The organism is Aeromonas sp. AE23HZ002T15, from assembly GCF_054165525.2.
On sequence record NZ_CM201342.1, the window covers coordinates 1433469 to 1547551 of the forward strand.

Sequence of the window (114083 nt, forward strand, 5' to 3'; positions counted from 1 at the left end):
TCGGCAGGATCAGCTGGTGGGGGATGATCAGCTTGCTGCCCGGCGTCGGCAGATAGGGGTCGACGCCCGGGTTTGCTTCCATGATGTTGGTCAGGCCCAGCTGGAAGTCGGAGGCGATCTGCTCAAGCGGACGGTTATCCGCAGGCACCACGTACTCCTGGTTTTCACCGATCAGACGGCTGTTGGCGGCGGGCAGCACGTATTCAACGGCGGCGGCCTGCTGGCTGACCAGGGTCAGAGTACAAAATAGGGCCGAAGCGGCAATGCGAAGGGGATTCATAAAATTCCTGTGTAGTTCCTGTACCTGTGGGCCTGAGACCATTTTCTCCTCGGCGGGCCTGGCTGCGATCCGCTCGCGCCCGAGACCAATCACCGAGCGCGCATTCTTTCCCGAGTCGGCCAAAATTTCAACTTGAAGAGGCGGCTTTTTCACGGAAAAGATCCATTCTCCGGTCAACTCTCGGTTACGTACTCCCTCCGACACCCTAACATCGGCAGTCTGAGCGTAAAATGAACAGAATGGGCGCCTCAACATACCCGCTCAAATTGCATGATGAGCCGCTGGCGAGTACAATCTCGCACCCTTTATATCGGGAGTATCGAGCCATTTCGTACTCCGGGTGAACCCTCATCGGAGGCCGTGCGTCGAGTACGGTCGCGCAGTGCCGATGAACCTATACGACGCCATCAGGTGGCGCCGTCCTGATTTGCAATCAGATATTAAGAGTCCAACATGTTCAAACCAGAATTGCTCTCCCCCGCCGGGACCCTCAAAAACATGCGTTACGCCTACGCCTATGGCGCCGACGCCGTCTATGCGGGCCAGCCGCGCTACAGCCTGCGGGTACGCAACAACGAATTCGATCACGAGAACCTGCAGCTTGGCATCAACGAGGCCCACGCCCTCGGCAAGCAGTTCTACGTGGTGGCCAACATCCAGCCCCACAACTCCAAGCTGAAGACCTTCATCCGCGACATGAAGCCGGTCGTCGACATGAAGCCGGATGCCCTCATCATGTCCGACCCCGGTCTCATCATGATGATGCGTGAAGCCTTCCCCGACATGCCCATCCACCTGTCGGTGCAGGCCAACGCGGTCAACTGGGCCACGGTGAAATTCTGGCACCAGATGGGCCTGACCCGCGCCATCCTCTCCCGCGAACTGTCTCTGGACGAGATCGAAGAGATCCGCATGCAGGTGCCGGAGATGGAGCTGGAAGTCTTCGTCCACGGGGCGCTCTGCATGGCCTACTCCGGTCGCTGCCTGCTCTCCGGCTACATCAACAAGCGCGACCCGAACCAGGGCACCTGCACCAACTCCTGCCGCTGGGAATACAAGGTGCACGAGGGCAAGGAAGACGAGGTGGGCCAGATCGTCCATCGTCAGGAGCCCATCGCCGTGCAGAAAGTCGACCCGACCCTGGGCCAAGGCAAACCCACCGACGCCCTGGTACTGCTGGAAGAGTCCAACCGCCCCGGTGAGTTCATGACAGCGTTCGAGGACGAGCACGGCACCTACATCATGAACTCCAAGGATCTGCGCGCCGTCGAGCACGTGGAACGCCTGACCAGGATGGGGGTGCATTCCCTCAAGATCGAAGGCCGTACCAAGTCCTTCTACTACTGCGCCCGTACCGCCCAGGTCTATCGCAAGGCCATCGACGACGCGGTCGCCGGTCGCCCATTCGATCCGACCCTGATGGGCACCCTCGAGAACCTGGCCCACCGCGGCTACACCGAGGGCTTCCTGCGCCGCCACAACCACAGCGAGTACCAGAACTACGACTACGGCTACTCCGTCTCCGACACCCAGCAGTTCGTCGGCGAGATCACCGGTCGCCAGGGCGACATGGTAGAAGTGGAAGTGAAGAACAAGTTCCTGGTGGGCAACAGCCTGGAGCTGATGACCCCCCAGGGCAACCTCAGCTTCAACCTGGAGCAGATGCAAAACCGCAAGGGCGAGCTCATTGACACGGCACCGGGCAACGGCCACGTGGTCTATGTGCCGGTCCCGAAAGAGGTCGACATCAACTACGGCATCCTGCTGCGCAACCTCGGCGAGCGTCAGGATACCCGTCAGCCCCACTCGGCAGCCTGAGATGGCACTGCTCATCACCAGCAAATGCATCAACTGTGACATGTGCGATCCCGAGTGCCCGAACCAGGCCATCACCCTGGGGGCCAAGATCTACGAGATAGATCCGGATCGCTGCACCGAATGCGTCGGCCACTATGAGAAGCCCACCTGCATCAGCGTCTGTCCCATCGATTGCATCATCTGGGATCCCGCCCATGTGGAAACCGAGGAGCAGTTGCTGGACAAGTTCGTCCGGATGCACCGGCAGTAACAACTAAGGTCGACGGCTCCAGGGCCGCACCTTACACCCATAGAAAAAGCCGGGCATGCCCGGCTTTTTCTATTGCGCTGCTCGCCCTCAGGGCTTGACCAGTTTCTGCAACGCCTCGAGTTCACGCTGACCCTCCAGCAGCTCGGCCTGGGACTCCTCCAGCTTGGCCTGCTTCTTGGCGATCTTGTCCGGCTTGCCCGAGACCCGGGCGCTCTGCAGATCTGCCAGCCGCTCTTCCACCTCTTCCCTCTGCTTGGCGACCTTCTCTTGCTGCTCCTCGATGAGCCTGGCATCGGTGCAGTGGGTCTCGATGTTGCGCAGGGCCTGCTCCAGCCCGGCCACCTGATCGGCGTTGTTGTGCGCCTTGGCGAACACGAGCTGATCCGTCACCGCCTGATGCTTGGCCTTGCAGCCGACGTTTTCACTGGCATGGGCCTGACCGGCCAACAGTAATATGCCAATTCCGGCAATTTTCCACATAACGACCTCATGGTGCTTTCATACTGGATGGCTGCCCATGAGACCCGACTCATGCGCTCAGGTCAAGCCAGCAGGGCAAGGGCTACGACAGAGTTTGCACTGCATCATGCTGATCGAATCCGTCTGGCGCTACAATGACATTTTTCCCTGTGGAGAGACCCATGAAGCAGCAAGTCGTCATCATCGCCAACGGCGCCCCCTACGGCAGCGAATCCCTGTTCAACGCCCTGCGCCTCGCCATCGCACTCAACGAGCAGGGCGGTGTCGTCCTGAAGCTGTTCCTGATGTCCGATGCCGTCGGCGCCGCCCTAGCGAGCCAGGCTCCGGCGGAGGGCTACAACCTGCGCCAGATGCTGGAGATCCTGCTGGCCCAGGGCACCCTGATCAGGCTGTGCAAGACCTGCACCGATGCCCGCGGCATCAGCCCCCTGCCCCTCATCGAAGGCATAGAGATAGGCACCCTGCCCCTGCTGGCCCAGTGGACCCTGGCCGCCGACAAGGTGCTGACCTTCTAGTCTCAGGACTCGGCCTCGGCCCGGATCCGGGCTGGCCGGGGAGTCCTCGCCCCCCATCCGTAGAGCTGCAAGATGGCCAGGCAGAGCAGGGCCATCACGCCGTAAAGCCAGGCGCCTCCCCAGTTCGCCAGGATCCAGCCCCCCAGCAAGGCCCCGATGGCGATCCCCAGCCCAGACATGGACGCAGCCCCGAAGTAGCTCCCCTTGAGGTGCTCCGGCGCCATCTGGTCGACCAGCACGTTGAGCAAGGGGAACAGGATGCACTCGCCGATGCTGAGCAGGATCACTGCCACTATCCAGTGCCACCAGATGGCGGTGTCCCCGAGTGCAAATTGCAGCTGGGCGCCGAGGAAGAAGGCCACCCCGAGCTGCAGCCTGCGCTTGGTGTGCCAGCTGGCCGTGAGATGCAGCAAGGGAAACTGCAGTATCACTATGGTCAGGGCATTGGTCGCCACCAACCAGCCGATGAGGTGCTCCACCTCGGGCGTCCCGGCCCGGGTCAGGTACTGGATGAGGGGTGACTCGAACTGGGCGTAGACCAGCATCAGCAAGAGGTTGGCCAGGGTCAACAGCAGGAAGCCACGGTCCAGCCAGAGCACCCGCAGCACGGCGCGCATGTCTGGACCGGCCGCCCGGCTCCCCTGACAGCCCGCCAGCCGAAAGCCGATGATGAAGATGAAGCCCAGCAGCAGGTAGCTGGCGCTGAGCAGCAGGAAGGTCTCCTGCCGGGCGCTCAGACCGTAGCTGACCCCGAGCAGGGGGCCTATGGCCGTCCCCAGGTTCAGCAGGAAATAGCGCAAGTGCAGCGCCAGCTCGCGCGCCTTGGGCTCGACCAGGCTATCGGCCATCAGGGCTTTGCCCGGCGAGTCGATCAAGCCGTAGGAGAGGCCGCTGCCGATCACCCCGAGCGCCAGCCAGGAGACCTGATGGGAGAGGCCGAGCAATCCCACACTCAGGGCGGAGATCAGGCAGCCAAACAACAGGATATTGCGCCGCCCCCACTTGTCCGACAGCCAGCCCCCATAGAAGCTGACCAGGGTGGAGAGGGCCGCCGTCGCCCCCAGGATGAGACCGATCAGGGTCGCCGAGAGATCGTAATCGCGGTAGAGCAGGATAGAGAGGAAAGGCCAGACCATGAAGAAGGTGGTCCGCACCATGAAGGTGCCCAGGATGACGATCCAGACCAGCGGGGTAAATTGCCTGAGATAGGCCCATGACATACTGCAATTCCTTTTGACAGCGAGGCGGGGAGTCGTCTCTTATAACAATTGGTGTCGAAAGGAACAATCTCTCTTGCTGACAAAATCAACCGCAGGAGAAAAGAAGCATAAAAAAGCCGACCCTGAGGTCGGCTCTTTCACAGCGTTGCAGCCTTATTCGGCGGCAGGTGCCTCGACGGCAACGGCTTCGGCGGCCGGAGCGGCCTCGGTCGGTGCATTCGCTTCCTTGATGGAGAGACGCACACGGCCCTGACGATCCACTTCCAGTACCTTCACCTTCACCACATCGCCGATCTTCAGGAAGTCGGCCACGTTCTGCACGCGGGCATCGGTGATCTGGGAGATGTGCACCAGGCCGTCTTTACCCGGCAGGATGTTGACGAAGGCACCGAAGTCGGCCAGACGCACAACCTTGCCTTCGTAGATGCGGTTCACTTCGATCTCGGCGGTGATGGCCTCGATGCGACGGATCGCTTCCTTGGCGGCATCGTTGTCGACGGCGGAGATGCGGACGGTACCGTCATCATCCAGCTCGATGTTGGTGCCGGTCTCTTCGGTCAGGGCGCGGATCACGGAACCACCCTTGCCGATCACGTCCTTGATCTTCTCAGGATTGATCTTGATGGTGTGGATGCGCGGGGCGAAGTCGGAGATCTCGGCGCGCGGCGCCTGGATGGCTTCGTCCATCACCTTCAGGATGTGCAGGCGAGCGCCACGGGCTTGCTTGAGGGCAATCTCCATGATCTCCTTGGTGATGCCTTCGATCTTGATGTCCATCTGCAGGGCGGTCACACCCTCGGTGGTACCGGCAACCTTGAAGTCCATGTCGCCCAGGTGATCTTCGTCACCCAGGATGTCGGACAGCACGACGAAGCCCTCTTCTTCCTTCACCAGACCCATGGCGATACCGGCGACGGAGGCCTTGATCGGCACACCGGCGTCCATCAGCGCCAGGGAGGAACCACAGACGGAGGCCATGGAGGAGGAACCGTTGGATTCGGTGATCTCGGAGACCACGCGCACCACGTACGGGAACTCGGCGGCGCTCGGCATCACAGCAGCGACGCCGCGCTTGGCCAGACGGCCGTGACCGATCTCGCGACGCTTGGGGCTGCCCATCATGCCGGTCTCACCGACGCAGTACGGCGGGAAGTTGTAGTGCAGCATGAAGCGGTCGGCACGGTGGCCGGACAGCTCGTCGATGTTCTGGGCGTCACGCTCAGTACCCAGGGTCGCGACCACGATGGCCTGAGTCTCACCACGGGTGAACAGAGCGGAGCCGTGAGCGCGCGGCAGGATGCCGGTGCCGACGGACAGGGCGCGGATCATTTCCGGATCACGACCATCGATGCGCGGCTCGCCACGGACCACACGGCCACGGACGATGCGGCTCTCCAGGCTGTGGAACTCTTCGCCGATCTTCTTGGCATCTTCTTCCACGCCGGAGGCGATGACTTGCTCCACCACACGGGCCTTGATGGCACCGATGGCTTCGTAGCGCACGGCCTTCTCGGTGATGCGGTAGGCTTCACCCAGATCGGCAGAGGCCAGCTCGGCCACCTTGGCCTTCAGGGCTTCGTTGACGGCAGGCGCAGTCCAGGCCCAGGGCTTGGTACCGACTTCTGCGGCGAATTCGTTGATGGCGTTGATGACGGTCTGCATCTGGTCGTGACCGTAGACGACCGCGCCCAGCATGGTCTCTTCAGACAGGATGGCCGCTTCGGATTCCACCATCAGCACCGCATTGGCGGTACCGGCAACCACCAGGTCCAGATCGCTCTCCGGCAGTTCCTTGGTGGTCGGGTTCAGCACGTACTGACCGTTCATGTAACCCACGCGGGCTGCACCGATGGGGCCGCCGAACGGGATGCCGGAGATGGCCAGGGCCGCGGAGGCACCGATCATGGCGACGATGTCCGGGGAAACCAGCGGGTTCACGGACATGACGGTGGCAACCACCTGAACCTCATTGAGGAAGCCTTCCGGGAACAGCGGGCGGATAGGACGATCGATCAGGCGGGAGATCAGGGTCTCGCCTTCGCTCGGACGACCTTCACGACGGAAGAAACCACCCGGGATACGACCAGCAGCATAGGTACGCTCCTGGTAGTTGACGGTCAGCGGGAAGAAATCACGGCCGTGATCGGCCTCTTTCTTGCCGACGACGGTCACAAATACGCAGGTATCGTCCATGCTGACCATGACGGCCGCAGTGGCTTGACGGGCCATCACACCGGTTTCCAGGGTAACGGTGTGTTGACCGTACTGGAATGACTTTACAATAGGATTCACGTGAATTTCCTTTTTACAATTTGGGCCTTTAAATTCGCGTGCAAGTATACTTGATTCGAGCCAAAAGGTAAGCGGCGATACCCATTCTGTGAGGCAGGCAACGGCTTGCGGCAACCGAAAAACAGGCAAGAAAAAAGGGGAACCCTGAGGTTCCCCTTTTTCGCGAAATCTGATGGTCGATTAACGACGCAGACCCAGCTTGGCGATCAGAGCAGCGTAACGCTGAACGTCTTTACGCTTCAGGTAGTCCAGCAGCTTACGACGCTGGGAAACCATGCGCAGCAGACCGCGACGACCGTGGTGATCCTTGGCGTGCTCCTTGAAGTGACCTTGCAGATGGTTGATCTGGGCAGTCAGCAGGGCAACCTGCACTTCGGGGGAGCCAGTGTCGTTGGCAGCGCGAGCGTTGTCAGCAACGATGGAAGCTTTGATCTCAGCATTTAGAGACATGGTATTACTCCAGTAGAGAGTTTAAAGGTTCACAGCCGATCTCTAATTCAGCCATGAAATGAGGGCGGTATCATAATCGCACCCGCTCGCTTTCGCAACGAGAAAGCGCAGCGATCGGCAAGATGGCCTATACCGCCTGAGGATCACTCCTCGTCCTGTTCGTCGTGATAGCGCACCAGACGCTTGGGCGCCACGCGCCCGTCGTCGTCGATCTCGCCCACCCCGATGAACTCACGCTCCGGACCGACCGTCATGCGGACCTGACCGCTCTGCGGCGCACCCGCGACCTGGACCGCCTGGCCCTGGTTCACATAGGCGGCGACCGTTGCCAGCATGTTCACCTCGGGCAGGGACGCCACGGCGGTATCCATGGGCAGCAGTAGGGGATCCAGCTGCTCCCGCGGCGGGATGCTCTCGGCCTTGGCCTGCTCGAAGATGCACTCGAGCTGATCCAGGGTCAGCATCCGATCATAGGGATAGGTCGCGACCTGGGTGCGGCGCAGCTGGGTGACGTGCGCGCCACAGCCCAGCACTTCGCCGAGATCGTCCACCAGGGAACGGATGTAGGTACCCTTGCTGCAATGCACCTCGAGGCGCACCTCATCCCCTTCGAAGCTCAGCAGTTTGAGCTCGAATACGGTGATGGGGCGCGCTTCCCGCTCGATCTCGATGCCTTCACGGGCGTACTCGTAGAGCGGACGGCCGTTGTGCTTGAGGGCGGAGTACATGGACGGCACCTGCATGATGAGGCCGCGGAATTGGTCCAGGGCCTCGATCAGGGTACCCACGGCCACGTTTACCGGTCGGGTGGAGACCACCTCGCCGTCGGAGTCGCTGGTGTTGGTGCGTTCGCCGAGCTTGGCGGTCACCTCATAGCGCTTGTCCGCCTCCAGCAGATACTGGGAAAACTTGGTCGCCTCACCGAGGCAGATCGGCAGCATGCCGGTCGCCAGGGGATCCAGGGCGCCGGTGTGGCCGGCCTTGGCGGCGTTGTAGATGCGCTTGACCTTCTGCAACACATCGTTGGAAGTCAGGCCGGTGGGCTTGTCCAGCAGCAGGATACCGTGTACGTCACGGCCCTTGAAACGACGTCTTCGAGACATCTCAGGCTTTGTCCTCAGTAGTATCATCCGGTGCGGCTTCGTCTTCGTCACGGCCGGCTTCGGTCATGCGACGCTTGTCTTCACGCACAGTGTTGGTCACCAGGTTGGAGAGGCGCATCCCCTCGACCAGGGTCTGGTCGTAGTAGAAGCGCAGCTCCGGCACCACCCGCAGACGCATGGCGCTGCCCAGCAGGCTGCGGATGTAGCCGGCGGCTTCGGTCAGGCCCTTGAGCCCTTCCGCGATGCGCTCGGCGTCATTCTCCAGCTGCAGGAAGGTGACGTAAATCTTGGCATAGTTCAGGTCCTTGGACACTTCCACATCGGAAACGGTCACCATGCCGATGCGCGGGTCTTTCACCTCACGCTGCAGGATCAGCGCGATTTCACGCTGGATCTGCTGCCCGACCCGACGGGTCCGGCTGAATTCTCTGGCCATATTCTATCCTGCGATAAAAGGGGGCCGTGGCCCCCTATTTTGATTCACGCTCGGCTTACAGAGTCCGCTGGATTTCAACGGTCTCGTAAACTTCGATCTGGTCGCCTTCGCGTACGTCGTTGTAGTTCTTGACCGCGATACCACACTCGTAACCATTGCGGACCTCGTTGACGTCATCCTTGAAGCGACGCAGGGATTCCAGCTCGCCTTCATAGATAACCACGTTGTCGCGCAGAACGCGAATACGGTTGGAACGCTTGACCACACCCTCGGTGACCATACAGCCGGCAACAGCGCCGAACTTCGGTGACTTGAAGACGCTGCGGACTTCAGCCAGACCGATGATCTCCTGACGATACTCAGGGGCCAGCATGCCGCTCATGGCCTGCTTCACTTCGTCGATCAGGTCATAGATGACGGAGTAGTAACGCAGATCCAGGCTCTCGGCATCGATGACCTTGCGCGCGGAAGCGTCGGCACGGACGTTGAAGCCCACCAGGATGGCGCTGGAAGCGGCAGCCAGGGTGGCGTCGGTTTCGGTGATACCACCTACGCCGGAGCCCACAATCTTGACCTTGACCTCGTCGGTGGAGAGCTTGACCAGCGCATCGCAGATCGCTTCCACGGAACCCTGTACGTCGGCCTTGATCACCACGTTCACTTCGGACACTTCGCCCTCGGTCATGTTGGCGAACATGTTCTCCAGCTTGGCCTTCTGCTGGCGAGCCAGCTTGACTTCGCGGAACTTGCCCTGACGATAGAGCGCCACTTCGCGGGCTTTCTTCTCGTCACGCACGACGGTGGCTTCGTCACCGGCAGAGGGAACGCCGGACAGGCCGAGGATTTCCACCGGCAGGGACGGACCCGCTTCCTTGATCTCGCGACCCAGTTCGTCACGCATGGCGCGCACACGACCGTATTCCAGACCGCACAGCACGATGTCGCCCTGACGCAGGGTACCTTCCTGTACCAGCACGGTGGCAACCGGACCACGACCCTTGTCCAGGAAGGACTCGATCACGACGCCGTTGGCCATGCCATCGAACACCGCTTTCAGCTCCAGGACTTCGGCCTGGATCAGGATGGCTTCCAGCAAATCGTCGATGCCCTCGCCAGACTTGGCGGAGACATGGACGAACTGGCAATCGCCACCCCAGTCTTCGGACATGACGTTGTAACGGGCCAGCTCGGTCTTGACGCGATCCGGATCCGCTTCCGGCTTGTCGATCTTGTTGACCGCCACCACCAGGGGCACACCGGCCGCCTTGGCGTGCTGGATGGCTTCGATGGTCTGCGGCATGACGCCGTCATCGGCCGCCACCACCAGCACCACGATATCCGTTGCCTGGGCACCACGAGCACGCATGGAGGTAAAGGCCGCGTGACCTGGGGTATCCAGGAAGGTGATCATGCCGCTTTCGGTTTCGACGTGATAAGCACCGATGTGCTGGGTAATGCCACCGGCTTCGCCTGCGGCAACCTTGGCTTTACGGATGTAATCCAGCAGCGAGGTCTTGCCGTGGTCGACGTGACCCATGATGGTCACAACCGGCGCGCGCGGCTTGGCTTCGGAGGTCTCGTCACGATCGGACAGCACCGCCTCTTCCAGCTCGTTCTCACGACGCAGCACCACTTTGTGGCCCATCTCCTCGGCAACCAGCTGAGCGGTTTCCTGGTCGATGACCTGGTTGATGGTGGCCATGGCACCCATCTTCATCATCACCTTGATGACTTCGACGCCCTTGACGGCCATCTTGTTGGCCAACTCGGCCACAGTGATGGTCTCACCGATCACCACGTCGCGGTTCACCACGGCGGCCGGCTTGTTGAAGCCGTGCTTCATGGCGTTCGGCATGGCAACCTTGCCACGCTTGCCCTTGCGAGCGCGCGGGTCACGGGAGTTGCGATCGTTGCGATCGTCGTCACGGCGACCGACTTTCTTCGGTCCCTTGGCGGCGGCCGCGGTACGACGGCTGGTTTCTTCCTTGCGATCCAACTCATCTTCAGCCGCTTGCGCGTGCTTGTTGGTGGTCAGATGGTAGTCGCTGCTCTCTTTGGCACGAGCGGCTTCTTCCTCGGCCCAGCGAGTTGCGTTCTGTTCCGCCATGACGCGAGCCTCTTCGGCTTTCTTGGCGGCGAGTTCCTCAGCCTTGGTCAAGGCTGCTTGTTCTTGTTGGCGCTTCAGTTCTTCTGCTTCGCGCTTGGCCATCTTTTCTGCCTCTTGCTGAGCTGTGCTAACGGCTGCTTTGGCGGGCTTTTGAGCCTGTCGAGCCTTCTGTTGTGCCTCGATCCGCGCCTTTTCCTCAGCTTCACGACGAGCCTGCTCAGCCTCACGGCGAGCCTTCTCCTCAGCCTCGCGACGGGCCTTGTCTTCGGCCTCGTGGCGAGCTTTTTCTTCTGCTTCCAAACGCGCTTTTTCCTCGGCTTCCGCCTGACGCTGTTCATCTTCCAGCGCCGAGCGTTTTACATAGGTGCGAGTCTTGCGTACTTCTACCTGCACTTCTTTATTCTTGCCGCCAGTCCCCTGAACACTCAGGGTGCTCTTGGTCTTGCGCTGCAAGGTCATGCGGGCAGGCGCGGTGATCTCGTCACCTCCATGCTGTTTCTTCAGATGAGCCAGCAGAGTCTGTTTCTCAGACTCGCTGATCATGTCGTCGGCCTTGCTCTTAACGATACCGGCATCGGCGAACTGCTGGAGAAGACGATCAACCGGCGTGTCGATGTCAGTGGCAAGTTGTTTGACTGATACTTCTGCCATTCATTTTCCTCCGTTTGATCTTAACTAGACTGCTCTTCTCCGAACCAACAGATATTGCGAGCAGCCATAATCAACTCACCTGCCTTCTCGGCGGTCAGCTCTTCAATGTCGGCAAGGTCATCGATACCTTGCTCTGCCAAATCTTCCAGGGTACCCACACCGCGAGCAGCCAGGGCATAGGCCAGGTCACGACCCAGGCCAGCCAGATTGAGCAGGTCTTCGGAAGGCTCGACGCCTTCGAAGGATTCTTCTTTGGCCAGGGCCTTGGTGGTCAGTACATCCTTGGCACGCTTGCGCAGCTCTTCGACCATGTCTTCATCCAGACCGTCGATGGCCAGCAGCTCGTTGACGGGCACGAAGGCGATCTCTTCCAGGGTGGAGAAACCTTCTTCCATCAGCAGGCTGGCGAAATCGTCGTCGATGTCGAGGGCGCTGGTGAACAGGGTCAGGATGCGATCGTTCTCGGCCTGGTGCTTGGCACGCATGTCCTCGACGGTCATGACGTTCAGCTCCCAACCGGTCAGCTGGGAGGCCAGACGCACGTTCTGACCGTTGCGACCGATGGCCTGAGCCAGGTTGGCGGCCTCCACGGCGATGTCCATGGTGTGGTTGTCTTCATCGACGATGATGGAGGCCACATCGGCGGGCGCCATGGCGTTGATCACGTATTGAGCGGGGTTGTCATCGTACAGCACGATGTCGGCACGCTCACCGCTCAGCTCGGCGGAGACGGCTTGCACACGGGCACCGCGCATGCCGATGCAGGCACCGATCGGGTCGATGCGACGATCGTTGGTCTTCACCGCGATCTTGGCGCGGGAACCCGGATCACGGGCGGCGCCCATGATTTCGATCATCTCTTCGCCGATCTCCGGCACCTCGATGCGGAACAGCTCTTTCAGGAAGTCCGGGCTGGAGCGGCTGACGAACAGCTGGGAGCCACGGGCCTCCGGGCGTACGGCGTAGAGCAGACCACGGATGCGGTCGCCCGGACGGAAGGTCTCGCGCGGCAGCATGTCATCGCGGAATATCACGGCCTCGGCATTGCTGCCCAGATCCAGGATCACGTTGTCGCGGTTGCTCTTCTTGACCACGCCGCTGATGATGGTGCCTTCCTTGTCCTTGAACTGGTCAACGACTTGGGAACGCTCGGCCTCGCGCACTTTCTGCACGATGACCTGCTTGGCGGTCTGGGTGGTGATGCGGTCGAAGGTCACAGAGTCGATCTGATCTTCCACATAGTCACCGATCTGGATTTCCGGCTGCTCGATCTGAGCGGCTTCCAGAGTGATCTCGGCGTAGGGGTTCTCCATCGCGGCCTGATCGGCGATGACCACCCAGCGGCGATAGGTGTCGTAGTCGCCGGTCTTGCGATCGATCTCGACCCGAACTTCAATCTCGCCTTCGTATTTTTTCTTGGTCGCAGTCGCCAGCGCCGTCTCCAGAGCCTGGAAAATCTTCTCACGGGGAACCGCTTTTTCGTTGGACACAGCGTCAACGACCAGCAAAATCTCTTTATTCATATCCGATAGCCTCGTTAACCAAAGTTCGGCACTATGTTCGCTTTTTGGATATTGGTGAAAGCCAACACCTCGTCCTTACCATCCACCGTCAGGGTGATCATGTCTCCCTGCACGGCTTTGATTACGCCTTTGAACTTGCGGCGGTTGTTTGTTGCCATCCGAAGCGAAACCGCCGCCTCCTGGCCAACGTATTTTTCGAACTGGGCGACCTTGAACAGGGGGCGATCCAGACCGGGAGAAGAGACCTCGAGGTAATACTCCTCGGTGATGGGATCTTCAACGTCCATGATGGCACCGACCTGGTGGCTCACCTCGGCACAGTTTTCCACCGTCACGCCTTGCTCGCCGTCGATGTAAACGCGCAGGGTCGAGTGCTTACCCGCGCGGATAAACTCGACACCCCACAGTTCGAAACCCAAGGCAACGACAGGAGCCTCGAGCAGATCGGTCAAACGTTGTTCCAACGTAGCCAAAGTCACCCTCCGAAAAACAAAAAAAGGGCATATAGCCCAGATAGAGATCGATTCAGAGTAAATCGCACATAACAAAAAGCCCCGATGTCAAATCGGGGCTTGGCGCTTTACCCTGATTGTCGCCTCGCAGCGACCGCCTTCCCGAGCGTAGGAAATGCGTGAAATTTGGTTGCGGGGGCCGGATTTGAACCGACGACCTTCGGGTTATGAGCCCGACGAGCTACCATGCTGCTCCACCCCGCGTCCGAAATCGTGCGAGATTATAGCCACTTCATCCTCGTCACACAAGACTGACTGGCTATAACACCCCGGTTACCCGGGTTCACTGCTTAATTGGTGCCGTGGGCGGGACTCGAACCCGCACACCCTAGAGCACTACCCCCTCAAGATAGCGTGTCTACCAATTCCACCACCACGGCAAAAACTTTTTATTCGGGAACGTCAGTATCTTTCTTCACTGGCGCTTTGCTCTGCTCAACTTGTTGAGTCTGTTGCAGATTTTCCCATTCGCTACCCTGTTTTACCTTGTTGCTTGACATCGAGCCGAGCACCAGGCTAATCAAAAAGAACAGAGTCGCCAAAATTGCAGTTGTGCGGGTCAGGAAACTGCCTGAACCACCGGAGCCGAATACGGTATTCGATGCCCCTGCGCCGAAGGAGGCGCCCATATCAGCCCCTTTACCTTGCTGAATCATCACCAGACCAATCAAGGCCAGCGAAACCAACAGATAAACGACCAAAAGAATCTCGTACATTTAACTTGCACCCTTTGCCGCTTCAACGATTCCTAAAAACGCCTTGTCATCGAGACTCGCACCGCCGATCAGACCACCGTCTACATCAGGCTGGGCAAACAAATCTCGCGCATTGGCCGGTGTCACGCTCCCACCATAGATGATTCTGACTTTCTCACCTATTACCGGAGTATCCTCCGCCAAGCGACCGCGAATAAAGGAATGAACCTCTTGTGCCTGCTCGGGTGTGGCGCATTTACCTGTACCTACAGCCCAAATCGGCTCGTAGGCGATGATAGCATTATCGAAAGCCATCGCGCCATTTTTCTCTATGACGATATCCAGCTCTTCGGCGATCACCTCGAAGGTTCTTCTCGCCTGCCTCGCCGCACCTGACTCCCCCAAACAGAGGATGGGGATCAAGCCTGCCGCTCTGGCTGCCGCGAACTTCTCCGCGACGATGAAACTGGTCTCACCAAAGAGACGCCTGCGCTCGGAATGCCCTACCAGTACGTAGCGACATCCTGCCTCAACCAGCATCTCACACGAGACTTCCCCCGTATAAGCGCCCGATTGGTGCTGGCTCACATTCTGAGCCCCCAACTTCATCACCCTTTGCTCATTGAGCAAAGCGGCCGTGAAGTCGAGATGCACATGGGATGGACACAAGACCACGTCTACCCGTTCGTCGATACCTTGAAGGCACTGACCAGTAAACTGCTCTAACTGCGACCTACTACCGTGTAACTTCCAGTTGGCTGCTACAAACGGCTTGCGATGTCCCATCGGCAACTCCCTTGCGAAAGCGGGGCTGATAATATCCAGAGGATGCTCAGCTGACAAGTGCTATTTTCAAATTTTCGAATCGTTTGAACAAGATACGAACAAGGCGGCTAAAAAGCCGCCCAAAACGCTCATTAAAACGCCGATTCGACCCGTTTGGCGATGCGATTCGCCATATCCAGAACCTGTTGTTCGTGTTCCCCTTCCACCATGACCCGGATCAGGGGTTCGGTACCGGATTTGCGCAGCAGGACGCGGCCACGACCGGCCAGCTCCTGTTCCACGGCGGCAACCTCTTGCATGACGGCCTCGGCCGCCAGCGGGTCCTTACCCTCGGCAAAACGGACGTTCACCAGCACCTGCGGGAACTTGCTCATGCCGGAGCGCAGCTTGGCCAGCGGCATCTCGGCGCTGCAGACGGCGGTCAGCACCTGCAGGGCGGCAACGATGCCGTCCCCGGTGGTAGTCTGATCCAGGCAGATGATGTGACCGGAATTCTCGCCGCCGATGCGCCAGCCCTTCTCGTTCATCATCTCCAGCACATAGCGGTCACCCACCTTGGCACGGGCAAACGGAATGCCGAGGGTCTGCAGCGCCAGCTCCAGCCCCATGTTGGCCATCAGGGTACCGACCACGCCCCCCTTGAGGCGGCCGTTGCGCAGGGCGTCGCGGGCGATGATGTAGAGGATCTCGTCCCCGTCGATGATGTAGCCGGTGTTGTCCACCATCACCAGGCGGTCGCCGTCACCGTCGAAGGCGACGCCGAGATCGGCCTTGCACTCCAGCACCTTCGCGGCCAGCGCCTCGGGAGCGGTTGAGCCGACGCCGTCGTTGATGTTGAGGCCATCCGGGCTACAACCGATGGCTATCACCTCCGCACCGAGTTCACGAAACACGGAAGGGGCGATGTGGTAGGTGGCGCCGTGGCCACAGTCCACCACCATCCTCAGCCCTTCCAGGCTCAGATGGGTGGGGAAGGTGCTCTTGCAGAATTCGATGTAACGGCCGGCGGCGTCATCGATGCGCTGGGCCTTGCCGAGCTCGGCCGACTCCACGCATTTGAGCTCGTGATCCAGCTCGGCCTCGATGGCGAGCTCCACCTCGTCCGGCAGCTTGGTGCCATCGGCGGAGAAGAACTTGATGCCGTTGTCGTAATAGGGGTTGTGGGAGGCGCTGATGACGATGCCGGCCTCGGCACGGAAGGTACGGGTCAAGTAGGCCACCGCCGGTGTCGGCATGGGACCCATCAGTATGGCCTTGAGGCCGGCGGCGGAGAGCCCCGCTTCCAGCGCCGATTCCAGCATATAGCCGGAGATGCGGGTATCCTTGCCGATCAGCACCTTTTTGGTGCCCTTCTTGGAGAGCACCTTGCCGGCGGCCCAGCCCAGCTTCATCACGAAATCCGGGGTAATGGGGTATTCACCCACCTTGCCGCGCACACCGTCGGTGCCGAAGTACTTTCTGGTCATTGTCTGTTCTCTTTTTCTTATTTGGATACGAAATCTTGTCCCGTCATGGTCATCCAGCCGACTCGCAGCGCGTCCATGGTGGCGCGCACGTCGTGTACCCGGATGATCCTGGCACCCTGTTGCAACCCGATGAGGGCACAGGCCAGACTGCCTGCCAGCCGTTCATCGACCGGGCAGCCCAGCAGATTGCCTATCATAGACTTTCGCGACATGCCCACCAAGAGTGGCAGGTTGTAATCGAGCAACTTGTGCTGCTCCGCCAGCAGCTGATAGTTGTGAGCCACCGTCTTGCCAAAGCCATAGCCGGGATCCAGCAGCAGATGCTCGCGCCTGATCCCCGCCGACAGGCAGGCGGCGATCCGCTCGTCGAAGAAGGCTCTCACCTCCCCCAGCAAGTCGTCATAATGGGGCTCGGCCTGCATGGTGCGCGGCTGCCCCTGCATGTGCATGAGGCAGACGGGGACGCCAGCCTCTGTCGCGGCGGCCAGCGCTCCCGGCTCCAGCAGGGCGCGCACATCGTTGATGAGGTGGGCCCCCGCGGCGCAGCCCTCCCTCATCACCACGGCCTTGGAGGTATCGAGGGAGATCATCACCTCCAGCTCCTGCACCATGCGCTCGACCACGGGGATCACCCGGTCCAGCTCCTCCTGCTCGCTCACATCCGGCGCCCCGGGCCGGGTCGACTCACCGCCGATGTCGATGATGGTCGCTCCCTCCGCCATCATCTGGCGAACACGGCTCAGCGCCAGCTCCACCTGATTGAAACGACCACCGTCCGAGAAGGAGTCCGGGGTGACATTGAGGATCCCCATGACATGGGGACGTTCGAGGGAAAGGCTGCACCCTTTACTGCTTAATTGCATCTTCACTTCCACCTGTTCAGAAAATCACGCGTATCCGCATAAAGAAAAACCCCGGGCAAGCCCGGGGTTTGGATGATCACGACTTATTTGGCAGGCACGTCATTCGCCTTGTCGATGTCGGTCAGCGAGGCGCTGTTGTCATCGGCCTGAGTCTTGGCCTCTGGCTCGCTGCTCACGCTGGCACCGCCTTGCGGGGTGTCGCCGTGCTCGTCGTGCCAGTTGCTGGGAGCACGTACCTCGCGACGGGCCATCAGATCGTCGATCTGCTTGGCGTCTATGGTCTCGTACTTCATCAGCGCATCTTTCATGGTGTGCAGCACGTCCATGTTGTCCAGCAGGATCTGCTTGGCACGGTCGTAGTTGCGATCGATGACCTGCTTGACCTCAGCATCTATGATGCGGGCGGTATCGTCGGACATGTGCTTGGCCTTGGCCATGCTGCGACCGAGGAAGACTTCACCGTCCTCTTCCGCGTAGAGCATGGGACCGAGACGCTCGGACATGCCCCACTGGGTCACCATCTTGCGGGCGATGTCGGTGGCGCGCTCGATGTCGTTGGAGGCACCGGTCGATACCTTCTCGGCACCGTAGATCAGTTCTTCCGCCAGACGGCCGCCGTACAGGCTGGAGATCATGGATTCCAGGTGCTGCTTGGAGTGGCTCCAGCGATCCTGCTCCGGCAGGTACATGGTCACACCCAGGGCACGGCCACGGGGAATGATGGAGACCTTGTAGACGGGATCGTGATCCGGCACGACGCGACCTATGATGGCGTGACCCGCCTCATGGTAGGCCGTCATCTCCTTCTCGGACTCCTTCATCACCATGGAGCGACGTTCCGCCCCCATCATGATCTTGTCCTTGGCCTTCTCGAACTCGCTCATGGAGACCACGCGGCGGCTCTCACGGGCAGAAAACAGGGCGGCCTCGTTGACCAGGTTGGCGAGGTCTGCACCGGAGAAACCCGGGGTGCCGCGGGCGATCAGGGCCGCATTGACGTCATCCGCCAACGGCACCTTGCGCATGTGCACCTTCAGGATCTGCTCGCGACCACGGACATCCGGCAGACCGACCACGACCTGACGGTCGAAACGGCCCGGACGCAGCAGCGCGGGATCCAGCACATCGGGACGGTTGGTGGCGGCGATGACGATGACACCTTCGTTGCCTTCGAAACCATCCATCTCGACCAGCATCTGGTTCAGGGTCTGCTCACGCTCGTCGTGACCACCGCCGAGACCGGCGCCACGCTGACGACCGACCGCATCGATCTCATCGATGAAGATGATGCAGGGGGAGGACTTCTTCGCCTGCTCGAACATGTCGCGTACCCGGGAGGCACCGACACCCACGAACATCTCGACGAAATCGGAACCTGAGATGGTGAAGAAGGGTACCTTGGCCTCGCCCGCGATGGCCTTGGCCAGCAGGGTCTTACCGGTACCGGGCGGGCCGACCAGCAGCACGCCGGTGGGGATCTTGCCGCCCAGCTTCTGGAACTTGGTCGGATCGCGCAGATAGTCGACCAGCTCCTTCACCTCTTCCTTCGCCTCGTCACAACCCGCCACGTCGACGAAGGTGGTCTTGATCTGATCTTCACTCATCAGGCGAGCCTTGCTCTTACCAAACGACATGGCACCCTTGCCACCGCCGCCCTGCATCTGACGCATGAAGAAGACCCAGACACCGATCAGCAACAGCATCGGGAACCAGGAGATGAGAATGGACGTGATCAGAGACGGCTCTTCCGGCTTCTCACCCACCACTTTGACGTTGTGGTTGAGCATGTCGTTGAGCAATTGGGGATCCGGCGCCGGTATGATGGTCGTGAAACGTTCACCGGTGCGCTTGACGCCATTAATGACCTTGCCATCCATCCGCACTTCACGGATCTGCTCTTGGGTCACTTCTTTAACGAAGCTGGAATAGTCCAGCTGGCGACTGTTGGTATCGCTGGGGCTGAAGCTATTGAACACCGACATCAACACGACGGCGATGACCAGCCACAGGATTAGATTTTTCGCCATGTCACTCAAATCAATGACCTCGCAGACTGACAGTTAACGATGAGGGTTAGGGTACTACAGTTTAAAACCGGTAGCCACAATGTAGACTTCTCGTGAACGGGCACGGGATGAGTCGGGTTTTCGAATCTTGACGGCAGTAAAAAGCTTACGGATTTCATTGAGATAGGCGTCGAATCCCTCCCCCTGGAACACCTTCACCACGAAACTGCCGTTGGTGCGCAGCACCTGGTTGCACATGTCCAGCGCCAGTTCGACCAGATACATGGAACGCGCCTGATCGACCTGCTGGGTGCCACTCATGTTGGGGGCCATGTCGGACATCACCACATCCACCTTGTTCGGGCCTACCCGATCCAGCAAGGCACCGAGTACAGTTTCCTCCCGAAAGTCCCCTTGCAGGAAATCGACACCGGCGATGGAATCCATCGGCAGAATGTCGCAAGCGATCACTCGCCCGTTGTCGCCCACCTGGTCGATGGCAAACTGGGACCAGCCACCGGGCGCCGCCCCCAGGTCCACCACCGTCATGCCCGACTTGAGCAGCCTGTCCTTGCCCTGGATCTCGTCAATCTTGAACACGGCGCGGGAACGCAGTCCCAATTTCTGGGCTTTTTTGACGTATTGATCGTCAAAATGCTCTTTTAACCAGCGGGTTGAACTCGGGGAATGCTTTTTCTGGGTCATGATTGTCGACTTTAAAAAACCACAAGGGTTATTAGTATTAAGGGCTAAGTGGGGGTAGAATACGCCCCTTTCAACCCTGACTTATGAAGAAATTGCCATGATTCTCAACAATAAACAGAAACAGTACCTCAAGGGCCTGGCCCACAGCCTGAAGCCGGTCGTCCTGCTGGGACAACACGGTCTGACCGAAGGGGTGCTGGCCGAGATCGATCTGGCGCTGAACCACCACGAGCTGATCAAGGTTAAGGTTGCGTCTGAAGATCGTGAGATGAAACAGCTGGTGATGGACGCCATCGTCCGTGAGACCGGTGCCATCAAGGTACAGAGCATGGGCCACGTGCTGACCATCTACCGTCAGGCCACAGAACCCAAGATCCAATTACCACGCAAGTAACAGGAAAGAGCATTCGCTCTTTCCTTCATTCATTTCCCTTCTTCCCAAGTCGCTTGCCAAAATAGTCATCAGGCCCTTAACCTGCGATGAATACTTGCGGATACCTCTATGGACAAGCAACCTATCCTCACCGATGAGGAGCTGGCCATGCTGCGGGAACTGGGAGACTCCGAGGAGTTGGCCACCGGCCAGTTCCTGCGGGGTTATCTGAACCCTCCCCTGCAGAGCCTGCTGCAACGCGCCGACTCCCTGGTGCTCGAAGCCCAGATCGCCGGCCACCAGCTACGCTTCCCCCTCCATCACGGCGAACCGGAGGAAGGCCATAGCGAGCTGCGCATCGCCGCCCCGGCCATCTCCGAGCTGGGTCATGCCCATCTGCGCCCCTGGCGCCTCGATGTCAAGGCCAGCCTGCAGACGGCGGATGGAGACTATGAAGTGCCCAGCCTCTCGGTGGGCGGCCTCATCGCAACGGGGCTGCCCCCGACCCTTGCCAGGGGCGATACCTTCGAAGGCATGCTGCTTATCGAGACCCTTCCCCCCTTGCCCATCACCGCTACCCTGATAAGGCCCATCCGGTCCCACAAGCCGCGGCAGGATTGGGCACTGCAATACCAGCTGGGTCAGGGAGATAGGGAACGGCTGCGGGACTGGATCTTCCTGCGTCATCAGGATGCCTTCACCCGGGAATATCACGCGGACTGAATGCAAACAGGGGAGCCGGGCTCCCCTGTTTCATCGGTCACATCCCTTGATCAGAGATATTCGACTTCCAGGATCTCGTACTCCACGTCACCCGCGGGTGTCTTGACGATGGCGACATCGTCCACTTCCTTGCCGATCAGGGCACGGGCGATGGGGGAGTTCACGGAGATCATGTTCTGTTTGATATCCGCCTCGTCGTCACCCACTATGCGGTAGACCACTTCCTCTTCCGTCTCGCTTTTCAGCAGGGTCACGGTGGCGCCGAAGATGATGCGACCATTGTTGGCGATCTTGGTGATATCGATCACCTGGGCATTGGAGAGCTTGCCTTCGATCTCCTGAATGCGGCCTTCACAGAAGCCCTGTTGCTCGCGAGCGGCATGGTATTCGGCGTTTTCTTTCAGATCACCATGCTCACGGGCCTCGGCGATCGCTTCGATAATCTGGGGACGCAGCTCGCTCTTCAGATAGTCGAGCTCTTGGCGCAGCTTCTCGGCGCCGCGAACAGTCATCGGAGTATGATTCATAGTCGAAACCTGGGTTGCTTTATAAAGAGAAGCTGCGGCAATCAAAGAGAGCCGCAGCTATCGGTTCGGATGAGGCATCTTAATATGAAGCCGTCACAAAATCCATGTCAGCCCCTGCGAGCGGGATCCCGCTTTAGGGGGAAACCGGCCTGGGCTCGGACACCCCTATGGGGGCGGAGACGGTCGGTTTGCCCTGCATGATGGCGATCTCCACCCGCCGGTTCATGCGCCGGTTCTCCGGGCTATTGTTGGGCACCAGTGGCTGGGAATCCGCCATGCCCTGCACCACCAGTCGGTTGGGATCAAACCCCGGCACCTTGATCATCTGGTGGGCCACCGCCACCGCCCGCTGGGAAGACAGTTCCCAGTTGGACTGGAACAGCTCGTCTTCGGTGGCCACATCATCGGTGTGACCGGAGACGGTGATCTCCCCCGGCACATCCTTGAGCAGGGCCGCCACCTTGCGGATCACCGGCCAGAACTGGGGCTGCAGGAAGGCAGAACCCGCGGGAAACGCGGCTTTCTCACGAATGCGAATGATGATCTGCTGCCCCAACGCCTCTATCTCGATGGCCCCGTCCTGGATCTGGGCCTGCATCTGCTCGGCCAGGGACTTGGCCAGATCATTGGACTGCTCCTGCGCCTTCTGGGCCTGGTGGGAACTGTCGCCACCGGTCAGGTTGCCGTCCGTCTTGTCCTTGCCACCGGCCTGATCCGCATCCCCCGGCTGAAAATCCAGCTCGGTCTGGGTCAGGTCTATGGTCTGCTGCATGATGGTGTCGATGGGGGTCGGCTCGGGCCGCCCCGGCCTGAACTCCTGGGCGATGACGGAGGTGCCCTTGGGGATGTCTTTCACCTCCAGGATGTTCTGTACCCCGAACGCCTTCTCCATGGAGCCCGCTATCTGCTTGAACTTCTGCACATCCATCTCGGCGAAGGAGAGCAAGAGTACGAAGAAGCACATCAAGAGCGACATCAGATCGGCGAAGGTGCCCATGTAACCGGGTAGACCAGGAGGCGGACACTTGCACTTAGACATGGCGGCTCCTACTCCATCCCGTTATTGCGCTTGGACTGGTGCAGATAGTTCTGCAGCATGGCCTGGATGACGCGAGGGTTCTGGCCATCCTGGATCCCCATGATGGCGTCCAGGATCAGGGTGCGGCTCAGGCGCTCCTCGCCGCTGCGCAGTTCCAGCTTGTCGGCGATGGGGATGGCGATCATGTTCGCCTCGATGGCGCCATAGAGGGTGGTCAGCAGGGCCACCGCCATGGCCGGACCGATGGATTTGGGATCGCTCATGTTCGCCAGCATGGCCACCAGCCCCACCAGGGTGCCTATCATGCCCATGGCCGGGCCGAGATCCCCGAGGGAGCGGAACACCTTGATAGCGATGACATGGCGCTCCGCCGTCAGATCGATATCCTTCTCCATCACGGCCCGTACCACATCGGCGTCGTGGCCATCCACCAGCATGTCGATGCCCTTCTTCATGAAGGTATTGGGGATCTCCGCCGCCTCCAGGGCCAGGAAGCCGCCCTTGCGCGCGGCATCCGCCAGCTCGACCGCCTTGGCGATGAGATCGTCGAGCTTGTCCCCCTTGTACATGAAGGCCTTGCCCGCCACCTTGAACGCCATGAAGAACTGGCTGAGGTTGAACTTCATCATGCAGATGAACAGGGACCCCAATATGGTGATATAGACCGACGGCATATCCACATACATGGTCACCGGACCGCCCAACAACATGCCATAAACAACGACACCAAAGCCCAGCACTATGCCTATCAGACTGCCTAAATCCACATCCCTACTCCTGTCACCGAACTTGCCTTCTATTTATACTGCGTTGAATTTTCTGCTATTGCGCCGCGGGCAGCAAGCCCGGCACGAGGCAATCTGCGCCTGGCAATACCTGGCTGCCAGTCCCGCCTTATCGGCCAAAGCCGCGATAGTTTGAGCACGGTGCGCTTTTCTGCCTCCCCCCTGTGGCCGGTCGATGTTAAGATGAGCCGTTTTTTTCAATCCCCGAGGATGGACATGGCCAGTAAAAAAATCGACCGTCTGAGTTTTGATGCCACCCTGGAAGAGCTGGAGACCATAGTGCATCAGCTCGAACAGGGTTCGCTCCCCCTCGAGGAGGCACTCAAGCAGTTCGAACAGGGTATCCACCTGGTGCGGGCCGGCCAGCAGAAGCTGGAGCAGGCCGAGCAGAAGATCCAGATCCTGCTGACCCAGGCCGACGGCAGCGAACAGGCGGTTCCCTTTTCCCCTGAACAAGGAGAGGAGTGAGTGACGCTGGACGATTTCACCCGCCTGCACCGTCGCCGCATCGACGACTGTCTGACGGCGCAGCTGGATGCCCTGCCCCCCATGGCGCCCCGCCTGCGGGATGCCATGAGATACGGCCTGCTGCTCGGTGGCAAACGGGTACGCCCCTTCCTGGTCTACGCCGTGGGCGAGATGCTGGGGGTGAAGAGCGAGTATCTCGACGGCCCGGCCGCCGCGGTGGAGTGCATCCACGCTTACTCCCTGCTGCACGACGACCTGCCCGCCATGGACGACGACGATCTCCGTCGCGGCCAGCCGACTGTACACAAAGCCTTCGATGAGGGCACCGCCATCCTGGCCGGGGATGCCCTGCAGACCCTGGCGTTTTCCATCCTGGCGGACCACCCCCTCCCCGAGGTGCTGCTAGCCAACCGGGTACGGATGCTAAGCACCCTAGCCCGCGCCTCGGGATATCTGGGCATGTGCGGCGGCCAGGCGCTGGATCTGGAGGCCGAGAGCCGCCGGATCAGCCTCGCCGAACTCGAACAGGTGCATCGCCACAAGACGGGGGCCCTCATCGAGTGCGCCGTCACCCTGGGCGCCCTCTGCAAGGAGGATGTCGCACCACAGACCCTGGCGGCCCTGCAAACCTATGCCGCCGCCATCGGCCTCGCCTTCCAGGTGCAGGACGACATCCTCGACATCACAGGCGATACCGAGACACTCGGCAAGCCGCAAGGCTCGGATATGGCGCTGGAAAAGAGTACCTATCCCGCCCTGCTCGGACTCGACAATGCCCGTGAGCTGGCTCGCGAACTGCATGACAAGGCCTTAACAGCCCTGCAATCCTTGCCCTACAATACCGACATTCTGGAAGCGTTTGCCGATTACATCATCGAGCGAACCCACTAAACGCTGGATAACAGTAACAAGATGAGCGTTGATATAAGCGAATACCCCAACCTGGCCCTTGCGGACACGCCGGTCGAATTGCGATCCCTGCCCAAAGAGCGTCTGCCCGTGCTGTGCAACGAGCTACGTGAGTACCTGCTGCGCTCGGTGAGCCGCTCCAGCGGTCACTTCGCCTCGGGCCTTGGCACCGTCGAACTGACAGTGGCCCTGCACTATGTCTACAACACTCCCTTCGATCGACTGGTGTGGGACGTGGGCCATCAGGCCTATCCCCACAAGATCCTGACCGGTCGGCGCGATCGCATTCACACCATCCGCCAGAAAGACGGCCTGCACCCCTTCCCCTGGCGCGGCGAGAGCGAATATGACGTGCTCTCCGTCGGTCACTCCAGCACCTCCATCGGGGCGGCCCTCGGCATGGCGGTCGCCGCCGAGCACGAGGGACTGGGCCGCAAGGTGGTCGCCGTCATCGGTGATGGCGCCATCACCGCCGGCATGGCGTTCGAGGCCCTCAACCACGCCGGCGACGTCCACAAGGACATACTGGTGGTCCTCAATGACAACGAGATGTCCATCTCCGAAAACGTCGGGGCGCTGAACAACCACCTGGCCAGGCTGATGTCCGGTAAGCTCTACACCACCATCCGCGAGGGTGGCAAGAAGGTGCTGGCCGGGGTTCCCCCGGTCAAGGAGCTGGCCAAGCGGGCAGAGGAGCATCTGAAAGGCATGGTGGTGCCCGGCACCCTGTTCGAGGAGTTCGGCTTCAACTACATAGGCCCCATCGACGGCCATGACATCGGTGCTTTGGTCGAAACCCTGCGCAACATGCGCAACCTCAAGGGCCCCCAGCTGCTGCACGTCAAGACCAAGAAGGGCAAGGGTTACGAGCCTGCCGAGAAGGATCCCATCGGTTACCACGCCGTGCCCAAGTTCAACCCGGATGAGTGCATACTGCCCAAGAGCGGCGGCGGCAAGCCGACCTTCTCCGCCATCTTCGGCCAGTGGCTGTGCGACATGGCGGCGAAAGACGAGAAGCTGGTCGGCATCACCCCCGCCATGCGCGAGGGATCTGGCCTGGTCAAGTTCAGCCAGCAGTATCCGGATCGCTATTTCGACGTGGCCATCGCCGAGCAGCATGCGGTCACCTTCGCCGCCGGTCTCGCCATCGCGGATCAGAAACCCGTGGTGGCCATCTACTCCAGCTTCCTGCAACGCGCCTACGATCAGCTGATCCACGATGTGGCCCTGCAAGAGCTGCCTGTGCTGTTCGCCATCGACCGGGCCGGTCTGGTGGGAGCCGACGGCCCCACCCATCAGGGGGCGTTCGACATCAGCTTCCTGCGCACAGTGCCGAACATGGTGGTGATGACGCCGTCCGACGAGAACGAGTGTCGCCAGATGCTCTACACCGGCTATCAGTGCAATCGGCCTGCGGCGGTGCGCTATCCTCGCGGCAGCGGCTGCGGTACCGAGATCCAGAGCGAAATGACGGAGCTGGAGATTGGCAAAGGTCGTGTCGTCCGTGAGGGTAAGGGCCTCGCCATCCTGGCGTTTGGCACCCTGCTGCACCAGGCCAGGGCCGCCGCCGAGGCGCTGGATGCCACCCTGGTGGACATGCGCTTCGTCAAACCCATGGACGAGGCACTGGTGTTGTCCCTTGCCGCCACTCACGACCTGTTCGTCACCCTGGAAGACAACGCCATCATGGGCGGCGCCGGCTCTGCGGTGAACGAGCTGCTGATGCGTGCCAAGCAGTGCAAGCCGGTGCTCAATCTCGGGCTGCCCGACCGCTTTATCGAACAGGGTACCCAGGACGAGATCTATGCCCTGCTGGGGCTCGATAGCGCTGGGATCCTCGCCAGCATCCAGGCTTGGCAGCAAGCCTGACCATCATCCGATAAAGAAAAAGGGCGCCATCATGGCGCCCTTTTTGTTATTCATTGTTCCAGGCCAAACCTGTTCACGAACTGTCGCGAGAAGGCCGTCAACAAGGTGAAGAGCAGCGCAGGAACCGGAGTGTATGTAAATACATGAGGATTCCGAGCAGCACATGAGCCTTGATCACGGCCTCGCAGCAAGTTCGTCGATAGGTTTATCAGCCCTTGTAGATCTTGGGGTTGAACACATCACGCAGCCAGTCGCCGAGCAGGTTGATCACCAACACCAGCACCACCAGGCAGATCCCCGGGAAGGCGGTGATCCACCAGGAGCCGGAGAAGATGTAGTTGAAGCCCACGCTGATGAGGGACCCGAGGGACGGCTGATCCACCGGCATGCCGAGGCCGAGGAAGGAGAGCGCCGCCTCACTCATGATGGCGTTCGCCACCTGCACGGTGGAGATGACCAGGATGGGTGACAGGCAGTTCGGCAAGATGTGGCGGAACATGATGCGCGGGGCACGGAACCCCATCACCTGAGCCGCTTCCACATACTCCTTCTTCTTCTCCGCCAGCACGGAGGCACGCACGGTCCGGGCATACTGGGGCCATTCGGCGATGCCGATGATCACCACCAACATCAGGATGGCAAACTTGGAGTAGAACTCCGAGCCAAAGGTCGCCTGGAAGATGGCGGAGATGATGATGGCCACCATCATGGTGGAGAACGACAGCTGCACGTCGGCGAAACGCATCAGCAGGTTGTCGATGCGGCCACCGAAGTAACCCGCCAGCAGACCGATGACGATGCCGAGCAGCAGCTGCAACGCCACCGCGAACAGGCCTATGGTCAGGGAGATGCGGGCACCGTACAGGATGGTGCTCCAGATATCCCGACCCTGGTTGTCGGTACCGAGCCAGAAGCGCTCCTCCCCCCCTTCCAGCCAGGAGGGTGGCAACTCGGCATCCATCAGATCGAAGCTGGTCAGATCGTAGACGTTGTGCGGTGCCAGCCAGGGCGCCAGGAGCGCCGCCAGCACGAACACCACGAACACGGCGAAGCTGAACATGGCTACCTTGTCCCGCAGGAAGTAGTAGACGATGTCAGAGTTCTTGATACGGGCCCAACGGCTTGGGCTTGCAGTCACTGCGTTACTCATGCTTACCCCTTGGCGGTCAAGTTAACGGTCGGGTTGATGAACCCGTAGAGCAGGTCGACCAGGGTATTGGTCACCACGAAGATCAGGCCGACGAAGATGACGTAGGCGGTGATGAGCGGGGTATCGACCCGGTGGATCGCCTCGAGGAACAGGAAGCCGGTCCCCGGCCACTGGAACACGCTCTCGGTCAAAATGGTGTAGGCCACCATGGTCCCGATCTGCACGCCGCCGACGGTGATCACCGGCAGCATGGTGTTCTTCAGGGCGTGCTGGTAGTAGACCTTGTTGTTGTCCAGCCCCTTGGCGCGGGCAAACTTGACGTACTCGGAGGAGAGCTGCTCCAGCATCTCGGAGCGCACCAGCCGGATGAACAACGGCAGCATGATGGAGGAGAGGGACACCGCGGGCAGGATCAGGTGCTTGATGCCATCCCAGGTGAAGAAGCCCGACTCCCAGCCCAGCAGGTTGTAAGTCTCGCCGCGGCCATAGGCCGGCAGCCAGCCGAGCTGGATGGAGAACAGATACATCAGCATGATGGCCGTCAGGAAGACCGGGATCGAGATACCGATGCTGCTGACCGCCATGATGAACTTGGTCAGGACGCTGCGCGGTCTGATCGCCGAATATACCCCCAGCGGAATGGAGACGACGACGATGATGATGGCGGCGGCAAACACCAGTTCAAGGGTAGCCACCAGCTTGTCGAGGATCACCTCGAGAGCCGGTCGCTTGAAGAAGTAGGAAGTCCCCAGATCCCCGTGCACCGCATTCTTCAGGAAGCGGCTGTATTTCACCAAAAAGGGATCGTTGAGGCCCATCTTGTCGCGCAGCTCCTGGCGCACGGACTCGGAGACGGATTGTCCCACCAGCTCGCGCAGCGGATCCCCCAGGTTGTCCTGGATGGAGAAGGCGACCAGGCTGATGACGAACATCACTATCACGGCCTGATAGAACCGTTTCAGCAGGAATGTAAACATGCTTGTCCTTCTACGTGGCCTGTGTCTTGGCACAGGCTTCTGTTAATGGCGGGGGCGCCACAGGCTGCCCCCGCCAGGTCCTTCCTTGAGACTCTCTTACTTGTTGACCACCAGGTCACCCAGGTAAGGGAAGTTCATCACGTTGACGATGGGCTTGATGTCGACGTTCTTCTTGGCGCCGTAGGCCAGATCTTCCCAGTGCAGCGGCACATAGGCGGCGTCGTCGATCAGCATGGCTTCCACCTTCTGCAGGATGGCGGCACGCTTGGCCGGATCGGTCTCGGTGTTCGCTTCCATCACCATCTTGTCAGCTTCCGCGTTGGCATAACCGCCGCAGTTATACTGGCCCATGCCGGTCTTGGCATCCTTGGTGAAGGTCAGGAACTCGAAGAAGTTCGCGGTATCTTCGGTATCCGCGTGCCAGCCGATCAGCTGCATGTCGGAGGCGCACTTGTCAAACTCCGGCCAGTACTGGGCCACCGGCATGGTCTTCAGATCCACCTTAATGTTGATCTTGGACAGCATGGCGGAGACGGCCTGGGCGATCTTGACGTCGTTGACGTAGCGGGCAGCCGGGGAGATGAAGGTCATCTTGAAGCCCTTCTCGTAACCGGCTTCCTTCATCAGCTCCTTGGCCTTGGCCAGATCATACTGGGGCTTGAGCGCCTCGTTGTAGCCGGCATAGCCTTTCGGGCTCAGCTGGCCGGCCGGGGTGCCGAAGCCTTTGTTGATCTTGTCGACGATACCCACCTGGTTGATGGCGTAGTTGATCGCCTGACGCACGCGCTTGTCTTTCAGCGCCGGGTTGGTGTTCTGGTTCAGCTCGATGATGATGGCGCGGGTACCGGACAGGGTCACCAGCTGGGAATCCTTGCCATTCTTCACGCGCTCCAGATCGTTCGGGGCAACCGGGTAGATCATGTCCACGTCACCACCCAGCAGGGCGGCCACGCGGGTCGCGTCTTCCTTGATCGGCACCACGGTCAGGTTCTGGACGTTGCCCTTGGAGGCCTTGTCCCAGTAGTTGGCGTTGCGCACGTATTCCAGCTTCACGCCCTGCTCGCGGAACTTGACGCTGAACGGACCGGTACCGGAGACGTGGGTGGAGGCGTAGGAATCGCCATTCTTGACGATCTCGCCCTTGTCTTTGCCCGCATCGCTCTTGCCGGTATAGAACTTGGAGTCCATCGGGAAGACATAGGTGACGGTCTGCAGCACCAGCGGGAACGGCTTGGCGGTGATGAAGTCGACGGTGAAGTCATCCACCTTCTTCGCTTCGGCGATGGGGTCGAAGATCGCCTTGAAGTCCGGGGAGCTCTTCAGACGGTTGACGGTCCAGACCACGTCGTCGGCGGTGAAGTCGTTGCCGGAGTGGAACTTGACGCCCTTGCGCAGGTGGAAACGCACTGTCTTGTCGTCGATACGCTCATACTTCTCGGCCAGACGCGGCTCGAATTGCAGATCCTGGGTGTAACGCATCAGGGGATCGAACACCAGGTGAGACATCTCCAGGGTCTGACCGGAGAGCTGCTCCTGCGGATCCAGCGAGGTGGCGTCGGAGGCGACGGCTACCTTGATGTCGGCGGCAGAGACGTTGAACGCGAGGCCAGCGGCGAACAGCGCCATGGCGATCTTGGATAATCCTTTCTTCATGTCTTTCTCCATGCTTTTGGCTTTTTATTGACACTTTTTTTGACAAACAGATCGGCGAAGCCTTTTTCCTGACTCGGCTTTCCTAGCTTGCGATCTCCAGCCCCTCGCGGGACATTCCCTTAAACTCCGGCATGAGCGAGATCAGCTTGCGGCTGTACTCATGTTCGGCATTGGTAAAGAGTTTCTCGGTCTCGGCCACTTCCACCAGATGACCGTGGCGCATCACCCCGATGCGATCGCACATCTGACGGATGACCGGCAGATCGTGGCTGATGAACAGCATGGTGAGCCCGAGCTCCTGCTGCAGGTCTTTGAGCAGGTTGAGGATCTGGGCCTGCACCGACACATCCAGCGCCGAAGTGGGCTCGTCGCAGATGAGGAAACGTGGCCGGGTCGCCAGGGCGCGGGCGATGGAGATACGCTGGCGCTGACCGCCGGAGAACTCGTGGGGGTACTTGACCCCGGCGCCCCGACCCAGGCCCACGTGATCCAGCAGGTCGCTGACGATGCCCTCGATCTGGCCCTCGCTCTCCGCCAGCTTATGGAAGCGGATCGGCTCTGCGATGATGTCGCGCACCTTCATGCGCGGGTTCATGGAGGAGTACGGGTTCTGGAACACCATCTGCATCTGGCGACGCAGGGGGCGACGGGCATGCTCCCCCTTGAGGGCGGTGAGATCGATGCCCTCGAACACTATCTTGCCCGCATCGGGCGGATAGAGGCCTGTGATGGCGCGGGCTATGGTGGACTTGCCGGAGCCGGACTCCCCCACCAGGCCGAAAGTCTCGCCCTCGAAGATCTCGAAGTTGATGTTGTTGCAGGCGTGCACGAACTGGCGGCGGCTCGGGAAGATGGAGTTCTTGGTGACGAACTTGAGATCCACGTTCTCCACCCGCAGCAGGGCGCCCTCATAGCTGCGCTCGTCCTGACTCTGGCCAAGCCAGTGAGTCTTGAGATCGATGCTGGTATCCGCCGCGCCCGCCTCTTCGATGTAGGAGACCAGGGGGAAGCGCACCAGCTTCACATCCGAACGGGGCACCGCCGAGATGAGGCTGCGGGTATAGGGATGGTTCGGGGCACCCAGCACCTGTTCGGTGGTGCCGAACTCCACCAGATCCCCGCGATACATGACCGCCACCTTGTCGGTGACGTTGGAGACCACGCCCATGTCGTGGGTCACCAGCATGCAACCCACCTGACGCTCCTTGCACAGGGTGCGGATGAGCTGCAGGATCTGGTCCTGAATGGAGACGTCCAGCGCCGTGGTCGGCTCATCAGCGATGATGAGCTCGGGATCGCCGGAGAGGGCGATGGCGATGACCACCCGTTGGCGCATGCCACCGGAGAACTGATGGGGATACTGCTTGATGCGCACTTCCGGTTGCGGGATCCCGACCGCGGCCATCAATTCGAGGGCCTTGGCGAAGGCCGCCTCGCGAGCGAGGTCGGTATTGGCCAAGATGGTCTCCACCAGCTGTTGTTCGACGGTGAACAGCGGGTTGAGGGAGGTCATGGGATCCTGGAAGATGAAACCGATGCGAGAGCCGCGGATGGCTCGCATCTCGTTCTGGCTCTTGCCGGAGATGAGTTCACCGTTGAGATAGATGTCGCCACGGGCGATACGGCCGGGCGGACTCAACAGGTCGATGACGGCATTGCCTATGGTGGATTTGCCGGCACCTGACTCGCCGACCACACCGACGATCTCCCCCTTTTCAACGGAAAAAGAGAGATCCTTCACCGCGGCCAGCACCCCGTAGCGGGAGGGGTACTCGATCCGCAAGTTTTTCACTTCGAGCAAGGACATGTTTACCTCTGCGGGGGACATCCGTCCCAAATAATTCGTCCGTAAATCAGCGCAGATGCTGGAGGTGCCTTGGTAGCTATCTTGAGTGTTTGTTTTGAATGAAAAACGCTCAATCCATGAGGCCATCAAACCAGCGATCCGGGCGGGTTTTTTGCATTTTTTTGGAATAACCCGCGAGTAAGTTAGTCGGTTTGCCCGCGGGTGTAAATGATCCTGTTATACAATTTCGCAATACTTTGCGCAGATAACGCTCTCATCATAGGCACAAAATGTCGATAAACATCACACTATCAGATGTTGTGACGGCAATACCAGAGTTAACATCGCTTTAGTTTCAACAAAACCATAACAACCAATCATATTCACTATTCCATCCAGACTATCAAGCCTCGAATGAGTAGTGAATATTTATGTGAAATGATTTTTTAACGACAGCATATATGGATGAAGGAAAAATAAGCAGCGATAAATAGGGTCAAGGCAGCATCTTCCACCGAGACCCGGGGAGCGCTGTGAAAGGTAACGGAGGGAATTGCATACAAAACGACTCTGGCCCGGCAAATGCCGGGCCAGAGTGCTTGTCCAAAGAACCCCTGATCTGCACCGACAGCCTTGGGCTGCCGCGAGAGGGATGCACCAATCCCAGCTGGGCTGGCCTGTCAGCTCAGCCAGCCTGCCAGCAGTTGCATGCAGATCAGCGCAAACAGGCCGGCGATGAGGTCGTCCAGCATGATGCCGAGCCCGCCATGGATGCGGCGATCGAACCAGGAGATGGGCCAGGGCTTGAGCACGTCGAACAGCCGGAACAGCACGAAGCCGGCCAGCACCCACTCCCAGCCGGTGGGGGCCGCTATCATGGTGACCCCGAAGCCGATCACCTCATCCCAGACGATGGAGCCGTGATCCGGCATACCGATGGCGTCGGTCGCCCCCTGGCAGAGCCAGATCCCCACCAGAAAGCCCAGCACCAGCAGGGCGACAAACCAGGGGGTAGAGAGGCCGCTCACCAGCAGATAGAGCGGAATGGCGACTATGGTGCCCATGGTGCCCGGTGCCCAGGGGGAGAGGCCGGCCCCAAACCCCACCGCCAGCAGGTGGCGCGGGTTCTTGAGATTGAGCTGCTTCAGCTCGGGTTTTATCATCATCCTTGTTGATTCCAATCTGTCGGTTTTAGCTCGCAGCCGCGGTTCCAGGCCATCATGCGAAGTGATCCCATCCCTTGAGCTCAAGCGCTACCGGCTGTTCATCCAGCAGATAGTCGATGCCGGGCTCCCCGGCCAGGATACGGCCGATGCGGGTGAACTTGACGCCGCAGTTCGCGAGCGCCGTGTCCAGGGCGCCGTGATGCTCCTGGGGCACGGTGAAGCAGAGCTCGTAGTCATCGCCGCCCGCCAGTGCCAGCTGCCAGGCCGCCTCGGCGGAGACCGCATCCTGCAGTACCGGCGAGAGAGGCAGCAGATTGAGATCGATCTGGGCACAGACGCCGGAGGCCTTGAGGATGTGGCCGAGATCCGAGGCCAGGCCGTCGGAGAGATCCAGCGCACTGCTCGCCAGCCCGCGCAGGGCCTGTCCCGCCAGGATGCGGGGATGGGGATGATCGAGCCTGGGCAGCACGGCCGCCAGCTGGTTCTCGTTCAATACCCGCTTGCCAAGCAGGTGGGAGAGCGCCAGGGCCGCATCCCCCAGGGTGCCGGTCACATAGATGCCGTCTCCCGCCTTGGCACCGCTGCGCAGCAGGGCGCGGCCGGTGGGCACGGATCCCTTCACCGAGACGGTGATGGAGAGGGGGCCACGGGTCATGTCGCCCCCCACCAGGGCCACGTTGTAGTACTCGGCGAGCTCGAGGAAACCCTCGGCGAAGCCGGCTACCCAGGCCTCGTTGATGGCGGGCAGGGTCAGGGCCATGGAGACCCAGCGCGGCTCTGCCCCCATGGCGGCGAGATCGGACAGGTTGACCGCCAACGCCTTGTAGCCGAGATCCACCGGATCCATGTCGGGGAAAAAGTGGACGCCGCTCACCAGGGTATCCGTGCTCACCGCCAGCTGAGTATCCGCCGGCAGGGTCAGCAGGGCGCAATCATCTCCCGGGCCCAGCACCACGTCCTTGCGGGCGTGGGGGACCTTGAAGTACTTCTCAATCAGCTCAAATTCACCCATACAGTAAAAAGCCAGCGGTTAGGCTGGCTCCTCTCTTAAGGCTGATGGACAGCGGATCAGCGCTTCGGCAGCGTCTTGATCACCTTGTCCAGAACACCGTTGACAAACTTGTGGCTGTCATCGGCGGCGAAGGCTTTGGCCAGCTCGATCGCTTCGTTGATCACCACGCGCGGCGGCACATCATCACGACGGGTCAGCTCGTAGGTCGCCAGACGCAGGATCGCCTTGTCCACCATGTCCACTTCTTCCAGCGGACGGGAGAGGAAAGGTGCAAACACCTTGTCCAGCTCGTTGCAGTGGAGGGCTACCCCGAACAGCAGATCGCGGAAATAGTTCAGGTCCACACCCTTGGTGTCCTGATCGATCTTGAACTGCTCTTCGATGTCGCCCACGTTGGCCTGGGTCATCTGCCACTGGTAGATGGCCTGGGTGGCGCAATGACGGGCCTTACGGCGCTCGGACGGTTTCAATGTACTTCTCCTCGTTACACGTCCAGTTGTTTCAGGACGTTGATCATTTCGAGCGCGCTCAGTGCAGCCTCTGCACCCTTGTTACCCGCCTTGGTACCGGCGCGCTCGATGGCTTGTTCGATGTTTTCTGTGGTCAGCACGCCGAAGGCGACGGGAATTTCATATTCCATCATCACCTGGGCCAGACCCTTGCCGTTCTCGCTCGCCACCAGTTCGAAGTGGTAGGTACCGCCACGGATGACGGTGCCGAGGGCGACGATGGCGTCGTATTGGCCACTCTTGGCCAGCTTCTTGGCCGCCAATGGGATTTCAACGGCACCCGGCACGCGAACCAGGGTCAGATTGCTCTCCTGGATCTGGCCTTGACGCTTCAGCACGTCCAGCGCGCCGTTCACCAGGCTGTCATTGATGAAGCTGTTGAAACGGGCAACGACAATAGCTACACGCGCCTCGGGAGCGGCGATATTTCCTTCGATGATCTTCATTGGAAATCCTGTCTCTGTGCAATCAGTAGGGCCGTCAATGGGGCCGCGGCCAAAAGTGCGCACATTCTAGCACAAAGGCAATGGGACAAAAACAGGCATCACCACTCCGGTCACCAGGCCCTTATTAATTTTTTTCTTAACTGCTCCGACCTGCTAATAATACGTGCGCCTGTCACGGGGTAAAAATAATAATATCAAGGAGTTCAATATGTTGTATTTCAAACGCAGCGGCGTCGCACTCGCGTGCCTGCTATCATTTTCCGCCCAGGCCGATAGCGGCGCACCACGCATCATAGGGGGCAGCGCCACGACAGCCCCCAGCTGGATGGCGGCAGTCGGTGAAGTCGTCGACGGCACCTGGGTCAACTTCTGCGGCGGTACCCTGATCGGCAGTCAGTGGGTGCTGACCGCCGCCCACTGCGTCGCCGATGCCCAATCCGGCCCCATGGAAGTCGCCATCGGCGTGACGGACTTGAGCCGCCCCCACACCCGCAGCAGAGTCGATCAGGTGCTGATGCACCCCGAGTACTATCAGAATCTGATGAACCATCTGGGGAGTCCCGACCAGACCCCCTCCTCCTCGGATCTGGCCCTGCTGCACCTGGCCAGCCCCGTCTCCCTCGCCCCCATCAGGATCGCCGATCTGACGGCCAAGGACACCTGGCAGCTGGGTACCACCCTGCTCAATGCCCTCGGTTACGGTGGCACCAACCCTGCCGCGACCAAGACCAGCTCGCAACTGCTGGCGGTGGATCTTGCCTACCAGGGGGAGAAAGACCGCTGGTATGGGGATCAGACCAGCACCCACATCTTCGCCGGCAACCTGCTCGGCCAGGATACCTGCAAGGGTGACAGTGGCGGCCCCCTGACCTCCGGGGGAGAACTGGTCGGTGTCACCAGCTACGGCGCCTACCCCTGCGCCACCGGCAGCGCCGGCGGCTATGTCTACGCCCCGGCGTTCAAGGAGTGGATTTCCAGCCAGCAGCAGGGGGTTACCCTGACCACCATCCGCGGCCTCGTTCTGCCCCAGGGGACCAGTGGCTGGGCCGACTACCAACTCGCCAACCGCACCACACAGGCCCTGACCCTGAGCAACGTCTACAGCGACGCGCCTTCCATGTTCAACGGCTGTCCCGACCGCCTGGAGGCGGGGCAGCACTGCACCCTGCGCCTGCGCGCCGATGCCAACGACACCGTGGGCACCCTTCGTCTCCAGGGAATAGCCCTCACCGCCATCGACGAGCGAGGGGGGAGTCAGCGTCTTCAAGGGGTTCTGATGAGCATGACCGGCAAACCCACAACCACCACGGGGACGACGGCGGCAGGCGGCAGCACGACAACGACTGCGACGACAACCACCAGCTCCACCTCTACCTCCAGTGGCGGTGGCGGCGGTGGTGCAATGGGTCTTGCCAGCCTGTTGCTGCTGCCCCTTGCCTGGTTGCGCCGTCGCCGCTAAGGCAGACCCTCACAGGCAGGCAACAAACCAATAAGGGATGACCGAAGTCATCCCTTATTTCATTGCACCTGACTCCCCAGCCCGTGGCGGGAAGCGACGGCTTCGACGAGATTACTCGCCGACGTATTCCACCACTTCCAGGCCGAAGCCGCCGAGGGCGTGGTACTTCTTCGGTGAGCTCAGGAGGCGCATCTTGCCGACCCCCAGGGTCTTCAAGATCTGGGAGCCCACGCCGACCCGGCGGGAGGTACCCTGCCACCTGGCCCCTTCCGGTGCCAGCCCCTTGTCGGCGGCCTCGAACGCCTTGACCCGGGCCAGCAGCTCGTCGCCATTGGCCTCGGCCCCCAGGATCACCAGAACCCCGCCCTCTTTCGCGATGCGCGCCATGGATTTGGCCAGGGGCCAACTGCGGGCGGCGTGACGGTCGGTCTGCAGCAGATCGCTCAGCACGTCGTGCAGATGCACCCGCACCAGGGTCGGCTGGTCGGTCTGGATGTCACCCTTCTTGAGGGCAAAATGCACCTGGTTGTCGATGGTGTCGCGGAAGGTGATGAGATCGAACTCGCCGTATTCGGTGGGCAGTTTGCACTCGGCCACCTGCTCCACCGTGGTCTCGTGCTGATTGCGGTACTCGATAAGATCCGCGATGGTGCCGAGCTTGATGCCGTGCTGCTCGGCGAAGATCTCGAGATCCGGGCGACGGGCCATGCTGCCGTCTTCGTTGAGGATCTCGACGATGACGGAGGCCGCCTCGTAACCGGCCAACCGGGCCAGATCGCAGCCCGCTTCCGTATGCCCGGCCCGGGTCAGTACGCCGCCATCCTGCGCCATCAGCGGGAAGATGTGGCCAGGCTGCACCAGATCGGCGGCCTTGGCATTCGGTGCCACCGCGGCCTGCACGGTCACGGCGCGATCGGCGGCGGAGATGCCGGTGGTCACCCCTTCTGCCGCTTCTATGGTCACGGTGAAGGCGGTGGAGAACTGGGCGTTGTTGCGGTCCACCATCAGCGGCAGCGCCAGCTGTTTGCAGCGATCCCGGGTCAATGTCAGGCAGATCAACCCTCTCCCATACCGGGCCATAAAGTTGATATCCTCGGGGCGGACACAGGAGGCGGCCATAATGAGGTCCCCTTCATTCTCCCTGTCTTCGTCATCCATCAGGATCACCATCTTGCCAGCCTTGATATCGGCAATGATTTCCTGGGTTGTGCTCAGCGCCATGGGCTACTCCATCAACATGCTTCGGGATTGAGCCTGCGGGCTCGATTTGATACGGGGTTATTCTGACCTAGATGGGGGCAGAGGCCCCCATTTCAACCTGCGCGGGCTCACAGAAAAGCGTTTTCGGCTCCCACAGCGTCATCACAGAAAGCCGGACTGGGCCAGTTTCTCCAGGGTCAGGGACGAGGTCGTGCCCTCCTGCACCCTGCCTTGCATCAGCCGCTCCAGATAGCGGGCTATCTGATCCACCTCGAGGTTCACCCTGTGGCCCGGCTTCCAGTTTGCGATCGTGGTCTCCTGGGCGGTGTGGGGCACTATGGTGAGACGAAACAGGTTGCCCTGCACGGCGTTGACCGTGAGGCTGATGCCATCCACTGCGATGGAGCCCTTCTCGGCGATATAGCGGGCGAGCTCCCCTGGCGCTTCAATCCAATATTCGATGGCGCGGCCGCTGCTGGACTTGCTCTTCACCTCGCCGATGCCATCCACGTGGCCGGAGACCAGGTGGCCGCCGAGGCGCGAGGTCGGCATCAGGGCTTTTTCCAGATTGACGGGATCGCCCACCTTGGCATCGGCGAAGCCGGTACGAGACAGGGTTTCGAGCGACACGTCGGCGGTGTAGCTCTTGTCGCCGAGGGCTACCACGGTCAGGCAGACGCCGTTGGTCGCGATGGAGTCGCCCAACTTGACGTCGCTGAAATCCAGGGTCGGGGCGTGCACTGTGAGGGCCATGTCCTCCCCCTGACGACGCAGGGCTGCCAGGGTACCCATGGCTTCGATAATTCCGGTAAACATGCAGATCACCTTGCTGCTGGCAGGGCCCGGCGGCCCTGTCTCTGAGATGTATAAGTGCCGAACATCAGGCTATGCTGGCCTCGATGCGCACGACTGGCTCAATCGGCCCGCACTTCCTTGAAAGATCCTGAAGGCTGGCTAGGCAATCCTGGCCGTGATGCGGATATCCTGCCCCACCAGCCGCACATCCTTGAGGTTGAGCTTGGGCGCCTGGAACAGCCGGGTCAACTCGGGCAGGTGGAACAGGCCGCGGCCCTCGTCCCCCAGCAGCTTGGGCGCCTGATAGAGCACCAGCTCGTCCACCAGGCCCTTGCCGAGCAGGGCGCCACACAGGCGCGGCCCCGCCTCCACCAGCACGGAGTTGATGTTGCGCTTGGCCAGCAGCATGAAGAGGCTGACCAGATCCAGCTTGCCGTCGAGCAACGGCAGCTCCAGCTGCTGCACCCATTCCGGCCAGTCCCCGTCCACCTTGTGGCGAGCCAGCAGCACCGGGCCCGTGCTCTTGAACAGGGGCAGATCAGGGGTCAAGCGATTCTGGGAGTCGATGACGACCCGCAGGGGCTGGCGCAGGGCCTCCTTGGGGTAGACCGCCTTGACCGAGGGAGGCAGCTCGTCCCAACGCACGTTGAGCGAAGCCCCGTCGGTCAGTACCGTCTCGGCGCTCGACAGTACGGCGTCGTGACGGGCCCGCAGGCGCTGCACGTCGGCGCGTGCTAAGGGGCCGGTGATCCACTGGCTCTCGCCGCTCGCCATGGCGGTGCGACCATCGAGACTCGCGCCGAGCTTTACCGTCACCAGGGGGAAAGCGGTGCGCATCCGCTTGAAGAAGCCGGGGTTGAGCGCCTCGGCCTCGGCGCTCAGCAGGCCGAAGTCCGCCTTGATACCCGCCTCGGAGAGCATGCGCAGACCGCGCCCGCCTACCTGGGGATTGGGATCCACCATGGCGGCGACCACCCGGGTCACCCCGGCCTTGATCAGCGCCTCGGCGCAGGGAGGGGTACGGCCGTGGTGGGAGCAGGGCTCCAGGGTCACGTAGGCGGTGGCACCGCGGGCCTCTTCACCGGCGGCGTGCAGGGCGTAGACCTCCGCATGGGGCTCACCGGCACGCTGGTGCCAGCCCTCCCCCACCACCACGCCGGCCTTCACCAGCACGGCGCCGACACAGGGGTTCGGGGCCGTGGTGTAGCGACCGCGGCGGGCCAGCTCGAGGGCCCGGTTCATCCATCGATAATCGTCTTGACTAAACATCTGGGCTCCCGTTCAACGCGAGAAAATAGGGGTTCTAACGCAATTCGTGAGTGGCTGGCTTATTTCTCCAGCTTGGCGATCCCTTCACCGCTTCTTGTCACAAACAAGGCGGATGTCCTCAAGTCCTGAGGTAGAGAGGGGCGAAGCGGATATTGCCTTGCTCGCCCTCGTTACTTCTCCAGCTTGGCGATCTCTTCACCGAACTCGCGGATGTCCTCAAAGCTGCGATAGACGGAGGCGAAACGGATATAGGCCACCTTGTCGAGGCTCTTGAGCTCATCCATCACCAGGTTGCCGAGCAGCTGGGAGGCCACCTCCCGCTCGCCAGTGGCGCGCAGGCGAGACTTGATGTGATTCACCCCCTTCTCGATGGCTTCCATGCTCACCGGCCGCTTCTCCAGCGCCCGCAAGATGCCGCCACGCAGCTTCTCTTCGTTGAAGGGCTCGCGGGAGCCGTTGGACTTGATGATGCGCGGCATCACCAGCTCGGCCATCTCGAAGGTGGTGAAACGCTCGTGACAGAGCAGGCACTCGCGGCGGCGACGCACCTGATGGCCTTCCGCCACCAGCCGGGAATCGATCACCTTGGTATCAACGGCACTACAGAACGGGCAATGCATCGGACCTCCGGCGCAAACTCATGACATCTAAGGGGTCACCTGCCACCAGGGGCAGGAGCTTGGTCAGCCAGTGTAACACGGCCACCCAAAACCGGTAAAAGCCCAGAAAAAACAATGCTACCCGTGGGTAGCATTGAGGCTGTGACGAGAACGACCGCCATCAGTCGTCATAGGGCAAGGCATCGGGATCGCAATCCACGTAATCGGGCGCAGGATCCTGCTCGAACTGCACCGCCTCTATGTGAGTCGCCCCCAGCATCAGCGCCTTGCCAACCCTGTGCATGCCATCCATGACCCGGCCCTCGCTGTCCAAGATGATGGGATAGGCGAGATCGGCGGCCAGCATCAGCTGGCAGTGCTCCACTATGCTGCGCACCGTGGGTGTCACGCTGCCATGGCCGTACCAGTGTTCCTTGTCGAGCTCCGCTATCTGACCAAGCGGCACGACGCGCACCGGCAGCCCGCGGCCGAGCCTTATCAACCTGCGTACGTCCCAGGCCAGCAGGCCCTCCGGGCTTGGGCGAAAGTGATACTGGGCGCGGATGGACGAGACAAGGTCGTCATCGTTGGGGGCAGTCTGGCTAGGCATGGCGCTTCCTCTCCTCTTGACTGGCTGAGACTGAGCACAGCGCCCAGGCGGCGCCGCCCTGTAAACAACAATGCCACCCGAGAGTGGCATTGTCTCATACCAGAATGTCTGGCTTATCAGGCATAAACCGGCAGACGACGGCAGATATCCAGCACTTTCTCACGCACGGTGGCCAGCACTTCGTCGTTGTCGTGGTTGTCCAGCACGTCGCAGATCCAGCCAGCCAGCTGCTTGCTCTCGACTTCCTTGAAGCCGCGGCGAGTGATGGCCGGGGTACCCAGACGCACACCTGAGGTGACGAAGGGGGAACGCGGATCGTTCGGCACCGAGTTCTTGTTGACTGTGATGTTGGCCTTGCCCAGCGCCGCATCGGCCTCTTTACCGGTCAGCTCGCGGCCGATCAGATCCACCAGCATGAGGTGGTTGTCGGTGCCGCCGGAGACGATCTTGTAACCGCGAGCCAGGAACACCTCGACCATGGCCTTGGCGTTCTTGACGACCTGAGCCTGGTAGGTCTTGAACTCGGGCTCGAGGGCTTCCTTGAAGGCCACGGCCTTGCCGGCGATGACGTGCATCAGCGGGCCGCCCTGGCCGCCCGGGAAGACGGCGGAGTTCAGTTTCTTGTAGAGCTCTTCGTCATCGGCGGCGGAGAGGATCAGACCACCGCGCGGACCGGCCAGGGTCTTGTGGGTGGTGGAGGTGACCACGTGGGCGTGGGGAACCGGGTTCGGGTAGACGCCGGCGGCAATCAGACCGGCCACGTGGGCCATGTCGACGAACAGCCAGGCACCGATCTTGTCGGCGATCTCGCGCATGCGGGCCCAGTCGACCACGCCAGAGTAAGCGGAGAAGCCGCCGATCATCATCTTGGGCTTGTGCTCGACCGCCAGACGTTCCATCTCGTCGTAGTCGATCTTGCCGGACTCATCGATGCCGTAGGGGATGATGTTGTACAGCTTGCCGGAGAAGTTGACCGGGGAGCCGTGGGTCAGGTGACCGCCGTGGGCCAGGTTCATGCCCAGCACTGTATCGCCCGGTTGCAGCAGGGCCATGTAGACGGCGCTGTTGGCCTGGGAGCCGGAGTGCGGCTGCACATTGGCGTAAGTGGCACCAAACAGTTCCTTGGCGCGCTCGATGGCCAGGGTCTCAACCACGTCCACATACTCGCAACCACCGTAGTAGCGCTTGGCCGGGTAGCCTTCGGCGTACTTGTTGGTCAGCTGGGAGCCCTGGGCTTCCATGACGCGGGGGCTGGTGTAGTTCTCAGACGCGATCAGCTCGATATGCTCTTCCTGACGACGGGTTTCGTCTGTGATGGCCTGCCACAGCTCTGGATCATAGCCGGCGATGGTCATGTCACGTTTCAACATCCGTTTATCTCCTGAAAATCGTTTGCGCGATAGGTGAAGTGGGCCCGCGCATTGTAACGTGAGCGGGATCAAAGAGACAGTCCAACCACCCAAAAAAATGTTGAATCTATGTTACGAAAGACGAGTTTCATCCCCGGACTGCTCCCCCTTCACCGCCAGCCAGGCCTGCAACCCATGGATAGCCTCTTCAAATGCGGGGGTCAGCACCAGAGGCTCCCCCTCCCCCCTCTCCAACTCGGCGCAGAGTTCGGCAAAGTCCGTCAGCCCCAGCGCCAGGGCGCTGCCCTTGAGTTTGTGGGCCAGTTGACGGCGCCCCTCCCCCGGCTCGCTCGCGACCAAGGTCGCCACCAGCTCACGGCCTTGTGACTCGAACAAATCGATAAGCTGACCGATGCGCGGCAGACCCAGCACGGGCAGATCCGCCTCCAGCACCCCGTTGCCCGCAGGAGCAGCCTCCCCGGGGCCAGTCTCTGCCGAGGCGGCCCCCTGGCATTGGCGCGCGATGGCTCCGGCCAGGGTCGCCAGCCGCATGGGTTTGCCCACGAAGTCGGCGAAACCGGCGGCCAGGCAGTGGCGGATATCTTCCGGGTACATCTGGGCCGAGACCGCGATGGCGGGCAGGGGCCGGCCATGGACCTCCTCGCTGATGGCGTCGAGATCTTCCCGCAGGCTGATGCCGTCCATGTCCGGCAGGTTGATGTCGAGGAGGGCCAGATCGAAGGATCGCTCGCTCACCCAGGCCAGCGCCGTGCGACCATCCTCCGCCAGGGTGACCCTGTGACCGAGGCGCGCCAGCATGCCCTGGGCCACCAGACGGTTGATCTCGTTGTCCTCTACCAGCAGGATCTCCCGGGGCTGGCAGAGCAGGACGGGCTCTGGCTGCACGGGCAACAAGGCCGCCGAGCGTTGCAGAGGCAGGCTGAAGCTGAAGCGGCAGCCCGCACCGGGCTCGCTCGCAAGCCCAAGCTCCCCCCCCATGGCGCTCACCAGCTTCTGGCTGATGGCGAGGCCGAGGCCAGTGCCTCCCTGATGGCCGAGATCCCGCTTGCGCTGACGGAACGCCTCGAACACCGCTTGCTGCTCCTCTGCTGGAATGCCGGGGCCGGTATCCTCGACCACGAACTCGATGCAGGGCTCGGCGCAGGGGCCGGCGCAGGCCAGGGGCATGACCGAGAGGGTGATGCTCCCCTTGCGGGTGAACTTGACGGCGTTGCCGAGCAGGTTTGCGATCACCTGGCGCAGCTTGCCCATGTCCCCCTCTACCACGGGCGGCAGGGTGTCGCCATAGATAAGCTCGAGGCGCAGCCCCCTGGCCTCGGCCCTCGGCCGAAACAGGGTGCAGAGATCGTCCGCCAGCTGCCGCAGCGGGAAGGGTTCCCGGCGCGCCTCCACGTGGCCCGCCTCTATCTTGGAGTAATCGAGGATGTCGTTGAGGATCTCGAGCAGGGACTCGCCGCTTTGGCCGATAGCGGCCAGATAGCGCTGCTGCTCCGGGTTTAGCCGGGTGTCTTCCAGCAGGCTGAGCCCGCCAAGTATGCCGTTCATGGGGGTACGGATCTCGTGGCTCATGGTGGCGAGGAAGACCGACTTGGCCCTGTTGGCCTGCTCCGCCTCGTCCCTGGCCTGGCGCTGCTTCTCCACCTCCTCGTTGAGGCGCAGGTTCGCATGGCTGAGCTGACCAGTGCGCTCCTCCACCCGGGATTCCAGCTCCCGCTGATAGCGACCGAGCTCGATGGCGTTGTCGCGAAATACCTGCAGGGCCCGGCCGAGTTCGGCCAGCTCATCCTGTCCCTGATGCATGCCAGGCGCCGGGGGCGTCAGATCCCCCCGTGCCAGCCGGCTCATCCCCTCCACCGCGTGTTGCAGGGGCCAGACGATGCGGCCATAGACCATGCGCCACATCAGCAGGATCAAGAGACCCAGGGTGAGCAGGCCGATGAAGACCAGGGCGCTGGCCAGCAGTTGCAACCGCTCCCGCAGCACTCGCTGGCTCTGGCCGAGGGCCTCCCGCGCCCCCGCCACCAGGCTGTCTACCTGCTGGTTGAGGCTGCCCATCATCACCTCGTTGGCCGAGGCCAGCACCCGCAGCGCCTCCCCCTTGCCGATCCAGTCGCTGCGCAGCTGCACCAGTCTGTCACTCTGCCCGAGCAGGGACAGCGCCTGCTCCACCGCGGCCCGACGGGCGGGGTCCGTCACGGCGCCGGCCCGCAGTTGCAGGATGGCCAGGGCCTTGCTGCTCTCCTGCTGAAGCCCCTGCAGGGCGGGCTGCTGCTCGCTGCGCCAGATCTCCTCTATCCTCTGCTGCTGCATCAGGGTGCGGTGGCGCAGCTCCGTCATCTGCTCCAGCCAGTCAAGATCCTGCTCCAGCAGTCGATCCAGCGCCGCGTCGGCCTGCTTCCCCTGCAACCGATAGAGGGAGCCCATGCCCGCCACCATCACGGTCTCGGCGTTCTCCATCTGGCTGCGGGCTAGCTCGGCCACCTGACCGGCGGCGTCCACCAGTTGGGTACGCAGCGCGCCGCCTTCGGCCATGAGCGTGAGCCGCTCCCCCACCAGCCAGCCCTGCTGGCCGAGATTGCCGATGATGGTCTGGCTGAGCCGGTGCAACTGCGCCAGCTCCCCCTCGGTGCCGAGTTGTTCCAGCACCTGTTGCATCTGCTGCCCCTGCAGGGTCAGCAGGCGTCCCTGATGTTCCCGCTCCGCCTCGCTGCTCGCCATGGCCAGCAGGTGGGAGGCGTTCTGGATCTCGCCACTCAGGCGCGCCAGGGTACGGGCGCTCTCCTGACCCGCCAGGGTGGCTTGCACCCCCTGCTCCAGCTGACGCAGACGGTTGAGGCCGACCCAGCCCAGCAGGGAGGCGCTGAGGGTCAGCATGGCCATCAGGGAGAAGGCCAGCAGCAACTTGCCGCCCAGGCCGGAAAACATTCTCACGGGGGATCCCTTGGTTGTGATCGACTTTGTCCGGATAATACGGCCTCACACTTTAACAAAACCCTCTGCCATGCGAAGCCTCTCTCTGTGCATTCTGCTCGCCCTGCTGGCCCGTCCCGCCTCGGCCTTCGAGGTGGATCACTGGCCGGATGGCGCCTTCACCGGCCAGCCTACCAGACTGACCTGGCCGGCCCCCGCCCCCCTTGCCAAACCCTTGACCCTGTGCGTCCTCTACCCTCACCTGAGGGATGCCTACTGGCTGTCGGTCAATCAGGGCATGGTGGAGGAGGCCAAGCGGCTCGAGGCCAAGCTGCGGATCCACGAGGCGGGGGGTTATGGCGCCCTGGCCGAACAGCGCAAGCAGTTGCGCCAATGCGTGGATGAGGGGAGCGATGCCATCCTGCTCGGCGCGGTCAGCTATGGGGCTCTCGCCGACGCCATCAGGCAGAGCCCGCTGCCGGTGTTCGGGCTGGTCAACGATCTCGCCCCCGGCCTCGCCGTCGCTCAGGTCGGCGTGCCCTGGTACCAGATGGGCTGGCGCATCGGCCACTGGCTGGCAGAGCGCCACCCGGCGGGCAGCCCGCCCGTCTCGGTCGCCCTCTTCCCGGGCCCCGACTCGGGTAGTGGTACCGCCTTGGTCGAGTCCGGCTTCATCGACGCCATCCGTGACAGCGCCATCCGGCTCATCACCACGGCGCGCGGCGACAACAGCCGCGAGATCCAGCGTACCCTGGTGCAGCAGACCCTGGCCCGTCACCCCGGGCTCGACTACCTGGTGGGGGGCGCCATCGCCGCCGAGGTGGCGGTCAACGAGCTGGCCCAGCACCATGTCGACCACCCTAGAGTGCTCGCCACCTACTTCAGCCACGGCGTCCAGCGCGGCCTGCTGCGGGGCAAGATCCTCGCCGCCAACAGCGACCAGATGCGTGAACAGGGGCAGCTTGCGGTGGCCCAGGCCGTCTGCCTGCTTCGCCAACCGGATGCCACTGAAACCCAATGCCCTCGTGTCATGGGCCCACCCATCCTGACCCTGAGCGCCCCCCTGAGCGCACCTGAGCACTCCCTGTCGGATGGGGATTTTCGTCCCGTGTACCGGGTCGGTCTGGCTCCCACGCCCCCCTAGGCCAAAACCCGAAGCGGATCACAATCCCCCCTTGCCGCTTCTTATAACATGCTCATTAACATCGTTTTTTATTCGAAAGCCGGAGCAGGCAAACGGGGGGAATCCTGATGGAGCATCTGCTGACCTTTATCATCCTGGTGGCGTTCTTTCTGTTCTACTGGGTCTACTACAGCCATCAGCGCAGGCGCGTCCCCGCCACCCAGTGGGAGGAGGTTCCCACCAAGGCCCAATATCTGGATGCCCACCCGGAGACGGTGGACGGCAAGATAGTGTTCTGCCGCCACTGCGGTCACCACAAACAACTGGAGGTCGGCCTGGTGCATCTGGCGGACTTTCGGCGTGAATGGGCCTGTGCCAAGTGCAAGCGGGTGCTGTTTCGCGCCGAAGATGACCAGATGGCCTGAGACGCCGGCCGGAGGAAACTAGATGAAGAGGTTACACGCCAGCTGCCTGTGCGGCGCCGTCAAGCTGCGCCTGCCGGACAGCTTCGATTACATGGGCAACTGCCACTGCGGCGAGTGCCGCAAGTTTTCCGGCTCGGATTACGCCTCGGTGGGCGGGTTGGATGGGGACAAGGTGGAAATAGTGAAGGGCAGCGACGCCATCGCCCGCTTCCAGAAGTCGGCGGAGACCAGCCTCGCCTTCTGCCGCCACTGCGGCTCCAGCCTGTTCAGCCAGAAGCGCAGCAGCGGCAAGATCAACCTGCGGCTCGGGGTGCTGGACGAGGCGCCGAGCCAGCAGCCGGGCTTTCACATCTTCGTCGGATCCAAGGCCCCCTGGCACCGGATAGGGGACGACTGTCCGCAGTTTGAGACCCGGCCGCCGGCCTGACCTCAGAACAATCAAACACCGCCTGCAACATTACTTTATTAAAACTTCACCAAAGGCACTGAAAACAGCCTGATTCACTGCCTATGGGGCTATCTGACCGGCAAACAGATAGCCCTCGCCGTGGACGGTGACAAACAGCTGGGGGTCCCGCGGATCCTCCTCCAATTTTCCCCTTAGCCGGCGGATCAGCACGTCTATGGTGCGATCGCTCGGCCCGTCCCCGCGATGGGTCACCAGGGAGAGGATCCGCTCCCGGCTGAGCACCCGGCCCGCATGGGCGACGAACACCACCAACACCTCGTATTCGGCCTTGGTGAGGCGCACCGGCACCCCGTCCTTGGTGAGCTGGCGGCGGGGAATGTCGAAGCGCCAGGGGCCGAAGCAGACCGCATCGTCATCGGGCTCGCTCGCCCCTTGTACAGATGACGCCAGCGAGATGCGCCACAGCAGGTTCTTGACCCGCACCAGCAGTTCCCTGAGCTCAAACGGCTTGGTGACATAGTCATCGGCCCCCATCTCGAGCCCCACTATCCGGTCCACCGCGTCGCTGCGGCCGGTCACGAGTATGATGCCCACCGTGCTGCGGGCCCTGAGCTCACGGGTCAGCAGCAGGCCGTCTTCCCCCGGCAGGTTGATGTCCAGCATCACCAGGGCGATGTCCTGCTGTTCCAGGACGGCCCGCATCCCCTGCCCGTCTTCTACCGCGGTCACGGCATAGCCCTCCCGCTCGAAATAGCCGGTCAGCTTCTCGCGGGTCACGACGTCATCTTCAACGACCAGAATGTGGTGGCGCATGGCAGGGCTCGCAGCAAGGACAGGGGGGATTATTCTATTCATATTTTGTCATAAATACCCCTAATTCATTAATTTTTACCGGCAACCCTGTTCACAGCGGCTCCCTATCATGGCTCACATCAAAAAAGCGATGTGAGAGACCTTCCATGAAAAAACTGTGGCACTTCCTGCGCACACCCAGCCGCCGCTGGTCGGTGCTGGCGCTGATCCTGGTCGGGGTCGGCGTGACCCTGGCCGGCACCGTCGGCCTGCATTATGGCTTCGAGAAGACCAGCTCCCTGGAGTTCTGCATCTCCTGCCACTCCATGGAGAGCACCGTCTATCCGGAGTACAAGGAGTCCATCCACTTCAAGAACGCCTCCGGGGTGCAGGCGGTCTGTACCGACTGCCACCAGCCCAAGGACTTCGTCGGCAAGGTGGCCCGCAAGATGGAGGCCGCGAACGACCTCTATCAGGAGTACATAGGCCACAGCATCGACACCCAGGAGAAGTTTGAGGACAGGCGCTTGCACCTGGCGGAGAAGGTGTGGGCCCGCATGAGCAGCCAGAACTCCAAGACCTGCAAATCCTGCCACAGCTACGACAACATGGATCACGCCAAGCAGTCCCCCGCCGCCGCCCTGGCCATGAAAGACGCCGCAGCCAAGAACATGAACTGCATCGAGTGTCACAAGGGTATCGCCCACGAGCTTCCGAACATGGCAGGCGGCTTCCGCGCCACCTTCGCCAGCCTCAAGGAGGCAGCCCAGGAAGCCCCCGCCGCCGAGACCCTCTACACCCTGGCCGAGAAAGACCTCTACGCCGATGAGCAAAGCACGGAGGCCGTCGGCAAGCTGCTGCCCGCCTCCCGCATCGAGGTGCTGGCCCGCAGCGGCGATCGTCTCCAGGTGTCGGTCGAAGGCTGGCGCGAGCGGGACGGCAAGGGCCGGGTGCTGAGCGAATACATGGGCAAGCGGGTCTTCGTGGCCACCGTCCGTGACGAGCTCAAGGCGGGCGAGCAGGTACTCAAGCAAGAGATGGATGAAGCCACCCAGATCCCCTGGGAGCAGGTGCGGGTCCAGGCCTGGGTCGATGGCAAGGGGCTCGAGCCCTCGCTGCAGCCCATCTGGGACTATGCCGGCGAGATGTACAAGTCCACCTGCAACTCCTGCCACGCGGCGCCGGATCCCGCTCACTTCACCGCCAACGGCTGGATCTCCGGGCTCAAAGCGATGTCCGCCTACTACCGCCTGAGCAAGGAAGAGGAGCGCACCCTGCTCAAATACCTGCAGAACCACGCCGCCGATACCGGCGGTCAGGGTAGCCACTAAGGATTCGAAAGAGGAATAACATCATGATCAACATTTCCCGCCGTGGTTTCCTGGGTGGCCTGCTGGCCAGCGGTGCCAGCGCCCTGATCGGCCCCTCCCTGCTCGGCCGCGCCGTCATGGCCGCCGAGTCCGGTGACAAGCTGGTGCAATCGGGCTCCCACTGGGGCGCCTTCCGCGCCAGGGTGGTGGACGGCCGCTGGGTCGAGACCCTGCCGTTCGAGCACGACAAGCACCCAACCGAGATGCTCAAGGGGTTGGCCGAGGTGGTCTACAACCCCTCCCGCATCCGCTACCCCATGGTGCGCCTGGACTGGCTGCGCAAGGGTCACCAATCAGACACAAGCGAGCGCGGCCAGAACCGCTTCGTGCGGGTGACCTGGTCCCAGGCCCTGGACTTCTTCTATCACGAGCTGGAGCGGGTGCAGAAAAGCTATGGCCCGAGCGCCCTCTACGCGGGCCACTCCGGCTGGCAGTCGGTGGGCAAGCTGCACTCCGCCGGCGCCATGCTGGGCCGCGCCATGAATCTGCACGGCACTTATCTCGCCAAGGCCGGTGACTACTCCACCGGCGCCGCCCAGGTGATCCTGCCCCATGTGGCAGGGGCCATGGAGGTGTACGAGCAGCAGACCTCCTGGCCCCTGCTGCTGGAGCACAGCAAGACCATAGTCATCTGGGGATCCGATCCCATCAAGAACCTGCAGGTGGGCTGGCTGGTGCCGGATCACAGCGTCTATGACTACTGGGCACAGCTGAAAGAAAAGGTGGCCAAGGGGGAGATCCGGGTCATCAGCGTCGATCCGGTCAAGTCCAAGACCCAGAAGTACCTGAGTTGCGAGCAGGTTGCCCTCAATCCCCAGACCGATCTGCCCCTGATGCTGGGTATTGCCCATACCCTCTACAGCGAGAAGCTGCACGACGAGAAGTTCCTGAAGAACTACACCACCGGCTTTGACAAGTTCCTGCCCTACCTGCTGGGCGAGAGCGACGGTCAGGTAAAAGACGCCGAGTGGGCGGCCACCCTGTGTGGCGTGTCCGCCGACCGCATCCGCGAGTTGGCCCACACCATGGCCAGCGGCCGCACCCAGCTTATCGGCGGCTGGTGCGTACAGCGCATGCACCACGGCGAGCAATACGCCTGGATGCTGGTGGTCGTGGCCTCCATGCTGGGCCAGATCGGCCTGCCCGGCGGCGGCTACGGCTTTGGCTGGCACTACAACGGCGCCGGCACCATCACCAGCACGGGCCCCATCATGTCCGGGTTCAGCTCCGTCATCCCCGGGGTCAAACCCATCCACGACGGCAACTGGAAGGGTTACTCCAAGTTCATCCCCGTGGCCCGCTTCGTGGATTGCATCCTCAATCCGGGCAAGACCATCGCCTTCAATGGCCAGACCATCACCTACCCGGAGATGAAGATGGCGGTGTTCTGCGGCAACAACCCCTTCCACCACCAGCAGGATCGCAACAAGATGGTGGCGGCCTGGCGCAAGCTGGAAACCGTGGTGAGCGTGGATCACCAGTGGACCGCGAGCTGCCGCTTCGCCGACATAGTGCTGCCGGCCACGACCACCTACGAGCGAGACGACATCGAGCAGTGGGGCTCCCACTCCAACGCCGGCATCCTGGCCATGCGCAAGGTGGTGGAGCCGCTGTTCGAGGCCCGCGACGACTACGACATCTTCGCCGACCTCTGCCGCCGCTTCGATCGCGAGACCGAGTTTACCGGTGGCAAGAGCAAGCTGGAGTGGATCCAGAGCATCTATGACGACGCCCGCCTGCAGGGTCGCGGCATCGGCATCCGGTTGCCCCGTTTCAGCCAGTTCTGGCAGGGAGAGGGCTTCGTCACCTTCCCGGCCGGCCAGCCCTGGGTGCGCCACGAGTCGTTCCGCCAGGAGCCGGATCTGGAGCCACTGGGCACCCCGTCCGGCCTCATCGAGATCTTCTCCCAGACAATAGCCAACTACGGCTATGCGGATTGCCCCGGCCATCCGGTCTGGATGGAGCCGTTCGAGCGCTCCCACGGCGGCCCGGGCAGCCAGCACTACCCGCTGCACCTGCAGTCCTGCCACCCGGACAAGCGGCTGCACAGCCAGCTCTGCTCCTCGGATGACTATCGCGCCACCTACACGGTGCAGGGCCGGGAGCCAGTCTACATGAGCCCCCAGGACGCCAAGGCGCGGGGCCTTGAGGACGGGGATCTGGTACGGGTGTTCAACGGCCGCGGTCAGGTACTGGCGGGGCTGGTGGTCTCCGATGACTATGCCCCCGGCGTGGTACGCATCCAGGAGGGGGCCTGGTACGGCCCGCTGGAGGGGGGCAAGGTCGGCACCCTGTGCACCTATGGCGACCCCAATGTGCTGACCGCGGACATCGGCTCCTCCAGCCTGGCCCAGGCCACCTCGGCCCACACGACCCTGGTGGAGATAGAGAAATTCCAGGGCCCAGCGCCCGCGGTCACCGCCTTTGGCGCACCGGAGTCGGCGGCCGGCATAGACCCCATGTTCCCGGCGCTGTGAGCGGGGGCGGCCAAAACCGCCCCTTGAGTTTCCTTTATTTTTAAAGTCGTTAGAATCGGGGGCCATCATGGCTCCCGATTGTCATCCACGGAGGAAAAATGCAGGAATTTATGGCTACCAGCGAACGCCGGGCCGAACTTTACTGGTGGTTTTCCACCCTGTTTGCCGCCGAGCTCAGCGACCCCCAGATCGCCGAGTATGACAGCTACGACGTGCGCAGCTTCCTGAAGAGTCTCTCCACGCTGGATCCCATGCGCGACGCCGTGGCCGAGCTCAATGACGCCATCGCCCGCCTGCTGGTGCGCCAGGATCGTCAGCTGGAGCTGGCCGCCGACTTCGCCGGTCTGTTCCTGGTGGATCCCAAACAGGGGGCCCTGCCCTACGAATCCCTCTATCGCGGGGAGGCCAAGCTCCTGATGCAGGCCCCCATGGCCGAGATGCAGGCGCGCCTAAAGCGCCTCGGCATCGATGTGAGCGACAAGTACAAGGAGCCCGCCGATCACCTGGCCATCGAGCTGGATCTGATGGGCAACCTCATCATTCGCGCCGCCGAGGCGACCACCACCACGGAGCGGGAGCAGTGGCTGCAGGAGCAGGAGGAACTCCTGCATCACCACCTGCTCGGCTGGTTCACCGATTTCGAGCAGGCCTGCCGCAAGGCCGACAAGTTCGGCTTCTATGGCGCCAGCGCCCGCCTGCTTGGGGTCTTCCTCGCCATGGATGCGAACTACCTGAACCTGGTCAAACCGGCGCAAGCCGCCGACTGATCCCATGAAGACGGCCCTGCTGCTGATCGCCTGCTGGCTGCTCACCTTTATTCCGACACAGCAGGGCCTGCTCCCCCTGGCAGCCCTGCTGTTCAACCCGGACAGGGAGCTCTACGGCGCTGCCCAGCTCACCGGTTTCGCCGGCATACTGCTCACCCTCTACCTCGCGAACCTGGGGGTGGAGGTGGTGCTGCGTCGCCGCTTCCAGATAGCCGGCATGCTGGCCCTGCTGGTGGCCTGGGTCGACTTCATCCACAGCAGCGGCAGCCAGGCGCACTGGTTGCCGCTGCTGGCCTTCGCCCTCCCTTTCCTCGTGCTGGCCATGCTGGTGCTGGTGCGTGGCCTGCAGGCCTTCGGCCGCCACAAAGGCTGATATCCTGTTGATTTAATGCTGTTCCCCGGTTCCTTTCCCTCCGCCGACTTCCTGCCATACTGACAACCACGCCACATTGACAAAGACGTCAATTCAGGAGCCTCCATGACAAAAGCGCTACCCGAATCGGTTAAGGCCCCCCTTCTGTCCGGCCCCCTGCCCCCCCAGCAGTTGCAGCGGCTGTTCGAGATGGCGCCCTTTGGCATAGGGGTCTTCGATCGGGAATTCAGATGCCGCAGCGTCAATGGCCCCTTCACCGAGATCTGCGGCGCCCCCTTGACCCTTGGCCAGAGTCTGTTTGAACTCAATGCCGCCGAGCTTCCCCTGCTGGTCCCTCTGCTCGGCGCGCTGATCCACCGTGGTATACCCCGGGAAAAATGGGATCTTGGCCATTTCACCACCGACCATCCCGGGCAGCCCAGGCACTGGCAGGCGATATGCAGCCCCATTCTGGATGCCGGCGGCGCTCCGGATGGCCTCTTGCTCATCGTTCGTGACATCGGCGAAGAGCAGCTCTCCCAGCATCAGGCCGATCGGTTGCGGCAGGCCGAGGCGCGGCTCCACCACCTCGCCTACCACGATCCCCTCACGGATCTCGGCAACCGCGCCCTGTTGCAGGAGCGACTCCTGCTCGAGATAGAGGCGGCTCGCCTCAATCACCACGGCTTCGCCCTGCTGTTCATCGATCTCGATGGCTTCAAGCTGGTCAACGACAACCTGGGCCATGAGGCTGGCGATCACCTGCTCAAGCTGCTGGCCGAGCGCATTCGCCACAATCTTCGTCCCCGGGATCTGGCAGCCCGGCTCGGCGCCGACGAGTTTCTGGTGCTGATCCCCGGCCTCTCCCAGCCACGGCTGCTGGCCGAGCGAGTCGAACAACTGCTGCAGACACTGCGCATACCGGCCGAGCTTGGGCAGGAGCGGCTCTCCCTCTCCGCCAGCATGGGGGTCGCCCTCTACCCGGATCATGGCCAGACCCCGGATCACCTCATCAGCGCGGCCAACAGCGCCATGCAGGAGGCCAAGCGCCAGGGCCGCAACGGTCATCTGCTCTATGCCCCCGACATGGCCGAGCAGACGCGGGAGCGCATGTTGCTGGAGCAGGGCCTGCTCAAGGCCGTGGAACAACAGCAGTTTCGCGTCCTCTATCAGCCCATGGCGGATCTCACCAGCAACCGGCTGAGCGGGCTGGAGGCCCTGCTGCGCTGGCAGCACCCGAGCGAGGGGGTGATCTCACCCGCCCGCTTCATCCCGGTGGCCGAGCGGAGCGGCCTGATAGAGCAGATAGGGGAGTGGGTGATGCGCACCGCCTGCCAGCAGGGGCAGCGCTGGCTGGCGCAAGGGTTGAGCGTGCCCAGACTGTCGGTCAATGTCTCGGTCAGGGAGATGCGCGCCCCCGATTACGTGGAGCGGGTGGCGGCCATCCTCTCGGAGACGGGGTTTCCAGCAGAGCGGCTGGAGATAGAGGTCACCGAGAGCATCATCCAGAGCGTGGATCAGAGCCTGCGCCTGTTTACCCGCCTCAAGGCACTGGGAGTCCAGATCGCCATCGATGACTTCGGCACCGGCTTCTCCTCCCTCAGCCTGCTCAAGACCCTGCCCATCGATCGCATCAAGATCGACAGATCCTTCGTGCAGGCCCTGCCCGATGACAAGCACAGCCGGGAGCTGTGCCGCACCATAGTCCATCTCGCGGACAGCCTCGGCATGGCGGTCACCGCCGAGGGGATAGAGACCCAGTCCCAGCGCCGGTTTCTGCAGTCCCTGCGCTGCGAGGAGGGTCAGGGCTATCTGTTCAGCCATCCCCTCTCCAAATCCCATCTGGCCAGCAAGCTCCATCCCCACCGCAGCGCCTGGTGCTGAGCCAGACTCCATAGAAAAAGGGAGCCATCGGCTCCCTTTCTCATGTCATCTCCCTCTCGCCGCCTCGCCTTCCCGGCCGGTAGCTAGCCTCTTCTCATCGCTATCCAAAAGTCTAATTGCCCTCGGGCACCAAAGGTATAAGTTGTTACTCAAACATTACAGGAATGTATTCAAAGGAGTGACAGATGAGCGAGAGCAAGGTCTACCCGGTCAAGGCCCACATCGGTAAGGACGCCCTGCTGGACAAGGCAGGCTATGAGGCCATGTATCAGGCATCGGTGCAGGATCCCGAGGCCTTCTGGGGCGAGCAGGGCAAGATCCTCGACTGGATGAAGCCCTACACCAAGGTCAAGAACACCTCCTACGATCCGGGCCATGTCTCCATCAAGTGGTATGAGGATGGCCTGCTCAACGTCTCTGCCAACTGCCTGGATCGCCATCTGGCCCAGCGCGGCGACAAGGTCGCCATCATCTGGGAGGGGGACAACCCGGCCGAGGATCGCAAGCTGACCTATCGCGAGCTGCATACCGAGGTGTGCAAGTTTGCCAACGTGCTCAAGGCGCAAGGGGTCAAGCGCGGAGACATGGTCTGCCTCTACATGCCCATGGTGCCGGAGGCGGCCGTCGCCATGCTGGCCTGTACCCGCATCGGTGCCGTCCACAGCATCGTGTTCGGCGGCTTCTCGCCGGAGGCCCTGGCCGGCCGCATCATCGACTCCGGCGCCTCCATCGTCATCACCGCCGATGAAGGACTCCGTGGCGGTCGCCCCATCCCCCTCAAGAAGAACGTGGATGAGGCCCTCACCAACCCGGAGACCCGGGTCAGCAAGGTCATCGTCCTCAAGCGCACCGGCGGCCAGGTCGCCTGGCACGGCCATCGCGATCTCTGGTGGCACGACGCCGTCGCGAGCGTCAGCGCGGACTGCCCGGCCGAGGCCATGGGCGCCGAGGATCCCCTGTTCGTGCTCTACACCTCGGGCTCCACCGGCAAGCCCAAGGGCGTGCTGCACACCACGGGCGGCTACCTGGTCTACGCCAGCCTCACCTTCAAGTACGTGTTCGACTACCACGAGGAGGACATCTACTGGTGTACCGCCGACGTGGGCTGGGTCACCGGTCACTCCTATCTGGTCTATGGGCCGCTCGCCAATGGCGCCACCACGCTCATGTTCGAAGGGGTACCGAACTACCCGGCCACCAACCGCATGAGCCAGGTGGTGGACAAGCATAACGTCAGCATCCTCTACACGGCGCCGACCGCCATCCGCGCCCTGATGGCCAAGGGCAAGGAGGCGGTGGAGGGCACCTCCCGCTCCAGCCTGCGCATCATGGGGTCCGTGGGTGAGCCCATCAACCCGGAAGCCTGGGAGTGGTACTACCGCACCATAGGCGACGAGCGCTGCCCCATCGTCGACACCTGGTGGCAGACCGAGACCGGCGGTATCCTCATCAGCCCCCTGCCCGGCGTCACCGATCTGAAACCCGGCTCCGCCACCCGTCCCTTCTTCGGGGTACAGCCGGCCCTGGTGGACAATCTGGGCGAGCCGCTGGAGGGTGCCACCGAGGGCAACTTGGTGATCACCGACTCCTGGCCCGGTCAGATGCGCACCGTGTTCGGCGATCACGAGCGCTTCGAGCAGACCTACTTCTCCACCTTCCCCGGTCGCTACTTCACCGGCGACGGTGCCCGTCGCGACAACGACGGCTACTACTGGATCACCGGACGGGTGGATGATGTACTGAACGTCTCCGGCCACCGCATGGGTACCGCCGAGATCGAATCGGCCCTGGTGGCCCATCCGAAGATCGCCGAGGCCGCCGTGGTGGGGGTACCCCATGAGATCAAGGGTCAGGGCATCTATGCCTATGTCACCCTGATCGCCGGGGAAGAGCCGAGCCGCGAGCTGCATAAAGAGGTGAAGGAGTGGGTGCGCAAGGAGATCGGCGCCATCGCCACGCCGGACGTGATCCACTGGGCCGAGGGGCTGCCGAAGACCCGTTCCGGCAAGATCATGCGCCGTATCCTGCGCAAGATCGCCACCGGCGAAACCGACAGCCTGGGGGACATCTCCACCCTGGCGGATCCGGGCGTAGTCGACAAACTCATCCGCGAGAAGTCGGAAGCGGCATGATCATGCGCTCCATAATGCAGCGCAAGATCGCCACCGGTGAGACCGACAGCCTGGGGGATATCTCCACCCTGGCGGATCCGGGTGTCGTGGACAAGCTCATCCGCGAGAAGTCGGAAGCGGCTTGAGTCCTGCCACCTTCCTCCACAAAGCCGGCCTTGCGCCGGCTTTGTCGTCTCTGTGGTCCGGCTTTCGTCCTCTGGGCCAAAAAGCACAATAAATAAACAGATGTAGAGATTAGACCAGTAAAATGCTGCGATTTTTCACGAAATCAATATAATTGCGAAATCTGTGTGCTAGGGCACATCGAATTGCGCAGAAAATGGCTAGATTTCTGGTAGTCCACAGATAGCCGACAGATGGCAGCATTATCATCGAGGATGTACACAATATGTCGCAACATCACCGAATCCTCCTGCTCAATGGCCCCAACCTGAATCTGTTGGGCAAGCGGGAGCCGGGAATCTACGGCAGCAAGACGCTCGATGAGATCGTCGCCGATCTGCAGCACAGCGCCGGCGAACTCGGTGTCACTCTGGAACACCTGCAATCCAACGCCGAACATGAGTTGGTCGGCCGCATCCATCAGGCCATGGGCCAGGTGGACTATATCATCATCAACCCGGCCGCCTTCACCCACACCAGCGTCGCCCTGCGCGATGCGCTGCTGGGTGTGGCCATCCCCTTCATCGAGGTTCACCTGTCAAACGTCCATGCCAGGGAGGCTTTCCGACATCACTCCTATCTGTCCGATGTGGCCAAGGGAGTGATCTGTGGGCTGGGTGCCGATGGCTACCAATTCGCTTTAACCGCGGCCGTGCACCAGTTGCGCGCGGCTTGATAATCACTGATCAGATAAAGAAGAAAGAGAATGCTAATGGATATCCGCAAAATCAAGAAGCTGATTGAACTGGTTGAAGAGTCCGGCATCGCCGAGCTGGAGATCTCCGAGGGGGAAGAGTCCGTTCGCATCAGCCGCAATTTCTCCGGCCAGGTTAGCGTTGCCCCGCAGATGATGATGCAGCCGGCTCCGGCTCAGCAAGTGGCCGCCCCGGTTGCCGCCGCTGCACCGAGCGCGGCCCCTGCCGCCGATGCCGCCCCGAGCGGTCATCTGATGCGCTCCCCCATGGTGGGCTCCTTCTACCGCTCCTCCAGCCCGGAGGCCAAGCCGTTCGTGGAAGTCGGTCAGCACGTCAATGTCGGCGATACCCTGTGCATCGTCGAAGCCATGAAAATGATGAACCAAATCGAGTCTGACAAGGCCGGTGTGATCAAAGCGATCCTGGTTGAAAATGGTCAGGCCGTCGAATTTGACGAGCCGCTGTTCATCATCGAATAAGGGAAAACGCCACCCATGTTGGACAAAGTAGTCATCGCCAACCGAGGTGAAATTGCCCTGCGGATCCTGCGCGCCTGCAAAGAGCTCGGGATCAAGACAGTGGCCGTTCACTCCACCGCCGACCGGGAGCTCAAGCATGTGCTGCTGGCCGACGAAACCATCTGTATCGGCAAGCCTGCCAGCGGTGAATCCTACCTCAACGTGCCGGCTATCATCGCCGCCGCAGAGGTGACCGGTGCCGTCGCCATCCACCCGGGCTACGGCTTCCTCTCCGAGAATGCCGACTTCGCCGAAGTGGTCGAGAAATCCGGCTTCATCTTCATCGGCCCGCGCGCCGAGACCATTCGCCTGATGGGTGACAAGGTCTCCGCCATCGAGGCGATGAAGAAGGCGGGCGTGCCCTGCGTACCCGGCTCCGACGGCCCGGTGGACAACGATGCCAAGCGCAACGCCACCATCGCCAAGCGGATCGGTTACCCCGTGATCATCAAGGCCGCCGGTGGCGGTGGTGGTCGTGGCATGCGCGTGGTGCGCAACGAGGCCGAGCTGGCCTCAGCCATCGCCCTGACCAAATCCGAAGCGGGCCAGTTCTTCAAGAACGATATGGTCTACATGGAGAAGTACCTGGAGAACCCGCGCCACATCGAGATCCAGGTGTTGGCAGATGGTCAGGGTACCGCCCTCTATCTGGGCGAGCGGGACTGCTCCATGCAGCGCCGTCACCAGAAGGTCGTTGAAGAAGCGCCGGCCCCCGGCATCACCGAAGAGATGCGCAAGTTCATCGGTGAGCGCTGCGTACGCGCCTGTCTCGAGATCGGCTACCGCGGTGCGGGCACCTTCGAGTTCCTGTACGAGAACGGCGAGTTCTACTTCATCGAGATGAACACCCGGATCCAGGTCGAGCACCCGGTCACCGAGATGGTCACCGGCGTGGATCTCATCAAGGAGCAGCTGCGCATCGCCGCCGGCCAGCCCCTGTCGATCACCCAGCAGGACATCCGCATCCGTGGCCACGCCATCGAGTGCCGGATCAACGCCGAGGATCCCGCGACCTTCATGCCGTCTCCGGGCCTCATCCAGCGCTTCCACGCGCCGGGTGGTCTGGGTGTGCGCTGGGAGTCCCATATCTATGCGGGTTACAAGGTGCCCCCCTACTACGACTCCATGATCGGCAAGCTGATCTGCTACGGCGAGAACCGCGACGTCGCCATCGCCCGCATGCGTCACGCCCTCGACGAGCTGGTGGTGGAAGGGATCAAGACCAACATCGCCCTGCAAAAAGAGATCATGAAGGACGAGAACTTCCAGCACGGTGGGACCAACATCCACTACCTGCACAAGAAGTTGGGTCTGTAAGGACACCCTCTCAGGGGATCCCTGGGTCAACCCAGATCCGCATTTGAAAAAGGGCCATGGCGACATGGCCCTTTTTTGTTATTCTTGCGCCCCGCTCACTCGTCGGAGGCCAAGGTGAACCGTTTCGCACTCGCCCGTCGTGAGGCAGCCCTCTGTCTGCTGCTCACCCTGCTCTATTTCGCCGCCTGGTACGGCTCGGCTTATTTCATCCCGGAAGAGATCGAACTCTGGGACATGCCACTCTGGTTCCTGCTCAGCTGCATCCTGATGCCACTGCTGTTTATCGGCCTCTGCGCGCTGATGGTAGATCGCCTCTTCATCGACATCCCTTTGGATACGGAGGAAACCCTCGCCGAGCCCCTGCAGGCCACCGGTACCCTGGGCCCAGCCGTGAATCAGACACGCCACGAATCCGATTCCGATAACTCCAATGCTGATAACAAGGAGCCTCGCCGCCATGAATCTTGAGTTGATGATGCCCCTCATCGTCTACCTGGTGCTGGTGCTGGGGGTCGGCTACTGGGCCAGTCGCCACCGCGCCGGCGGCGACTTCGTGCAGGAGTACTTCATCGGCAATCGCAGCATGGGCGGCCTGGTGCTGGCCATGACGCTGGTGGCCACTTACACCTCTGCATCGTCCTTTATCGGCGGGCCCGGCGCCGCCTACAAGATTGGCCTCGGCTGGGTGCTGCTGGCGATGATCCAGCTGCCCACCGTCTGGCTCACCCTGGGGGTACTCGGCAAGAAGTTCGCCATCATAGCCCGCCGGGTCAATGCGGTGACCATCAACGACATGCTGTGGGCCCGTTATCGCAACAAGTGGGTGGTGGTGCTGGGTTCCGTCACCATCATCCTCGCCTTCATCGCCACCATGGTGGTGCAGTTCATCGGCGGGGCCCGCCTGCTGGAGACCGCCACCGGCCTCAGTTATCAGCAGGGTCTGCTGCTGTTCGCGAGCTGCGTGCTGCTTTATACCGTCATAGGCGGGTTCAGGGCCGTGGTGATGACGGATGCCCTGCAGGGGATCATCATGCTGATCGGCACCGGCGCCCTGCTGGCGGGGATCCTGGTGGCCGGCGACGGCCTGCCGAACCTCATCCATCAGCTCAAGGAGATAGATCCCAAGCTGGTGAGCCCGCAGGGAGCCGGCGACATGCTGACCCAGCCCTTCATGCTGAGCTTCTGGGTACTGGTCTGTATCGGGGTGGTGGGGTTGCCCCACTCGGCCCTGCGCTGCTTCGGCTACCGGGACAGCAAGGCGCTGCACCGCGGCATACTGATCGGCACCGTGGTCAGCGCCCTGCTGATGTTCGGCATGCACCTGGCGGGGGCGCTGGGCCGCGCCATCCTGCCCGGCATGGACAGCCCGGACAAGATCATGCCGTCCCTGATGATGGAGGTGCTGCCCCCCTGGCTGGCGGGGGTCTTCCTCGCGGCCCCCATGGCGGCCATCATGTCCACCATCGACTCCCAGCTCATTCAGGCCTCGGCGACCCTGGTGAAGGACCTCTACCTCAACTATCTCAGCCCTAAAAATGAACGGCAGGAGAAGCTGGAGGTGCGGGTGCCACGCCTCTCCCTGCTCTGCACCCTGATCCTCGGCACCCTGGTGTTGCTGGCGGCGCTGCAGCCCCCGGAGATGATCATCTGGCTCAACCTGCTCGCCTTCGGCGGCCTGCAGGCGGTCTTCCTCTGGCCCCTGGTGCTCGGCCTCTACTGGTCCCGGGCCAATGGCCCAGGCGCCCTCGCCAGCATGGTGACCGGCATCCTCTGCTACGGGATCCTGAGTCAGTGGGGCATCAACCTGGCGGGCCTGCACGCCATAGTCCCCAGCCTGAGCCTCGGCCTCATCGCCTTCATCCTGGTCAGCCTGCTGACCCCGGCCCCGGATCAGAGCGTTCGTCGATTATTTGATCAGGAATAACAAAACGCACAATAAAGGGACCCTCTGCCTATCCCCAAATGGGTGCCATGCAGGTAAACTGTGCGCCATGTCACAAAATAGCCTGCACCCATGCCTGCACCGACAGCCAGACAAACCCTGACCCAGGCCCTGCAACGGCTCGGCTATGCCCTGCTGTTGCCGGTCTCCATCCTGCCACTGGCCGCCCTGCTCTATCGGCTTGGCCAGCCGGATGTACTGGATCTGGCGGTACTCTCCCTCGCCGGCCAGGCCCTGTTTGGCCAGATGCCGCTTATCTATGCGGTGGCCATCGCCTTCGGCCTGAGCCGACAGGGGCAAGGGGCGCAAGCTCTGGCCGGGGCGGTCAACTTCCTGCTGCTGAGCTCGGCGCTGACGACCCTGGCGCCAGGTCTGCATGCGGACATGATCTGCGGCCTGCTGGCTGGGCTAACCACGGCGCTGGTCTGCTCCTGGGCACGGGGGCTGCGCCTGCCGGCCTGGCTGCTCCCCCTGCAGGAGGACTTGCCAGGCATGCTGCTCTCGGCCCTGGTCTGCCTGCTGCTGGTCATCCCCCTCGCCCTGCTCTGGCCCTTGCTGGAAGAGGGCATCAGCCTGCTCGCCTCCCATCTGCTCACCACCCCCTTCGGCGCCTTCTGTTACGGCGTGCTGAACCGATTGCTGGTTCCCCTCGGCCTGCATCAGGTGCTGGGCAGCCTGGTGGGATTGGGTGAGAGCAACCTGCAGGCACTGGCCAGCGCCCAGCCCCTGCACGAAGGCTATGTGGCGGGGCTCTACCCCGTCATCATGTTCGGCCTGCCGGGAGCCTGTTTTGCCATCTGGCTCCATCGCAAGCGGATGCAGCGACTGCCCCAAGGGGGCCTGCTGTTGACCCTGGCCCTCACCTCGGCCCTGGTGGGGATCACAGAGCCCATCGAGTTCCTGTTCGCCTTCACCGCCCCCTGGCTGTTTCTGGCCCACGCCCTGCTGACCGGGCTGTCGCTCGCCATCTGCAGCGGGCTTGGCATCAAGGTGGGCAGTTACTTCTCCGCCGGCCTGCTGGATCTGGTGCTGAGCTACTCCACCGGTGAACACAGCTTCTGGCTCATCCCCCTCGGTATCCTGTTCTTCGTCGCCTATGCCCTGCTGTTCTCCCAGCTGCTGGAACATGCCCCCCTCAGCCTGCCGAGCAAGCCTCTCGCCGAGGAGTTGCCCCAGCTCGCCACGGTCGCGCCCACCGATCCCCAGATGCTGGCGATCCAGTACCTCAAGGTGCTGGGCGGGATGGACAACCTGCAGGCCATGAGCGTCTGTCTGACCCGTCTGAGCCTTAGAGTACGCAACATGGGGTTGGTGGATCAGGGCCGGCTCACGGCGCTGGGCAGCCTATCCTGGATAGTGTTGAACGACCATCAGCTGGTGCTGGTGCTGGGCCCCAACGCCGGCTTGGTGGAGGGGCAGATCCGCATGCTGGCGGAGCGGCAGTCGGTTCCTCTGGGCATAGAGCCCAGCAAGGCCACCCTCAGCCAGAGTCGCTGACGGGCTCAGGCGAAGGGCAGCCGATCCGCGACAAAGTCCATCAGGCTGCGCAAGGCCGGGGCCAGATGTTCCCGGCTCGGATAGATGAGATAGAAGGGATTGGGCGGGACGGGCAAGTCCGGCAGCACCTTTTGCAGCGCCCCCGCCGCCAGATCGGCGCGGCAGACGTGATCCGGCAACAGGGCGATACCGCCGCCATGGACGGCCAGCTCCCGCAGCGCCAGCAGGCTGTTGCTAATGCAGGCACCCTGCGCCCGCCAGCCCCCCTCCTGCAGTGGCCATATCGGCAGCGCCGTGTGTACCAGGCAGGCATGCAACCCCAGCTCAGAGAGCTGCTGCGGCGCCCCGTGCGCAGCCAGATAGGCGGGAGCCGCCACCAGATGGCGCGGCACCTGGCCGATGCGTCGGCAGATGAGGCTGGAATCCTTGAGGGGCGCAGCCCGCAGCGCCAGATCGTAACCCTCCCCCACCAGATCCAGCTGCTCGTCACTCAAGGTCAGCTCCAGCACCACCTCAGGATAGAGGGCGCGAAACTCCGCCAGGATCTTGCCAAGCAGCAGGGTGCCGGTCGCCTCGGGGGCCGTGATCCGCACCCGGCCGGCGGGGGCGCTGCGCAGCCTGGCCATCGCCAGATTGGCGCTACGCGCCAGGGTCCGCAGCCCCTGGCAATGCTCGACATAGAGCTCCCCTTGCGGGGTCAGGCTCAACCTGCGGGTGGTACGCTGCAGCAGCCGCACCCCGAGCTGGGATTCGAGGCGCGAGATCTTCTGGCTCACCGATGACTTGGGCATGCCGAGTACCTCGGCCGCCCGGGTGAAGCTGCCCTGCTCCACCACTGTGGCGAACAGCCCCATCAACTCCAACTCGACATTGTTCATCTATTCAAACAGTCTTTCTTAATTACCCGTCTTAATGAGGATAATCTACCGGGCTAGACTGCTTGGCAATCCCACTCATACCGATTTGAAAGGAATTACCATGAAAGCCATCGCCCTCACCCACTACCTGCCAAGCGATCACCCCCACTGCTTCATCGAGGCCACTCTGCCCACCCCGACCCCGGGCCCGCGGGATCTGCTGGTACGGGTTAACGCCACCTCCATCAACCCGGTGGACACCAAGGTGCGCTCCCCAAAAGCCAAGGTGGAAACGACGCCGCGGGTGCTCGGCTGGGATGCGGTAGGGGAGGTGCTCGCCGTCGGCAGCGAGGTGACCCTGTTCAAGCGCGGTGACCGCGTCTGGTACGCCGGCGACATCAGCCGCCCGGGCAGCAACAGCGCCCAGCAACTGGTGGACGAGCGCATCGCCGCCCTGGCTCCGACCAGCCTGAGCGATGTGGAGGCCGCCGCCCTGCCACTCACCGCCATCACCGCCTGGGAGGCCCTGTTCGAGCGCATCGGTCTGAATCCTGAGAGCCAGGGTCGGCTGCTGATCATCGGCGGTGCCGGCGGCGTGGGTTCCATCGCCATCCAGCTCGCCCGCCAGCTCACCAACATGGAGGTGATCGCTACCGCCTCACGGCCAGAGACCCGGGCGTGGTGCCTCGAGATGGGGGCCCATCAGGTGGTGAGCCACCACAACCTGCAGGCCGAACTCGCGGCCCTCGGCATCAGTCAGCTCGATGCCATCTTCTGCACCAATGCCACCGAGCAGCACTGGGCCGCCATGGTGAGCCTCATCCGCCCCTTCGGTCACATCTGCACCATAGCCGAGTCGAGCGAGCCCTGGGATCTCGGTCTGCTCAAACCCAAGAGCGTCACCTTCAGCCAGGAGTTCATGTTCACCCGCTCCCTGTTCCAGACCCCGGACATGATCGGCCAGCACCAGCTGCTGGGCCGGGTCGCGGCCCTGGTGGACGAAGGGGTGCTCAAGACCACGTTGACCAAGACGGTACCCACCCTGACCGCCGCCAGCCTGGCGAGCGCCCACGCCGAGGTGGAAGCGGGGCGCATGGTGGGCAAGCTGGTCATCTACATGAGCGGCTTCTAATCCCTTATGGGTAAACACTGCACCATCATGGGGTGAATTCACCAGTGCCAAGCCCCAAGAGTGCACAGGGCCAAAGGCGGCCAGACAAGCCTTAGACCCTCTGGCCGTGAAGAACAGATAAAAAAGAGGCCATCCCGTTGGGATGGCCCTAAAAACCTGAACGTTGGGGGTAACAATCACACACATATCCTTATGCAGGACACACTAACCTTTGCAGGTTGCGTGCCAAGTCGCCATTCTCCCCCTAGATCCCGACTTTTCCCCGCCATTTTCAGCCAGTTAAAAAAAAGCCACCCTAAGGTGGCTGAAAAAGATGACGGAACTTTCATAGAGCAAAGCATTCAGCGGGAACAAGTTGCTTCCCGTCACCCAAGGAGGAATACATGAACCGTGCCAACTCAGCAGAGTCACCTTCCTCCGGCCTGTACCATGGGCAAACCACGACAGCACAGGCCCATGATGATAGAATCCCGCGGTTTCACATTTATGAAGAGTCGACCCCATGCCCTGGATACAAATTCGAATCAACGCCACCGCCAAGACCGCGGACAAGGTGAGCAACATGCTGCTGGGGCGTGGAGCCCAGGCGGTGACCTTTATGGATGCCCAGGATGTGCCCGTTTACGAGCCGCTGCCGGGGGAGACCCCGCTCTGGGGCGAGACCGAGGTAATGGGTCTGTTTGACGCCGAAACCGATCCGGCGCCCACCATCGCCTTCTTCCAGCAGATCTTCGGCGAAGACGTCGGCTACAAGGTCGAGCAGCTGGAAGACAAGGACTGGGTGCGGGAATGGATGGATCACTTCCACCCCATGCAGTTCGGCGAGCGGCTCTGGATCTGCCCGAGCTGGCGCGATGTGCCGAATCCGGATGCGGTCAACGTCATGCTGGATCCGGGCCTGGCGTTCGGTACCGGTACCCACCCCACCACGGCGCTCTGCCTGCAGTGGCTGGACGGGCTGGATCTGGCCGGTAAAACCGTAGTCGATTTTGGTTGCGGCTCCGGCATCCTCGGCATCGCCGCCCTGAAACTCGGCGCAGCCCGGGTCATCGGCATCGACATCGATCCCCAGGCCATCCAGGCCAGCCATGACAACGCCGAGCGCAATGGCGTCGCCGGCCAGATTGAGCTCTACCTGCCGGCGGATCAGCCGCAAGGGGTGGAGGCTGACGTGGTGGTGGCCAACATACTGGCCGGCCCCCTGCGCGAACTCGCGCCGCTCATCGCAGGTCACGGCAAGCCCGGCAGCCTGATGGCCCTGTCCGGCGTGCTGGAGAGCCAGGCCCCTGAGCTCGAGACCATCTACGGCCAGTGGTTCGACATGGATCCAACCGCGGTGAAAGAAGAGTGGTGCCGCCTCTCCGGCCGCAAGCACGGCTAAACGGCGCTTGCCAATATGCCAACGGGGCTCCCACACGGGAGCCCCGTCTGTTTTAAGCCCGCCGGATGTAACCATCCCTGCTCCCGCCACACGCAGCCGTCCATCCACACGCTTTTCAATGTGTGCTCATTTGACCACACACCTCACCCTATTTCCGGTAGGATAAGCCTCTCGTCAAATCCCTTGGACACGGAGTGCTTATGCGGATTGCTATTCTGGATGACTATCAGGATCAGGTGCGTCATCTCCCCTGCTTTTCCCTGCTGGCGGGACACGACGTCAGGATCCTCACTCAAGGCGAACCCGATAGCGCGCACCTTGCCGCCAAGCTGGCCGGGGTGGAAGCCTTGGTGTTGATCCGCGAGCGCACTCGCATCGACGAACAGTTGTTGATGAGTCTTCCCTCCCTCAGGCTCATCAGCCAGACCGGCAAGATCAGCCAGCATATCGACCCTGCTTTGTGCCAACGCCATGGTGTGGCCATCGCCGAAGGCACCGGCAGCCCGGTGGCCCCGGCGGAGCTCTGCTGGGCCCTCATCATGGCGGCTTCCCGCCACCTCCCGGCTTACTGCCAGACCCTGAGTCAGGGGCAATGGCAACAATCTGGCACACTGGGCCTGGGCCGCACCCTCCATGGGCTGACGCTGGGGATCTGGGGCTATGGCAAGATAGGCAAGCTGGTCGCCCGCTATGGCAAGGCCTTTGGCATGTTGGTGCTGATATGGGGTAGCGAGGCATCCCGGCAGCAGGCCGAGCAGGACGGATATGCGAGTGAAGACAACAAGGAGGCCTTCTTCCGCCGGGCCGATGTCCTCTCCTTACACCTGCGCCTGAACGAAACGACCCGCGGCTGCGTGACCCGCACCGATCTCGCGCGCATGAAAGCAGACTCCCTGCTGGTCAATGTCAGCCGCGCCGAACTCATCGAACCCGGAGCCCTTCATGCCACCCTCTGTATCCATCCGACCAGGCGGGCGGCTCTCGACGTATTTGACAATGAGCCAGCGACACCGGAAAACGAGCCCCTGCTACGTCTGCCCAACGTGGTGGCAACTCCACACCTGGGCTATGTGGAACAAAACAGCTACGAGCTTTACTTGCGTACCGCCTTTGAAAACCTGATCGCCTTTGCCGAGGGCAGGCCGACCAATCTGGTGGTACCGGCACCTTGCCCATGATCACAGTCAGCTGGCCCCCAGGGCACTAAGATGCAAAGCCTCGACCTGAGAAAGGAACCCCCATGAGTGACTACCAGAAGATGATCGCCAGCCAACCCTATGACTGCATGGCCCCCGAGCTGGATCTGATGCGCCGGGAGACGGCCCGCCTCTATCGCCGTTTCAACCGGGCCGAGGAGGAGGAGGAACAGCAGATCCTGCTGCGGCAGCTCATCGGCGAGCTGGCGGATAACGCCTTCATCTGCCCCCCCTTCTACTGCACCTATGGCCGCCATATCAGCCTGGGCAGAGGCTCCTACATCAACATGGGGGCCACCATATTGGATAATGCCCCGGTGCGCATCGGGGCCAACGTCATGATAGGGCCGAGCGTGCAGATCTACACCGCCGCCCACGCCCTGGACGCCGATGCGCGCATCGACGGGGTGGAGACGGCGCTGCCGGTCACGATCGAGGACAGGGTCTGGATAGGGGGCGGTGCCATCCTCTTGCCCGGCATCACCATAGGGCGGGAAGCCATCGTCGGCGCGGGCTCGGTCGTGACCAAGGACGTGCCGGCGGGCGCCCGGGTGGTGGGCAATCCGGCCAGGATCTTGCCAGAGAAGCAGGAACGACCCGCCTCCTGAGCAGGGGATCGCGATGACTGTCGAAGCGACAGATGGCAGGGAAGCAGGCGGGGCGAGAGGTGTGTAGCCCCCAAATAAAAATGAAGCCCAATGTCATCAAGACGTTGGGCTGTAAAAAGGTGCTACGGAATTGCGACTCTCATCGCAGAATATTAGAAGGGGTCACCTTCTAAACTGGCAAAGGGATAATAACGGGGCGCAAACGTTTTACGTAGCGTAATCGACCAGGATTGAGAACAGCCTCTCACTATTTAAAAAATTTGCGACCAACCCCTCTCACCCCCTTGGCAAACCGGCATTTATCAGTACAGCCTGATGAAAATGTCACCAAAGAAAAAAGCCCTGATATATCAGGGCTTTTTGTCTGAAACCCGCCGTCAGAAGCGGCGCACGAAGTCGGCAATGGGCAGCTCTCGCAACTTGCGCGCCTCCAACATGGGGGTGCCCAGATAGAGGAAGCCCACCAGCTGATCCCCCCCGGCCAGCCCCAGGCCGGCGTTGATCTGCTCATCGAAGATGAACCAGCCGGAGCGCCAGATGCCGTTGAACCCCTGGGCCTGGGCCGCCATCTGCATCGCCATCAAGGCGCAGCCGGCGGAGAGCTCCTGCTCCAGCCTGGGCACCTTGGGATGCTGCTGGTAGCGGGTCGCCACCGCCACCAGCAAGGGCGCGCGCAGCGGCGCGGCGCGGCTCTTCTCGATGCTCTCTTCATCTTCGCCACGGGCGCGGGCCGCCTCCGCCAGCAAGGCGCCCAGCCGCTCCCGCCCCTCCCCCTCGAACAGGATGAACTGCCAGGGGGTCAGGGTGCCGTGATCCGGTGCCCGCAGCCCCGCCTTGAGAATGTTGTCGAGCACCTCACCGCTCGGAGCGGGTTCGGTCAAACGACCGCAGGAGTGACGATTCAGTAACAGATTGAGGGCATCCATGGGCAACTCCGTTGTTCTGCGAATAGTTCTGCAAAAGGTTCTGCGATAAGTTCAGCGTAAAACCTGATCTGATGGCGCTACCCTAGCACAGCGGGCAGACAGCGAAAAGGCGCCCGACCGCTCGGGAACAGGCAGTATAAACCCCTGACTCGCAGGGGTTTATCACTACATCCATTGCATATCGAGTCAAATGACAGCAGCCAGTTCTGCCCCCTGGCGGATGGCCCGCTTGGCATCCAGCTCGGCGGCCACGTCGGCCCCGCCTATGATGTGCACCGGCTTGCCCGCCGCCTGCAGGCCCGCCTGCAGCTCCCGCAGGGGCTCCTGCCCTGCACAGATGATCACCTGATCCACCGGCAGGCACTGCTGCTGCCCGTCCACCTCGATGTGCAGCCCCTCATCATCGATGCGCTGGTACTGCACACCGCTCAGCATCTGCACCTTGCGGTTCTTCAGCACGGTTCTGTGGATCCAGCCTGTGGTCTTGCCCAGACCATCCCCCACCTTGCTCTCCTTGCGCTGGAGCAGCCAGATCTGGCGCTCGGGGGCGTCGATCTCGGGCTTCATCAGGCCACCGCGCTCGCCGAGCCCCTTGTCGATGCCCCACTCCTTGAGCCAGTGGTCACGATGGCGATCCGCGTCCCCTGCCGTCTGTTGCTCCACCCGTTTTTCCACCAGATATTCCGCCACGTCGAAACCGATGCCGCCGGCGCCGATCACCGCCACCTTCTGGCCGACCGGCTTGTGATCCCGCAGCACGTCCAGGTAGCTCAGCACCTTGGCATGCTCGATGCCCGGGATATTGGGGGTACGCGGGCGGATGCCGGTGGCGAGGATCACCTCGTCAAACCCGCCGCCCAGCAGGCTCTCGGCGCTCTGGCGCTGACCAAGATAGAGCTCGACGCCGCACTTCTCCAGCCGCCTGGCGAAGTAGCGCAGGGTCTCGTGGAACTCCTCCTTGCCCGGGATCTGCTTGGCGAAGTTGAACTGGCCGCCTATGGTCTGCGCCTGATCGAACAGGCTCACCTGATGGCCGCGCTCGGCGGCGTAGCAGGCGAACGCGAGCCCGGCGGGCCCAGCCCCCACCACGGCGAGCTTCTTGGGCTGGGGCACCCGACCGAAGGTGAGCTCGGTCTCGAAGCAGGCCCGCGGGTTGACCAGGCAGGAGGCGCGCTTCTGCTTGAACACGTGATCCAGGCAGGCCTGGTTGCAGGCGATGCAGGTGTTGATCTCGTCCGCCCTGTCCTCCGCCGCCTTGATGACGAACTCGGGATCCGCCAGGAAGGGGCGCGCCATGGAGACCATGTCTGCCTCCCCCGCCGCCAATATACGCTCGGCCACCTCGGGAGTGTTGATGCGGTTGGTGGTGATGAGGGGCACCTTGAGGTGCTTTTTCAGCTCGGCGGTGACCCAGCTGAAGGCGCCGCGCGGCACGCTGGTGGCTATGGTGGGAATGCGCGCCTCGTGCCAGCCGATGCCGGTGTTGATCAGGGTCACTCCCGCCTGCTCCAGCGCCTTGCCGAGGGCGATGATCTCCTCGAGGGAGGAGCCCTTCTCCACCAGATCCAGCATGGAGAGGCGGAAGATGATGATGAAGTCGGTGCCGACCCGCTCGCGGATGGCCCGCACGATTTCCAGCGGGAAGCGCATGCGGTTGTCCGCACTGCCGCCCCAGCCGTCGCGGCGCTGGTTGGTGCGCTCGCAGATGAACTGGTTGATGAGGTAGCCTTCCGAGCCCATCACCTCGACCCCGTCGTAACCCGCGGCCTTGGCCAGGGCCGCGGTGGCGCCGAAGTCGCGAATGGTGCCGCGGATCTGGCGCTCGCTCATGGCTCTGGGCTTGAACGGAGAGATGGGGGCCTTGAGGGCGCTCGGCGCCAGGCTGAACGGATGGTAGGCGTAACGGCCGGCGTGGAGGATCTGCAGCGCTATCTTGCCCCCCTCCTGATGCACGGCACTGGTCACCTTCTTGTGCTTGGCGACCTGCCAGGGGAAGCTCAGCTGCGAACCGTGCGGCACCAGCCGTCCCCTCAGGTTCGGCGCTATGCCGCCGGTGACGATGAGGCCGACACCGCCACGGGCCCGCTCGGCATAGAAGGCGGCCAGCTTGTCAAAGCCCCCCTTCTCCTCCTCCAGGCCGGTGTGCATGGAGCCCATCAGCACTCTGTTGCGAAGCTGGGTAAACCCAAGGTCAAGGGGGGTCAGCAGGGTCGGGTAGCGGCTCACAAAGCCTCCAGTTAATTTTTTGTTATCAAATTGAGGCTAGAGTAAAGAATCGAATACCCTTTTTCAAACAAATGTTTGGACATTTTTTCGGCGAACAGGCGTGTTGTGAAGAGAGTGGCGGGAATAGTCCCCCAAGCGGAAATGGCAATTGGCGGGTCAAGTGGTTAATAATGGCCTCTCTTCATCGATTAACAGGGCGATAACGGGACTATGTCTATTTTCAAGGGTCTGGGATGGCTGTTTCGCAGCCTCTGGCGTCTGCTCAATTTCACCCGGCTGATGCTGGTGAATCTGCTGTTTCTCATCATAGTGCTGGCCATCGTCTTCACCTTTAGCCAGAAAGAGACCCCCGCCACCCCCATCGAAGGGGCGCTCACCCTCAACCTCTCCGGCGTGCTGGTGGAACAGCGCACCCAGACCGATCCCACGGTGCAGTTGCTGCGCCAGGTGGACAGCAGCGACGATCAGCCGAGCGAGATAGTGCTGTCGGACCTGCTCTGGGCCATCAAGAGCGCCAAGGATGACGATCGCATCAAGGCGCTGGTGATCAAGCCCCAGGGGCTGCAGGGGGCCAACCTCTCCAAGCTGCAGGAGGTGACCGCCGCCATCGACGGGTTCAAGGAGAGTGGCAAGCCGGTCATCGCCATGGCGGATTACTACAACCAGGGCCCCTATCTGCTGGCCGCCCACGCCGATCACGTTCTGCTCAACCAGAGCGGCGCCGTGCTGATCGAGGGCCTCGGCGTCTACCAGACCTACTTCAAGTCGGCGCTGGAGAAACTCAACGTCACTCCCCATGTGTTCAAGGTCGGTACCTACAAGTCCTTCGTCGAGCCCTATACCCGGGACGAGATGTCCCCCGAGAGCAAGGAGGCGAACCAGCGCTGGCTGGATCAGCTGTGGCTCTCCTATGTGAATGACGTGGCCGCCGAGCGGGAGATCGAGCCCGAGGCCGTCGCCCCCGGCAAGGATCAATTCCTGAGCCTGCTGCGTGCATCCGGCGGCAATGCCGCCAACTACGCCCTCGAGAACGGCCTGGTGGATCAGCTCGCCACCCGTGACGAGATGACCCAGGCGGTCATCAAGGAGGTGGGTGAGGCCGAGGATCACGGCTGGAAAGGGGTGGGTCTGAAAGAGTATCTGGCCGCCATCCCGGAACAGTACCCCCAGAGTGGCAAGGATGAGGTAGGCCTCATCATCGCCAGCGGCGCCATCATGGACGGGGTTCAGCCCGCTGGCACCATAGGGGGCGACAGCCTCTCCGATCTGCTGGCCGATGCCCGCCGCGACGACCAGGTGAAGGCCGTGGTGCTGCGGGTCGACAGCCCGGGTGGCAGCGCCTTCGCCGCCGAGCAGATCCGCGCCGAGCTGCTGGCCCTGAAGCAGGCAGGCAAACCCGTGGTCATCTCCATGGGCAGCTACGCCGCCTCCGGTGGCTACTGGATCTCCGCCGATGCGGACAAGATCTTCGCCTCCCCCACTACCCTCACCGGTTCCATCGGGGTGTTCGGCATGTTCGCCACCATCGACAAGGCGCTCTCCCAATACGGAGTGCATACGGATGGCGTCGGCACCACGGACTTCGTCGGTGTCGGCCTGACCCGGGCCCTGCCGGAACACGTCGGCCAGGCCATCCAGCTCGGGGTGGAAGACACCTATCAACGCTTCGTCGGTCTGGTGGGCAAGGGCCGTGGCCTGAGCCCGGAAGAGGCGGAGAAGGCTGCCGAGGGCCGGGTCTGGACCGGCCAGGATGCCAAGGATCTGGGGCTGGTGGACGAGTTCGGCAATCTGGACGACGCCCTCAAGGCCGCCGCCGATCTCGCCAACCTCAAGAGCTGGCAGGTGACTCCCATCGAGCAGGAAGAGTCCGCACGGGACAAGTTCCTGCGGGAGCTGTTCGACAGCAGCGCCCGGGTGCTGGCCCCCTATGTACAGAGCGAGGTGCAGAGCTGGCTGCCCGCGGGCTTTGGCAAGGCGCTGGTCGAGGTGAACAAGGGGCTGGATCCCCTGGTTCGCTTCAACGACCCCCAGGGCACCTATGCCTTCTGCCCGGTCTGCACCCTCTAGCGCCATCCGGCCAACCCCGGCGCCAGTTCGTCACTCGAAACAAAAAAACCGCCCAATGGCGGTTTTTTTATGGCAGAGGAGTCACCATCAACCCAGCAGGCCGGCGTCGAACCACTGCTGCAACTGGGCCAGCACCCGGGTCTCGCGCACCGTCCACTGGGGACAGGGACCGGCCAGCTGGGTCTTGTTGCGCTGCAGCGCCTCATCCAGGGCGAACCAGCCCGGGGTAAAACCGAGGCGCACCTCGTAGGGCTGGGGACGAGGCTCGCTCCAGGCGTCCCCCAGCTGGCAGAGATAATAGTAGGAATGGATGCAGTAGGCGTCGAACTGCGCCTCACGGGCTGGGCGGTACTCCCGGGTCTGCCCGAGCAGGGCCCCCACAGCCAAAAGCTCGGCGCCGCACTCCTCCCTCAGCTCCCGGGCCAGCGCCTTCTGATGGCACTCCCCCGCCTCGACGCCGCCTCCCGGGAACATGAGATCCCCGTTGACCCGGGAGTGCACCAGCAGCAACTCGTCCCCCCGCAGCACCACGGCCCGCACCGTGGTGCGTTCGATCACCCGCCCGTCACTTCGGGCCTGACCGTGCAGCAGGCGGATGTCGAAGGGATCGGCCCAGGGAGATGCAGGGAGCTGTGGATTCGTCATGGCCTGTAGTCCCCCTGCCTGAGCTGCTGGACTATGGTGGCAGCGACCCTGTCCCAGGCGTCCTGCTCCCCCTTGCTGATGTTGTGGTATATGGCGAGGCGGCTGGCGGAGACCTCGCTGGCCTCCTGGAACGACTCGCTCACCTTGCCCCACTGGTAGGCCAGGCCAAACTCCTTCTGGCCCATGTAGAGGGTGCTGAGGGAGGTGAGGATGCGGCTGTTGATCGCCTCCCCCTCCCCATAGAGGGAGAGGGCATGGTGCATCAGGGCGATGGCCTTGCGCGGTTCGCGCTTGGCATAGACGCCCCCGAGGGCCAGTTGCAGCTCGGGCTCCTCCAGCGCCTGGCTCCCCTCCAGGGCCAGGAAGCCGGCCCGGGCCGCCGGGTTGCGGTTGTTGGTCCAGTGCCAGAGCAGCAGATGGGGATCCTGAGAGGCGCGGGTCTGCTCATCGAGCAACGTCAGCTGGTCGCCGGCGGCCAGCATGCCCTCCACCCTGGGGCTCTTCTGCTCCCTTGCCCGTTTGTATTCGATGTTGGTGGAGTGTTCGGCGCACTGCAGATAGCGTTCGAGACCGCGCATCAGTTCGTACTTGCGCCTGTCGGTTGGCTCTCCCTGCAGGTAGTAGCGAGCCCGGATCACCTCGCTGCGCTCCTGGCGACACCAGCCGTCGTCCACCAGATCCGCGCAGAGACCGGGATGATTGCCGCAGATGTTGTGGATCCTGTCGTCTTCACAGGCCGTCAGCGTCAGGACGCAGGAGAGGGCCAGCAGGGAGGGGCGCAGTGGAGAAAGGGTCATGGTTCCCATCAAGTCGGTAACAATCAGAGCTCGCGTCGGATACCACCAACTAGCAAACAAGCTACATATCCATTACAATGCGCGCGCCATATAAGGCCGCGACTGCAGAATAATATAACGAAACCATCAGCCCTACACTGATCTGCATTCGACGAATTTCATTTTGCCCCGGCAATTTGCTTCAACAACGTGAAATAAAGGATCTGGTTAATGACCCACGAGCACTACTTGCAGGCGTGGCAGGAGAGCCAGGAGCTCGCCGAAGCCATGCAACCCTTGATCGGTCGCCTCTACCGTCAGCAAGGGATCGAGATCACCATCTTTGGACGCCCCCTGCAAAACGCCTCCACCATCGATATCCTCAAAGCCCATCGGGTCGTTCGCCGCCACCAGGGCAATGTGCTGCCCATCCAGCAAAGCTTCCCCTTGCTTCAAGCCATCGTTGCCCTGAACCCGGTCGCCGCCGAAGTGGATCTCGGCAAACTGACCGTCGGCTACTGGCAGGATCATGAGGACGAGTCCGGCATCGAGGATTACCTGAGAGCCAAGCTGGCACCGGCCCTGAGCCAGGGCGCCGTGCCCGCCCCCACCGACGTGGTGCTGTACGGCTTCGGCCGTATCGGCCGCCTGCTGGCCCGCTTGCTCATCGAGCGCACCGGCGCCGCCAACTCCCTGCGCCTGCGCGCCATCGTGGTGCGAGGCGGGCGGGAGGGCGATCTGGAGAAGCGTGCCAGCCTGCTGCGCCGCGACTCGGTGCACGGCCCCTTCAACGGCTCCATCGAGGTGGACCTGGAGCGCAGCGCCATCATAGCCAACGGCACCTTCATCCAGGTGATCTATGCAAACAGCCCGGCGGACATCGACTACACAGCCTATGGCATCCATAACGCGCTGATCGTCGACAACACCGGCGTCTGGCGCGACGAGGCGGGCCTGTCCGAACACCTCAAGGCGCGCGGCGCCGCCCGGGTGCTGCTGACCGCCCCCGGCAAGGGGGAGATGAAGAACGTGGTGTTCGGGGTCAACCATGACGTCATCACACCGGATGATCGCATCATCTCCGCCGCCTCCTGCACCACCAACGCCATCACCCCTGTGCTCAAGGTGATGCAGGACAAGTACGGCATCCGCCACGGCCACGTGGAGACGGTACACTCCTACACCAACGATCAGAACCTGATCGACAACTATCACAAGGGGGAGCGGCGCGGTCGCAGTGCGGCCCTCAACATGGTGATGACCAGCACAGGGGCCGCCAAGGCGGTGGCCAAGGCACTGCCGGAGCTCAAGGGCAAGCTCACCGGCAACGCCATCCGGGTGCCGACCCCCAACGTGTCCCTGGCCATCATCAATCTGTCTCTGGAGCTGGCCACCGACCGGGACAGCCTCAACGCCTATCTACAGCAGATGGCCCTGAGCTCGGCCCTGCATCGCCAGATAGACTTCAGCGCCAGCACAGAGCTGGTCTCCTCCGACATGGTGGGTTCCCGCTTCGCCGGGATCGTGGACTCCCAGGCCACCATAGCAGAGGAAGATCACTGCGTGCTGTACGTGTGGTATGACAACGAGTTCGGGTACAGTTGTCAGGTAGTGCGGGTGATGGAGCAGATGGCTGGCGTAGTCCGTCAGGATCTGCCCGCCTGATCCCCCCATGGCTCAACGTTTTCAAGGAGAGGCCGGATGTCATTTCAGCAAGTCATAGGGCAGATGCCCAAGGAAGTGTACGAGCGGCTCAAGACCGCGGTCGAACTCGGCAAGTGGCCGGACGGCCAGCCCCTCACCGAGGAGCAGAAGGCCACCTCGCTGCAGGCCGTGATGGCCTGGCAGGCGATGCACCTTGAAAACCCCGAGCACATGAACATAGGTGCGGATGGCGAGATCGTGATGAAGAGCAAGAGCGAGCTCAAGCGTCAGTATCGGGACGAGGAAGAGATAGTCCGGATCGAGATCAGCCACTGAGCCTTGCCACCAGGTAAGCCATAGCAAAGAGGGGAGCCATCACGGCTCCCCTCTCTATTTCCTATCTCCCTCATGGTGGGGAGGTCAGAAGCTGTTCACGACCTGTCGCGAGAAGGCGTCAGCAAGGTGAAGAGCTGTGCAGGAACAGGAGTGTATACGCATACATGAGCCCTCTTGGTCACAAACAAGCGAGCAGCACATGAGCCTTGATCACGGCTTCGCAGTAAGATCGTGGACAGTTTCTCAGGGCGTTAGCTCACCGCGCAGGGATTGTTGCATCAGCTCGCGAATGCGCGGGGCCGGCAGATCCTGGCTCAGCAGGAAGTGCAGCTTGGTCAGGGCCGCCTCGGCGGTCATGTCGAAGCCCGAGATGACCCCGGCGCGCGACAGCGCGTTGCCGGTGGCATAGCCCCCCATGTTGACCTTGCCGTGCAGACACTGGCTCAGGTTGACTATGATGACGCCGCGAGCCGAGGCCTCGGAGAGCAGCGCCAGCATGGCCGGATTCTGCGGCGCATTGCCCACCCCGAAGGAGAGCAGGATCAGCGCCCGTACCGGCTGCTGCAAGATGTTCGCGATCACCTCCGCCGAGATGCCGGGGTAGAGGGTCACCACGCCGATGGGCTGGGGGGTGATGTCATGCAGCACCAATGGGCTCGCAGAGGGCTTCCCCAACTCACCCGCCTCCAGGGAGATGGCGATGCCGGCGTTCAGCAGCGGCGGGTAGTTCGGCGAGTCGAAGGCGTGGAAGCCGTCGGCGTGCACCTTCTTGCTGCGATTGCCGCGATAGAGCTGGTTGTTGAAGAACAGCGTCACCTCGTGGATCGGGTAGCTTGCAGCTATGTAGAGGGCGTTCAGCAGATTCTGCTGGCCGTCGGATCTCAGCTCGGCCAACGGGATCTGGGAGCCCGTGATGATCACCGGCTTGTGCAGGTCTTCGAGAATGAAGGAGAGCGCCGAGGCGGTGAACGACATGGTGTCGGTGCCGTGCAGGATCACGAAGCCGTCGTACTTCTCGTAGTTGTCGCGAATGTCCTCGGCGATGCGCTGCCAGTCCGCCGGGGTCATGTCGGAGGAGTCGATGAGGGGATCGTATTCGTGAATGTGGTAGGACGGCATCTCGGGTCGATGAAACTCGGGCATCCGTGCCAGACAGTCTTCCATAAAGCCCGCCATCGGCACATAACCGTGATCGGAACGCTGCATCCCTATGGTGCCGCCTGTGTAGGCAATGTAGATAGACTTCTTCACACCCTCTCCTCTCGTTGGCCGAAAACCGGCAAATCCTGAATCGATCTGTCCCGCTGTCCGTGTTGTCCCACGGACGGGAAGCCGGCGAATTATAAAGACTGGCCGCCCAAATGACAGCCGCGACGTCACTATTCCTGGTCAAAATGAGACATTCGGCAGCAGCTTTAAATGTTGAAATAACACACAAAAACCACCATTAATCTGATGAACATGGATATAAATGGTGCTTTTTGCTACTATCCGCCGGATTTTTCCTAAATCTCACCTGGATGCCTGCACAAAACAGGCGACCACAGACCCCATTTTTACGTGGGATGGGGGCCCAGGCCCCCTCTTGAACTGGCCCCTGAGCCACACTGTTTTTATCCCGGCTGAATCTGTGCGTCTTTCTCGCCAAAGACACGGCCAATCAACATGGGAGAACCGAATGATACAATTTGATTCCTACACGACCCTGGTCGCCGCCACCCTGGTGCTGCTGCTCGGCCGCCTGCTGGTTAACCGGGTCACCGTCTTGCGCACCTTCAACATCCCCAAGCCCGTCGCGGGCGGTCTGGTGGTGGCCCTGATCCTGCTGCTGCTGCGCGCCGGCATGGGGGTGGAGCTGCAGTTTGACACCACCCTGCAGACCCCGCTGATGCTGACCTTCTTCGCCTCCATCGGCCTCTCCGCCGATCTGGGCAGCCTCAAGCGCGGCGGCAAGGCGGTGATCACCTTCCTGATGGTGGTCACCGGCCTGCTGCTGGTACAGAACACCCTGGGGGTAGGCCTGGCCACCCTGCTCGGCCTGGATCCCCACATGGGGCTGCTGGCCGGCTCCATCACTCTCTCCGGCGGCCACGGCACCGGCGCGGCCTGGGGCTCCATCTTCACCGAGAAGTACGGCGTGCAGTCCGCCGCCGAGCTCGCCATCGCCTGTGCCACCTTCGGCCTGGTGCTGGGTGGTCTCATCGGCGGCCCCGTCGCCCGCTACCTGGTGAAGAAGGTGCAGGTGCCCGGCGAAGAGCACAACCGGGACGATGCCCCCCAGGGCTTCGAGATGCCGGACATGGAGCGCCCACTCACCCCCTTCAGCGTGATCGAGACCCTGGCCCTGATCGCCATCAGTCTCAAGGGGGGGGAGATGTTCTCCCTCTACCTCAAGGGCAGCGCCCTGGAGCTGCCGGTGTTCGTCTGCGTGCTGTTCGTCGGCGTGCTGCTGCGCAACCTGCTGACCCTGCTCAACTGGCACGAGGTGAGCGATCGGGAGGTCTCCCTGCTCGGCAACGTCAGCCTGTCGCTGTTCCTCGCCATGGCACTGATGAGCCTCAAGCTGTGGGATCTGGCGAGCCTGGCCCTGCCCATCTTCCTGCTGCTGGCCGCCCAGACCGTGGCCATGGCGCTCTACGCCATCTTCGTCACCTTCAGGGTCATGGGCAGCAACTACGATGCGGCCGTGCTGGCGGCGGGTCACTGCGGCTTCGGCCTCGGCGCCACCCCCACCGCCATTGCCAACATGCAGGCCATCACCCAGCGCTTCGGTCCCTCCCACCTGGCCTTCCTGGTGGTACCCATGGTCGGTGCCTTCTTCATCGACATCATCAACGCCATGGTGATCAAGCTGTTCCTGGCGCTGCCTTTCCTGTAACCAGCAAGTCCACCGTTCAGAGACAAGAGCCCACCTTATGGTGGGCTCTTTGCTTTCTGGCCGCTGCCAAGGGCCTAGCGCATACGTTGCCTGCGCCTTATTCCACCAACCCGTGCCAACAACACACCTCATGATCTTTCTCTCGTGTAATCGGCAGTCGCCGGCTCTCACGGCCGACCAATAAAAAGCCCCGCACAGGAGTGCGGGGCTTTGGCGTCATGGGGCTGTCTATGTGACCGCCCGCTGCTCACTTAGAGGATAAAGGTCGACACCTGCTGGTTCAGGTTGGTGGCACGGCCCTTGAGGCCCTGGGCCTGATCCAGGTCGCGCATGGCGGCGGCGGTGATCTCGTCGCTCACATCCTTGATGGCGGTGGTGTTCTGGGTGATCTCGCCGGTCACCTGGGTCTGCTCCTCGGCGGCGGTGGCGATCTGACCCGCCATGTCGGAGATGAGCGAGACCGCCTGGGTGATCTCTTCGAGCGCGGCGGCGGCGGCATCGGCGTCCTTCACGCTGTTGTCCGCCAGCCCCTGGCTGGTCTGCATCAGACTCACCGCCCGGGCCGTGGTCTGCTGCAAGGTCTCGATGGTGGCCTGGATCTCCTGGGTGGAGTCCTGGGTGCGGCGGGACAACACCCGCACCTCGTCCGCCACCACGGCGAAGCCGCGACCCTGCTCGCCGGCCCGGGCAGCTTCGATGGCCGCGTTCAGCGCCAGCAGGTTGGTCTGCTCGGCGATGCCCTGGATGGTGGAGAGGATGCCTGAGATGGCCTGGGCGTGGCGGCTCAGCTCGCCGATGACGCCGGTGGCCTGACCCACCTCTTCCGCCAGGTTGTTGATGGAGGCACGAGTCTGGTTCACCAGCATCTTGCCCTGCTCGCTGCTCTGGGCAGATTGCTGGGCGGCGGCGGCGGTATTCTCGGCGTTGCCGGCGATCTCCATGGTGGCGCTCGCCATCTCGGTGACGGCGGTGGCGACCATGGTCACCTCCTGTTGCTGGCGCTGCAGCTCTTCCACCGCGGCCTGGTTGGTCACCAGACTGCGCTCGGCGTCGGCGTTCAGTTCGTTGGCGAGCTGGCGGATGTTGCCGATCAGCTGGTGCTGGCTGCCGACGAAGCGGTTGAAGCTGTTGGCCAGCTGACCCACTTCGTCGTTGGCGTCGATCTTGATGCGCTGGGTCAGATCGCCGTTACCGTCGGCGATGCGGGCCAGGGCCTGGGAGACCTTGCCGAGCGGCCCGAGCAGCAGGCTCACCAGCCAGGAGATGGCGAGTATGCTGCCCACCAGCACCAGCAGGGCCAGGCCGAGCTGGGTCAGCAGCAGGGAGGAGAGCGGCGCCTCCAGGGTGGCCTTGTCCAGCACCAGCACCAGCTCCCAGTCGGTGTTCGGAATGTCTACCGCCCACAGCAGCTTGTCACGACCTTCGTTATCGAAGTAGGCGGGCACCAGGCTGTTGCTGCCCTTGCTCTGTTCGATCAGGGCGTTGGAGAGATCGTTGTCGATCTCGGTGGCCGGTTTCATCGCCTTGGCCGCGTCCTTATACGCGATGACGGTGCCGTCCTTGTGCATCAGGATGGCGACGCCGTCCGCCGGCAGGGCCATCTTGGTGACGTCCTCCACCAGGGAGGCGATGGAGAGATCGCCACCAACCACGCCGCCTTGGGCGGGCTGGGCCAGGGTCACCACCATGATGTTGTAGGCCACGTCCAGATACGGCTTGGTCACGATCAGGGCACCCTTGCCCATGGCTTCCTGATACCAGCCACGGGAGCGGGGATCATAGCCATCGCGATTGATGGAGGGGTCGGAGTCGTGCATCTTGCCGCTGCCCTCACCGAAGTAGGTCAGCTGGAAGCGGCCGGAAACTTGCGCCTGCTGCAGGGCGTTGAGGGGTTCTGAGGTGGCCTTGTTGCCCAGGGCCTGGATGACGTCGCGGCGGGCGGCGAGCCAGTCGCTGATCCGTTCGGCCTGCTGGCTGCCGAGGCGCTGCACCTGCTCCTGACTGCCTTGCAGCAGCAGTGATTTCTGGCTGGTATAGCTCTGCCAGGAGAGCAACAGGATCACCAGTGACAGGGCGATGACCACAGACAACAGTATCTTCTGTTTGAGTGACAGGTTCTTCATCGTGCTTTCTTCTTTTGGTCAGGAACAGGATTGCTCGGAGCGGAGATGGCACCCTTGCATGTGGATCAATAGCGGCCAACGGGCACAAAACTGAAGCGACAAATGCCGACGCCGGCGATATTTTCCACTGAAACCCTGCCGATAGCACCAGAAATCACGGCGGGTTGACGCACCAGGGACAGCCAACCCTGTCTATTCCTTCCACAATTGGCTAGAATGTCCCGTTTTTAAATCACATCGACCCCGAGAGTTTTCACGATGTTTGAAGTCAATCCTGTATTAAACAAGCTTAAGGAGCTGTCTGAGAGGACCGAGCTGCTTAGGGGGTACCTTTGACTATGACGCCAAGAAAGAGCGCCTAGAAGAGGTCAACGCCGAGCTGGAACAGCCGGACGTCTGGAACGAGCCGGAGCGCGCACAGGCGCTCGGCAAGGAGCGCGTGGCGCTCGAGAACGTGGTCGGCACCATAGACACCCTGACCCAGGGCGTCGATGACGTCGAGATGCTGGTCAGCCTGGCGGTCGAGGGGGAGGACGAAGAGACCTTCAACGAGGCCATCGCCGAAGCCGACGATCTGGAAGCCAAGCTGGTCGAGCTGGAATTCCGCCGCATGTTCTCCGGTCAGCACGACGGTTCCGACTGCTATATCGACATCCAGTCCGGTTCCGGCGGCACCGAGGCCCAGGACTGGGCCAACATGGTACTGCGCATGTACCTGCGCTGGGGCGATGCCCACGGCTACAAGCCCGAGCTCATCGAATGCTCCGAAGGGGACGTAGCCGGCATCAAGTCCGCCACCGTCAAGTTCACCGGCGAATACGCGTTCGGCTGGCTGCGCACCGAGACCGGCGTGCACCGTCTGGTTCGCAAATCCCCGTTCGATTCCGGTGGCCGTCGCCACACCTCGTTCTGCTCCGTGTTCGTCTATCCCGAGATCGATGATGACATCGAGATCGACATCAACCCGGCGGACCTTCGCATCGACGTCTACCGCGCCTCCGGTGCCGGTGGTCAGCACGTCAACCGGACCGAGTCCGCGGTGCGTATCACCCACGTCCCCACCGGCGTCGTGGTGCAGTGCCAGAACGACCGTTCCCAGCACAAGAATAAAGATCAGTGTATGAAGCAGCTGAAGGCCAAGCTCTACGAGCTGGAAATTCAGAAGCAGAATGCCGAGAAGCAAGCTCTCGAAGAGACCAAGTCCGATATCGGCTGGGGTAGCCAGATCCGCTCCTATGTACTGGATGATTCCCGTATCAAGGATCTGCGTACCGGCGTCGAGACCCGCAACACCCAATCGGTGCTTGACGGCGACTTGGACAAGTTTATCGAAGCCAGCCTGAAATCAGGCCTGTAAACAGAACAGCAGGAATCACCATGTCTGAACAAACCACCACTCCGGAAATCGACCAGACTCTCGACCTCAACAACGAGATGCTTGAGCGTCGCTCCAAGCTGGCCGCCCTGCGCGCCCAGGGCAATCCCTTCCCCAACGACTTCCGTCGTGACAGCCTGTCCGGCGATCTGCATGCCGAGTTCGGCGACAAGAGTGCCGACGAGCTGGCGGCCCTGGGTAAACGGGTGAAGATTGCCGGTCGCATCATGACCCGCCGGATCATGGGCAAGGCTTCCTTCGCGACCCTGCAGGACATGGCTGGCAAGATCCAGGTCTACGTCACCCGTGACGACCTGCCGGAAGGCTTCTACAACGAGCAGTTCAAGAAGTGGGATCTGGGGGACATCGTCGGCGTTGAGGGCACCCTGTTCCGCACCAACACCGGTGAGCTCTCCGTTCACGTCTCCGACATCCGTCTGCTGACCAAGGCCCTGCGTCCCCTGCCCGAGAAGCACAAGGGTCTGACCGATCAGGAAGCCCGCTGCCGTCAGCGCTACCTGGATCTCATCGCGAACGAAGAGTCCCGCAAGACCTTCATGATCCGCACCCAGGTGGTCGCCGGCATCCGCAAGTTCTTCAACGAGAAGCGCTTCATGGAAGTGGAAACCCCCATGATGCAGGTCATCCCGGGCGGTGCCTCCGCACGTCCCTTCGTCACTCACCACAATGCGCTGGACATCGACATGTACCTGCGTATCGCCCCCGAGCTCTATCTGAAGCGTCTGGTGGTCGGTGGTTTCGAGCGCGTGTACGAGATCAACCGCAACTTCCGTAACGAAGGCATCTCGGTGCGTCACAACCCCGAGTTCACCATGATCGAGTTCTATATGGCCTACGCCGACTACATCGATCTGATGGACCTGACCGAGGAGCTGCTGCGCACCCTGGCCCAGGACATCCTGGGTGACACCAAGATCCGTTACGCCAAAGAGGGCGAAGAGGGTCTGACCATCGATTTCGGTCAGCCGTTCCAGCGCCTCACCATGGTCGAGTCCATCCTGAAGTTCAACCCGGATGTGACCCTGGACGATCTGGCCACCCTGGAGAGCGCCAAGGCCGTCGCCAAGCGCCTGCACATCGAGCTGATGAAGGGCTGGGAGCTGGGCCACGTGATCACCGCGATCTTCGAAGAGACCGTGGAGCACATGTTGCTGCAACCGACCTTCATCACCGAGTACCCGGCAGCCGTCTCCCCGCTGGCGCGCCGCAACGACGTGAACCCCGAAGTCACCGACCGCTTCGAGTTCTTCATCGGTGGCCGCGAGCTGGCCAACGGCTTCTCCGAGCTGAACGATGCGGAAGATCAGGCCAAGCGCTTCCAGGATCAGGTCGATCAGAAAGCTGCCGGTGACGACGAAGCTATGTTCTATGACGCCGACTTCGTCACCGCGCTGGAACACGGCCTGCCGCCCACCGCCGGTCAGGGTATCGGTATCGACCGTCTGGTCATGCTGTTCACCAACAGCCACACCATCCGCGACGTCATCCTGTTCCCGGCCCTGCGTCCGCAGAAGTAAGATCCGCAACAACAAGCCATCGAAGGCAGAGTCCCTCTGCCCTCGAGCGCCATCAAAACGCCCCGCAATTGCGGGGCGTTTTTTTATGCAGAACCGTTGGTGGCGGTACGCTGCCGAGGATCCGCTCCTAGGCTTTAGGCGGCAACAGCCACTCCCCCCGCCACAGGGTCAGCGCCTGACCGGCCATCTGCACCCTATCTCCCAGTAAAGCGAGTCGAAGCTCCCCGCCCCGCGTGGAGAGCTGGCGAGCCTTGAGCCGCGTCTTGCCGAGGCGCTCGGCCCAGAACGGCACCAGGGCACAGTGGTTGGAGCCGGTGACCGGATCCTCGTCCACCCCGACCCAGGGGGCGAAGTAGCGGGAGACGAAGTCATATTCCGAGCTGCTCGAAGGCGCCGTCACCATCAGTCCCCGGCCAGGCAGGGCGAGCAGGGCATGGAAGTCCGGTTTGAGCGCCCGCACCTCTTCTTCGCTGCCCAACTCCAGCAGGAACTTGGCACCGGCGGCCAGGGTCTGCCGCGGCTGGCAACACAGGGCCCCGGCATAGGCGGGAGCCAACGTCAGCGGAGAGAGCGGGATACGGGGAAAGTCGAGCCGGATCCATTCCCCCTCCCGCACCGCCGTCAAGATGCCGCTGCGGGTCTCGAAGCGCAGCACCTCGTCAAGCCCTGCCTCACCCGCCTCCCAGATGGCGTGTGCCGCCGCCAGGGTACCGTGACCGCAGAGATCCACCTCCACGGTCGGGGTGAACCAGCGCAGCCGATAGTGAGCATTCCCTAACCCCGTGAGGAAGGCGGTCTCGGAGAGGTTGAACTCGGCGGCCATGGCCAGCAGCTCGGCATCGGGGCACTCGGGCCCCAGCACCACCACGGCGGGGTTGCCGCCGAAGGGGCGCTGGCTGAAGGCGTTGACGTGAAACAGTGTGGTCATGCATATCCCCTTGTGGGACGGCTGAAGGAGTCGTTGCGGGTCTTTATACCACGGGTCAAGGGGTCCCTGAGCCGGATCCCAACTTTATAAATTCACAAATCGCATAAAGAAGATATTTTTATTCTTTGTTGTTATTCACCACAGCCCTTAACCTGACCAAAAATCAGACCATGGAAGACGTGTGTGATGCAATTGACAGCCCCCATACCCAACATCAGCCCCCTCTCTGACGAGCAGCAGCGCCAGCTGAACCAGGTTCTCACCACCCTCAACTCCCAGCAACTGGCCTGGGTGAGCGGCTATCTCTACGGCCTCTCCCAAGCCGGCCAACAGCCGGTGGCAACGACAGCAGCCAGCGCGGCCCCGGGTGGCAGCCTGACCATTCTCTACGGCTCCCAGACCGGCAACGCCAAGGGAGCCGCCGCCGTCATCCAGAAGCAGGCAGAGGCCCTGGGCCTGCCGGTGACCCTGGTCTCCATGGCCGATTACAAACCCAAACAGCTCAAGAAAGAGAGCCACCTGCTGGTGGTAGTGAGCACTTACGGGGAGGGTGAGCCGCCGGAGAGCGCCGTCGACCTATTCGAGCAATTGAAGAAAGGCAAGATTGGCAAGTTGGAGGGGCTCAAGTTCGCGGTGCTGGGGCTGGGCGACAGCTCCTACGAGTTCTTCTGCCAGACCGGCAAGGACTTCGATGGCTTCCTCGCCAAGGCGGGGGCCGAGCGCATCCATGATCTCGCCAGCCTGGACGTGGATTACCAGGAGGCCGCCAAGGCCTGGGGCGAGCAGGCGGTGAAAGCCATTGCCACCACCTTGTCTGCTGGCGGTGCCGCCGGCGCGGCAACCAGCCTGGCTGGCGCGGTGCAAAGTGCGGTCGGTCACAGCCTGTATCACAAGGAGAACCCCTTCCCCGCCCGCCTCTCGGTCAATCAGAAGGTCACTGGCCGCGACTCCACCAAGGACATCCGCCATATCGAGATCAATCTCGAGGAGTCCGGCATCACCTATCAACCCGGCGATGCCCTCGGCATCTGGTTCGACAACGACGCCGCCCTGGTGGACGAGGTGCTGGCCCTGACCGCTCTTTCCGGCGATGAAGCCACCGCCCATGGCAGCCTGCGGGGCGCCCTGACCCGTCACTTCGAGCTGACCCGGCTGCACGGCGGCTTTATCACAGGGTTGGCAGAGATCGCCGATAACGCGGCGCTCAAGGATCTGGCCGGCGACAAGGCCCAGGTCAATGCTCTGGTCGCCTCCGCCCAGGTGGTGGATGTATTGAAACGCTTCCCCGCCAGGCTGAGCGCAGAGCAGCTGACCGGCCTGCTGCGCCCCCTCACTCCCCGCCTCTACTCCATCGCCTCCGCCCAGAGCGAGGTGGAAGAGGAGGTGCACCTCACCGTCGGGGTGGTGCGCTATCTCCAGGCCGATGGCACAGTGCGCTCAGGGGGCGCCTCCTCCTATCTGGCGGACCGCCTGGCAGAAGAGGCCGAGGTGCGGGTGTTCGTGGAGCACAACGACAACTTCCGCCTGCCGGCAAACCCGGATACACCCGTCATCATGGTGGGCCCGGGCACCGGCATTGCCCCCTTCCGCGCCTTTATGCAGGAGCGTGAGGCGCAAGGAGCAGAGGGCAAGAACTGGCTCTTCTTCGGCAACCCCCACTTCACCCAGGACTTCCTCTATCAGGTGGAGTGGCAGCGTTATGTGAAATCCGGCCTGCTCAGCAAGATCTCGCTGGCATTTAGCCGGGATCAGGGCCACAAGATCTATGTGCAGGACAGGCTGCGCGAAGCTGGCCTCGAGCTCTATCAATGGCTGGAGGCCGGCGCCCACTTCTATGTGTGCGGCGACGCCAACCACATGGCCAGGGATGTGCAGCAGGCCCTGCTGGATGTGATTGCCGAACACGGCCACAAGAGTCGTGAGGAAGCAGAAGAGTATTTGAGCGAACTGCGTCGTGCCAAACGTTATCAAAGGGATGTCTATTGATGAGCAAACAAGTGATTCCGGGACCGGTGGAAGGACCGCTCTCCGACAACGAGCGCCTCAAGCGCGAGAGCAACTTCCTGCGCGGCACCATAGAGCAGGATCTGCAGGATCCCCTCACCGGCGGCTTCAACGGTGACAACTTCCAGCTGATCCGCTTCCACGGCATGTATCAGCAGGATGACCGCGACATCCGCCCGGAGCGCGCCGCCCAGAAGCTCGAACCCCTGCACAACGTCATGCTGCGGGCCCGCCTGCCCGGCGGCATCATCACCCCGGCCCAGTGGCAGGTGATCGACAAGTTTGCCGAGGAGCACAGCCTGTACGGCAGCATCCGTCTCACCACCCGCCAGACCTTCCAGTTCCACGGGGTGCTCAAGCGTGACATCAAGATGATGCACCAGACCCTCAACAGCACCGGCATCGATTCCATCGCCACCGCCGGGGACGTGAACCGCAACGTGCTCTGCACCAGCAACCCGGTAGAGTCCGAGCTGCACCAGGAGGCCTACGAGTGGGCCAAGAAGATCTCCGAGCATCTGCTGCCCAAGACCCGCGCCTACGTGGAGATCTGGCTGGACGGCGAGAAGCTGGGGGGCGATGAGGAGCCCATCCTCGGCTCCAACTATCTGCCGCGCAAATTCAAGACGACCGTAGTGATCCCCCCCCACAATGACGTGGACATCCACGCCAACGATCTGAACTTCGTGGCCATCGCCGATGGCGGCAAGCTGGTGGGCTTCAACGTGCTGGTGGGTGGCGGCCTCGCCATGACCCACGGCGATACAACGACCTATCCGCGCAAGGCGAGCGACTTCGGCTTCATTCCCCTCTCCCACGTGCTGGAAGTGGCGGCCGCCGTGGTCAGCACCCAGCGCGACTGGGGCAACCGGGTCAACCGCAAGAACGCCAAGACCAAGTACACCCTCGAGCGAGTCGGCGTCGAGGCCTTCAAGGCCGAGGTGGAGAGCCGTGCCGGCATCCAGTTTGGCGAGGTCCGCCCCTACGAATTCACCAGCCGTGGGGATCGCTTCGGCTGGGTGGAAGGCATAGATGGCAAACATCACCTGACCCTGTTCATCGAGAACGGCCGCCTGCTGGACTTCCCGGGCAAACCCCTCAAGACCGGCATGCTGGAGATCGCCAAGGTGCATCAGGGGGACTTCCGCCTGACTGCCAACCAAAACCTCATCATCGCCGGCGTCCCCGCCAAGGAGAGGGCCCGCATCGAGAAGCTGGCCCGCCAGTACGGCCTGCTGGATGACGGCGTGAGCGAGCAGCGCAAGCAGTCCATGGCCTGCGTGGCCCTGCCCACCTGCCCGCTCGCCATGGCCGAAGCCGAGCGCATGCTGCCGGCCTTCGTCACCGACATCGAAGGCCTGCTGGCCAAGCACGGGCTGGCCGAGGACGCCATCATCTTCCGGGTTACCGGTTGCCCGAACGGTTGCGGCCGCGCCATGCTGGCGGAGGTCGGTCTGGTGGGCAAGGCCCCCGGTCGCTACAACCTGCACCTGGGTGGCAACCTGGAGGGGACCCGCATTCCGCGTCTCTATCAGGAGAACATCACCGAACCGCAGATCCTGACCGAGCTCGACACCCTGATCGGCCGCTGGGCCAAGGAGCGCGACGGATCCGAGTGCTTCGGCGATTTCGTTATCCGCGCAGGCATAGTGGCGCCCGTTATCGATTCCGCGAGGGACTTCTATGCAGCCTGAACTATCAACTAGCGGTCAGCCCAGGCTCACCGCCGACGGGCGGCTCGATCTGCTGGCCCTGCTGACCCTGAGTCGGGAAGAGCAGGTCGAGGCGCTGGCCCCCCTGAACCGGGCGCTGGACGCCATGAGCGCCCCCGAGCGGGTACGCTGGGCCCTGCAGCACCTGCCGGGGGAACATGTGTTGTCGTCCAGCTTCGGCATCCAGGCGGCCCTGATGCTGCATCTGGTGAGCCAGGAGAAAAGCGATGTGCCCGTGGTGCTGACCGATACCGGTTATCTGTTCCCGGAGACCTATCGCTTCATCGACGAGCTGACCGAGCGCCTCACGCTCAACCTGAAGATATATAGCGCCGAGCTGTCGCCGGCCTGGCAGGAGGCGCGCTTCGGCCTCCTGTGGGAGCAGGGGGTGGAGGGGATCACCCGCTACAACCAGCTCAACAAGGTGGAACCCATGGACAGGGCACTCCAGGAGCTTGGCGCCCAGACCTGGTTCTCTGGCCTGCGCCGGGAGCAGTCCGGCAGCCGCGGCAAACTGCCAGTGCTGGGCATACAGCGTGGCCGCTTCAAGTTCCTGCCCGTCATCGACTGGAGCAACAAGGACGTCTTCTACTACTTCAAGGAGTTTGACCTGCCCTATCACCCCCTGTGGGAGCAGGGCTACCTCTCGGTGGGCGACGTGCACACCACCACCAAGTGGGAGCCTGGCATGAGCGAGGAGCAGACCCGCTTCTTCGGTCTCAAGCGTGAATGCGGCCTGCACGAGGAGAACGGCGAGCAAGGCGGCTCCGGGATCTGATCCCGCCAGCCCCTGATTCTGCCCATAAAAAACGCCCGGCCAATGCCGGGCGTTTTGTCTATCGGGGGACATTATCCCCAATCAAGATCGCCACTTATTGCGCGGCGGTGCGCGCCTGGGCCAGCCAGTCGTTGACCTGCTGCTCATGCCCCTTGAGCCAGGCATCGGCGTGGCGTTCCACATCCGCCGGCTTGTTCTGTCCCTTGTTCATCAAGCCATTCTGGATGTTGATGTCGCTGAGCGGCAACTTGACGATGCTGAACAACTTGGCCGCCGCCGGATTGGCATCGGTGAAGGCTTTGTTCGCGACTATGTGCATGGTATTGACCGCAAACCCATAGTCCTTGCCGTTCGGCAGCCGGGTCTTGGCCGCATCCCTGGCATCGGCAGGGACCTCCAGCCAGACCACGTCCCGACCCGGCACCAGCTCGCTGCTGAGCCAGTACGGCGTCCAGGTGTAATAGAGCACCGGCTTGCCGCTCTGGTAGCGAGCCAGGGTGTCGGCGATCAGGGCCGCGTAGTTGCCCTGCTTGTGGGTCACGGTCGGGGTCAGGCCGAACTCGTCGAGGTGATGATTGATCGCCTCCTCACAGCCCCAGCCCGGGTTGCACCCCACCAGATCGGCCTTGCCGTCACCGTCCCCGTCAAACAGGGCCGCCAGCTTGGGATCCTTCAGCTGACCGAGATTGGTAATGCCGTATTGGGTCGCCGTCTTCTTGTCGATGAGATAGCCCTGGGCGGCGCCGGCCACATAGGTCCCCTGGCGGAAAAACACCTTGTCGCCCCCCGCCTGCTCGTACTTGTTGTCCTGCAGCGGGATCCAATTAAAGGCGAGGAAGGTGCCGTCCCCCTGCGCCACCGAGGCATAGGCCACGTTGTAGTCCACCTCCTGCGCCGGCTGCACGTCGTAGCCGAGCCGCTCCATCAGCTTGCTGACCAGCAGGCTCTGGAACGCCTCCTCCGGCAGGGAGCTTTGCAGGGGTTGCACCTTGACCCCCTCTCCCGGCAGCTCGGTACTGGCCATGGCGACCGAACTCAGTACCAGAGAGCTCAGTAACAGGGCGCCCAGAGTCAGGCTGGTAGTAATGGGTCTCATAAGGTTGCTCCTTTGCATTGAATGGATGGGCTGCGACCGCACAGTCGCAGCAGCAGGGCCGCCGGGCCGCGCTGATACCAGCGGCCGGTGCGGCTGCGATCCGGCTGTCCCATGGCCTGGGTCAGGCGATCGAGCACTATGGCCAGCAGCACTATGCCGAGGCCGCCGATGGAGGCGAGCCCCATGTCGAGCCGGCCTATGCCCCTCAGCACCATCTGGCCCAGACCGCCGACCGCGATCATGGAGGCGATCACCACCATGGAGAGTGCCAGCATCAGGGTCTGGTTGACCCCGGCCATGATGGTGGGCATGGCGAGCGGCAGTTGTACCTTGAACAACAGCTGGGAGGGGCTGGCCCCGAACGAGTGAGCCGCCTCCACCAAGTCTGCGGGCACCTGGCGGATCCCCAGCATGGTCAACCGGATCATGGGCGGCAGGGCGAAGATCACCGTCACCACCACACCCGGCACATTGCCGATGCCAAACAGCATGACGATGGGGATGAGGTAGACGAAAGCCGGGGTGGTCTGCATGGCATCCAGCAGGGGTCTAGTCCAGCGCGACAGCCGTTCGCTGCGCGCCAGCAGGATGCCGACCGGCAAGCCTATCAGGATGCAGAAGAAGAGCGAGGTCAGCACCAGTGACAGGGTTATCATGGCATCGGACCAGGCACCGATAAGGCCTATCCCGACAAGAGATGCGAGGGTGCCGAGGGCCATGCGACCGTTCACCAGCTGCCAGGCGACCAGGGTCAGCAGGCCTATCATCAGGGCGGAGGGCACCGTCTGCAGCAGATGGGTCATGCCGCCCAGGGCCAGCTCCACCGGCGCCCGGATCAGCTGGAACAGGGGCCGCAGGTTCTCCACCAGCCAGCCGATGCCGCCCTCAACCCAGGTATCCAGTGGCACCAGCGCCTGCTGGAAAGGATCCAGCCAGTTGATCTGCGCGTCCGTATCCGTGGTCGCTATCTGGTTCTGCCAGTCGGCGGCGGCAGTGTCCGTGCTCGCCCAGGGATCACTGGCGGCCTCTGTGGTCGCTTCCGTGGTTGCGGCCCAGGGATCTGCCGCGACATCGTCGGCCCGAGCGGGGGCGCTCGCCAGCAGCAATAACGCCAGCATGCCTGCCAGCAGACGATAAGAAGAGGTTAATTTCATGCCGGGGTACTCCTGTCCAGGGTGTTCAGCAGGTTGGCCTTGGAGATGAGTCCCAGATAGCTGCCATCCGATTCGACCACGGGCACCTGACAGGGGGCGGCGGCCACTTGGCTGATGAGTTCATTGAGGGGGGTATCTGCCAGGATGGGCTGGATATCCGCCAGCAGCGCCTGCTCCAGACTCCCCTTGCTGCGCACCGCCTGGCTCAGCGACTCCACCGAAACGACGCCTAGGAAGCGGCGGCTGCGATCCACCACATAACCGAACTCCCGCTCCAGCTCCTTGAGCTGACGCAGGGCGTTGCCCGGCCCGTCCGTGGTGTGCTTCTTGATGAGGGGCACCTGCTTGCGGCTCGCCACATCCCGGGCGCTGAACACATTGGCCAGATCCACCCCGCGAAAGAAGGCGCGCACATAGTCGTTGGCGGGTTGGTTCAGGATCTCGTCCGGCGTGCCGACCTGCACCACCTGACCGTCCTGCATGATGGCGATGCGATCGCCGATGCGCATCGCCTCGTCCAGATCGTGGGAGATGAAGACAATGGTTCTCTGCTGACTGCCCTGCAGCTTTAGCAGTTCGTCCTGCATCTCTGTGCGAATGAGTGGATCCAGCGCAGAGAAAGCCTCATCCATCAGCAAGATATCCGGGTCATTGGCCAGGGCTCGGGCCAGGCCGACCCTCTGCTTCATGCCGCCTGAGAGGGCATCCGGGTAGGCATCGATCCACTGGCCCAGCCCCACCTGATGCAGGGCCTGGCGGGCACTGTGCTGGCGCTCCGCCAGCGGTACCCCCGCCAGCTCCAGGCCGAAGGCGGTGTTTTCCAGCACGCTCAGGTGGGGCATCAGGGCGAAGGACTGGAATACCATGCTGATCTTCTTGCGCCGCACCTGGCGCAGCTCGCCGTCCGAGATGGCGGCGATGTCTTCACCGTCGATGAGCACCTGGCCGCGGGTCGGCTCGATCAGCCGGTTGAAGAGCCGCACCAGGGTGGACTTGCCCGAGCCGGAGAGACCCATGATCACGAAGATCTCCCCCTCCTGGATGGCGAGGTTGACGTCCTGCACCCCCAGGGTCTGTCCCGTCTTTTGCAAGATGCTGGCGCGGTCGTGCCCTTTCGCCAGCCACTTGAATGCCTTTTCCGGGTGTTCTCCGAAGATTTTATAGAGTGATTTGACCTCAAGCTTGACTGTCATGCTGTCCTTTTTTTATGGCCGGCATCTTGATGTTTCAGCTGCCGAACGCGAACCAATTACTTTTAACACTAAACAAAAACCACCCCACAAAAAAGAACCATAAGAGTCCCACTATGAAATCAAAAATTTAAGATACTGATTTTTATGGATTATTTAAATGAACAAAAAATTCAACAACGACGGATGATCCGGGAAGAATGGGCTAATTATTTGATCAATTAATCAAATATCATGGATACACCATGAGATATCAGCCAGTTAGCCACTACCGCGAGAGCATGGGGATGGGGCACATCGCCAGCATGAGGGGTGATGACCACATACTTACACAACGAATGATTTTTTGAGGAATAATCCCCCAGTTCCTGGGATGGAGTGGATCCAGTTTGAAGAAGGAGGTTTGGCTGGCTCAGTGGCAGAGCCGGGTCAGAGAGAGGGCAGACGACAGGCAAAAAAAGCCCCTCGTAGAGAGGGGGTTGTCGGCGTCGAGTCGGGCTAGCGGCGCTGCCAGATCTCGAAGCAGTAGGGATGGGGATTCTTCTCGTCGGGCTCATTGGGCTCGCTCTCCAGCCTCATCCACTCGGCATCCGAGAAGGCAGGGAAACGCGTGTCCCCCTCCACCGCCAGCTCGATGCGGGTCAGGTAGAGGCGATCCGCCTTGGGCAATAGCTGGCCATAGAGATAGCCACCGCCTATCACCATCAGCTCCTCGACTCCTTCCTCTTGCAGACGGGCCAGAGCAGCCTCCACCGAATCGACCATCTCCACCCCGTCGGCGCGATAGTCGGGGTTGCGGCTGATCACCAGATTGCGGCGCCCTGGCAGGGGCCGGCCGATGGATTCGAAGGTCTTGCGCCCCATCAACACAGGCTTGCCCAGGGTCACCCGCTTGAAATGGGCCAGATCGGCGGGCATGTGCCAGGGCATCTGGTTGTCCTTGCCGATCACCTGGTCCCGGGCCATGGCGGCAATCATGGAAATCTTCATGGGTCGGCTCCTCGCAACCTGTCTCAGACTATGGGCCGGTTACGGTACACGACCAGAGACGGGATCGCCAAACCGAAACTGAGGGCCCCCACGATAAACAGCACCTTGAGGCCATTGCTCACCGCATGATGGATAAGCTCGGTCGTGACCCCGGAGATGTTGAGCTCCACCACGGCGATCATGGTCTTGAACGCATAGGCCCCTGGCAGCATGGGGATGATGGAGGCGACGCTGAACACGGGGCGCGGTGCCAGCAGGCGTTTCGACCAGTAGACGCAGACAAAGCCCACCGTGGTGGACGCAGCCAGGGTGGCCCACTCGATGGGCATGCCATGGTGCATGAGCAGGGTGCGCAGGCTGTGGGCGAGCGCTCCCCCCATGGCGCAGTACTTCAGCATCTGCGGCGGCACGTTGAACAGCATGGCGAAACCCACCGCCGGTATAGCCGACCAGAATGCATCCCGAAGCAGCAGCAACAACAGATCCATCATGGCGTCTCCCCCCATGTTCCGGGTTGGGTGGCGATACAGATACCACGCGACAACAGGTTCCCGCCTTGATGGCGTCTCTCGTGATCAGCCCTCATATGGAATCCCACCACAGCTTCCAGCCCCAGATACCGGTCACCGACATGGCCAGCACTATGCCGATCACGGCGCTGATGGTGAGCAGGGTCGCCATTCCCCAGCGAGCCAACCCCATGTTGAAGTAGCCCTTCACCATGTCGGAGACCGCATTGATGAGCGGGAAGCCCGGCACCAGCAGCAGCACGCTGGCCGCCATGGCGAGATAGGGCTGCTCCCCCCAGCCGAAATAGGTGGCGCTCGAGGCGATCAGGGTGGCGACGAAGCCGGTCACGGCGAAGTTGATGAGGGGGCTGTGATGGTGATGGGCCATCAGCTGGCGCACCCGCATCGCCATCGCGGAGGCGACGAAGGTCACCAGGAAGATGGGCCAGTCGCCCCCGAACAGCAGGCTGAACGCCCCGCAGGAGAGCCCCACCATGGGGACCACCAGCCAGGGGTGATAGTGGAACGGTTTGATGGCATCGAGCCGCTGGCGCACCTCCCGCGCACCGATGAGCTCCTTCTCCGCCAGAATGCAGAGGCGCTGCACCTCGCACACCACCTGCATGTTGATGCCCCGATCCAGCACCCGGCGGGTGGTGGTGACGCAATGCCCCTGATAGAGGCTGGTCAGGACGATGGCGCCGGCAGAGAGCGCCATCTCCACGCTCTCCAGCCCCAGGGCCAGGCCGAGCCGCACCGTGGTCTGCTCGATGAGCCGCGCCTCGGCGCCATGCTGACCCATCAGCTGGCCCACCTTGACGATGATGCGGGTGATCTCTGTCTGTTGTTCCGGCGACAACACCCGTCTTGGAGTAATACTTCTCATCATTCCCTTGAGTCGTAGAAAATTGGCCGAATTCTTATATTACCCCAGCGGCTTTTTTACTCCATATATATCCAAGGCGAGAAACCGTTATCGGCTTATTTATTTCGTGGCAATTCTTTGTTTGCAGCAAATAACAAACAAGCCACCATATTTATTAACAAGATGGTGGCCTAGTTTATGAAAAAGATGAAAATATAAATAAAACGGCTAAATACTCTATTTATCCCGACGATGGTCCGCGAGCCGGATAACGTTATTTCCGGGTACCAAGCCGTCAGCCAGGGGGGAGGTTTCATCCTGTAGATGATTGATCTGGCTGCGCATGGCATAGAAGGATTCGTGCATCATATTGGCGATCCGGATGCAGCTGTCCAGATTGTTCTTGGCCAGCCTGCGCTGGCAGTCGATGCGAAATTGCAGGCCCCGCAGCCGTCGTTGCCGATCCGGCCCCACCTGCTCGATCAGGGTGTCTATCTGCTGGTGCAGCAGCGCATCGAGCCGTTCTGGCTCCACGAGGGCCCAATGTTTCAGGGTATCGAAATCTGGCAGCTCCATATGATCTCCTGGCCAGAGGCCTCATGTGTGACACATCCAAACTACGCTCAGCACACAAATTCACTGTCCGTAAGAAAGGTTATATAAGAGAGGAGCGATTCCGGTTCAGTTTGCACCGAGCCACAGGAGTCCGGTTGCGGATAAAGGGGCGGGAAAGCGGGCAAGGAAAAATATTTATTCTTTAAGATTCAGACAATTATCCATGCCTGCTTGAATGCGATTTTTTTAGAAATTTTGCACCTTTTTATATGCCTGCTTATTACTGAATGGTCGATAAGAGGAAAGTCGTTTTCATTCGAATCAGCCTCGTGCCGGCACTGGGAGAAGCCGGTGAGGATTTAACATATCTCACTGATTATGTTATTTTATTTTCCACTTTTACATACCACTGAGGGCAGAGCATGAGCAAGGCACGCATAGGCATAGTCACCGTCAGCGATCGCGCCAGCGCAGGCATCTATGAAGATCTCTCCGGCAAGGCCATCATGGAGACCCTGGGCGCCTACCTGACCTCGGAGTGGGAGCCTGTCTACCGTCTCATTCCGGACGAGCAGCCACAGATTGAAGCCACCCTGAGCCAGCTGGCCGACGAGGAGTTGTGCTGCCTCATCGTCACCACGGGGGGGACGGGCCCGGCCAAACGGGATGTGACCCCGGAGGCCACCGAGGCGGTGTGCGATCGCATGATGCCGGGTTTCGGCGAGCTGATGCGGGCAGAGTCCCTCAAGTTCGTCCCCACCGCCATTTTGTCGCGCCAGACTGCGGGCCTGCGTGGCAGCAGCCTCATCGTCAACCTGCCGGGCAAGCCCAAGTCCATTCGCGAGTGTCTGGACGCCGTCTTCCCCGCCATCCCCTACTGCATCGATCTGATGGACGGCCCCTATCTCGAATGCGACGAGAGTGTCATCAAGCCATTTCGCCCCAAGAAATAAGTCATCTTCTCTATTTGCATGTAAAAAAGTGGCCGGGTTTCCCCGGCCACTTTTTTATTGGCTGTACTCGTTTCCCGCCGGCTATTTCCTGCCGTAGACCTTGATGCCCGCCTTGCTGCCTTCCGAATTGCCGTAGACCTCTATTTTCTTGACGCAGAGCCTAGTCCCCAGGGATCGCCAGCCCGACTCCTGATCCCGTCCCAGCTCCCGGTTGAAAGAGAGGGTCTTGCTGCGGTCATTGCCGTAGATCACCTTGACCCTGTCCAGGGTCAGCTCCCTGCTCGCCTTCACCATGATGGACTTGACCGGTCGGCAGACGATCATGGGGATGATGGCCGGGCGATCACCGACCCCCAGCAAGAGGGTCTGGCCGAGCCGGAATTCATCGTCGGCCTGGGCCGGCGAGGCCTGAGCCCAGGCCAGGGTGGATAGCAAGAGTGCGGTCAGGCCGCGGCGCAACCGAGATGAGGTTGAAGAAGAGAATGAAACGGACATGATGCCTCCCTAAAAGTGGGAGACATCTTAATTAATCAAACCTAAACCCAGGCTGTACTGGAACTGAACTGGAGCTGCACCCGAGCTGAACGGGCGCCTCTCCGTCAGGCCCAGCGCTTGAAGATGAGGGAGGTATTGATGCCGCCAAAGGCGAAGTTGTTGGACATCAGATACTCCACATCCAGCACCCGGCCACCGCTGCGGATGTGATCCAGGGGGGCACAGGCGGGATCCGGCTCATTCAGATTGAGGGTCGGGGCAAACCAGCCCTCCGCCATCATCTCCAGGGAGAGCCAGGCCTCAATGGCGCCGCAGGCCCCCAGGGTATGGCCGAAGTAGCTCTTGAGGGAGGAAATGGGGGTCTGGTCACCGAACAGGGCCGCCGTGGCGTGGCTCTCGGCGATGTCACCGCGCTCGGTGGCGGTGCCATGGGCGCTGATGTAGCCGATATCCTTGGGCTCCAGGCCCGCATCCGCCAGTGCCAGCGCCATGCAGAGCTGCATCGTCTCCTGCTGGGGCTGGGTGACATGGGCCGCGTCGCAGTTGGTGGCAAAGCCCACCAGCTCGGCGAAGATGTGGGCCCCGCGCGCCCTGGCGTGCTCCAGCTCCTCCAGGATCAGGGTGCCCGCCCCTTCCCCGATCACCAGTCCGTCCCGATCCTTGTCGAAGGGCCTCGGGCTCAGCGCCGGGCTGTCGTTCATCAGGCTGGTGGCAAACAGGGTGTCGAATACCACGGCCTCGGAGGGACAGAGCTCCTCGGCACCGCCCGCCACCATCACGTCCTGGTAACCGTGCTTGATCGCCTCGAAGGCGTAGCCTATGCCCTGGCTGCCCGAGGTACAGGCGCTGGAGGTGGGGATGACCCGGCCACGCAGGCCGAAGAAGAGGCCGGTGTTCACGGCCGCCGTATGGGGCATCATCTGCACATAAGTAGTCGCCGTGATGCTGGCGGTGGTCTTGTCGTTGAGCATGGCGCCAAAGGCGCCGATGGGATCCGTGCTGCCGGTGGAGGAGCCATAGGCGATGCCGGTGCGCCCGCCGGTCAGCACCGGATGGTCGATGAGCCCGGCCTGGGTCAGGGCCAGTTCGGTCGCCACGGTGGAGAGCTGGGAGACCCGCCCCATGGCCCGGGTCTTCTTGCGCGGGTAATGGGCCGGCAGGGAGAAGTCCTGGATGGGGGCCGCCAACCGGGTATTGAGCCCCTCGTAGACGGCCCACTCGGGCATAGCGCAGACGGCATTGTGCTCGTCCTTGAGGCGAGGCCCTATGCTCTGCCAATCGTTGCCAAAGGCGGTCACGCCGGCCATGCCGGTGACGACGACACGCTTCATGCTGCTCTCCCTTCCTGCTGTTCCTGATGATTCACTGGTTTCATGGGTCCACTCATATCAAGCCACCGTTGATCGAAATGACCTGACGGGTCACATAGCCTGCGATGTCCGACATCAGGTAGGAGACGAGGCCCGCGACCTCGTCGGCTTGCCCCATGCGCTTGAGGGGGATCATCTTCAGCGCCTCGGCCTCAACCTCGGCATTGACCATGCCGGTATCGATGAGGCCGGGGGCCACGCAGTTCACCGTGATCTTGCGCTTGGCCAGCTCCAGCGCCAGGGCCTTGCTGGCTCCTATGATACCCGCCTTGGCGGCGCTGTAATTGACCTGGCCCCGGTTCCCCATGATGCCGGAGACCGACGACAGGGTGACGATGCGACCGCCCCGGCGCAGCCCTATCATGGGCATGATGCAGGGCTTGAGCAGGTTGTAGAAGCCGTCGAGGTTGGTGTGCAGCACCCCGTCCCAATCCTCGTCCGTCAGGGCCGGGAAGGCGCCATCCCGGATCACCCCGGCGTTGCAGACCACGCCGTAGTAGGCACCGTTGGCCTCGATATCGGACTCGAGGCGGCTGCGGCACTGCTCCCTGTCCGAAATATCGAACTGGATGAGGCGCCCCTGCCCCCCCGTGGCCTGGATGTCGCCTAGCGTCTGCTCGGCACCGTCGCGATCCCCGTGATAGTGCACCACGATGTGAAAGCCGTCGGCGGCCAGTTTCAGGGCGATGGCGCGACCTATGCCCTTGCTGGCACCTGTCACCAATACGGTGGAATTCATGTTCAATCCTTCTTCAAAAACAGATGATCCGACTGCCTTGAGCAATATCGCCAGGGTGAGAGATCGGATAAATATTAACCAAGCAGACCTTGCAGCTCTTCGTCACTCGGCAGATAGGTGCTGAGCCTGGCCTCGGCACAGCGCAGATCCCCGCACAGGATCCGGCACTCGAAGCTGGCCATACCGTTATCCTCCAGCAGGCACTCCGCCTCGATGACGAGCCGTTCTCCAGCCGCAAAACGCGCGACCTGGCTCTGGTACTGGCGGCTGCCGAGCAGCATGCCGATGCGTACCGGCTCCCCTCTCTCCCGTCCCCGCATCCCGGCCCAGGCGGCTATGGTCTGGGCCATCAGCTCAAGACCGACCCAGGCGGGCAGACAGCCCTGCTCGTCCAGCAACAGCCTGTGGCGCTCACCGACCCGGGTCTCGCAGCAGACCCGGTTGCCCTGATAATCGAGCAGCCGGTCCAGCAACAACATGGGCGCCTGATGGGGCAACAGTTCATCCAGGGTGATCGTCATGATTGGCTCCCTTCGTGATGGTCGAGTCGGCCCAACAGCAGGCTGACGTTATTGCCCCCGAAGGCAAAGGAGTTGGACAGCACCCGGGTGAGCGCCCTGGCGGGCTCTCCCTGTGCCAGCCTGATCGGCGTCAGCGCCGGATCCTGCGCCTCCCCTTGCCGGGGTGCTGGCAGGCCTAGCTCCATCAGCAGGCAGCAGAGCGCCGCCTCTATGGCCCCCGCCGCCCCCAGGGTATGGCCGGTCAACATCTTGGTGGAGCTGCAGGGCGCCGTGCTCTCTTCACCATAGAGGCGGGCCAGAGCCTTGCTCTCCATCTCGTCGTTGAGCCGGGTCGCGGTGCCGTGCAGGTTGATGTAATCCAGATCGGCGGCGCTCAGCCCGGTCTGCCCCAGCGCCATGCGCATGGCGGCCTCGGCCCCTATGCCTTCCGGATGGGGGGCCGAGATGTGCCAGGCATCGGAGGACTCACCGGCGCCGAGCAGGGCGAGGCTCGCGCACTCCCGGGTCAGCAGGAAGAGGGCCGCCCCCTCCCCGATGTTGATGCCGCGCCGCTCCGCGCCGAACGGGCGGCAGAGATCAGTGCTCAGGGACTCCAGACTGTCGAAGCCGTTGAGGGTCAGCCCGCACAGGCTGTCCACCCCGCCGACGATGACGGCGTCCGCGAGACCCGCCGCCAACAGGCGCTGGCCGCTGATAAAGGCGCGAGCGCTCGATGAGCAGGCGGTGGAGAGGGTGTAGGCGGGGCCGGTCAGGGCCAGATGGCGGGCCAGAAACTCGCTCGGCGAGCCCAGTTCCTGCTGGCGATAGTCAAACTCGGCTGGCAGCGGCTGACCGGCTTGCACCGCTGAGACCGCGACCTCGGCCTCGGCGATCCCCGAGGTGCTGGTGCCCAGCACTATGGCGATGCGATCCTGGCCTAACCGGGTCTTCAGCTCATCGAGAGTGGGCTGGATCTGGGTCAGCGCCGCCAGCAGCAGACGGTTGTTGCGCGACTCATAGGGGGCAAGGGCTGCCGGCATAGCGGGCAATGCTGCGCGCACTCGGCCGACCGGGGTCAGCCGGCCATCACTCAAGCTCTCCCGCTCGCCATCCAAGGGGGTTATGCCAGCCTGTTGCCAGGAAGCCAGCGCCGCAGAGACCTCGTCCTTCCCCTGTCCCAGGGCGCAGACAAGGCCATAGGCCTGGATATGGCAGGGGGGCAACTGCTGGGTTGCACTCGGATTCATGGTGCCAACTTCTCCATCTGCAACTGGTAATCGAAGGCGTGCTGGATGAGTTGCACCGGTTCACGCTCCCCGTCGACCTGGCGATAGTGGATCTCACTCACCAGCTTGCCATCGGGGTCGGTCAGGCGCCGCACCATGCCCTCATCCGCCAGATGCCATCCCTTGGGCAACCGGGGCTGCCAGGCGGCGATGGGCCAGTAGCTCATCATCACGTCGGCGAGCACCTGGGCCACCGGGGGGAGCGCTGCGCCGCCCAGCAGGTTGGAGAGCCGCTCGGTCTGGATGCCCTTGTCGTCATAGCTCACCCGAAACAGCCGGATCCCGCTCGGGGTCAGCCCCACCAGGGTAAGCTGGCGACCATCCGCCTCCAGCACGGTGAGCAACTGGTGTTCACCGCCCTTGCTATGGGCACTGAGCAACTGCTGACGGTAGAGGGGCTGCGCCCGCTCCGGGGGTGGCAGCAGCAAACTGGTGCCCGGGGTCAGGTAGGCGCGATTCTCGGGCGCAGGAGCACTCGCGCAGGCGCCGAGCAAGGCGGTGAGCAACAGGGTCAGAAACAGCTTCATCATGGCTCCAAGAGAGCTTGAGTGGATAAGGGTCGTCATCGTCTGTCCAGTACCAGGGGAGAGAGCAGGAATGCGATAAAGATGCCGCCGCTCAGCACCAGGCCGAAGCCCGCGATGGCAGAGGTGTGGCTCAGGGCCAGCAGACCGAATGAGAGCTGGGTGGTCAGGTTGGCCAGCAGGATGGCAAACATGGTCGAGCGTTGGCGCAGGGGATCCCCGCCGCTGTAGGCGAAGAAGAGGCTGTAGTCGATGCCGATGCCAAAGATGAGGCTCATGGCCAGCACCCCGAACAGGGTGAGCGGCTGGCCGCAGGCGGCGAGCAGGGCCAGCCCAGCGCCCAGAGAGAATCCGCTGATCATCAGGATACGCGCCCCCTTGCGCAAGCCGAAGCGAGCCCAGAGCAGCAGGCCCACCAGGGCGATCGTCACCAGCAACAGTTCCGTCAGCTTGACCCTGTAGTGGGCGAACAGCTCGCTCCACTGGTTGCGCGGATCCTGCCAGAAGACCCCCTCTTGCCCCTGCGCCAGGGCCGCCACGGCAACCACATCCGTCACGCCGTTGACCGGCAGCCAGAGCGCGACCCGGCCATCTGGCAAGCCATGCCAGAGCAGCCGGCTGCCCTCGCTGACCGGGCTCCCTAGCCAGTGCTCCGGGGTCAGGGGATGCCAGGGTCTGGGCTCCGCCTTGACCGGCACCCCGGCCTGGTTGAGCCGCGCCACCACCTCGGGCAACAGGTTTGTGAGGGCGGCATGATCCACCTTCTGCTGCGCCAGGGAGGGCAACCACTGGGCCAGCGAGACGAAGCCCGTCAGCTGACCCTGCACCTTGGCCTCGGCCAGCTTGTGGCTCATGGCCTCGAGGCGCTGCAGGGCCGTCTCCCCATCGGCCGCCGTCACCAAGAAGCCGGTCATGCCACCCTGCTGGCCGGTCAGGCGCTGGATCTGCCGCTCCTGTGCCTGCAGCTCGATGGGCAGCGGCTGCAACCGGGCTATGTCGTCATCGACTTCCAGTCGGCTCAATCCCGCCCCGATCAGGATCAGGCAGAGCAGGGGCACGCCCCAGCGCAAGGCCGGCCACTCGCGCCACCACTTGAGCCAGAGCGCCATCGGCACCAGCACGCGGGCCTCCCGCTGGGGCAAGTCACCGAGCCAGAGCGGGAACAGGCAGAGCACGGTAATGAACGAGGCCGTCAGCCCCACCAGGGCGCACAGGGCCATCTGCTGCAAGCCGGGGAAGGGAGCGAGCCAGAGCAGGCCATAACCGACCAGGGTGGCGAACAGCGCCATCGAGAGGCTGGGCAGCAGGCGGGCGCGGGTCTGGTGAGGGCTCTCCTGCAGGCCATGCAGACGCCGCTCGGTCAGGAAGTGGATGCCGTAATCTATGATGCCGACCAGGCTGGAGCTGATCACCAGGGTGAACATGTGCACCTCGCCAAACCAGAGCAGCACGGCCAGCACTCCCCAGGCGAGGCCGATGACGATGGGCAGCAGGGAGATCCAGAGCGCCCGATACGAGCGAAACGCCAGCCACATCAGCAGCAGGACCCCGACCGTGGAGCCGAGCCCTATGGTGGAGATGTCCTCCTGGGCCAGCTCGCTGGCATGCTGGCTGTAGAAGAGGGTGCCACGGCGCAGCAGCTCCACCCCCGGGTACTTGGCCTTGAGACTCTGCTCCGCCTCGTTGAGGCGACTCAGCAGCTCGGTGTTGCGCGCGAGATCGAAGGCCGACAGATCCAGCTCGGCTCGCAGCAGGAACCACTGCCGTCCCCCCTCGTCCCGGCTCATCAGCCAGCCATGGTCGAGACGCATTGTGCTGGCCATCTGACCCTGCACCCCGGCCCGGGTCAGCAGCAGGGGGTCGGATTGCCACTCGGCGCGGGAGACGCCGCCGAAGGGGCTGTAGATCTGGCCGAGCACCCACTGGCTCCAGGCCTCAGGGCCTGCAGCCAGACGGGCACGACTGCCCTCGTCGAGGCGCTGCCAGCCATAGTCATAGATGAAGCCTTGCCAGGCGGGAGCGAGCTGTGGTTGATCGGCGCGCACCGCGCTGAGCTCGGGCAAGGCGTTCAGGGTCTTGGCCCACGCCTGCGCCGCGGCCAGACCGTCCTGCCCCGCCGGCAGGCTCAGCATCCAGACCAGCTGCCTGTCTACCTGGCGCAGCAGGCCCTCACGCAGGGCAGGATCCAGAGTGGATCGCTCCTCGTGGGGAAGCAGGTCCATCAGGCTGGTGTTGATGCGGCTGTGGGACAGTTGCCAGCCGAGCAGCGCCAATGCCAGCGCGCTGAGCAGCAGCCAGAGCCAGGAGAGCCGACGCCAGGTCAGTTCGCTCCAGCCCCGGACAGAGGATGCGCGTTCGACAGCGGATGCGGCTGGGTGTTCAGGGAGCAAAGTGGGCCTGCTCCTCGGCAGCTAGGGGCAGGTTAACCCTCTGCCAGTCAGAGAAGTGGATGCGGGTCTCATCCCCTTGCCGATCGGCGATCACCAGCCGCTCCAGCTGCTGGCCGCCGCTCAGGGTGAGGCTCGCGAACACCTTGTTCAGGGGGGCTGCCCGGGGGGTCAGCACCAGGGTCCAGCCCTGCTTGGTGGAGTGAAAATCGAGGGCAAAGTAGCGGGCCAGCGCCTGCTCGTCCGAGCCGAACAGGGCCAGCATCATGCCGCTGAATTCCAGCAGCTGGGGATTGTCGATCACCTGCACAGGCCCCTGCCCCACCTGCTGACTCATGCGTTGGGCGGTCAGGCTCAGGGCCAGCTCGAAGGGCTGTTGCTGATGCCACCAGAGCCCCTGACCCCGTACCAGCAGCACCTCGCCGCCGGATTTCAGGGGCTGGGCCAGGCCTTCCACCTGCTTCTCCTGCTCGAAGCGGGCGCGCTGGGCCGGCTCGGCGCTCAGCAGCTCGCGCACCTCTGCCTGGGTCATCGCAGAGGCCTGGGGGGTGGCCAGGGCCATCCCAGGCAACAGCAGCAACAAGCAGGCACAGAGCCAGCCTCCCATGCCCTTCATCAAGACTCGTCTCATTCATCGACTCCCAGCTTGTCGAGCAAGACCCTGGGCGAGGCGAGGCACATCTCACCGCTATCCTTGTTCACCGCCACCTGGATGCTGTAACCCTTGCTGGTGCGCACGCCACTCTTCGCATCGAACAGCTGATACTCGATCTTGAGACGGTTCTGGTATTCGCACAGCCGCGCCTCGACTCGCACCTTCTGGCCAAAACGCAGAGGCGCCATGTACTTGAGGCGCAGATCTATGATGGGCCAGTGATAGCCGGAGGCTTCCATCTGGGGGTAGTTGTAATCGATAGTCTCGAGCAGGGCGCAGCGGGCCAGCTCTATGTAGCGCACATAGTGCCCATGCCAAGCCACCGCCATCATGTCCACGTCGTGGAACGGGATCTCCACTTCGATGCTGTGGCTGATCATCCAGGGTTCAGTTGGCATGTTTCGACTCTCCATAGAGCGGATAGTGACGATCCTGCAGGCGTACTATCAGGGCCCTGAGCTCCTGCTCGAGGGGTCTGTCTTCCACCAGGGCCGGGTGACCGGCTCTCACCGCCAGCACCATGTCGCGCAAGGGTTGGCTCAGTTCATCCAGGAAACACTGCTGCAGGCCGAGGCGCAGCTCGACCCCCTGCACCGCCGCCAGCAGGCAGGCGGCCCCCACCTGCTCGGTCAGGGTCAGCACCCGCAGCGCATCCCGCGCCGCTATGGTACCCATGCTCACCTTGTCCTGATTGTGGCACTCGGTGGAACGGGAGAAGACGCTGGCGGGCATGGTCAGCTTGAGGGCCTCTGCGGTCCAGGCGGAGACGCCGATCTGCACCGCCTTGAAGCCGTGGTTGATCATGCGACGCTCGCCGCTGGCGCCGGACAGGTTGCTCGGCAGGCCGCCGTTGAACTTGCCGTCCACCAGCTGGGCCAGCTGGCGGTCGAGCAGGTCGGCGAGGTTTGCCACCGCCGTCTTCATGCTGTCCATGGCCATGGCGATATGGCCGCCGTAGAAGTGGCCGCCGTGCATCACGTGCTCGAAGTCGCCGTCGATCAGCGGGTTGTCATTGGCACTGTTGAGTTCGTTTTCGATGAGCTGGCGCCACCAGGGCAGGCTGTCGGCCACCACACCGATGACGTGAGGAGCGCAGCGCAAGGAATATCTGTCCTGCAAGCGATCGCTGTGACGCGGCAGCTCGCCGCTTTGCAGATCCGAGCGTAACCAGGCGGCGATGTTCTGCATGCCGGGGTGCGGCTTGGCCGCGAACAGCCGCTCATCGAAGTGGAAGGCGTTGCCCTCCATGGCGACGCTGACCAGGGCGGTGATCCGGGTTGCCAACTGCATCAGGTATTCGGTACGGGCATAGGCGAGACAGGCGAGTGCCGTCATCACAGAGGTGCCGTTCATCAGCGCCAGCCCCTCTTTCGGGCGCAACCGCAGGGGCGCCACTCCCAATTCGGCATAGACATCCGCAGTACTGGCGAGCTGGCCGTCCCGATAGAGCTCACGCTCCCCCACCAGCACGGCGGCCACGTAGGAGAGCGGGGTGAGATCGCCGCTGGCCCCGACCGATCCTTCCTCCGGAATGCGCGGGATAAGATCCTGCTCCAGCAGCCAGCAGAGTCGCTCCAAGAGTGCCGGACTGACCCCGGAGACGCCCTGGGCCAGGGAGCAGAGCCGGGTCGCCAGCACGGCGCGTCCGGCCGTTACATCCAGGTTCTCTCCCAGGCCACAGCCGTGGAAGCGAGTCAGGTGCAAAGGCAGCTCGGCCACCAGGGCGGGGGGCACGGCCCGGGTCACGGAATCCCCGTAACCCGTGGTCACCCCGTAGATGACCCCTTCTTCCGCCAGCAGGCGATCGAGGAAGTCGGCGCCGCGCTGGATGCGGGCCATAAAGGCGGGATCCGGGTTGAGCACGGGTCTGGCGCGCCCCTCGGCCAGGGCCACTACCTGTTCTATGGTGAGCCGGTCTGCGCCGAAGGTGACCTGGGGAGAAGGAGTATCACTGTTCATCATGAGTTAGCTGCCAAAAATCGAAAAAATTGAACCAGTCCAGCGGCGCGCGCAGGCAGTGGTGCTGCAAACGGTCGGCATAGGCCTGCACCCAGTGGTGCAGGGCTGCTTCCCGCTCGGCGCGGGGCAGTGTCAGTCGTTCGGCGAAGGGCTCGAAATGGACCCGAAAACGCCCCTGCTCCTTGAGGCCGAACATCAGATAGACGGGGCAGGCCAAGACACTCGCCAGGGCGAAGGGCCCCAATGGGAAGGGCGCTGGCGCGCCGAGAAAATCGGCCCAGACCACCCGTTTCTCCCGGGTCACCGAGGTGCGATCTCCGACGATCACCACCCACTCCCCCGCGTCTATCTTCTCTTTGAGCAGGATGGCGGTGTCCGCCCCCATCTCCTGCACCTGGATGAGATTGATGTTGGAATTTGGATTGACCTGCTTGAGCAGGGCGTTGAAGCGGGCCGCATGGCGGGTGAACACCAGGGCATTGATGGGCACCTGACCGCCCCGGGTGCCGAGCGCCCGGCAGAGCTCCAGATCCCCGAGGTGGGAGCCGAGCAGCAGCAGGCCACGGCCGCTGGCCAGGGCCGCCTCGTGGTGCTCGCGCCCCACCAGCTCTATGTCGGAGAGTGGTATGTCGCCGCGCCAGCCCGCCAGCTTGTCCAGCGCCGCCTCCCCGAAGCGCAGGAAATGGCGGAAGCTGGATCTCGGCTCGGGAGGCAAGCTCACCCCCTGCGCGGTGGCGAAGGCGCCTAGCCGCGCCAGGTACTGCTCGGAGGCCGCCCGCTGGCGGCGCCCTGTCAGCCAGAAGTAGCCGATGACGGGGTAGAGCAACGCCTTGAAGCCCCGGCGCCCCAGCAGTCGATAGCTGGCCAGCATGATCTGCAGGCCGAGCAAGGATCCTCGCTCAGGGGTGCGCGACCAGTGCTGTTTGCCCTGCTGCCAGAGCCGGGCCGGCAAGCCCATCAGCTTGTGGCCAAGATCCCACAGCAATCGGCACACCAGCCGGGTGTGCATCCAGGAGATGTCCAGATTGTCTCGCCATAGGCGAAAATGGGAGCTGCCGTCCTCGGGGTAGATGACCCTAGTCTGCACGAACGCCATGGGCACCCCGCGCCAGTGCAGCCGCACCATCACCTCGGTATCGAAATCCATGCGCCGGCCGAGGCGCACCTCCTCCAGCAGAGCGCAGCTCGCCGCCAGGGGATAGACCCGAAAGCCGCACATGCTGTCCTCGATGGCGAAGGAGAGCGTCTCTATCCAGACCCAGACATGGGTGATGTAACGGCCATAGAGGCGCCCCTTGGGGACGGAATCATCGTAGAGGGGTCGCCCCGAGACGAGGGCATCTGGCTGGCGCTCGGCCTCGGCCAGCAGGCGCGGTACGTCAGACAAGTCGTGCTGGCCATCCGCGTCTATCTGTACCCCGTGGCTGAACCCCCGAGCCCGTGCGGCCATGAGCCCTGTCGTCACGGCGGCCCCTTTGCCTTGGTTCTGGGGGTGACGCAGCAGGCTCACCCACTCACTGTGGGTGGCCGCTAGGGTATCCAGCGCGGCGGCGGCACCGGGCTCGCTGCCATCGTCCACCAGCAGGCAGGGCAGTCCCAGCGCTTTCAGCTCGCTCAGCACTCCGGCCAGGGGCGCCGAGTGGTTGTAGCAGGGGATGATGAGACAGGGATTCAGGGACATAGCCTCACCCGACCGCTGCTGGCGGTCTCGTCTCCGAGCCGATAGCTGAACAGCAGCTGCCCCTTGTCCGCCAGCCAGTTCAGATGAAGCTCGCATTCCTGATCGGGGCGCAACGGGCGCTGGAATTTCAGCTGGCTCATGCCACCGAACTCGCCGACGAGGCCGGGCAGTTGGCGGCCATAGTGCATGGCCCAGTGCACCTGCACCACGCCGGGCAGCAGGGGCGCGCCGGGGAAGTGGCCGCTGAACCAGGGCAAGTCGGGGTCGAGGCGCAGGCGCAGCACCAGGACATCTTCCTGCCACCGCTGCTCGATGAGGCTTGGCAACCCATTTATTGGCATGGATCGGATCCCCTGAGTGAGTGTTTCATCTGCGCTGGCACAGATTGCTCGGCATCAATATCAACAAAATCTTCATCAAACAGTGCCTTCAACTGCCCCCAGGGACGCTTCCCCTGGCTGTTGAGGGGCAGTTCCACCTGCAGGCGCAACCGGCGCGGCAGGGCCACCGGTTCGATCCAGGGTCTCAGCTGCTCCCGCAGCGCTATGAGGAAACGGCCCGGCCCAAGCGCCTTCCACTGGGCATGGCCGACGTCGGTCAACACCAGCACGGCGCCAAGCTGTTGCCGGGCCCCCACCGTCAGGGGCAACACGGCCGCAGCAGCCACCCAGGGCAAGCTCTGGAGCCGCGCCTCCACCTCGTCGAGGGAGACACGTTTCTCTTCGATCTTGACCACCCTGTCCCCGCGCCCCAGCAGGTGGAAGCCGGACTCGCACAGACGGATGCGATCGGCGCAGAGCAGCGGCTTGTCATCGGGCAGGTAGGGGGAGCTCAGCAGCAGTTGGTCATCCTCCCCCAGCGCTATCCCTATGCCCGGCATGGGCCGCCAGGGGATATCTGGCTCAGTACTCTGACGCCAGGCGATGCCGCCGGTCTCGCTGCTGCCAAACACCTCCACCGGCAACTGGCCGAACAGCTGCTCGCTCTGGTGCGCATCCGCCAGGGCAAGGGGGCCGCCGGAGGAGACCACCAGAGAACAGCCAGCGGCCGCGAGGGCGGGATCGAGGCGGCTCAGGAAGGCCGGGGAGGCGATCAGCACCCAGCGACCGGACTGGGCGCTCAGCTGCTCCGGATAGAGGGTCAGAGTGCGGGCGAAGGGCACTCGCAACACCAGAGGCAACAGGATGCGAAACAGCAGACCATAGATGTGCTGATGGCTGACGCTCGCCAGCAGGCGTGCCCCATCGAGCCGTTCACCCCAGAGTGCGATCAACACCCGCAGCTCGGCGTCCAGCTGGTGCCAGGCCTTGGGGATCGCCTTGGGCTCTCCGGTGGAGCCCGAGGTGAACAGGGTCAGCGGCAGGGCAAGGGGGGCTGGCCAGCGGCCAGCGGGCTGCGCCTCGTCCACGCTGGAGAGGGGTAGTTGCAGCCAGGGGATGGCGCCCCCCTCCCCCAGGGTCTGGCTATCGGTCAGCACCCCATCGAAACCGGCGCCGAGTTCCGCCAGGGCGGCGGGCCTCTGGTGGCCGGGCAGGATAGCCTCCCGCCCCGTCAGGGCGCAGGCGAGCAGGGCCTGTGCAAACAGCAGGCTGTCTTCGAAGCAGAGCGCCCAGCGCCGGGCCGGCAGCTGCATCAATCGGTCGGCCAGCGTCTCGGCCCCCTGGCGCAAGGTGCCAAAGCGCACCTCTCCGTTCGGTCCGAACGCCACCAGATCGTCATCCTCTCGTCCCCAGATAGCGGCGAGCAGATCACCGGGCATTCTCATGATGCAAAGCTCCGCTTGACCCTGAGGCGTACCAGATACTCTCCCCCCATCAGCAGCCCCATCAGCAGATAGCTGACGAGACCGTTATAGAGGCTCCACAGAGCGAGATCCCCGTACCAGACGGTGGCAACGGCCAGGCCGCCATTGAGCACGAAAAAGCCGCACCAGACCTTGGTCACGGTACGGGTGTAGCGCACCCCGGCGGGGGGCAACTCGGGATCCTGCAGCCGGGCGAGGCGCTCCACCAGGCTCATGGGCTGGGTCAGGCTCCAGCCAAACAGGCAGAGCAGCGCCATCGACACCGCTACGGGGTAATAGAGCAGCCAGTGCTGAGCCGAGAAGATGGCACTGAGGGCCGTCAACATCAGGCCGACACAGGCCAGCAGGCGGCCAAGCAACAGCCATTCCCGCACCGGGGAGAGCCCGGGCAGTAGGCGCAGGGCGAAGGTGACCAGCAGGATGCCGAGCAGGGCTGAGCTGCCCCAATGGGTCAGCCCCAGATAGACGGCAAGGGGATAAGCCAGCAGCAAGATCCCTGCCAACAAGGAGAGCAGACGCATCATGGAGCCGGGCTATCAGGCGGGATTCATCAGGCGATCGACCGCCTCGACCACATCGGCGACGCTGCGCACCGACTTGAACTCCTCGGGCTTGATCTTCTTGCCGGTGAGTTTTTGCAGGTGCACCACCAGATCGATGGCGTCTATGCTGTCGAGCTCCAGATCCTGATAGAGCTGGGCCTCCAGGGTGACGGCGTCTTCATCCACTTCAAACAACTCCACCAGGGTTGCCTTCACCTTGGCAAAAATCTCGTCTCTGTTCATCACGATATCTCCAAAGAGGATGGACTCAAGCCTGGGACTGGATCAGGGCCACCAGGGCCTCGACACTGGCGAAGTGACGACGGGTATTCTCGTCATCGGCGGAGAGGACTATGCCGTAGCGGCCCTTGATGGCCAGCCCCAGCTCCAGCGCATCGATGGAGTCCAGACCCAGGCCGTCGCCGAACAGGGGCGCCTTGGCGTCGATATCATCCGGGGTCAGCCCCTCCAGGTTGAGGCTGTCGATGATGAGTTGTTTTATCTCTTGTTGCAGATCTTGCATTGCTCTTCCATAGGCTGTCATGGGGTCCCGGGTTGCAGGACCCGGGTAAGTAACCGGGTTAACTGGCGTGCGGCCAGGCCGCTGTGCTGCTCCTCATCGACCCCTTCGGTGGTCGCGATCTGCGGCAAAAACTCCAGCGTGAAAACGGGCTTGTTCTTCGGGGTCTGGAACCATTTGTCCTGCTTGGTGAGAAAGCGCTCGCTGCAATGGATGCGCACGGGCTGCAGTGTCACCCGACCACGCAAGGCCAGCTGGGCGGCTCCTCGCTGCAGGCGGACAGGCTCACCCGGCGTGGTACGGGTGCCTTCCGGAAAGATCAGCAACAGGCCACCCCGGCGCACCCGCTCGATGCAGCGCGGCAGCAGTTGCTCCGCCTCCCCGTTGGGAATGTAGTCGGCGGCACGCACCACGCCACCGAGGAAAATATTATGCCATAAAGCCCGCTTGACGATGCAGTCGCACACCGGCAGCTCGGCGGCCAGGATCACATAGTCGAGCAGGCTGGGATGGTTCGCGACGATGAGGGCACTGTGCAGATCCCTCGGCATGCCGATGACGCGATAATCGAGCACCCCCAGCCCCTTGAGCAGGGCCATGAACAGCCGAAAGCTTTGCTTGATGCTGGCCTGTGCCAGGATCCGACGTCGCTCACCCCGCAGGCAGAGCGCCAGCAGCGGAAACCAGCAGAGGCTGAGCAGCAAGCCCCCCAGCCCAAACAGGGTAAAGCCGAGGGCAGTACCCAGCAGACGCCAGAACCGGTTCAGTCTCTCCGCCATGACCACTCCTGACGCCCATCCCCCAGCAGGCAGCTGGCTTGCTGCAACAGATGTGCGCGCCAGAATGCCAGGGGCTGAGCCAGCTCGGGGGAGTGGGTGGCAACCCCTTGCCCCTCACAGCGCCAGCGCTCACTCTCCGCCTCCTGCTCATTGCCCAGCACCAGCGCGAGCGCATACGGCGGCGTGGCAGGGAGCCAGGGATGATGGAAGGCCGGGATCTCCCCTTCGAACGCCACCAGCAGCACCCGCCAATAGCCGGCGTGGAGGTTGGCGACGGCCTCGGTCAGTCCCGCCATCAGGCTCCCCTCCCCTGCGGCGAGGGAACTTATGGGCAGCGCCGCCTTGCCCTGGATGGAGCAGAGCCCGGCCGCCGTGTTGTGCACCGACATGGAGAAATCCGTCGGGGAGAGGGGTTTGCCCGCCGCCAGCCCCTGCAGCAGCGTCATGGAGCGCGCCAGCTCGCCGTGGCGACTGACGAAGATGGCGTTGTCGATGGGATGACGGGCCAGCATATCCAGGCCGAGCTGCACAGCTAGGCGGGCGCCGGCACTGAGGCGACGGGCCATCATCATGGGGATCAAGGGGGTGGCGGGCAAGGGTTGAGGCGCTTCGGGCCACTGCATTTGCGTGGCCCATTGCCGCCATTGAGCGGCTTGCTCCAATCCAGGGGAGAGCGCCTGCGCATCAAGGAGTGAGAATGAGAGCATGATGGCGGCGTTCAATCCTATGCGATACGAGGGTGATACAAATAATAAATGTTTTTCTCAATACGGGGA

At 62.5% G+C, this 114083-nt stretch carries 105 protein-coding genes, 2 tRNA genes and 3 pseudogenes (1 of these 110 only partly in view); 40 read left to right on the plus strand and 70 right to left on the minus strand.

Translation table 11 applies throughout. From position 1 onward, the window contains the following. A protein-coding gene (locus ACT5M9_RS06510; RefSeq protein ID WP_457980878.1) for a L,D-transpeptidase family protein crosses the window boundary here: on the minus strand, positions 1-280 show its 5' portion. It extends 647 nt beyond the left edge of the window; only the first 280 of its 927 coding nucleotides appear in the window; the start codon lies at positions 278-280; the stop codon falls past the left edge of the window. Positions 281-733: 453 nt separating this feature from the next. Here ACT5M9_RS06510 and trhP point away from each other — a divergent pair, with 453 nt between their 5' ends. Both trhP and ACT5M9_RS06520 read left to right on the plus strand, forming a co-directional pair. Further along, on the plus strand, positions 734-2098 hold the full coding sequence (gene trhP / locus ACT5M9_RS06515; protein ID WP_457980876.1) for a prephenate-dependent tRNA uridine(34) hydroxylase TrhP: 1365 nt from the start codon (positions 734-736) through the stop codon (positions 2096-2098). Position 2099: 1 nt separating this feature from the next. After that, positions 2100-2348, plus strand: a complete 249-nt coding sequence (locus tag ACT5M9_RS06520; protein WP_438551949.1) for a YfhL family 4Fe-4S dicluster ferredoxin — start codon at positions 2100-2102, stop codon at positions 2346-2348. Positions 2349-2435: 87 nt separating this feature from the next. Here ACT5M9_RS06520 and ACT5M9_RS06525 read toward each other — a convergent pair whose 3' ends face one another. Next, entirely contained in the window at positions 2436-2828 is a 393-nt protein-coding gene (locus ACT5M9_RS06525) for a DUF1090 domain-containing protein (RefSeq protein ID WP_457980870.1), read from the minus strand. A gap of 161 nt (positions 2829-2989) precedes the next feature. Here ACT5M9_RS06525 and ACT5M9_RS06530 point away from each other — a divergent pair, with 161 nt between their 5' ends. Further along, positions 2990-3343 carry a DsrE/DsrF/TusD sulfur relay family protein gene (locus tag ACT5M9_RS06530; protein ID WP_457980868.1) on the plus strand — a complete coding sequence of 118 codons (354 nt, stop codon included), beginning with the start codon at positions 2990-2992 and terminating at the stop codon, positions 3341-3343. A 2-nt stretch (positions 3344-3345) separates the two neighbouring features. Here the strand turns inward: ACT5M9_RS06530 and ACT5M9_RS06535 are convergent, their stop codons facing one another. From ACT5M9_RS06535 to rlmE, 16 genes are all read right to left on the minus strand, one after another. After that, positions 3346-4563 (minus strand): MDR family MFS transporter, encoded by a 1218-nt coding sequence (locus tag ACT5M9_RS06535; RefSeq protein ID WP_457980866.1) that lies wholly within the window; start codon positions 4561-4563, stop codon positions 3346-3348. A gap of 153 nt (positions 4564-4716) precedes the next feature. Beyond that, on the minus strand, positions 4717-6855 hold the full coding sequence (gene pnp, locus ACT5M9_RS06540; protein ID WP_457980864.1) for a polyribonucleotide nucleotidyltransferase: 2139 nt from the start codon (positions 6853-6855) through the stop codon (positions 4717-4719). 180 nt (positions 6856-7035) lie between these two features. After that, on the minus strand, positions 7036-7305 hold the full coding sequence (gene rpsO / locus ACT5M9_RS06545) for a 30S ribosomal protein S15 (protein ID WP_100861224.1): 270 nt from the start codon (positions 7303-7305) through the stop codon (positions 7036-7038). Positions 7306-7448: 143 nt separating this feature from the next. Continuing rightward, positions 7449-8408, minus strand: a complete 960-nt coding sequence (gene truB, locus ACT5M9_RS06550) for a tRNA pseudouridine(55) synthase TruB (RefSeq protein WP_457980862.1) — start codon at positions 8406-8408, stop codon at positions 7449-7451. Position 8409: 1 nt separating this feature from the next. Continuing rightward, positions 8410-8844, minus strand: coding sequence for a 30S ribosome-binding factor RbfA (rbfA, locus tag ACT5M9_RS06555; RefSeq protein ID WP_100861222.1), 435 nt, complete (start codon positions 8842-8844; stop codon positions 8410-8412). A 55-nt stretch (positions 8845-8899) separates the two neighbouring features. Then, positions 8900-11602: a translation initiation factor IF-2 gene (infB, locus tag ACT5M9_RS06560; RefSeq protein ID WP_457980860.1), complete on the minus strand. Its 2703-nt coding sequence runs from the start codon at positions 11600-11602 to the stop codon at positions 8900-8902. A 20-nt stretch (positions 11603-11622) separates the two neighbouring features. Beyond that, positions 11623-13125 carry a transcription termination factor NusA gene (gene nusA / locus ACT5M9_RS06565; protein ID WP_438551942.1) on the minus strand — a complete coding sequence of 501 codons (1503 nt, stop codon included), beginning with the start codon at positions 13123-13125 and terminating at the stop codon, positions 11623-11625. Positions 13126-13139: 14 nt separating this feature from the next. Next, positions 13140-13598 (minus strand): ribosome maturation factor RimP, encoded by a 459-nt coding sequence (gene rimP, locus ACT5M9_RS06570; protein WP_438551941.1) that lies wholly within the window; start codon positions 13596-13598, stop codon positions 13140-13142. Positions 13599-13764: 166 nt separating this feature from the next. Beyond that, positions 13765-13841: transfer RNA gene (locus tag ACT5M9_RS06575), tRNA-Met, on the minus strand. 91 nt (positions 13842-13932) lie between these two features. After that, a tRNA-Leu gene (locus ACT5M9_RS06580) sits at positions 13933-14017 on the minus strand. A gap of 9 nt (positions 14018-14026) precedes the next feature. Beyond that, entirely contained in the window at positions 14027-14353 is a 327-nt protein-coding gene (secG, locus tag ACT5M9_RS06585; protein WP_010633113.1) for a preprotein translocase subunit SecG, read from the minus strand. Continuing rightward, positions 14354-15118, minus strand: a complete 765-nt coding sequence (gene tpiA / locus ACT5M9_RS06590) for a triose-phosphate isomerase (RefSeq protein ID WP_457980855.1) — start codon at positions 15116-15118, stop codon at positions 14354-14356. A gap of 131 nt (positions 15119-15249) precedes the next feature. After that, positions 15250-16584 carry a phosphoglucosamine mutase gene (gene glmM / locus ACT5M9_RS06595; protein WP_457980853.1) on the minus strand — a complete coding sequence of 445 codons (1335 nt, stop codon included), beginning with the start codon at positions 16582-16584 and terminating at the stop codon, positions 15250-15252. 17 nt (positions 16585-16601) lie between these two features. Then, positions 16602-17447 carry a dihydropteroate synthase gene (folP, locus tag ACT5M9_RS06600; protein WP_457980851.1) on the minus strand — a complete coding sequence of 282 codons (846 nt, stop codon included), beginning with the start codon at positions 17445-17447 and terminating at the stop codon, positions 16602-16604. 83 nt (positions 17448-17530) lie between these two features. Further along, positions 17531-19483: an ATP-dependent zinc metalloprotease FtsH gene (gene ftsH / locus ACT5M9_RS06605; protein WP_438551937.1), complete on the minus strand. Its 1953-nt coding sequence runs from the start codon at positions 19481-19483 to the stop codon at positions 17531-17533. 45 nt (positions 19484-19528) lie between these two features. Next, complete coding sequence (gene rlmE / locus ACT5M9_RS06610) at positions 19529-20158, minus strand: 23S rRNA (uridine(2552)-2'-O)-methyltransferase RlmE (protein WP_438551936.1); 630 nt, start codon at positions 20156-20158, stop codon at positions 19529-19531. 97 nt (positions 20159-20255) lie between these two features. Between rlmE and yhbY the strand changes: the two genes are divergently transcribed. Both yhbY and ACT5M9_RS06620 read left to right on the plus strand, forming a co-directional pair. Next, positions 20256-20552, plus strand: coding sequence for a ribosome assembly RNA-binding protein YhbY (gene yhbY / locus ACT5M9_RS06615; protein ID WP_438551935.1), 297 nt, complete (start codon positions 20256-20258; stop codon positions 20550-20552). Positions 20553-20660: 108 nt separating this feature from the next. Beyond that, the gene (locus tag ACT5M9_RS06620; RefSeq protein ID WP_457980848.1) at positions 20661-21254 is read left to right on the plus strand and encodes a PilZ domain-containing protein; all 594 of its coding nucleotides are present in this window, start codon (positions 20661-20663) and stop codon (positions 21252-21254) included. 50 nt (positions 21255-21304) lie between these two features. Here the strand turns inward: ACT5M9_RS06620 and greA are convergent, their stop codons facing one another. The 3 genes from greA to pomA form a co-directional block, all read right to left on the minus strand. Then, the gene (gene greA / locus ACT5M9_RS06625; RefSeq protein WP_457980846.1) at positions 21305-21781 is read right to left on the minus strand and encodes a transcription elongation factor GreA; all 477 of its coding nucleotides are present in this window, start codon (positions 21779-21781) and stop codon (positions 21305-21307) included. A gap of 133 nt (positions 21782-21914) precedes the next feature. After that, the gene (locus tag ACT5M9_RS06630; RefSeq protein WP_438551932.1) at positions 21915-22820 is read right to left on the minus strand and encodes a flagellar motor protein MotB; all 906 of its coding nucleotides are present in this window, start codon (positions 22818-22820) and stop codon (positions 21915-21917) included. Positions 22821-22828: 8 nt separating this feature from the next. Then, positions 22829-23587, minus strand: a complete 759-nt coding sequence (pomA, locus tag ACT5M9_RS06635; protein WP_438551931.1) for a flagellar motor protein PomA — start codon at positions 23585-23587, stop codon at positions 22829-22831. A gap of 234 nt (positions 23588-23821) precedes the next feature. Here pomA and xseB point away from each other — a divergent pair, with 234 nt between their 5' ends. The 3 genes from xseB to dxs are packed head-to-tail and all read left to right on the plus strand — an operon-like array spanning position 23822 to position 26851. Further along, complete coding sequence (gene xseB / locus ACT5M9_RS06640; RefSeq protein ID WP_438551930.1) at positions 23822-24073, plus strand: exodeoxyribonuclease VII small subunit; 252 nt, start codon at positions 23822-23824, stop codon at positions 24071-24073. Further along, the gene (ispA, locus tag ACT5M9_RS06645; RefSeq protein ID WP_457980844.1) at positions 24074-24964 is read left to right on the plus strand and encodes a (2E,6E)-farnesyl diphosphate synthase; all 891 of its coding nucleotides are present in this window, start codon (positions 24074-24076) and stop codon (positions 24962-24964) included. It abuts the gene before it with no gap. Positions 24965-24985: 21 nt separating this feature from the next. Further along, positions 24986-26851 (plus strand): 1-deoxy-D-xylulose-5-phosphate synthase, encoded by a 1866-nt coding sequence (gene dxs / locus ACT5M9_RS06650; RefSeq protein WP_457980842.1) that lies wholly within the window; start codon positions 24986-24988, stop codon positions 26849-26851. A 208-nt stretch (positions 26852-27059) separates the two neighbouring features. On the opposite strand, the gene ACT5M9_RS06655 is transcribed toward dxs, so the two are convergent. From ACT5M9_RS06655 to ribH, 8 genes are all read right to left on the minus strand, one after another. Beyond that, positions 27060-28001, minus strand: a complete 942-nt coding sequence (locus tag ACT5M9_RS06655) for an ABC transporter permease (RefSeq protein WP_438551927.1) — start codon at positions 27999-28001, stop codon at positions 27060-27062. Positions 28002-28003: 2 nt separating this feature from the next. Then, positions 28004-28978, minus strand: a complete 975-nt coding sequence (locus tag ACT5M9_RS06660) for an ABC transporter permease (protein WP_438551926.1) — start codon at positions 28976-28978, stop codon at positions 28004-28006. A gap of 96 nt (positions 28979-29074) precedes the next feature. Then, positions 29075-30631, minus strand: coding sequence for an ABC transporter substrate-binding protein (locus ACT5M9_RS06665; protein ID WP_457980840.1), 1557 nt, complete (start codon positions 30629-30631; stop codon positions 29075-29077). A gap of 82 nt (positions 30632-30713) precedes the next feature. Beyond that, complete coding sequence (locus ACT5M9_RS06670; protein WP_457980838.1) at positions 30714-32438, minus strand: dipeptide ABC transporter ATP-binding protein; 1725 nt, start codon at positions 32436-32438, stop codon at positions 30714-30716. A 659-nt stretch (positions 32439-33097) separates the two neighbouring features. Continuing rightward, positions 33098-33580, minus strand: a complete 483-nt coding sequence (locus ACT5M9_RS06675; RefSeq protein ID WP_457981647.1) for a phosphatidylglycerophosphatase A family protein — start codon at positions 33578-33580, stop codon at positions 33098-33100. Positions 33581-33635: 55 nt separating this feature from the next. Beyond that, complete coding sequence (thiL, locus tag ACT5M9_RS06680) at positions 33636-34595, minus strand: thiamine-phosphate kinase (RefSeq protein WP_438551923.1); 960 nt, start codon at positions 34593-34595, stop codon at positions 33636-33638. Between the two features lie 56 nt (positions 34596-34651). Then, a complete protein-coding gene (gene nusB, locus ACT5M9_RS06685; protein WP_349919195.1) occupies positions 34652-35065 on the minus strand; it encodes a transcription antitermination factor NusB in 414 nt (137 codons plus the stop codon). A 14-nt stretch (positions 35066-35079) separates the two neighbouring features. Then, positions 35080-35550, minus strand: a complete 471-nt coding sequence (gene ribH / locus ACT5M9_RS06690; RefSeq protein WP_042078850.1) for a 6,7-dimethyl-8-ribityllumazine synthase — start codon at positions 35548-35550, stop codon at positions 35080-35082. A gap of 208 nt (positions 35551-35758) precedes the next feature. On the opposite strand from ribH, the gene ACT5M9_RS06695 reads away from it, so the two are divergent. After that, on the plus strand, positions 35759-37009 hold the full coding sequence (locus ACT5M9_RS06695; RefSeq protein ID WP_457980836.1) for a S1 family peptidase: 1251 nt from the start codon (positions 35759-35761) through the stop codon (positions 37007-37009). Between the two features lie 111 nt (positions 37010-37120). Here the strand turns inward: ACT5M9_RS06695 and ribBA are convergent, their stop codons facing one another. From ribBA to torS, 7 genes are all read right to left on the minus strand, one after another. After that, positions 37121-38230, minus strand: coding sequence for a bifunctional 3,4-dihydroxy-2-butanone-4-phosphate synthase/GTP cyclohydrolase II (gene ribBA, locus ACT5M9_RS06700; RefSeq protein ID WP_457980834.1), 1110 nt, complete (start codon positions 38228-38230; stop codon positions 37121-37123). Between the two features lie 141 nt (positions 38231-38371). Further along, positions 38372-39025 (minus strand): riboflavin synthase, encoded by a 654-nt coding sequence (locus ACT5M9_RS06705; RefSeq protein WP_457980832.1) that lies wholly within the window; start codon positions 39023-39025, stop codon positions 38372-38374. Positions 39026-39163: 138 nt separating this feature from the next. Then, the gene (gene ribD / locus ACT5M9_RS06710) at positions 39164-40273 is read right to left on the minus strand and encodes a bifunctional diaminohydroxyphosphoribosylaminopyrimidine deaminase/5-amino-6-(5-phosphoribosylamino)uracil reductase RibD (protein WP_457980831.1); all 1110 of its coding nucleotides are present in this window, start codon (positions 40271-40273) and stop codon (positions 39164-39166) included. A gap of 170 nt (positions 40274-40443) precedes the next feature. Beyond that, positions 40444-40893 (minus strand): transcriptional regulator NrdR, encoded by a 450-nt coding sequence (gene nrdR / locus ACT5M9_RS06715; RefSeq protein WP_349919204.1) that lies wholly within the window; start codon positions 40891-40893, stop codon positions 40444-40446. A 160-nt stretch (positions 40894-41053) separates the two neighbouring features. Further along, entirely contained in the window at positions 41054-41482 is a 429-nt protein-coding gene (locus tag ACT5M9_RS06720; RefSeq protein ID WP_457980829.1) for a ParB N-terminal domain-containing protein, read from the minus strand. A gap of 116 nt (positions 41483-41598) precedes the next feature. Then, positions 41599-42852, minus strand: coding sequence for a serine hydroxymethyltransferase (gene glyA, locus ACT5M9_RS06725; RefSeq protein ID WP_457980828.1), 1254 nt, complete (start codon positions 42850-42852; stop codon positions 41599-41601). Between the two features lie 111 nt (positions 42853-42963). Further along, the gene (gene torS / locus ACT5M9_RS06730) at positions 42964-45783 is read right to left on the minus strand and encodes a TMAO reductase system sensor histidine kinase/response regulator TorS (RefSeq protein ID WP_457980827.1); all 2820 of its coding nucleotides are present in this window, start codon (positions 45781-45783) and stop codon (positions 42964-42966) included. Positions 45784-45853: 70 nt separating this feature from the next. On the opposite strand from torS, the gene torT reads away from it, so the two are divergent. The 3 genes from torT to ACT5M9_RS06745 all read left to right on the plus strand — a co-directional run bounded on the left by torT (position 45854) and on the right by ACT5M9_RS06745 (position 47737). Then, positions 45854-46906: a TMAO reductase system periplasmic protein TorT gene (torT, locus tag ACT5M9_RS06735; RefSeq protein ID WP_457980825.1), complete on the plus strand. Its 1053-nt coding sequence runs from the start codon at positions 45854-45856 to the stop codon at positions 46904-46906. A gap of 107 nt (positions 46907-47013) precedes the next feature. Then, complete coding sequence (locus ACT5M9_RS06740) at positions 47014-47310, plus strand: hypothetical protein (protein WP_457980823.1); 297 nt, start codon at positions 47014-47016, stop codon at positions 47308-47310. A 22-nt stretch (positions 47311-47332) separates the two neighbouring features. After that, positions 47333-47737, plus strand: a complete 405-nt coding sequence (locus tag ACT5M9_RS06745; protein WP_457980821.1) for a GFA family protein — start codon at positions 47333-47335, stop codon at positions 47735-47737. An 81-nt stretch (positions 47738-47818) separates the two neighbouring features. On the opposite strand, the gene torR is transcribed toward ACT5M9_RS06745, so the two are convergent. Continuing rightward, a complete protein-coding gene (torR, locus tag ACT5M9_RS06750; RefSeq protein WP_457980820.1) occupies positions 47819-48532 on the minus strand; it encodes a two-component system response regulator TorR in 714 nt (237 codons plus the stop codon). 146 nt (positions 48533-48678) lie between these two features. Here torR and torC point away from each other — a divergent pair, with 146 nt between their 5' ends. From torC to ACT5M9_RS06820, 14 genes and pseudogenes are all read left to right on the plus strand, one after another. Next, positions 48679-49842, plus strand: coding sequence for a pentaheme c-type cytochrome TorC (torC, locus tag ACT5M9_RS06755; protein ID WP_457980819.1), 1164 nt, complete (start codon positions 48679-48681; stop codon positions 49840-49842). 23 nt (positions 49843-49865) lie between these two features. Then, positions 49866-52358, plus strand: coding sequence for a trimethylamine-N-oxide reductase TorA (torA, locus tag ACT5M9_RS06760; protein ID WP_457980818.1), 2493 nt, complete (start codon positions 49866-49868; stop codon positions 52356-52358). 98 nt (positions 52359-52456) lie between these two features. Further along, positions 52457-53125: a molecular chaperone TorD gene (gene torD / locus ACT5M9_RS06765; protein ID WP_457980816.1), complete on the plus strand. Its 669-nt coding sequence runs from the start codon at positions 52457-52459 to the stop codon at positions 53123-53125. 4 nt (positions 53126-53129) lie between these two features. Continuing rightward, positions 53130-53498, plus strand: a complete 369-nt coding sequence (locus ACT5M9_RS06770) for a hypothetical protein (protein WP_457980815.1) — start codon at positions 53130-53132, stop codon at positions 53496-53498. A 189-nt stretch (positions 53499-53687) separates the two neighbouring features. Beyond that, a pseudogene (locus ACT5M9_RS06775) lies at positions 53688-53996 on the plus strand (PAS domain-containing protein); the annotation flags it as partial. A gap of 39 nt (positions 53997-54035) precedes the next feature. After that, positions 54036-55361 (plus strand): annotated as a pseudogene (locus ACT5M9_RS06780) (putative bifunctional diguanylate cyclase/phosphodiesterase); the annotation flags it as partial. A gap of 185 nt (positions 55362-55546) precedes the next feature. Next, the gene (gene acs / locus ACT5M9_RS06785; RefSeq protein ID WP_457980814.1) at positions 55547-57493 is read left to right on the plus strand and encodes an acetate--CoA ligase; all 1947 of its coding nucleotides are present in this window, start codon (positions 55547-55549) and stop codon (positions 57491-57493) included. Further along, entirely contained in the window at positions 57490-57618 is a 129-nt protein-coding gene (locus tag ACT5M9_RS06790; RefSeq protein WP_080741157.1) for an acetyl-CoA synthetase, read from the plus strand. The genes acs and ACT5M9_RS06790 overlap by 4 nt, the downstream gene beginning before the upstream one ends. A gap of 263 nt (positions 57619-57881) precedes the next feature. Continuing rightward, on the plus strand, positions 57882-58331 hold the full coding sequence (aroQ, locus tag ACT5M9_RS06795) for a type II 3-dehydroquinate dehydratase (protein ID WP_438551906.1): 450 nt from the start codon (positions 57882-57884) through the stop codon (positions 58329-58331). Between the two features lie 36 nt (positions 58332-58367). Next, positions 58368-58829, plus strand: coding sequence for an acetyl-CoA carboxylase biotin carboxyl carrier protein (accB, locus tag ACT5M9_RS06800; protein ID WP_438551905.1), 462 nt, complete (start codon positions 58368-58370; stop codon positions 58827-58829). A gap of 15 nt (positions 58830-58844) precedes the next feature. Further along, entirely contained in the window at positions 58845-60185 is a 1341-nt protein-coding gene (gene accC, locus ACT5M9_RS06805; RefSeq protein ID WP_438551904.1) for an acetyl-CoA carboxylase biotin carboxylase subunit, read from the plus strand. A gap of 114 nt (positions 60186-60299) precedes the next feature. Continuing rightward, positions 60300-60527: pseudogene (locus ACT5M9_RS06810) on the plus strand (DUF997 family protein); the annotation flags it as partial. A 115-nt stretch (positions 60528-60642) separates the two neighbouring features. Next, positions 60643-62109: a sodium/pantothenate symporter gene (gene panF, locus ACT5M9_RS06815; protein WP_457980812.1), complete on the plus strand. Its 1467-nt coding sequence runs from the start codon at positions 60643-60645 to the stop codon at positions 62107-62109. A gap of 90 nt (positions 62110-62199) precedes the next feature. Further along, a complete protein-coding gene (locus ACT5M9_RS06820) occupies positions 62200-63624 on the plus strand; it encodes a PTS transporter subunit EIIC (protein WP_457980811.1) in 1425 nt (474 codons plus the stop codon). A 5-nt stretch (positions 63625-63629) separates the two neighbouring features. Here the strand turns inward: ACT5M9_RS06820 and ACT5M9_RS06825 are convergent, their stop codons facing one another. Beyond that, positions 63630-64502, minus strand: a complete 873-nt coding sequence (locus tag ACT5M9_RS06825; protein WP_457980809.1) for a LysR family transcriptional regulator — start codon at positions 64500-64502, stop codon at positions 63630-63632. Between the two features lie 100 nt (positions 64503-64602). On the opposite strand from ACT5M9_RS06825, the gene ACT5M9_RS06830 reads away from it, so the two are divergent. The 4 genes from ACT5M9_RS06830 (at position 64603) to ACT5M9_RS06845 (ending at position 68798) form a co-directional block, all read left to right on the plus strand. After that, a complete protein-coding gene (locus ACT5M9_RS06830) occupies positions 64603-65613 on the plus strand; it encodes a zinc-binding alcohol dehydrogenase family protein (protein ID WP_457980808.1) in 1011 nt (336 codons plus the stop codon). 502 nt (positions 65614-66115) lie between these two features. Then, complete coding sequence (gene prmA, locus ACT5M9_RS06835) at positions 66116-66994, plus strand: 50S ribosomal protein L11 methyltransferase (protein WP_033132409.1); 879 nt, start codon at positions 66116-66118, stop codon at positions 66992-66994. Between the two features lie 200 nt (positions 66995-67194). Then, positions 67195-68172 (plus strand): D-2-hydroxyacid dehydrogenase family protein, encoded by a 978-nt coding sequence (locus ACT5M9_RS06840; protein WP_457980806.1) that lies wholly within the window; start codon positions 67195-67197, stop codon positions 68170-68172. Positions 68173-68234: 62 nt separating this feature from the next. Beyond that, positions 68235-68798, plus strand: coding sequence for a sugar O-acetyltransferase (locus tag ACT5M9_RS06845; protein ID WP_457980805.1), 564 nt, complete (start codon positions 68235-68237; stop codon positions 68796-68798). A 377-nt stretch (positions 68799-69175) separates the two neighbouring features. Here ACT5M9_RS06845 and ACT5M9_RS06850 read toward each other — a convergent pair whose 3' ends face one another. Both ACT5M9_RS06850 and ACT5M9_RS06855 read right to left on the minus strand, forming a co-directional pair. Next, complete coding sequence (locus tag ACT5M9_RS06850) at positions 69176-69724, minus strand: NAD(P)H nitroreductase (protein WP_457980804.1); 549 nt, start codon at positions 69722-69724, stop codon at positions 69176-69178. A 186-nt stretch (positions 69725-69910) separates the two neighbouring features. Next, positions 69911-71950, minus strand: coding sequence for an oxidoreductase (locus tag ACT5M9_RS06855; RefSeq protein WP_457980802.1), 2040 nt, complete (start codon positions 71948-71950; stop codon positions 69911-69913). Between the two features lie 210 nt (positions 71951-72160). Here ACT5M9_RS06855 and sppA point away from each other — a divergent pair, with 210 nt between their 5' ends. Next, entirely contained in the window at positions 72161-74017 is a 1857-nt protein-coding gene (gene sppA / locus ACT5M9_RS06860; protein WP_457980801.1) for a signal peptide peptidase SppA, read from the plus strand. A gap of 87 nt (positions 74018-74104) precedes the next feature. Here sppA and ACT5M9_RS06865 read toward each other — a convergent pair whose 3' ends face one another. Beyond that, the gene (locus ACT5M9_RS06865) at positions 74105-74662 is read right to left on the minus strand and encodes an NUDIX domain-containing protein (RefSeq protein WP_457980799.1); all 558 of its coding nucleotides are present in this window, start codon (positions 74660-74662) and stop codon (positions 74105-74107) included. After that, on the minus strand, positions 74659-75459 hold the full coding sequence (locus ACT5M9_RS06870) for a DUF2989 domain-containing protein (RefSeq protein ID WP_457980797.1): 801 nt from the start codon (positions 75457-75459) through the stop codon (positions 74659-74661). Before ACT5M9_RS06870 ends, ACT5M9_RS06865 begins: the two co-directional genes overlap by 4 nt. A 210-nt stretch (positions 75460-75669) precedes the next feature. Between ACT5M9_RS06870 and ACT5M9_RS06875 the strand changes: the two genes are divergently transcribed. After that, positions 75670-77103, plus strand: coding sequence for a glyceraldehyde-3-phosphate dehydrogenase (locus ACT5M9_RS06875; RefSeq protein WP_457980796.1), 1434 nt, complete (start codon positions 75670-75672; stop codon positions 77101-77103). Between the two features lie 36 nt (positions 77104-77139). Beyond that, positions 77140-77418, plus strand: a complete 279-nt coding sequence (locus ACT5M9_RS06880; RefSeq protein ID WP_100861169.1) for a YeaC family protein — start codon at positions 77140-77142, stop codon at positions 77416-77418. 243 nt (positions 77419-77661) lie between these two features. Here ACT5M9_RS06880 and ansA read toward each other — a convergent pair whose 3' ends face one another. Then, positions 77662-78669, minus strand: a complete 1008-nt coding sequence (gene ansA, locus ACT5M9_RS06885; protein WP_457980793.1) for an asparaginase — start codon at positions 78667-78669, stop codon at positions 77662-77664. A gap of 427 nt (positions 78670-79096) precedes the next feature. On the opposite strand from ansA, the gene gltS reads away from it, so the two are divergent. Then, positions 79097-80296, plus strand: a complete 1200-nt coding sequence (gltS, locus tag ACT5M9_RS06890) for a sodium/glutamate symporter (protein WP_438551889.1) — start codon at positions 79097-79099, stop codon at positions 80294-80296. A 251-nt stretch (positions 80297-80547) separates the two neighbouring features. Here the strand turns inward: gltS and ACT5M9_RS06895 are convergent, their stop codons facing one another. After that, positions 80548-82419: a methyl-accepting chemotaxis protein gene (locus ACT5M9_RS06895; RefSeq protein ID WP_438551888.1), complete on the minus strand. Its 1872-nt coding sequence runs from the start codon at positions 82417-82419 to the stop codon at positions 80548-80550. 258 nt (positions 82420-82677) lie between these two features. Here ACT5M9_RS06895 and prfB point away from each other — a divergent pair. Continuing rightward, positions 82678-83776, plus strand: a protein-coding gene (prfB, locus tag ACT5M9_RS06900; RefSeq protein WP_438551887.1) for a peptide chain release factor 2 whose coding sequence is annotated in 2 segments (ribosomal slippage) — positions 82678-82752 and positions 82754-83776 — 1098 coding nt in all. Because the reading frame shifts where the segments join, the coding sequence is not laid out codon by codon here. 20 nt (positions 83777-83796) lie between these two features. Further along, on the plus strand, positions 83797-85332 hold the full coding sequence (lysS, locus tag ACT5M9_RS06905) for a lysine--tRNA ligase (protein WP_438551886.1): 1536 nt from the start codon (positions 83797-83799) through the stop codon (positions 85330-85332). 127 nt (positions 85333-85459) lie between these two features. Here lysS and ACT5M9_RS06910 read toward each other — a convergent pair whose 3' ends face one another. Then, entirely contained in the window at positions 85460-86260 is an 801-nt protein-coding gene (locus tag ACT5M9_RS06910; RefSeq protein ID WP_457980791.1) for a PhzF family protein, read from the minus strand. 186 nt (positions 86261-86446) lie between these two features. Between ACT5M9_RS06910 and ACT5M9_RS06915 the strand changes: the two genes are divergently transcribed. Genes ACT5M9_RS06915 through ACT5M9_RS06925 form a run of 3 tightly spaced genes read left to right on the plus strand, consistent with a single transcriptional unit; the run spans position 86447 to position 90754 of the window. Continuing rightward, positions 86447-88246, plus strand: coding sequence for an assimilatory sulfite reductase (NADPH) flavoprotein subunit (locus ACT5M9_RS06915; protein ID WP_457981646.1), 1800 nt, complete (start codon positions 86447-86449; stop codon positions 88244-88246). Further along, on the plus strand, positions 88246-89958 hold the full coding sequence (cysI, locus tag ACT5M9_RS06920) for an assimilatory sulfite reductase (NADPH) hemoprotein subunit (protein ID WP_457980789.1): 1713 nt from the start codon (positions 88246-88248) through the stop codon (positions 89956-89958). The genes ACT5M9_RS06915 and cysI overlap by 1 nt, the downstream gene beginning before the upstream one ends. After that, the gene (locus ACT5M9_RS06925) at positions 89948-90754 is read left to right on the plus strand and encodes a phosphoadenylyl-sulfate reductase (RefSeq protein ID WP_457980787.1); all 807 of its coding nucleotides are present in this window, start codon (positions 89948-89950) and stop codon (positions 90752-90754) included. The genes cysI and ACT5M9_RS06925 overlap by 11 nt, the downstream gene beginning before the upstream one ends. A 94-nt stretch (positions 90755-90848) precedes the next feature. Here the strand turns inward: ACT5M9_RS06925 and proX are convergent, their stop codons facing one another. The 7 genes from proX to ACT5M9_RS06960 all read right to left on the minus strand — a co-directional run bounded on the left by proX (position 90849) and on the right by ACT5M9_RS06960 (position 97134). Beyond that, complete coding sequence (gene proX / locus ACT5M9_RS06930; protein ID WP_457980785.1) at positions 90849-91850, minus strand: glycine betaine/L-proline ABC transporter substrate-binding protein ProX; 1002 nt, start codon at positions 91848-91850, stop codon at positions 90849-90851. Beyond that, entirely contained in the window at positions 91847-93004 is a 1158-nt protein-coding gene (gene proW, locus ACT5M9_RS06935; protein WP_457980783.1) for a glycine betaine/L-proline ABC transporter permease ProW, read from the minus strand. Before proW ends, proX begins: the two co-directional genes overlap by 4 nt. Then, positions 93001-94197: a glycine betaine/L-proline ABC transporter ATP-binding protein ProV gene (gene proV / locus ACT5M9_RS06940; RefSeq protein WP_457980781.1), complete on the minus strand. Its 1197-nt coding sequence runs from the start codon at positions 94195-94197 to the stop codon at positions 93001-93003. The genes proW and proV overlap by 4 nt, the downstream gene beginning before the upstream one ends. A gap of 495 nt (positions 94198-94692) precedes the next feature. Then, a complete protein-coding gene (gene folA, locus ACT5M9_RS06945; RefSeq protein WP_457980779.1) occupies positions 94693-95184 on the minus strand; it encodes a type 3 dihydrofolate reductase in 492 nt (163 codons plus the stop codon). 23 nt (positions 95185-95207) lie between these two features. Continuing rightward, the gene (locus ACT5M9_RS06950) at positions 95208-95675 is read right to left on the minus strand and encodes a threonine/serine exporter family protein (RefSeq protein WP_438551878.1); all 468 of its coding nucleotides are present in this window, start codon (positions 95673-95675) and stop codon (positions 95208-95210) included. Positions 95676-95766: 91 nt separating this feature from the next. Further along, the gene (locus ACT5M9_RS06955) at positions 95767-96582 is read right to left on the minus strand and encodes a threonine/serine exporter family protein (RefSeq protein WP_457980777.1); all 816 of its coding nucleotides are present in this window, start codon (positions 96580-96582) and stop codon (positions 95767-95769) included. A 213-nt stretch (positions 96583-96795) separates the two neighbouring features. After that, positions 96796-97134 carry a DUF3135 domain-containing protein gene (locus tag ACT5M9_RS06960; RefSeq protein ID WP_457980775.1) on the minus strand — a complete coding sequence of 113 codons (339 nt, stop codon included), beginning with the start codon at positions 97132-97134 and terminating at the stop codon, positions 96796-96798. 401 nt (positions 97135-97535) lie between these two features. Between ACT5M9_RS06960 and mog the strand changes: the two genes are divergently transcribed. Then, positions 97536-98066 carry a molybdopterin adenylyltransferase gene (gene mog, locus ACT5M9_RS06965; protein ID WP_457980773.1) on the plus strand — a complete coding sequence of 177 codons (531 nt, stop codon included), beginning with the start codon at positions 97536-97538 and terminating at the stop codon, positions 98064-98066. 81 nt (positions 98067-98147) lie between these two features. Here mog and ACT5M9_RS06970 read toward each other — a convergent pair whose 3' ends face one another. The 18 genes from ACT5M9_RS06970 to ACT5M9_RS07055 all read right to left on the minus strand — a co-directional run bounded on the left by ACT5M9_RS06970 (position 98148) and on the right by ACT5M9_RS07055 (position 114014). After that, on the minus strand, positions 98148-98561 hold the full coding sequence (locus ACT5M9_RS06970) for a DUF2541 family protein (protein ID WP_457980771.1): 414 nt from the start codon (positions 98559-98561) through the stop codon (positions 98148-98150). A 104-nt stretch (positions 98562-98665) separates the two neighbouring features. Further along, complete coding sequence (locus tag ACT5M9_RS06975; RefSeq protein ID WP_457980770.1) at positions 98666-99892, minus strand: beta-ketoacyl-ACP synthase; 1227 nt, start codon at positions 99890-99892, stop codon at positions 98666-98668. Between the two features lie 52 nt (positions 99893-99944). Next, complete coding sequence (locus tag ACT5M9_RS06980; RefSeq protein ID WP_457980768.1) at positions 99945-100670, minus strand: 3-ketoacyl-ACP reductase FabG2; 726 nt, start codon at positions 100668-100670, stop codon at positions 99945-99947. A 74-nt stretch (positions 100671-100744) separates the two neighbouring features. Continuing rightward, positions 100745-101191 carry a hotdog family protein gene (locus ACT5M9_RS06985; RefSeq protein ID WP_457980766.1) on the minus strand — a complete coding sequence of 149 codons (447 nt, stop codon included), beginning with the start codon at positions 101189-101191 and terminating at the stop codon, positions 100745-100747. Beyond that, positions 101188-102417 (minus strand): beta-ketoacyl-[acyl-carrier-protein] synthase family protein, encoded by a 1230-nt coding sequence (locus ACT5M9_RS06990; RefSeq protein ID WP_457980765.1) that lies wholly within the window; start codon positions 102415-102417, stop codon positions 101188-101190. Before ACT5M9_RS06990 ends, ACT5M9_RS06985 begins: the two co-directional genes overlap by 4 nt. Beyond that, positions 102414-102983 carry an ApeN family LolB-like membrane protein gene (gene apeN, locus ACT5M9_RS06995; RefSeq protein ID WP_457980763.1) on the minus strand — a complete coding sequence of 190 codons (570 nt, stop codon included), beginning with the start codon at positions 102981-102983 and terminating at the stop codon, positions 102414-102416. Before apeN ends, ACT5M9_RS06990 begins: the two co-directional genes overlap by 4 nt. A 35-nt stretch (positions 102984-103018) precedes the next feature. Continuing rightward, positions 103019-105370, minus strand: coding sequence for an ApeM family transporter (apeM, locus tag ACT5M9_RS07000; RefSeq protein WP_457980762.1), 2352 nt, complete (start codon positions 105368-105370; stop codon positions 103019-103021). Then, the gene (gene apeL, locus ACT5M9_RS07005; RefSeq protein WP_457981644.1) at positions 105360-105983 is read right to left on the minus strand and encodes an ApeL family LolA-like protein; all 624 of its coding nucleotides are present in this window, start codon (positions 105981-105983) and stop codon (positions 105360-105362) included. The genes apeM and apeL overlap by 11 nt, the downstream gene beginning before the upstream one ends. 11 nt (positions 105984-105994) lie before the next feature. Then, positions 105995-106420, minus strand: coding sequence for an acyl-CoA thioesterase (locus ACT5M9_RS07010; protein WP_457980760.1), 426 nt, complete (start codon positions 106418-106420; stop codon positions 105995-105997). Beyond that, complete coding sequence (locus ACT5M9_RS07015; protein ID WP_457981642.1) at positions 106410-107981, minus strand: HAL/PAL/TAL family ammonia-lyase; 1572 nt, start codon at positions 107979-107981, stop codon at positions 106410-106412. Before ACT5M9_RS07015 ends, ACT5M9_RS07010 begins: the two co-directional genes overlap by 11 nt. Beyond that, positions 107971-109656 carry a glycosyltransferase family 2 protein gene (locus ACT5M9_RS07020; protein ID WP_457981640.1) on the minus strand — a complete coding sequence of 562 codons (1686 nt, stop codon included), beginning with the start codon at positions 109654-109656 and terminating at the stop codon, positions 107971-107973. The genes ACT5M9_RS07015 and ACT5M9_RS07020 overlap by 11 nt, the downstream gene beginning before the upstream one ends. Next, positions 109653-110003, minus strand: coding sequence for a 3-hydroxyacyl-ACP dehydratase FabZ family protein (locus tag ACT5M9_RS07025; RefSeq protein ID WP_457980758.1), 351 nt, complete (start codon positions 110001-110003; stop codon positions 109653-109655). The genes ACT5M9_RS07020 and ACT5M9_RS07025 overlap by 4 nt, the downstream gene beginning before the upstream one ends. Further along, positions 109994-111427, minus strand: coding sequence for an AMP-binding protein (locus tag ACT5M9_RS07030; RefSeq protein WP_457980756.1), 1434 nt, complete (start codon positions 111425-111427; stop codon positions 109994-109996). The genes ACT5M9_RS07025 and ACT5M9_RS07030 overlap by 10 nt, the downstream gene beginning before the upstream one ends. Next, on the minus strand, positions 111424-111990 hold the full coding sequence (locus ACT5M9_RS07035; RefSeq protein WP_457980754.1) for a COG4648 family protein: 567 nt from the start codon (positions 111988-111990) through the stop codon (positions 111424-111426). The genes ACT5M9_RS07030 and ACT5M9_RS07035 overlap by 4 nt, the downstream gene beginning before the upstream one ends. A 12-nt stretch (positions 111991-112002) precedes the next feature. Further along, a complete protein-coding gene (locus ACT5M9_RS07040; RefSeq protein ID WP_438551862.1) occupies positions 112003-112251 on the minus strand; it encodes an acyl carrier protein in 249 nt (82 codons plus the stop codon). A gap of 25 nt (positions 112252-112276) precedes the next feature. Continuing rightward, positions 112277-112531, minus strand: a complete 255-nt coding sequence (apeE, locus tag ACT5M9_RS07045; protein WP_438551861.1) for an ApeE family acyl carrier protein — start codon at positions 112529-112531, stop codon at positions 112277-112279. Between the two features lie 17 nt (positions 112532-112548). Further along, positions 112549-113307, minus strand: coding sequence for a lysophospholipid acyltransferase family protein (locus tag ACT5M9_RS07050; protein WP_457980752.1), 759 nt, complete (start codon positions 113305-113307; stop codon positions 112549-112551). Next, positions 113292-114014, minus strand: coding sequence for a beta-ketoacyl synthase chain length factor (locus ACT5M9_RS07055; protein WP_457980750.1), 723 nt, complete (start codon positions 114012-114014; stop codon positions 113292-113294). Before ACT5M9_RS07055 ends, ACT5M9_RS07050 begins: the two co-directional genes overlap by 16 nt. Between the last annotated feature and the right edge of the window lie 69 nt (positions 114015-114083).

Bases quoted from the DNA above. Each gene is read 5' to 3' on its own strand.
- trhP (WP_457980876.1), top strand. From the start codon at position 734: ATGTTCAAACCAGAATTGCTCTCCCCCGCCGGGACCCTCAAAAACATG.
- ACT5M9_RS06520 (WP_438551949.1), top strand. From the start codon at position 2,100: ATGGCACTGCTCATCACCAGCAAATGCATCAACTGTGACATGTGCGAT.
- ACT5M9_RS06525 (WP_457980870.1), bottom strand. From the start codon at position 2,828: ATGTGGAAAATTGCCGGAATTGGCATATTACTGTTGGCCGGTCAGGCC.
- ACT5M9_RS06530 (WP_457980868.1), top strand. From the start codon at position 2,990: ATGAAGCAGCAAGTCGTCATCATCGCCAACGGCGCCCCCTACGGCAGC.
- ACT5M9_RS06535 (WP_457980866.1), bottom strand. From the start codon at position 4,563: ATGTCATGGGCCTATCTCAGGCAATTTACCCCGCTGGTCTGGATCGTC.
- rpsO (WP_100861224.1), bottom strand. From the start codon at position 7,305: ATGTCTCTAAATGCTGAGATCAAAGCTTCCATCGTTGCTGACAACGCT.
- truB (WP_457980862.1), bottom strand. From the start codon at position 8,408: ATGTCTCGAAGACGTCGTTTCAAGGGCCGTGACGTACACGGTATCCTG.
- rbfA (WP_100861222.1), bottom strand. From the start codon at position 8,844: ATGGCCAGAGAATTCAGCCGGACCCGTCGGGTCGGGCAGCAGATCCAG.
- infB (WP_457980860.1), bottom strand. From the start codon at position 11,602: ATGGCAGAAGTATCAGTCAAACAACTTGCCACTGACATCGACACGCCG.
- nusA (WP_438551942.1), bottom strand. From the start codon at position 13,125: ATGAATAAAGAGATTTTGCTGGTCGTTGACGCTGTGTCCAACGAAAAA.
- secG (WP_010633113.1), bottom strand. From the start codon at position 14,353: ATGTACGAGATTCTTTTGGTCGTTTATCTGTTGGTTTCGCTGGCCTTG.
- tpiA (WP_457980855.1), bottom strand. From the start codon at position 15,118: ATGGGACATCGCAAGCCGTTTGTAGCAGCCAACTGGAAGTTACACGGT.
- glmM (WP_457980853.1), bottom strand. From the start codon at position 16,584: ATGACCAGAAAGTACTTCGGCACCGACGGTGTGCGCGGCAAGGTGGGT.
- folP (WP_457980851.1), bottom strand. From the start codon at position 17,447: ATGCAATTAAGCAGTAAAGGGTGCAGCCTTTCCCTCGAACGTCCCCAT.
- rlmE (WP_438551936.1), bottom strand. From the start codon at position 20,158: ATGACCCAGAAAAAGCATTCCCCGAGTTCAACCCGCTGGTTAAAAGAG.
- yhbY (WP_438551935.1), top strand. From the start codon at position 20,256: ATGATTCTCAACAATAAACAGAAACAGTACCTCAAGGGCCTGGCCCAC.
- ACT5M9_RS06620 (WP_457980848.1), top strand. From the start codon at position 20,661: ATGGACAAGCAACCTATCCTCACCGATGAGGAGCTGGCCATGCTGCGG.
- greA (WP_457980846.1), bottom strand. From the start codon at position 21,781: ATGAATCATACTCCGATGACTGTTCGCGGCGCCGAGAAGCTGCGCCAA.
- ACT5M9_RS06630 (WP_438551932.1), bottom strand. From the start codon at position 22,820: ATGTCTAAGTGCAAGTGTCCGCCTCCTGGTCTACCCGGTTACATGGGC.
- xseB (WP_438551930.1), top strand. From the start codon at position 23,822: ATGGCCAGTAAAAAAATCGACCGTCTGAGTTTTGATGCCACCCTGGAA.
- dxs (WP_457980842.1), top strand. From the start codon at position 24,986: ATGAGCGTTGATATAAGCGAATACCCCAACCTGGCCCTTGCGGACACG.
- ACT5M9_RS06655 (WP_438551927.1), bottom strand. From the start codon at position 28,001: ATGAGTAACGCAGTGACTGCAAGCCCAAGCCGTTGGGCCCGTATCAAG.
- ACT5M9_RS06660 (WP_438551926.1), bottom strand. From the start codon at position 28,978: ATGTTTACATTCCTGCTGAAACGGTTCTATCAGGCCGTGATAGTGATG.
- ACT5M9_RS06665 (WP_457980840.1), bottom strand. From the start codon at position 30,631: ATGAAGAAAGGATTATCCAAGATCGCCATGGCGCTGTTCGCCGCTGGC.
- ACT5M9_RS06670 (WP_457980838.1), bottom strand. From the start codon at position 32,438: ATGTCCTTGCTCGAAGTGAAAAACTTGCGGATCGAGTACCCCTCCCGC.
- ACT5M9_RS06675 (WP_457981647.1), bottom strand. From the start codon at position 33,580: ATGATAAAACCCGAGCTGAAGCAGCTCAATCTCAAGAACCCGCGCCAC.
- thiL (WP_438551923.1), bottom strand. From the start codon at position 34,595: ATGGGTGAATTTGAGCTGATTGAGAAGTACTTCAAGGTCCCCCACGCC.
- ribH (WP_042078850.1), bottom strand. From the start codon at position 35,550: ATGAAGATCATCGAAGGAAATATCGCCGCTCCCGAGGCGCGTGTAGCT.
- ACT5M9_RS06695 (WP_457980836.1), top strand. From the start codon at position 35,759: ATGTTGTATTTCAAACGCAGCGGCGTCGCACTCGCGTGCCTGCTATCA.
- ribBA (WP_457980834.1), bottom strand. From the start codon at position 38,230: ATGGCGCTGAGCACAACCCAGGAAATCATTGCCGATATCAAGGCTGGC.
- ACT5M9_RS06705 (WP_457980832.1), bottom strand. From the start codon at position 39,025: ATGTTTACCGGAATTATCGAAGCCATGGGTACCCTGGCAGCCCTGCGT.
- ribD (WP_457980831.1), bottom strand. From the start codon at position 40,273: ATGTTTAGTCAAGACGATTATCGATGGATGAACCGGGCCCTCGAGCTG.
- nrdR (WP_349919204.1), bottom strand. From the start codon at position 40,893: ATGCATTGCCCGTTCTGTAGTGCCGTTGATACCAAGGTGATCGATTCC.
- ACT5M9_RS06720 (WP_457980829.1), bottom strand. From the start codon at position 41,482: ATGCCTAGCCAGACTGCCCCCAACGATGACGACCTTGTCTCGTCCATC.
- glyA (WP_457980828.1), bottom strand. From the start codon at position 42,852: ATGTTGAAACGTGACATGACCATCGCCGGCTATGATCCAGAGCTGTGG.
- torT (WP_457980825.1), top strand. From the start codon at position 45,854: ATGCGAAGCCTCTCTCTGTGCATTCTGCTCGCCCTGCTGGCCCGTCCC.
- ACT5M9_RS06740 (WP_457980823.1), top strand. From the start codon at position 47,014: ATGGAGCATCTGCTGACCTTTATCATCCTGGTGGCGTTCTTTCTGTTC.
- ACT5M9_RS06745 (WP_457980821.1), top strand. From the start codon at position 47,333: ATGAAGAGGTTACACGCCAGCTGCCTGTGCGGCGCCGTCAAGCTGCGC.
- torR (WP_457980820.1), bottom strand. From the start codon at position 48,532: ATGCGCCACCACATTCTGGTCGTTGAAGATGACGTCGTGACCCGCGAG.
- torC (WP_457980819.1), top strand. From the start codon at position 48,679: ATGAAAAAACTGTGGCACTTCCTGCGCACACCCAGCCGCCGCTGGTCG.
- torA (WP_457980818.1), top strand. From the start codon at position 49,866: ATGATCAACATTTCCCGCCGTGGTTTCCTGGGTGGCCTGCTGGCCAGC.
- torD (WP_457980816.1), top strand. From the start codon at position 52,457: ATGCAGGAATTTATGGCTACCAGCGAACGCCGGGCCGAACTTTACTGG.
- ACT5M9_RS06770 (WP_457980815.1), top strand. From the start codon at position 53,130: ATGAAGACGGCCCTGCTGCTGATCGCCTGCTGGCTGCTCACCTTTATT.
- acs (WP_457980814.1), top strand. From the start codon at position 55,547: ATGAGCGAGAGCAAGGTCTACCCGGTCAAGGCCCACATCGGTAAGGAC.
- ACT5M9_RS06790 (WP_080741157.1), top strand. From the start codon at position 57,490: ATGATCATGCGCTCCATAATGCAGCGCAAGATCGCCACCGGTGAGACC.
- aroQ (WP_438551906.1), top strand. From the start codon at position 57,882: ATGTCGCAACATCACCGAATCCTCCTGCTCAATGGCCCCAACCTGAAT.
- accB (WP_438551905.1), top strand. From the start codon at position 58,368: ATGGATATCCGCAAAATCAAGAAGCTGATTGAACTGGTTGAAGAGTCC.
- accC (WP_438551904.1), top strand. From the start codon at position 58,845: ATGTTGGACAAAGTAGTCATCGCCAACCGAGGTGAAATTGCCCTGCGG.
- panF (WP_457980812.1), top strand. From the start codon at position 60,643: ATGAATCTTGAGTTGATGATGCCCCTCATCGTCTACCTGGTGCTGGTG.
- ACT5M9_RS06820 (WP_457980811.1), top strand. From the start codon at position 62,200: ATGCCTGCACCGACAGCCAGACAAACCCTGACCCAGGCCCTGCAACGG.
- ACT5M9_RS06825 (WP_457980809.1), bottom strand. From the start codon at position 64,502: ATGAACAATGTCGAGTTGGAGTTGATGGGGCTGTTCGCCACAGTGGTG.
- ACT5M9_RS06830 (WP_457980808.1), top strand. From the start codon at position 64,603: ATGAAAGCCATCGCCCTCACCCACTACCTGCCAAGCGATCACCCCCAC.
- prmA (WP_033132409.1), top strand. From the start codon at position 66,116: ATGCCCTGGATACAAATTCGAATCAACGCCACCGCCAAGACCGCGGAC.
- ACT5M9_RS06840 (WP_457980806.1), top strand. From the start codon at position 67,195: ATGCGGATTGCTATTCTGGATGACTATCAGGATCAGGTGCGTCATCTC.
- ACT5M9_RS06845 (WP_457980805.1), top strand. From the start codon at position 68,235: ATGAGTGACTACCAGAAGATGATCGCCAGCCAACCCTATGACTGCATG.
- ACT5M9_RS06850 (WP_457980804.1), bottom strand. From the start codon at position 69,724: ATGGATGCCCTCAATCTGTTACTGAATCGTCACTCCTGCGGTCGTTTG.
- sppA (WP_457980801.1), top strand. From the start codon at position 72,161: ATGTCTATTTTCAAGGGTCTGGGATGGCTGTTTCGCAGCCTCTGGCGT.
- ACT5M9_RS06865 (WP_457980799.1), bottom strand. From the start codon at position 74,662: ATGACGAATCCACAGCTCCCTGCATCTCCCTGGGCCGATCCCTTCGAC.
- ACT5M9_RS06870 (WP_457980797.1), bottom strand. From the start codon at position 75,459: ATGACCCTTTCTCCACTGCGCCCCTCCCTGCTGGCCCTCTCCTGCGTC.
- ACT5M9_RS06875 (WP_457980796.1), top strand. From the start codon at position 75,670: ATGACCCACGAGCACTACTTGCAGGCGTGGCAGGAGAGCCAGGAGCTC.
- ACT5M9_RS06880 (WP_100861169.1), top strand. From the start codon at position 77,140: ATGTCATTTCAGCAAGTCATAGGGCAGATGCCCAAGGAAGTGTACGAG.
- gltS (WP_438551889.1), top strand. From the start codon at position 79,097: ATGATACAATTTGATTCCTACACGACCCTGGTCGCCGCCACCCTGGTG.
- ACT5M9_RS06895 (WP_438551888.1), bottom strand. From the start codon at position 82,419: ATGAAGAACCTGTCACTCAAACAGAAGATACTGTTGTCTGTGGTCATC.
- lysS (WP_438551886.1), top strand. From the start codon at position 83,797: ATGTCTGAACAAACCACCACTCCGGAAATCGACCAGACTCTCGACCTC.
- ACT5M9_RS06910 (WP_457980791.1), bottom strand. From the start codon at position 86,260: ATGACCACACTGTTTCACGTCAACGCCTTCAGCCAGCGCCCCTTCGGC.
- ACT5M9_RS06915 (WP_457981646.1), top strand. From the start codon at position 86,447: ATGCAATTGACAGCCCCCATACCCAACATCAGCCCCCTCTCTGACGAG.
- cysI (WP_457980789.1), top strand. From the start codon at position 88,246: ATGAGCAAACAAGTGATTCCGGGACCGGTGGAAGGACCGCTCTCCGAC.
- ACT5M9_RS06925 (WP_457980787.1), top strand. From the start codon at position 89,948: ATGCAGCCTGAACTATCAACTAGCGGTCAGCCCAGGCTCACCGCCGAC.
- proX (WP_457980785.1), bottom strand. From the start codon at position 91,850: ATGAGACCCATTACTACCAGCCTGACTCTGGGCGCCCTGTTACTGAGC.
- proW (WP_457980783.1), bottom strand. From the start codon at position 93,004: ATGAAATTAACCTCTTCTTATCGTCTGCTGGCAGGCATGCTGGCGTTA.
- proV (WP_457980781.1), bottom strand. From the start codon at position 94,197: ATGACAGTCAAGCTTGAGGTCAAATCACTCTATAAAATCTTCGGAGAA.
- folA (WP_457980779.1), bottom strand. From the start codon at position 95,184: ATGAAGATTTCCATGATTGCCGCCATGGCCCGGGACCAGGTGATCGGC.
- ACT5M9_RS06950 (WP_438551878.1), bottom strand. From the start codon at position 95,675: ATGATGGATCTGTTGTTGCTGCTGCTTCGGGATGCATTCTGGTCGGCT.
- ACT5M9_RS06955 (WP_457980777.1), bottom strand. From the start codon at position 96,582: ATGATGAGAAGTATTACTCCAAGACGGGTGTTGTCGCCGGAACAACAG.
- ACT5M9_RS06960 (WP_457980775.1), bottom strand. From the start codon at position 97,134: ATGGAGCTGCCAGATTTCGATACCCTGAAACATTGGGCCCTCGTGGAG.
- mog (WP_457980773.1), top strand. From the start codon at position 97,536: ATGAGCAAGGCACGCATAGGCATAGTCACCGTCAGCGATCGCGCCAGC.
- ACT5M9_RS06970 (WP_457980771.1), bottom strand. From the start codon at position 98,561: ATGTCCGTTTCATTCTCTTCTTCAACCTCATCTCGGTTGCGCCGCGGC.
- ACT5M9_RS06975 (WP_457980770.1), bottom strand. From the start codon at position 99,892: ATGAAGCGTGTCGTCGTCACCGGCATGGCCGGCGTGACCGCCTTTGGC.
- ACT5M9_RS06980 (WP_457980768.1), bottom strand. From the start codon at position 100,670: ATGAATTCCACCGTATTGGTGACAGGTGCCAGCAAGGGCATAGGTCGC.
- ACT5M9_RS06985 (WP_457980766.1), bottom strand. From the start codon at position 101,191: ATGACGATCACCCTGGATGAACTGTTGCCCCATCAGGCGCCCATGTTG.
- ACT5M9_RS06990 (WP_457980765.1), bottom strand. From the start codon at position 102,417: ATGAATCCGAGTGCAACCCAGCAGTTGCCCCCCTGCCATATCCAGGCC.
- apeN (WP_457980763.1), bottom strand. From the start codon at position 102,983: ATGAAGCTGTTTCTGACCCTGTTGCTCACCGCCTTGCTCGGCGCCTGC.
- apeL (WP_457981644.1), bottom strand. From the start codon at position 105,983: ATGAAGGGCATGGGAGGCTGGCTCTGTGCCTGCTTGTTGCTGCTGTTG.
- ACT5M9_RS07010 (WP_457980760.1), bottom strand. From the start codon at position 106,420: ATGCCAACTGAACCCTGGATGATCAGCCACAGCATCGAAGTGGAGATC.
- ACT5M9_RS07015 (WP_457981642.1), bottom strand. From the start codon at position 107,981: ATGAACAGTGATACTCCTTCTCCCCAGGTCACCTTCGGCGCAGACCGG.
- ACT5M9_RS07025 (WP_457980758.1), bottom strand. From the start codon at position 110,003: ATGCCAATAAATGGGTTGCCAAGCCTCATCGAGCAGCGGTGGCAGGAA.
- ACT5M9_RS07030 (WP_457980756.1), bottom strand. From the start codon at position 111,427: ATGAGAATGCCCGGTGATCTGCTCGCCGCTATCTGGGGACGAGAGGAT.
- ACT5M9_RS07035 (WP_457980754.1), bottom strand. From the start codon at position 111,990: ATGATGCGTCTGCTCTCCTTGTTGGCAGGGATCTTGCTGCTGGCTTAT.
- ACT5M9_RS07040 (WP_438551862.1), bottom strand. From the start codon at position 112,251: ATGAACAGAGACGAGATTTTTGCCAAGGTGAAGGCAACCCTGGTGGAG.
- apeE (WP_438551861.1), bottom strand. From the start codon at position 112,531: ATGCAAGATCTGCAACAAGAGATAAAACAACTCATCATCGACAGCCTC.
- ACT5M9_RS07050 (WP_457980752.1), bottom strand. From the start codon at position 113,307: ATGGCGGAGAGACTGAACCGGTTCTGGCGTCTGCTGGGTACTGCCCTC.
- ACT5M9_RS07055 (WP_457980750.1), bottom strand. From the start codon at position 114,014: ATGCTCTCATTCTCACTCCTTGATGCGCAGGCGCTCTCCCCTGGATTG.